The 115,343-nt window shown below is 61.0% G+C and carries 100 protein-coding genes and 2 pseudogenes (1 of these 102 running past the window's edge); 58 read left to right on the top strand and 44 right to left on the bottom strand.

What is annotated here, in order from left to right; all coding sequences use genetic code 11:
- On the top strand, positions 1-17 hold the 3' portion of the coding sequence (locus tag ACYYKW_RS03305; RefSeq protein WP_464989401.1) for a hypothetical protein. Its footprint begins 400 nt before the window's first position; only the last 17 of its 417 coding nucleotides appear in the window; the start codon falls outside the window, past its left edge; its stop codon occupies positions 15-17.
- Positions 18-42: 25 nt separating this feature from the next.
- Here ACYYKW_RS03305 and ACYYKW_RS03300 read toward each other — a convergent pair whose 3' ends face one another.
- From ACYYKW_RS03300 to putP, 4 genes are all read right to left on the bottom strand, one after another.
- The gene (locus ACYYKW_RS03300; protein WP_336355880.1) at positions 43-363 is read right to left on the bottom strand and encodes a hypothetical protein; all 321 of its coding nucleotides are present in this window, start codon (positions 361-363) and stop codon (positions 43-45) included.
- 331 nt (positions 364-694) lie between these two features.
- Positions 695-1,408 (bottom strand): DUF4123 domain-containing protein, encoded by a 714-nt coding sequence (locus tag ACYYKW_RS03295; protein ID WP_464989400.1) that lies wholly within the window; start codon positions 1,406-1,408, stop codon positions 695-697.
- Positions 1,398-3,413: a type VI secretion system Vgr family protein gene (locus tag ACYYKW_RS03290; RefSeq protein WP_464989399.1), complete on the bottom strand. Its 2,016-nt coding sequence runs from the start codon at positions 3,411-3,413 to the stop codon at positions 1,398-1,400. Before ACYYKW_RS03290 ends, ACYYKW_RS03295 begins: the two co-directional genes overlap by 11 nt.
- A gap of 348 nt (positions 3,414-3,761) precedes the next feature.
- Complete coding sequence (gene putP, locus ACYYKW_RS03285; RefSeq protein WP_464989398.1) at positions 3,762-5,246, bottom strand: sodium/proline symporter PutP; 1,485 nt, start codon at positions 5,244-5,246, stop codon at positions 3,762-3,764.
- 457 nt (positions 5,247-5,703) lie between these two features.
- Here putP and putA point away from each other — a divergent pair, with 457 nt between their 5' ends.
- The 3 genes from putA to ACYYKW_RS03270 all read left to right on the top strand — a co-directional run bounded on the left by putA (position 5,704) and on the right by ACYYKW_RS03270 (position 12,302).
- Positions 5,704-9,657 (top strand): trifunctional transcriptional regulator/proline dehydrogenase/L-glutamate gamma-semialdehyde dehydrogenase, encoded by a 3,954-nt coding sequence (gene putA, locus ACYYKW_RS03280; RefSeq protein WP_336355883.1) that lies wholly within the window; start codon positions 5,704-5,706, stop codon positions 9,655-9,657.
- Positions 9,658-9,916: 259 nt separating this feature from the next.
- Positions 9,917-11,719, top strand: a complete 1,803-nt coding sequence (locus tag ACYYKW_RS03275; protein WP_464989397.1) for an acyl-CoA dehydrogenase — start codon at positions 9,917-9,919, stop codon at positions 11,717-11,719.
- A gap of 262 nt (positions 11,720-11,981) precedes the next feature.
- The gene (locus ACYYKW_RS03270; protein ID WP_464989396.1) at positions 11,982-12,302 is read left to right on the top strand and encodes a hypothetical protein; all 321 of its coding nucleotides are present in this window, start codon (positions 11,982-11,984) and stop codon (positions 12,300-12,302) included.
- Between the two features lie 53 nt (positions 12,303-12,355).
- On the opposite strand, the gene ACYYKW_RS03265 is transcribed toward ACYYKW_RS03270, so the two are convergent.
- Both ACYYKW_RS03265 and ACYYKW_RS03260 read right to left on the bottom strand, forming a co-directional pair.
- On the bottom strand, positions 12,356-12,658 hold the full coding sequence (locus ACYYKW_RS03265) for a cell division protein ZapA (protein WP_093105618.1): 303 nt from the start codon (positions 12,656-12,658) through the stop codon (positions 12,356-12,358).
- On the bottom strand, positions 12,655-12,885 hold the full coding sequence (locus tag ACYYKW_RS03260) for a hypothetical protein (RefSeq protein WP_007909525.1): 231 nt from the start codon (positions 12,883-12,885) through the stop codon (positions 12,655-12,657). The genes ACYYKW_RS03265 and ACYYKW_RS03260 overlap by 4 nt, the downstream gene beginning before the upstream one ends.
- A gap of 180 nt (positions 12,886-13,065) precedes the next feature.
- Between ACYYKW_RS03260 and ACYYKW_RS03255 the strand changes: the two are divergent.
- From ACYYKW_RS03255 to selO, 5 genes and pseudogenes are all read left to right on the top strand, one after another.
- Positions 13,066-13,884, top strand: a pseudogene (locus ACYYKW_RS03255) (MCP four helix bundle domain-containing protein); the annotation flags it as partial.
- 30 nt (positions 13,885-13,914) lie between these two features.
- Positions 13,915-14,787: a methyl-accepting chemotaxis protein gene (locus ACYYKW_RS03250; RefSeq protein ID WP_408003576.1), complete on the top strand. Its 873-nt coding sequence runs from the start codon at positions 13,915-13,917 to the stop codon at positions 14,785-14,787.
- Positions 14,788-15,125: 338 nt separating this feature from the next.
- Positions 15,126-16,868 (top strand): potassium/proton antiporter, encoded by a 1,743-nt coding sequence (locus ACYYKW_RS03245; RefSeq protein ID WP_090280529.1) that lies wholly within the window; start codon positions 15,126-15,128, stop codon positions 16,866-16,868.
- 34 nt (positions 16,869-16,902) lie between these two features.
- Positions 16,903-20,256 carry a mechanosensitive channel MscK gene (mscK, locus tag ACYYKW_RS03240; protein ID WP_464989395.1) on the top strand — a complete coding sequence of 1,118 codons (3,354 nt, stop codon included), beginning with the start codon at positions 16,903-16,905 and terminating at the stop codon, positions 20,254-20,256.
- A gap of 48 nt (positions 20,257-20,304) precedes the next feature.
- Positions 20,305-21,768 (top strand): protein adenylyltransferase SelO, encoded by a 1,464-nt coding sequence (gene selO / locus ACYYKW_RS03235; RefSeq protein ID WP_464989394.1) that lies wholly within the window; start codon positions 20,305-20,307, stop codon positions 21,766-21,768.
- Between the two features lie 7 nt (positions 21,769-21,775).
- Here the strand turns inward: selO and ACYYKW_RS03230 are convergent, their stop codons facing one another.
- Both ACYYKW_RS03230 and ACYYKW_RS03225 read right to left on the bottom strand, forming a co-directional pair.
- Complete coding sequence (locus ACYYKW_RS03230; protein ID WP_093105631.1) at positions 21,776-22,177, bottom strand: helix-turn-helix domain-containing protein; 402 nt, start codon at positions 22,175-22,177, stop codon at positions 21,776-21,778.
- Complete coding sequence (locus ACYYKW_RS03225; RefSeq protein ID WP_093105635.1) at positions 22,174-22,470, bottom strand: type II toxin-antitoxin system HigB family toxin; 297 nt, start codon at positions 22,468-22,470, stop codon at positions 22,174-22,176. Before ACYYKW_RS03225 ends, ACYYKW_RS03230 begins: the two co-directional genes overlap by 4 nt.
- 196 nt (positions 22,471-22,666) lie before the next feature.
- Here ACYYKW_RS03225 and trxC point away from each other — a divergent pair, with 196 nt between their 5' ends.
- Positions 22,667-23,101 carry a thioredoxin TrxC gene (gene trxC, locus ACYYKW_RS03220; RefSeq protein WP_093105640.1) on the top strand — a complete coding sequence of 145 codons (435 nt, stop codon included), beginning with the start codon at positions 22,667-22,669 and terminating at the stop codon, positions 23,099-23,101.
- 130 nt (positions 23,102-23,231) lie between these two features.
- Here trxC and ACYYKW_RS03215 read toward each other — a convergent pair whose 3' ends face one another.
- Positions 23,232-24,002 (bottom strand): ParA family protein, encoded by a 771-nt coding sequence (locus ACYYKW_RS03215; protein WP_090280512.1) that lies wholly within the window; start codon positions 24,000-24,002, stop codon positions 23,232-23,234.
- Between the two features lie 357 nt (positions 24,003-24,359).
- On the opposite strand from ACYYKW_RS03215, the gene ACYYKW_RS03210 reads away from it, so the two are divergent.
- From ACYYKW_RS03210 to ACYYKW_RS03110, 21 genes are all read left to right on the top strand, one after another.
- Complete coding sequence (locus ACYYKW_RS03210; RefSeq protein ID WP_093105645.1) at positions 24,360-25,085, top strand: beta-ketoacyl synthase chain length factor; 726 nt, start codon at positions 24,360-24,362, stop codon at positions 25,083-25,085.
- On the top strand, positions 25,061-25,870 hold the full coding sequence (locus ACYYKW_RS03205; protein WP_464989393.1) for a lysophospholipid acyltransferase family protein: 810 nt from the start codon (positions 25,061-25,063) through the stop codon (positions 25,868-25,870). The genes ACYYKW_RS03210 and ACYYKW_RS03205 overlap by 25 nt, the downstream gene beginning before the upstream one ends.
- Complete coding sequence (locus ACYYKW_RS03200; RefSeq protein ID WP_464989392.1) at positions 25,851-26,111, top strand: phosphopantetheine-binding protein; 261 nt, start codon at positions 25,851-25,853, stop codon at positions 26,109-26,111. Before ACYYKW_RS03205 ends, ACYYKW_RS03200 begins: the two co-directional genes overlap by 20 nt.
- A gap of 9 nt (positions 26,112-26,120) precedes the next feature.
- Positions 26,121-26,375 (top strand): acyl carrier protein, encoded by a 255-nt coding sequence (locus ACYYKW_RS03195; protein WP_065615459.1) that lies wholly within the window; start codon positions 26,121-26,123, stop codon positions 26,373-26,375.
- The gene (locus ACYYKW_RS03190; RefSeq protein ID WP_208939038.1) at positions 26,372-26,917 is read left to right on the top strand and encodes a COG4648 family protein; all 546 of its coding nucleotides are present in this window, start codon (positions 26,372-26,374) and stop codon (positions 26,915-26,917) included. Before ACYYKW_RS03195 ends, ACYYKW_RS03190 begins: the two co-directional genes overlap by 4 nt.
- A complete protein-coding gene (locus ACYYKW_RS03185) occupies positions 26,914-28,593 on the top strand; it encodes an ApeI family dehydratase (protein ID WP_464989391.1) in 1,680 nt (559 codons plus the stop codon). The genes ACYYKW_RS03190 and ACYYKW_RS03185 overlap by 4 nt, the downstream gene beginning before the upstream one ends.
- Positions 28,594-28,670: 77 nt before the next feature.
- Positions 28,671-29,405, top strand: a complete 735-nt coding sequence (locus ACYYKW_RS03180) for a glycosyltransferase family 2 protein (protein ID WP_464989390.1) — start codon at positions 28,671-28,673, stop codon at positions 29,403-29,405.
- A complete protein-coding gene (locus ACYYKW_RS03175) occupies positions 29,402-30,349 on the top strand; it encodes an LpxL/LpxP family acyltransferase (RefSeq protein ID WP_090280490.1) in 948 nt (315 codons plus the stop codon). The genes ACYYKW_RS03180 and ACYYKW_RS03175 overlap by 4 nt, the downstream gene beginning before the upstream one ends.
- Entirely contained in the window at positions 30,330-31,874 is a 1,545-nt protein-coding gene (locus tag ACYYKW_RS03170; RefSeq protein ID WP_464989389.1) for an HAL/PAL/TAL family ammonia-lyase, read from the top strand. The genes ACYYKW_RS03175 and ACYYKW_RS03170 overlap by 20 nt, the downstream gene beginning before the upstream one ends.
- Positions 31,867-32,292 carry an acyl-CoA thioesterase gene (locus ACYYKW_RS03165; protein ID WP_093105679.1) on the top strand — a complete coding sequence of 142 codons (426 nt, stop codon included), beginning with the start codon at positions 31,867-31,869 and terminating at the stop codon, positions 32,290-32,292. Before ACYYKW_RS03170 ends, ACYYKW_RS03165 begins: the two co-directional genes overlap by 8 nt.
- Complete coding sequence (locus ACYYKW_RS03160) at positions 32,289-32,891, top strand: outer membrane lipoprotein carrier protein LolA (RefSeq protein WP_464989388.1); 603 nt, start codon at positions 32,289-32,291, stop codon at positions 32,889-32,891. The genes ACYYKW_RS03165 and ACYYKW_RS03160 overlap by 4 nt, the downstream gene beginning before the upstream one ends.
- Positions 32,875-35,214: an MMPL family transporter gene (locus ACYYKW_RS03155; protein WP_464989387.1), complete on the top strand. Its 2,340-nt coding sequence runs from the start codon at positions 32,875-32,877 to the stop codon at positions 35,212-35,214. The genes ACYYKW_RS03160 and ACYYKW_RS03155 overlap by 17 nt, the downstream gene beginning before the upstream one ends.
- Positions 35,211-36,374 (top strand): sodium:proton antiporter, encoded by a 1,164-nt coding sequence (locus ACYYKW_RS03150; protein ID WP_464989386.1) that lies wholly within the window; start codon positions 35,211-35,213, stop codon positions 36,372-36,374. The genes ACYYKW_RS03155 and ACYYKW_RS03150 overlap by 4 nt, the downstream gene beginning before the upstream one ends.
- Positions 36,361-37,608 (top strand): NAD(P)/FAD-dependent oxidoreductase, encoded by a 1,248-nt coding sequence (locus tag ACYYKW_RS03145; protein ID WP_464989385.1) that lies wholly within the window; start codon positions 36,361-36,363, stop codon positions 37,606-37,608. The genes ACYYKW_RS03150 and ACYYKW_RS03145 overlap by 14 nt, the downstream gene beginning before the upstream one ends.
- Entirely contained in the window at positions 37,605-38,330 is a 726-nt protein-coding gene (locus ACYYKW_RS03140) for a class I SAM-dependent methyltransferase (protein WP_464989384.1), read from the top strand. The genes ACYYKW_RS03145 and ACYYKW_RS03140 overlap by 4 nt, the downstream gene beginning before the upstream one ends.
- Before the next feature lie 159 nt (positions 38,331-38,489).
- Positions 38,490-38,945 carry a hypothetical protein gene (locus ACYYKW_RS03135; RefSeq protein ID WP_464989448.1) on the top strand — a complete coding sequence of 152 codons (456 nt, stop codon included), beginning with the start codon at positions 38,490-38,492 and terminating at the stop codon, positions 38,943-38,945.
- The gene (locus ACYYKW_RS03130; protein WP_464989383.1) at positions 38,942-40,138 is read left to right on the top strand and encodes a beta-ketoacyl-[acyl-carrier-protein] synthase family protein; all 1,197 of its coding nucleotides are present in this window, start codon (positions 38,942-38,944) and stop codon (positions 40,136-40,138) included. Before ACYYKW_RS03135 ends, ACYYKW_RS03130 begins: the two co-directional genes overlap by 4 nt.
- Complete coding sequence (locus ACYYKW_RS03125; protein ID WP_090280456.1) at positions 40,135-40,599, top strand: hotdog family protein; 465 nt, start codon at positions 40,135-40,137, stop codon at positions 40,597-40,599. Before ACYYKW_RS03130 ends, ACYYKW_RS03125 begins: the two co-directional genes overlap by 4 nt.
- Entirely contained in the window at positions 40,592-41,320 is a 729-nt protein-coding gene (fabG, locus tag ACYYKW_RS03120; protein WP_336355901.1) for a 3-oxoacyl-ACP reductase FabG, read from the top strand. The genes ACYYKW_RS03125 and fabG overlap by 8 nt, the downstream gene beginning before the upstream one ends.
- Positions 41,320-42,546 (top strand): beta-ketoacyl-ACP synthase, encoded by a 1,227-nt coding sequence (locus ACYYKW_RS03115; protein WP_464989382.1) that lies wholly within the window; start codon positions 41,320-41,322, stop codon positions 42,544-42,546. Before fabG ends, ACYYKW_RS03115 begins: the two co-directional genes overlap by 1 nt.
- Positions 42,547-42,571: 25 nt before the next feature.
- Positions 42,572-43,375: a hypothetical protein gene (locus ACYYKW_RS03110; protein WP_093105720.1), complete on the top strand. Its 804-nt coding sequence runs from the start codon at positions 42,572-42,574 to the stop codon at positions 43,373-43,375.
- A 213-nt stretch (positions 43,376-43,588) separates the two neighbouring features.
- Here ACYYKW_RS03110 and ACYYKW_RS03105 read toward each other — a convergent pair whose 3' ends face one another.
- Positions 43,589-43,972 (bottom strand): type II toxin-antitoxin system PemK/MazF family toxin, encoded by a 384-nt coding sequence (locus ACYYKW_RS03105; RefSeq protein ID WP_093105725.1) that lies wholly within the window; start codon positions 43,970-43,972, stop codon positions 43,589-43,591.
- Positions 43,973-44,184: 212 nt separating this feature from the next.
- Here ACYYKW_RS03105 and ACYYKW_RS03100 point away from each other — a divergent pair, with 212 nt between their 5' ends.
- Entirely contained in the window at positions 44,185-44,622 is a 438-nt protein-coding gene (locus ACYYKW_RS03100) for an excinuclease (RefSeq protein ID WP_093105729.1), read from the top strand.
- 115 nt (positions 44,623-44,737) lie between these two features.
- Here the strand turns inward: ACYYKW_RS03100 and ACYYKW_RS03095 are convergent, their stop codons facing one another.
- A complete protein-coding gene (locus ACYYKW_RS03095) occupies positions 44,738-45,634 on the bottom strand; it encodes a LysR family transcriptional regulator (RefSeq protein ID WP_464989381.1) in 897 nt (298 codons plus the stop codon).
- A 179-nt stretch (positions 45,635-45,813) separates the two neighbouring features.
- Between ACYYKW_RS03095 and ACYYKW_RS03090 the strand changes: the two genes are divergently transcribed.
- The 3 genes from ACYYKW_RS03090 to ACYYKW_RS03080 all read left to right on the top strand — a co-directional run bounded on the left by ACYYKW_RS03090 (position 45,814) and on the right by ACYYKW_RS03080 (position 49,019).
- Positions 45,814-47,031 carry an MFS transporter gene (locus tag ACYYKW_RS03090; protein ID WP_464989447.1) on the top strand — a complete coding sequence of 406 codons (1,218 nt, stop codon included), beginning with the start codon at positions 45,814-45,816 and terminating at the stop codon, positions 47,029-47,031.
- Positions 47,032-47,109: 78 nt separating this feature from the next.
- The gene (locus tag ACYYKW_RS03085; protein WP_464989380.1) at positions 47,110-48,378 is read left to right on the top strand and encodes an AAA family ATPase; all 1,269 of its coding nucleotides are present in this window, start codon (positions 47,110-47,112) and stop codon (positions 48,376-48,378) included.
- Positions 48,375-49,019: a retron system putative HNH endonuclease gene (locus ACYYKW_RS03080; RefSeq protein WP_464989379.1), complete on the top strand. Its 645-nt coding sequence runs from the start codon at positions 48,375-48,377 to the stop codon at positions 49,017-49,019. The genes ACYYKW_RS03085 and ACYYKW_RS03080 overlap by 4 nt, the downstream gene beginning before the upstream one ends.
- 56 nt (positions 49,020-49,075) lie before the next feature.
- On the opposite strand, the gene hemE is transcribed toward ACYYKW_RS03080, so the two are convergent.
- The 11 genes from hemE to ACYYKW_RS03025 all read right to left on the bottom strand — a co-directional run bounded on the left by hemE (position 49,076) and on the right by ACYYKW_RS03025 (position 64,977).
- Positions 49,076-50,143, bottom strand: coding sequence for a uroporphyrinogen decarboxylase (gene hemE, locus ACYYKW_RS03075; protein WP_093105744.1), 1,068 nt, complete (start codon positions 50,141-50,143; stop codon positions 49,076-49,078).
- 247 nt (positions 50,144-50,390) lie between these two features.
- Complete coding sequence (locus ACYYKW_RS03070; protein ID WP_464989378.1) at positions 50,391-51,809, bottom strand: FAD-dependent oxidoreductase; 1,419 nt, start codon at positions 51,807-51,809, stop codon at positions 50,391-50,393.
- A 126-nt stretch (positions 51,810-51,935) separates the two neighbouring features.
- Positions 51,936-56,381: a glutamate synthase large subunit gene (gltB, locus tag ACYYKW_RS03065; RefSeq protein WP_464989377.1), complete on the bottom strand. Its 4,446-nt coding sequence runs from the start codon at positions 56,379-56,381 to the stop codon at positions 51,936-51,938.
- Positions 56,382-56,732: 351 nt separating this feature from the next.
- Complete coding sequence (locus ACYYKW_RS03060; protein WP_464989376.1) at positions 56,733-58,325, bottom strand: AAA family ATPase; 1,593 nt, start codon at positions 58,323-58,325, stop codon at positions 56,733-56,735.
- Positions 58,326-58,335: 10 nt separating this feature from the next.
- Positions 58,336-59,436, bottom strand: a complete 1,101-nt coding sequence (aroB, locus tag ACYYKW_RS03055; RefSeq protein WP_090280436.1) for a 3-dehydroquinate synthase — start codon at positions 59,434-59,436, stop codon at positions 58,336-58,338.
- Positions 59,437-59,587: 151 nt separating this feature from the next.
- Positions 59,588-60,106 carry a shikimate kinase AroK gene (gene aroK, locus ACYYKW_RS03050; protein ID WP_090280433.1) on the bottom strand — a complete coding sequence of 173 codons (519 nt, stop codon included), beginning with the start codon at positions 60,104-60,106 and terminating at the stop codon, positions 59,588-59,590.
- 4 nt (positions 60,107-60,110) lie between these two features.
- Positions 60,111-62,189, bottom strand: a complete 2,079-nt coding sequence (gene pilQ / locus ACYYKW_RS03045) for a type IV pilus secretin PilQ (RefSeq protein ID WP_093105759.1) — start codon at positions 62,187-62,189, stop codon at positions 60,111-60,113.
- Positions 62,190-62,202: 13 nt separating this feature from the next.
- Entirely contained in the window at positions 62,203-62,730 is a 528-nt protein-coding gene (locus ACYYKW_RS03040; RefSeq protein ID WP_464989375.1) for a pilus assembly protein PilP, read from the bottom strand.
- Entirely contained in the window at positions 62,727-63,350 is a 624-nt protein-coding gene (gene pilO, locus ACYYKW_RS03035; RefSeq protein WP_464989374.1) for a type 4a pilus biogenesis protein PilO, read from the bottom strand. Before pilO ends, ACYYKW_RS03040 begins: the two co-directional genes overlap by 4 nt.
- Positions 63,347-63,913, bottom strand: coding sequence for a PilN domain-containing protein (locus tag ACYYKW_RS03030; RefSeq protein WP_090280422.1), 567 nt, complete (start codon positions 63,911-63,913; stop codon positions 63,347-63,349). The genes pilO and ACYYKW_RS03030 overlap by 4 nt, the downstream gene beginning before the upstream one ends.
- Positions 63,913-64,977, bottom strand: a complete 1,065-nt coding sequence (locus ACYYKW_RS03025) for a pilus assembly protein PilM (RefSeq protein ID WP_093105773.1) — start codon at positions 64,975-64,977, stop codon at positions 63,913-63,915. Before ACYYKW_RS03025 ends, ACYYKW_RS03030 begins: the two co-directional genes overlap by 1 nt.
- A gap of 219 nt (positions 64,978-65,196) precedes the next feature.
- Between ACYYKW_RS03025 and ACYYKW_RS03020 the strand changes: the two genes are divergently transcribed.
- Positions 65,197-67,641 carry a penicillin-binding protein 1A gene (locus ACYYKW_RS03020; protein ID WP_464989446.1) on the top strand — a complete coding sequence of 815 codons (2,445 nt, stop codon included), beginning with the start codon at positions 65,197-65,199 and terminating at the stop codon, positions 67,639-67,641.
- Positions 67,642-67,958: 317 nt separating this feature from the next.
- Here ACYYKW_RS03020 and ACYYKW_RS03015 read toward each other — a convergent pair whose 3' ends face one another.
- The 3 genes from ACYYKW_RS03015 to rpmE form a co-directional block, all read right to left on the bottom strand.
- Complete coding sequence (locus tag ACYYKW_RS03015) at positions 67,959-69,227, bottom strand: malic enzyme-like NAD(P)-binding protein (RefSeq protein WP_093105782.1); 1,269 nt, start codon at positions 69,225-69,227, stop codon at positions 67,959-67,961.
- A gap of 183 nt (positions 69,228-69,410) precedes the next feature.
- On the bottom strand, positions 69,411-70,193 hold the full coding sequence (locus ACYYKW_RS03010; protein ID WP_464989445.1) for a thermonuclease family protein: 783 nt from the start codon (positions 70,191-70,193) through the stop codon (positions 69,411-69,413).
- Positions 70,194-70,234: 41 nt separating this feature from the next.
- Entirely contained in the window at positions 70,235-70,456 is a 222-nt protein-coding gene (gene rpmE, locus ACYYKW_RS03005) for a 50S ribosomal protein L31 (RefSeq protein ID WP_016772055.1), read from the bottom strand.
- Between the two features lie 285 nt (positions 70,457-70,741).
- On the opposite strand from rpmE, the gene ACYYKW_RS03000 reads away from it, so the two are divergent.
- Positions 70,742-72,961, top strand: coding sequence for a primosomal protein N' (locus ACYYKW_RS03000; RefSeq protein ID WP_093105787.1), 2,220 nt, complete (start codon positions 70,742-70,744; stop codon positions 72,959-72,961).
- Between the two features lie 12 nt (positions 72,962-72,973).
- On the opposite strand, the gene ACYYKW_RS02995 is transcribed toward ACYYKW_RS03000, so the two are convergent.
- A complete protein-coding gene (locus ACYYKW_RS02995) occupies positions 72,974-73,096 on the bottom strand; it encodes a hypothetical protein (protein WP_269458769.1) in 123 nt (40 codons plus the stop codon).
- On the opposite strand from ACYYKW_RS02995, the gene argS reads away from it, so the two are divergent.
- The 9 genes from argS to ACYYKW_RS02950 all read left to right on the top strand — a co-directional run bounded on the left by argS (position 73,095) and on the right by ACYYKW_RS02950 (position 83,568).
- Complete coding sequence (argS, locus tag ACYYKW_RS02990; RefSeq protein WP_093105792.1) at positions 73,095-74,831, top strand: arginine--tRNA ligase; 1,737 nt, start codon at positions 73,095-73,097, stop codon at positions 74,829-74,831. The genes ACYYKW_RS02995 and argS overlap by 2 nt on opposite strands.
- A gap of 1 nt (position 74,832) precedes the next feature.
- Positions 74,833-75,549 carry an SPOR domain-containing protein gene (locus ACYYKW_RS02985; protein ID WP_090280395.1) on the top strand — a complete coding sequence of 239 codons (717 nt, stop codon included), beginning with the start codon at positions 74,833-74,835 and terminating at the stop codon, positions 75,547-75,549.
- 232 nt (positions 75,550-75,781) lie between these two features.
- Positions 75,782-76,312, top strand: a complete 531-nt coding sequence (gene hslV, locus ACYYKW_RS02980) for an ATP-dependent protease subunit HslV (protein ID WP_090280391.1) — start codon at positions 75,782-75,784, stop codon at positions 76,310-76,312.
- Positions 76,313-76,367: 55 nt separating this feature from the next.
- Positions 76,368-77,705, top strand: coding sequence for an ATP-dependent protease ATPase subunit HslU (gene hslU / locus ACYYKW_RS02975; RefSeq protein WP_464989373.1), 1,338 nt, complete (start codon positions 76,368-76,370; stop codon positions 77,703-77,705).
- A 76-nt stretch (positions 77,706-77,781) separates the two neighbouring features.
- Complete coding sequence (locus ACYYKW_RS02970) at positions 77,782-78,153, top strand: gamma-butyrobetaine hydroxylase family protein (RefSeq protein ID WP_093105797.1); 372 nt, start codon at positions 77,782-77,784, stop codon at positions 78,151-78,153.
- A 258-nt stretch (positions 78,154-78,411) separates the two neighbouring features.
- Positions 78,412-80,091, top strand: a complete 1,680-nt coding sequence (gene phaC, locus ACYYKW_RS02965; RefSeq protein ID WP_464989372.1) for a class II poly(R)-hydroxyalkanoic acid synthase — start codon at positions 78,412-78,414, stop codon at positions 80,089-80,091.
- Between the two features lie 149 nt (positions 80,092-80,240).
- Complete coding sequence (gene phaZ, locus ACYYKW_RS02960) at positions 80,241-81,095, top strand: poly(3-hydroxyalkanoate) depolymerase (RefSeq protein ID WP_090280374.1); 855 nt, start codon at positions 80,241-80,243, stop codon at positions 81,093-81,095.
- 139 nt (positions 81,096-81,234) lie between these two features.
- Positions 81,235-82,917 (top strand): class II poly(R)-hydroxyalkanoic acid synthase, encoded by a 1,683-nt coding sequence (gene phaC / locus ACYYKW_RS02955; protein ID WP_464989371.1) that lies wholly within the window; start codon positions 81,235-81,237, stop codon positions 82,915-82,917.
- Between the two features lie 30 nt (positions 82,918-82,947).
- Complete coding sequence (locus ACYYKW_RS02950; RefSeq protein ID WP_090280368.1) at positions 82,948-83,568, top strand: TetR/AcrR family transcriptional regulator; 621 nt, start codon at positions 82,948-82,950, stop codon at positions 83,566-83,568.
- Positions 83,569-83,966: 398 nt separating this feature from the next.
- Here ACYYKW_RS02950 and ACYYKW_RS02945 read toward each other — a convergent pair whose 3' ends face one another.
- The 3 genes from ACYYKW_RS02945 to ACYYKW_RS02935 all read right to left on the bottom strand — a co-directional run bounded on the left by ACYYKW_RS02945 (position 83,967) and on the right by ACYYKW_RS02935 (position 85,800).
- The gene (locus ACYYKW_RS02945; protein ID WP_464989370.1) at positions 83,967-84,860 is read right to left on the bottom strand and encodes a phasin family protein; all 894 of its coding nucleotides are present in this window, start codon (positions 84,858-84,860) and stop codon (positions 83,967-83,969) included.
- Between the two features lie 10 nt (positions 84,861-84,870).
- Positions 84,871-85,293, bottom strand: a complete 423-nt coding sequence (locus ACYYKW_RS02940; RefSeq protein WP_093105816.1) for a phasin family protein — start codon at positions 85,291-85,293, stop codon at positions 84,871-84,873.
- Between the two features lie 231 nt (positions 85,294-85,524).
- Complete coding sequence (locus ACYYKW_RS02935; protein WP_090280360.1) at positions 85,525-85,800, bottom strand: polyhydroxyalkanoic acid system family protein; 276 nt, start codon at positions 85,798-85,800, stop codon at positions 85,525-85,527.
- Positions 85,801-85,954: 154 nt separating this feature from the next.
- Between ACYYKW_RS02935 and ubiE the strand changes: the two genes are divergently transcribed.
- The 11 genes and pseudogenes from ubiE to ACYYKW_RS02880 all read left to right on the top strand — a co-directional run bounded on the left by ubiE (position 85,955) and on the right by ACYYKW_RS02880 (position 94,089).
- On the top strand, positions 85,955-86,725 hold the full coding sequence (gene ubiE, locus ACYYKW_RS02930) for a bifunctional demethylmenaquinone methyltransferase/2-methoxy-6-polyprenyl-1,4-benzoquinol methylase UbiE (RefSeq protein WP_093105824.1): 771 nt from the start codon (positions 85,955-85,957) through the stop codon (positions 86,723-86,725).
- A complete protein-coding gene (locus ACYYKW_RS02925; protein WP_464989369.1) occupies positions 86,725-87,348 on the top strand; it encodes a ubiquinone biosynthesis accessory factor UbiJ in 624 nt (207 codons plus the stop codon). The genes ubiE and ACYYKW_RS02925 overlap by 1 nt, the downstream gene beginning before the upstream one ends.
- Positions 87,345-88,949: a ubiquinone biosynthesis regulatory protein kinase UbiB gene (ubiB, locus tag ACYYKW_RS02920; protein ID WP_093105832.1), complete on the top strand. Its 1,605-nt coding sequence runs from the start codon at positions 87,345-87,347 to the stop codon at positions 88,947-88,949. Before ACYYKW_RS02925 ends, ubiB begins: the two co-directional genes overlap by 4 nt.
- Positions 88,950-89,068: 119 nt before the next feature.
- The gene (gene hisI, locus ACYYKW_RS02915) at positions 89,069-89,470 is read left to right on the top strand and encodes a phosphoribosyl-AMP cyclohydrolase (RefSeq protein WP_464989368.1); all 402 of its coding nucleotides are present in this window, start codon (positions 89,069-89,071) and stop codon (positions 89,468-89,470) included.
- Positions 89,463-89,795 carry a phosphoribosyl-ATP diphosphatase gene (locus tag ACYYKW_RS02910; protein ID WP_007909355.1) on the top strand — a complete coding sequence of 111 codons (333 nt, stop codon included), beginning with the start codon at positions 89,463-89,465 and terminating at the stop codon, positions 89,793-89,795. Before hisI ends, ACYYKW_RS02910 begins: the two co-directional genes overlap by 8 nt.
- Positions 89,796-89,820: 25 nt before the next feature.
- Complete coding sequence (locus ACYYKW_RS02905) at positions 89,821-90,102, top strand: twin-arginine translocase TatA/TatE family subunit (protein ID WP_464989367.1); 282 nt, start codon at positions 89,821-89,823, stop codon at positions 90,100-90,102.
- 10 nt (positions 90,103-90,112) lie between these two features.
- On the top strand, positions 90,113-90,586 hold the full coding sequence (gene tatB / locus ACYYKW_RS02900; protein ID WP_464989366.1) for a Sec-independent protein translocase protein TatB: 474 nt from the start codon (positions 90,113-90,115) through the stop codon (positions 90,584-90,586).
- Positions 90,583-91,374, top strand: coding sequence for a twin-arginine translocase subunit TatC (gene tatC / locus ACYYKW_RS02895; protein WP_093105840.1), 792 nt, complete (start codon positions 90,583-90,585; stop codon positions 91,372-91,374). Before tatB ends, tatC begins: the two co-directional genes overlap by 4 nt.
- Positions 91,371-92,078, top strand: a complete 708-nt coding sequence (locus ACYYKW_RS02890; RefSeq protein WP_093105843.1) for a 16S rRNA (uracil(1498)-N(3))-methyltransferase — start codon at positions 91,371-91,373, stop codon at positions 92,076-92,078. Before tatC ends, ACYYKW_RS02890 begins: the two co-directional genes overlap by 4 nt.
- 94 nt (positions 92,079-92,172) lie before the next feature.
- A pseudogene (locus ACYYKW_RS02885) lies at positions 92,173-93,234 on the top strand (methyl-accepting chemotaxis protein); the annotation flags it as partial.
- Positions 93,217-94,089 (top strand): methyl-accepting chemotaxis protein, encoded by an 873-nt coding sequence (locus ACYYKW_RS02880; protein ID WP_408003574.1) that lies wholly within the window; start codon positions 93,217-93,219, stop codon positions 94,087-94,089. The pseudogene ACYYKW_RS02885 and the gene ACYYKW_RS02880, both read left to right, overlap by 18 nt.
- Positions 94,090-94,611: 522 nt before the next feature.
- Here the strand turns inward: ACYYKW_RS02880 and mdoH are convergent.
- The 15 genes from mdoH to hutC form a co-directional block, all read right to left on the bottom strand.
- A complete protein-coding gene (mdoH, locus tag ACYYKW_RS02875) occupies positions 94,612-97,182 on the bottom strand; it encodes a glucans biosynthesis glucosyltransferase MdoH (protein ID WP_203420393.1) in 2,571 nt (856 codons plus the stop codon).
- Complete coding sequence (locus tag ACYYKW_RS02870; protein ID WP_167359878.1) at positions 97,175-98,956, bottom strand: glucan biosynthesis protein G; 1,782 nt, start codon at positions 98,954-98,956, stop codon at positions 97,175-97,177. The genes mdoH and ACYYKW_RS02870 overlap by 8 nt, the downstream gene beginning before the upstream one ends.
- Before the next feature lie 351 nt (positions 98,957-99,307).
- A complete protein-coding gene (gene dtd, locus ACYYKW_RS02865; RefSeq protein ID WP_090280327.1) occupies positions 99,308-99,745 on the bottom strand; it encodes a D-aminoacyl-tRNA deacylase in 438 nt (145 codons plus the stop codon).
- A complete protein-coding gene (gene pip / locus ACYYKW_RS02860) occupies positions 99,742-100,713 on the bottom strand; it encodes a prolyl aminopeptidase (protein ID WP_093105859.1) in 972 nt (323 codons plus the stop codon). Before pip ends, dtd begins: the two co-directional genes overlap by 4 nt.
- A gap of 232 nt (positions 100,714-100,945) precedes the next feature.
- A complete protein-coding gene (gene hutG, locus ACYYKW_RS02855; RefSeq protein ID WP_464989365.1) occupies positions 100,946-101,749 on the bottom strand; it encodes an N-formylglutamate deformylase in 804 nt (267 codons plus the stop codon).
- Positions 101,750-101,759: 10 nt separating this feature from the next.
- Positions 101,760-102,965, bottom strand: a complete 1,206-nt coding sequence (hutI, locus tag ACYYKW_RS02850; RefSeq protein ID WP_464989364.1) for an imidazolonepropionase — start codon at positions 102,963-102,965, stop codon at positions 101,760-101,762.
- A gap of 245 nt (positions 102,966-103,210) precedes the next feature.
- The gene (gene hutH, locus ACYYKW_RS02845) at positions 103,211-104,743 is read right to left on the bottom strand and encodes a histidine ammonia-lyase (RefSeq protein ID WP_464989363.1); all 1,533 of its coding nucleotides are present in this window, start codon (positions 104,741-104,743) and stop codon (positions 103,211-103,213) included.
- A gap of 115 nt (positions 104,744-104,858) precedes the next feature.
- A complete protein-coding gene (gene hutH / locus ACYYKW_RS02840; protein ID WP_464989362.1) occupies positions 104,859-106,382 on the bottom strand; it encodes a histidine ammonia-lyase in 1,524 nt (507 codons plus the stop codon).
- 134 nt (positions 106,383-106,516) lie between these two features.
- Complete coding sequence (locus ACYYKW_RS02835) at positions 106,517-107,347, bottom strand: quaternary amine ABC transporter ATP-binding protein (RefSeq protein WP_090280309.1); 831 nt, start codon at positions 107,345-107,347, stop codon at positions 106,517-106,519.
- On the bottom strand, positions 107,344-108,195 hold the full coding sequence (locus ACYYKW_RS02830; RefSeq protein WP_007949591.1) for an ABC transporter permease: 852 nt from the start codon (positions 108,193-108,195) through the stop codon (positions 107,344-107,346). The genes ACYYKW_RS02835 and ACYYKW_RS02830 overlap by 4 nt, the downstream gene beginning before the upstream one ends.
- A gap of 83 nt (positions 108,196-108,278) precedes the next feature.
- Entirely contained in the window at positions 108,279-109,247 is a 969-nt protein-coding gene (locus ACYYKW_RS02825) for an ABC transporter substrate-binding protein (protein WP_336356281.1), read from the bottom strand.
- Positions 109,248-109,318: 71 nt separating this feature from the next.
- Positions 109,319-110,791, bottom strand: coding sequence for a purine-cytosine permease family protein (locus ACYYKW_RS02820; protein ID WP_464989361.1), 1,473 nt, complete (start codon positions 110,789-110,791; stop codon positions 109,319-109,321).
- 152 nt (positions 110,792-110,943) lie between these two features.
- Positions 110,944-112,629, bottom strand: a complete 1,686-nt coding sequence (hutU, locus tag ACYYKW_RS02815) for a urocanate hydratase (RefSeq protein ID WP_464989360.1) — start codon at positions 112,627-112,629, stop codon at positions 110,944-110,946.
- 427 nt (positions 112,630-113,056) lie between these two features.
- Complete coding sequence (locus tag ACYYKW_RS02810; protein ID WP_464989359.1) at positions 113,057-113,629, bottom strand: HutD/Ves family protein; 573 nt, start codon at positions 113,627-113,629, stop codon at positions 113,057-113,059.
- A complete protein-coding gene (hutC, locus tag ACYYKW_RS02805; RefSeq protein ID WP_162803449.1) occupies positions 113,626-114,336 on the bottom strand; it encodes a histidine utilization repressor in 711 nt (236 codons plus the stop codon). Before hutC ends, ACYYKW_RS02810 begins: the two co-directional genes overlap by 4 nt.
- Positions 114,337-114,482: 146 nt before the next feature.
- On the opposite strand from hutC, the gene hutF reads away from it, so the two are divergent.
- Positions 114,483-115,343 (top strand): formimidoylglutamate deiminase (gene hutF, locus ACYYKW_RS02800; protein WP_464989358.1); only part of this gene is annotated, 861 nt, incomplete at its 3' end.

Here is a 115,343-nt window from a genome sequence, read left to right as displayed (position 1 = left end):
ACATCGTTGATGATTGACATCTTTTGATGTTGCTTTTAAGCATCAGGAAGGCATCTCGCGCAACCGCCTGCCGATGACATCGAGCACATCACAGCCGTCACGCAAGGGAATCACGCAAAGCCGGGCGAAGTCGCTGAGGATGACGGAGTCGCATTCGACCGAGCCGCGCATGCACATGTTTTCCAGTACCTGAATCACGGCGCGCAAGCGGTGATTGGCGGCTTCCATGAGGATGTCGAGGGGGACGTGGGTGTCGATGAACAGCGTTGGCATGTCGCTGCAATTGTCGGTCAGCGCCATGAAGCGGTTGTCCGGGTGAGGGATGATTTTTTTGTAGGGTGGATCGGGATGCATATTGGTCATTTGTCAGCTCCATGATTGATAAAGGTGAGCCGCCAATTCACCTTCCTACAGGTTTGGGTGGCAGCTGTGCGCAAGAGTAGGAACCGAGCAATCATGGACCTCGGTCACGCCGAAGCGTGTCCCACGCACAGCCGCCGCGAACGATCTTAGGGACTTGAACCAAGCTCCATAAGAAACCAACGAACTGTAACGCCATGAAAGCAAGGGTTCCTACACCCTGTCACCACTCCCGCAGTGACAACGAAAAGACTATCCCTGCAACCCACCGCCCACCAGTTCATGCAATCCGCCGCAGCTCGAAGGAAATCTCCGAGGCCATTGCCCCGAAATGTCATTCCAGCTCTGCCAGCAAATACGCCAGCAACGCCGATTGCGAAGAATCTTCCGACATTGAAAGCTGAAAAAACTGCCCGACCTTGCAGCACAGAACGGCCTCGGGAAAGGCTTCAAATATCACCGGGTTTTCTTCGCTCAGCCACTGCATCGCGTTGGTCGTGCGAACGGCGTTGCCCTCCTGCACCAGCACCGATTCCGGCACCCGCCACCAAGGAAAGACCTTGCCCGAGGACTGCACCGCGCCACCGATGTGCAGCGCCTGGCCGTTGATCAGGGAGCGGTTGACCACAGGGAACAGTTGCCGTGCATCCACCTCATCAGACTGCAAAAGCGGCAACAAAAAACGCCCGTCCCAGAAACGAAAAAACACCGTTTTGCCTTTCGGCATCAGCACTTGAGTCAGGCTTCGAAAATGCTCGACCAGCCCCTCCAGGCTTGCCGAAGACACCAACAGCCAACCCCAATCGCGCGACTCGGTATCGGTGACCCAATGCAAAAACTCACTGTCGACGCTGACAATTCCCACGCAAGGCATCACCGCATCCCACTCGGCATAAACCGTGTCAGCCCACAGCGGGCTCGCCGCATCGAGCCATGCCCCGGGCGGTTTGGCGGCGCTGGCATGGCTGAACACCGCGAACAATTGCTCCCCGGCCTGCAACGGCGCGTGCGCCAGCCAATCGGCCGGTGACAGCAAATCAGGCTGCACAGACACCGTCCTTGCAGCGCTCGCACTCTTCGCAGAATGGCGCATCGCCTTTGAAGCTCATGATCTGTGCGGCGGTCAGCACGGCAGCCGGCGCGGCGGCGAGTTTTTCCGGCAACCCCGGCACGACCGGCGCGGCGCTCAGCGCTGCCATCGGCGCGCCACCGACGACGATCGGTACGCTGCTGAAAATTCCGCCGGGACCGATGTTGATCCACTGCCCGCCTGCCTGAATCGTGGCGCTCGCACCACCGTCGATGACCACTTGCTGGCCAGCGCTGACGTGAAATTGAGCGCTGGCGCTGAGGGTTTGGCTGCCGACCCGAATATGCCGTTCGCCGCTGACGCTCAGATGATCGTCCTGCCTGACTTCGGTCTGCCGATGGCCGTGGGTAATGCGCTGTTCATCGGCCTTCAGCTCGTGCCGGGCGGTGCCGGTGACGACAATGCTGCGCTGGTTGTCGACCTGCACTTGCTGGTCGTGCAACACATGTTGGGTCCAGTTGCGCTGGGCGCGCAGGTAGATTTCCTCGGCGCCTTTCCTGTCCTCGATGCGCAGTTCGTTATAGCCAGCGCCGCCGGGGCTGCTCTGGCTGCGGAAGATGCTGCGGGTCTTGTCGGCCGGCAGGTCCAGCGGCACCGGCGTCGCCGCGTTGGGCAGGCAGCCCATTACCAGCGGTTTGTCCGCGTCGGCATCGATGAAACCGACCAGCACTTCCATGCCGACTCGCGGAATCAACACGCTGCCGTAACGGTCATGGGCCCAACCGGTGGCAACGCGCAGCCAGCAACTGGAGTGTTCGTTCAGCTCACCGTCGCGATCCCAGGCCAGCTGCACCTTGACCCGACCGTACTCGTCGCAGTAGATTTCACTGTCTTTCGGCCCGGTCACCACAGCGGGTTGATAGCCGAGCATGCGCGGTTTGTCCGGCCCCAGCGCCGGGCGGAAGAACACATCCCACGGCGTGGCGAGAAAAGTATTACGGTAACCCTGGAAGCCTTCACCATCGCTGGTCACCGACTCCTCCAGCACCTGAGGCTGGCGTCCATGGTGTTCGACGGCAGTCAGCAACCACAGATCATTCCAGTCCTGACGCGGATGCTCGGTCAGTTTCAGGAAATGTCCACTGATCAGCGCGGATTCATCGCTGATGCCTTCGGCCTGACGATAATCGGCGATATGGCGTTCCAGCGCCCGTTGAGCAAGGTGCTTGCCGGTTTCCCGGTCAGTGAAATTGGCGGGGAAGTGATAATCCTCCAGCACCGGCCGCTGTTCGCTGTCGACACGGCTGTGCGATTGCAGGTGCGGCTTTTCGAAGTTGTAGTCGCGCCGAGTGACGACGCTGGTGCGGGTTTGCACGCGCACGTTGAAGCGCTGCACCGCCGACGCCCCAGCCGACATGCCGCTGCCCGGCCGGTACACCGTCGGTTCGGGCAGACGCGCGAAAACCGTCTGGTCATCGCCGAACACCAACAGATGGCCCTGCGGGCTGTGCTGAAAGTGGTAATGAATGCCGACCTCGGCGCACAGCCGCTGGATGAACGCCAGGTCGCTCTCGGTGTACTGCACGCAATACTCACGCACCGGGTAGTCGCTGCCGAGGCGAAATTCAAAGGCATCGCGCAGGATCGAGTGATCCTTGAGCACCCGCGCAACAATCTGCGGCACCGTCTGATGCTGAAAAATCCGCTGATTGATGCGGTGGCCGAGATAAGCCAGCCGCGGCACCAGACTGACGTGATAGCGCGTCAGACGTTTCCCGGAATCACCCTGCCCGACCTGATCAATCTGACCGTGGATACCGCCACCGCGTGCATCGAAACTCAGAAACGCCTGACCGTGCAGCAGGCTTTCCAGGTCGAGATCCGGCCGTTCACAGACCAGCTCCAGCTCGAAACGATAGGGTTGGCTGATGGCTTCCTTGCCCGTGAACTCAAGCACTTTGAGCTCATCCCGGGCGCCTTCGAGGGTCAACGTGAAACGCGGTTGATTGGCAGGCGCAAACATCCGATGTCTCTCTGCAGTTTGAGGGCGGGCGATTCTGCATGAGGGGCAAGGGGTGGTGAGCGGGTGACGGGAAAATCAGATTTTCCCTACTTCTATTGTCGAAAAACCTCTGAAAATTGGCACATCCGACTACAGACAAATCCGAACAAACACCACAAAACCCTGTGGGAGCTGGCTTGCCAGCGATGAGGTCAGCACATTCAACTTATTCATTGACTGACGCACCGCCATCGCTGGCAAGCCAGCTCCCACAGGGTTCTCCAATGCATGTGAGAAATCATGGGCACAAAAAAACGGCCCGTCTCCTTTCGGAAACGGGCCGTTTAATGTGAGCCGAAGCTCAGCGCCTTACTTGTTCAGATTGAAATCTTTTTCCGCTGCCTGGAAGCGCTCGACCATGCCGCGAGTCGGCTCGCCGGCCTTGCTGACAAAGTAGATCGCCAGGCTGGCGAAGATGAAGCCGGGGATGATTTCGTACAGACCCAGCAGTTCGAAATGCTTCCACACCACCACGGTGACAGCACCGACGATGATGCCGGCCAGCGCGCCGTTGCGGGTCATGTCTTTCCAGATCACGGAAATCAGCACTACCGGGCCGAACGCGGCACCGAAACCAGCCCAGGCGTAGGACACCAGGCCCAGTACGCGGTTTTCCGGGTTGGCGGCCAGCGCGATCGCGATGAGTGCAACCAGCAGCACCATGGCGCGACCGACCCAGACCAGTTCCACCTGGGAGGCGGATTTACGCAGGAAGGTTTTGTAGAAGTCTTCGGTCAGGGCGCTCGAGCACACCAGCAACTGGCAACTCAAAGTACTCATCACCGCAGCCAGAATCGCCGACAGCAGGACACCGGCAACCCACGGATTGAAGAGGATCTTGGCCAGTTCGATGAACACGCGCTCAGGGTTTTCAGTCACCGCACCCGCCACTTCCGGGTGCGCCGAGAAGTAAGCGATACCGAAGAAGCCCACAGCCACGGTGCCGCCCAGGCACAGGATCATCCAGGTCATGGAAATGCGACGCGCCTTGGCAATCGATTTCACCGAGTCCGCGGCCATGAAACGCGCGAGGATGTGCGGCTGACCGAAGTAACCCAGACCCCAGCCCATCAGCGAGATGATGCCGATGAAAGTGGTGCCTTTAAGCATGTCGAAGTTGCTTGGATCCTTGGCTTCGATGGCGAGGAACGTGGTGTCGACGCCGCCGGTGGCCAGCAGGACGATGACCGGCGTAAGGATCAGCGCGAAGATCATCAGCGTGGCTTGCACGGTGTCGGTCCAGCTCACCGCGAGGAAACCGCCAATGAAGGTGTAGGCAATCGTTGCCGCCGCACCGGCCCACAGCGCCGTTTCGTAGGACATGCCGAAAGTGCTTTCGAACAGGCGGGCACCGGCGACGATGCCGGAAGCGCAGTAAATGGTGAAGAACACCAGAATCACGATCGCCGAGATGATCCGCAACAGGCCGCTCTTGTCTTCAAAACGGCTGGCGAAGTAGTCCGGGAGGGTCAGGGCGTCGCCGTTGTGCTCGGTCTGTACGCGCAGACGGCCGGCAACGAACAGCCAGTTCAGGTAGGCACCGATGACCAGACCGATGGCGATCCAGCTTTCGGACAGACCGGACATGTAGATGGCGCCCGGCAGGCCCATGAGCAACCAGCCGCTCATGTCGGAGGCACCGGCAGACAGCGCGGTGACGACGCTGCCGAGGCTGCGACCACCGAGAATATAGTCAGAAAGGTTGTTGGTGGAGCGATAGGCCATCAAGCCGATCAGCACCATTGCTGCGATGTAGATCACGAACGTGATCAGGGTTGGATTGCTTACGCTCATTGAGTTACGCCCTGGCTTTGTTTTTATGTAGCGGCGGTGATGAACCGCACGCAAACGACGACGTTTGGCAGACGATCCGGGATCCCGCGCATTTATGACTGATGTTTCCCCAGGAAAGCCATCAGCCGGTACACCGGATTCGATCCGGTTGCACCTTGGGCGCGAATGCTATGCAACAAATCAAATGAGGTGCAACCAATTTCATGAGAATAAGTTGCACCCAGTCGGAATTACCGACAATCGCCTTGTTTTTGCTCCCTTTTGTAGCAGTCATGGCCCTTTGCTAGAAGCAAAAGCACCAAGCAGGAGCAGGGATTTCATCGCGGAATTTATTTCCTGACGAGTTGCGGATTTTTCCGACAAAAAAGGGTTGCACCCGGTTGCACCTCATTCGACGCACGGCTAATCTTGCCGCCAGCTGATGCCACGCAACTGTGGCAACCATGAGGATAAAAATATGGCTACCACCACCCTTGGGGTCAAACTCGACGACCCGACCCGCGAACGCCTGAAGGCTGCCGCAACCTCGATCGATCGCACGCCGCACTGGCTGATCAAGCAGGCAATTTTCAATTACCTGGAAAAACTCGAGGGTGGTGCAACCCTGACCGAGCTGAACGGTTTGACCGCCAAGGACGCCGACGACGCCGGTGAAGTCCATACCGATCACGCCCACCAGTGCTTCCTCGAATTCGCCGAAAGCATCCTGCCGCAATCGGTGCTGCGCGCCTCGATCACCGCCGCTTACCGTCGCCCCGAGCCGGAAGTGGTGCCGATGCTGATCGAGCAGGCACGTCTGCCGGCAGCGATGGCCGAAGCCACCAACAAGCTTGCCGCAACCATCGCGGAAAAACTGCGTAACCAGAAAAGTGCTGGCGGCCGTGCCGGCATTGTTCAGGGTCTGCTGCAGGAATTTTCCCTGTCGTCCCAGGAAGGCGTGGCGCTGATGTGCCTGGCCGAAGCGCTGCTGCGTATCCCGGACAAGGGCACTCGCGATGCACTGATCCGCGACAAGATCAGCACCGGCAACTGGCAGCCGCACCTGGGCAACAGCCCGTCGCTGTTCGTCAACGCCGCAACCTGGGGTTTGCTGCTGACCGGCAAACTGGTCTCGACCCACAACGAAGCCGGCCTGACGTCGTCGCTGAGCCGCATCATCGGCAAGAGCGGCGAGCCGATGATCCGCAAGGGCGTCGACATGGCCATGCGCCTGATGGGCGAGCAGTTCGTCACCGGCGAAACCATCGCCGAAGCCCTGGCCAATGCGAGCAAGTTCGAAGCCAAGGGTTTCCGTTATTCCTACGACATGCTCGGTGAAGCGGCGCTGACCGAACACGATGCGCAGAAGTACCTGGCGTCGTACGAACAAGCCATTCACTCGATCGGCAAAGCCTCCCACGGCCGTGGGATTTATGAAGGCCCGGGCATCTCCATCAAGCTGTCGGCACTGCACCCGCGTTATAGCCGCGCGCAGTACGAGCGTGTGATGGACGAGCTGTACCCACGCCTGTTGTCGCTGACCCTGCTGGCCAAGCAATACGACATCGGCCTGAACATCGACGCCGAAGAAGCCGACCGTCTCGAACTGTCGCTGGATCTGCTCGAGCGCCTGTGTTTCGAGCCGCAACTGACCGGCTGGAATGGCATCGGTTTCGTTATTCAGGCGTACCAGAAGCGTTGCCCGTATGTGATCGACTACGTGATCGATCTGGCACGCCGCAGCCGTCACCGCCTGATGATCCGCCTGGTGAAAGGCGCCTACTGGGACAGCGAAATCAAGCGCGCCCAGGTTGAAGGCCTGGAAGGCTATCCGGTCTACACCCGCAAGGTGTACACCGACGTTTCCTACATTGCCTGCGCACGCAAACTGCTGTCGGTGCCGGAAGCCATCTACCCGCAGTTCGCTACGCACAACGCCCACACCCTGTCGGCGATTTACCACATTGCCGGTCAGAACTATTACCCGGGCCAGTACGAATTCCAGTGCCTGCACGGCATGGGCGAACCGCTCTACGAACAGGTTGTCGGCAAAGTCGCCGAAGGCAAGCTGAACCGTCCGTGCCGCGTGTACGCGCCGGTCGGCACACACGAAACGCTGCTGGCGTATCTGGTGCGTCGCTTGCTGGAAAACGGTGCGAACACCTCGTTCGTCAACCGCATCGCCGACCAGTCGATTTCGATTCAGGAACTGGTTGCCGATCCAGTGGCACAGATCGAGCAGATGGCGACCGTGGAAGGCGGTTTCGGCCTGCCGCACCCGCGCATTCCGCTGCCGCGTGACCTGTACGGTGCCGAGCGCGCCAACTCCAGCGGCATCGACATGGCCAACGAACATCGTCTGGCCTCGCTGTCCTGCGCCTTGCTCGCCACGGCACACAACGACTGGAAAGCCGCACCGATGCTCGGCTGCGCGTCGAGCAACGAAACGCCGGCCGCGGTGCTGAACCCGTCGGATCATCGCGATGTGGTCGGTCACGTTCAGGAAGCCACCGTCGAGGACGTCGACAACGCCATCCAATGCGCTCTCAACGCCGCACCGATCTGGCAGGCCACCCCGCCGGCCGAGCGCGCGGCGATTCTGGAACGTGCCGCTGACTTGATGGAAGGCGAGATCCAGCCGCTGATGGGCCTGCTCGCTCGCGAAGCCGGCAAGACCTACGCCAACGCCATCGCCGAAGTCCGCGAAGCGGTCGACTTCCTGCGTTATTACGCGGTGCAGGCACGCAACGATTTCAGCAACGACGCCCACCGCCCACTGGGTCCGGTGGTGTGCATCAGCCCGTGGAACTTCCCGCTGGCGATCTTCAGTGGTCAAGTCGCTGCGGCGCTGGCTGCCGGCAACCCGGTACTGGCCAAACCGGCCGAACAGACTCCGCTGGTCGCGGCTCAAGCCGTGCGCCTGATGCTTGAAGCCGGGATTCCGGAAGGCGTGCTGCAACTGCTGCCGGGTCGCGGTGAAACGGTCGGCGCCGGTCTGGTCGGTGATGAGCGCGTCAAAGGCGTGATGTTCACCGGTTCCACCGAAGTCGCGCGCTTGCTGCAACGCAACATTGCCGGGCGTCTCGACAGCCAGGGCCGTCCGATTCCGCTGATCGCCGAAACCGGTGGCCAGAACGCGATGATCGTCGACTCCTCGGCACTCACCGAACAAGTGGTGATCGACGTGGTGTCGTCGGCCTTCGACAGCGCCGGTCAGCGTTGCTCGGCGCTGCGGGTTTTGTGCCTGCAGGAAGATTCCGCTGATCGCGTCATCGAAATGCTCAAAGGCGCCATGGCGGAAAGCCGTCTCGGCAACCCTGAGCGTCTGTCCGTGGACATTGGCCCGGTGATCGACGCCGAAGCCAAGGCCGGCATCGACAAGCACATCCAGGCCATGCGCGACAAAGGTCGCACCGTGTATCAAGTGGCGATCGCCGACAGCGAAGAAGTCAAACGCGGCACCTTCGTCATGCCGACCTTGATCGAGCTGGAAAGCTTCGACGAACTGCAACGCGAAATCTTCGGGCCAGTGCTGCACGTGGTGCGCTACAAGCGCAAAGAGCTGGATCAGCTGATCGGTCAGATCAACGCATCCGGTTACGGCCTGACGCTGGGTGTGCACACGCGCATCGACGAGACCATCGCCAAGGTGATCGACAACGTCAACGCCGGTAACGTCTACGTCAACCGCAACATCGTCGGTGCCGTGGTCGGCGTGCAGCCATTCGGCGGCGAAGGCCTGTCGGGGACGGGTCCGAAGGCCGGTGGCCCGCTGTACCTGTACCGTCTGCTGTCGACACGTCCTACCGACGCTATCGAACAATCCTTCGCTCGCGGTGATGCCGTTGTAGCGCCGGACGTTCGCCTGCGCGATGCCATGAGCAAACCGCTGACCGCGCTGAAAACCTGGGCTGAGAGCAACAAATACGCTGACCTGAGCACTCTGTGCGTGCAGTACGCTGCGCAATCGCAGAGCGGCGTCACCCGCGTACTGGCCGGCCCGACCGGCGAGCGCAATAGCTACGCCATCCTGCCGCGCGAACACGTGCTGTGCCTGGCGGAAGTCGAAGGTGATCTGCTGACGCAACTGGCCGCGGTACTGGCGGTGGGCGGTTCTGCGGTGTGGCCGGAGTCCGACATCAGCAAGGCCTTGTTCGCACGCCTGCCGAAGGAGATTCAGGCGCGGATCAAACTGGTTTCCGACTGGAACAAGGACGAAGTGGTGTTCGATGCGGTTCTGCATCACGGCCACTCCGACCAGTTGCGCGGGGTCTGCCAGCAGATCGCCAAGCGCGCTGGCGCGATTGTCGGCGTTCAGGGCCTGTCCCAAGGCGAGACCAATATTGCGCTGGAGCGTCTGGTGATCGAGCGGGCGTTGAGTGTAAACACCGCAGCAGCGGGCGGTAATGCCAGCCTGATGACCATCGGCTGATACCGTTAAACCGGGCAGCCCGCATAGGTGCCCGGCATAGCAACAATCCCTGTGGGAGCTGGCTTGCCAGCGATAGCGATTTTTCAGTCACCATCAATGTTGACTGACCTGCCGTCATCGCTGGCAAGCCAGCTCCCACTGTGGTTTGTGTATTTGTTAAGTCGGCGCTCGGCTCCAACATCACCGCCATCAATCATCCTGTTCAGCCTCTATTGCCCCGCCTTAGACTCGGCCCAACCTCCTTTTCAGGTAAGCCATCATGTCCGAGACGCTGCTCAGTTCCCGCAATCTGGCTTTCGAGCTGTACGAAGTCCTCGATGCCGAGGGCCTGACCCGGCGTGGACGTTTTGCCGAGCACAATCGCGAGACCTTCGACGCTGCCATCGGTACCGCGCGCAGCATCGCCGAGAAATATTTCGCCCCGCACAACCGCAAAGGCGACGAGAACGAGCCACGCTACGAAGACGGTCGGGCGATTCTGATTCCCGAAGTGAAACCGGCAGTGGATGCCTTCCTCGAAGCCGGATTCCTCAACGCCGCGAGAAGTTTCGATGCCGGCGGCATGCAACTTCCTACACTGTTGTCGCAAGCGTGCTTCGCGCATTTTCAGTCGGCCAACGCGGCGTCGACCTCGTACCCGTTCCTGACCATGGGCGCGGCGAACCTGATCGAAAGCTTTGGCACCGAGGAGCAGAAGCAACGCTTTCTGCAGCCGATGATCGACGGGCGCTTCTTCGGCACCATGGCCCTGACGGAGCCGCATGCCGGCTCGTCGTTGTCGGATATTCGCACGCGAGCCGAGCCTGCGTCCGACGGCACGTATCGCCTCAAGGGCAACAAGATTTTCATTTCCGGCGGCGACCATCCGCTGTCGGAAAACATCGTGCACATGGTCCTCGCCAAGCTGCCGGACGCGCCGCCGGGAGTTAAAGGTATTTCACTGTTCATCGTGCCGAAGTTTCTGGTCAACGATGACGGCAGCCTTGGCCAACGCAATGACGTGCTGCTGGCCGGGCTGTTCCACAAGATGGGCTGGCGGGGCACCACGTCCACAGCGTTGAACTTCGGCGATAAAGGCGAGTGTGTCGGCTATCTGGTGGGCAAGCCGCATCAGGGCTTGAGCTACATGTTCCAGATGATGAACGAGGCGCGTATCGGCGTCGGCATGGGTGCGGTGATGCTCGGTTACGCCGGTTACCTGTATTCGCTGGAGTACGCCCGCGAACGGCCGCAAGGCCGGGTGCCGGACAGCAAGGACCCGACCACCGCACCGGTGGCGATCATTCAGCACGCGGATGTCAGACGCATGCTGCTGACGCAGAAATCCTACGTCGAAGGTGCCTTTGACCTCGGTCTGTACGCCGCGCGCCTGTTCGATGACACCACCACGCTTGAAACCGAAGCCGAGCGCAAACAGGCCCATGAGTTGCTGGATCTGCTGACGCCGATCGTTAAATCCTGGCCCTCGGAGTTCTGCCTGAAGGCCAACGAACTGGCGATCCAGATTCTCGGCGGCCACGGTTACACCCGCGAATATCCGGTCGAGCAGTACTACCGCGACAACCGTTTGAACCCGATTCACGAAGGCACTCATGGCATTCAGTCGCTGGATCTGCTCGGGCGCAAACTGGCGCAGAACGGCGGCGCAGGCTTGAAACAACTGATTCGCCTGATCGCCACTACGGGCGAACGTGCAACCGCGCATGAATCGCTGACCGCGCTGCGTGAGCCGCTGGAAAAACTCGTGGCCCGCCTGCAAACCGTGACCCTCGGTTTGCTCACCGATCTGGCGCAGGGCAAGGTCAACAGCAGTCTGGCGAACTCGGCGCTGTACCTGAAGGTATTCGGGCACACGGTGATCGGCTGGCGCTGGCTGGAGCAGGCGATTCGCGCCGAAGAAGGACTGGCCAAGGGAAATGCCGCGGACGCCGACTTTTATAGAGGCAAGTTGCAGGCGGCGCGGTATTTCCTGACGTGGGAAGTGCCAGGTTGTCAGCATGAGCTGGACTTGCTCGAGGCGCGGGATGATACGTGTCTGGGGATGCGGGAGGAGTGGTTCTGATCTCGAACGTGCGTAGCGGCTTATTCCCTCTTCGCAGGCAAGTCCGTTCTCACAGGGTCTCTGGGCGTGACCCGGTGCGAGTGGCTTGCCTGCGCAGGAGCCAGATTGATCACGCATCAGCTCAGCCTGATCATATCCAGTTGCTTTGCTGCACACCCATAAATCGCTTGTCCTGTCACCTGTAAAACCTGACAGGTTCCACTGAAGCAATGGCCGCGTATCCTTGAACCTTCATATGGTAAACCACACAACGGATACGGATATGGACGAGCTAAAGTCGACAGAAAGCGAATCTCTTGACCTCATGCTGTTGCACATAAAAATCGGCGATACGCTACGACGAGGTCAAAACGACGCGGTAGTGACCGCAAAACACTTCGCCGCCAGCGATTTCGACTACAAAATTGAAGTGTCTTTGAAAGATGAAACGCTGGTGTCTGAGCAACCTGTCCCCCATAACGCTATGCTTTGGGCTGCCAGCAAGGACGAAACGTTTGATTTCAACGGAAGCAAACGCACCATAACTGCAAAAAACATTTTCGAGTCTGGCGGTCGATATCACTGCGAACTGGTCATCGCCTGAAGCGCCCCTGAACAGAGCGCTCCGTTGAGGGGCGACGAGATTCTGGCGACCCGTCAACCCTGATTGATGGTCTTGGCGATGGTGTCGACCGTGGCGCTGACTTGCTCTTGATAACGGTCGAGTTCTTCCTGGTGCTGCTTCTTCATTTCGATCTGCTGCGAGCACAGATTCATCGCCGCCAGCACCAGCAAGCGGTCGCCGATCAGGGTCGGGTATTTGCGCTTGGTATCTTCCAGCGCGGCCTTGAGCATCATGGCCGCGTCCAGCAGGGTCTGTTCTTCCCCGGCCGGTGCCTTGATCGAATAGTCCTCCCCGAGAATGGAGATGACTTTTACCCCTGCTGTGCCATGGTTCATGCGCTGACAGGGCCGGCATTGACGCGATCAACCAGTGCCTGGATGCGGGCAGCGGTGGCGCCGTGTTTTTCTTCCTGCTCCATCAGGTTCAGTTGCAGGCTTTCGTTTTCATCCTTGGCCTGGGCCAGTTCCGTGGACAGGGTCTGGTTGGTCTGCGCGAGGGTCTGGTTCTGTTGCACCAGGTCGCTGACGAGCTGTTCCAATTGGCTGAGGGATGCTTCCAACATTTTGATCTTCCAAGCGTTTTTCAAAGGGCGCGTACGATAAAGAAAAGTCACCACAGATGCCAGGGTTAAACCGGTGCAAGGCCTTGATTTTCCTGGCGGCTGACCGTTCCCGCGAGTTTAAAAGACTGTGATCTGCCGATCTGGTTCCTGCACTTCGTCGCCCCGCTCCCGCTGCGACAAATGCGCACACCGACTCAAGACTTTAGTCGTATGACCGATAAGTCAGCCATACAGCAGCTCAACCCGCATGGATGCGGCCCTTTTCGGTATCCGCCCATGTCCCTTCGCAATATGAATATCGCCCCCCGGGCGTTCACCGGTTTCGCCCTGATCGGCGGCCTGATGTTGATTCTCGGCGTCTTCGCCTTGAATCAGATGAGCAAGATCCGCTCGGCGGGCGAAGACATCGCCAACACCAGTGTGCCGTCGATCAAGGCACTGGATGAATTCACCCAGCTGACCCTGCGCTTGCGCGTTCTGTCGTATCGCCTGCTGATCAACCGCGAAGCGGACGTGCAGCAGAAAACCATCGAGCTGTTCGACATGCGCAACCGCCAGATCACCGAGGCGCAACGTGCTTACGAGCCGCTGATCTCCAGCCCTGAAGAACGCTCGGCGTACGATCAGTATGTGCAGTTGCTGGGACAATACCGCCAGCTCGAAGAGCGGATGAAAACCCTCTCGCGCAACAATCAGATCGATGCGTTGCAGCAACTGCTCAACACCGACCTGTTGTCCAATTCGGAAGCGGTGAACACCGCGCTGGCACGCTTGCTGGACATCAATACTCAGCAGATCGCCGACATCGACCAGGGGGCCAAGGATCAGTATTCGATGTCTTTCAATCTGGTGGTCAGCCTGCTGCTGATCGCCTCCGGTCTGACAATGCTGTTCGCGTGGCTGCTGACCGTGAGCATCACCAAGCCGATCGCCAAGGCACTCGATGCGGCGGAAACCATCGCCGAAGGCAACCTGACCCAGCCGATCCATGTCGATGGCAGTGATGAGGCCGGGCGTCTGCTGGCGGCGATGGCGAAGATGCAAACGAAACTGCGCGACACCCTGCAGCGCATCTCCGGCTCGGCCACCCAACTTGCCTCTGCCGCCGAAGAGCTGAACAGCGTTACCGACGAAAGCGCCCGTGGCCTGACCCAGCAGAACAACGAAATCGAACAGGCGGCCACCGCGGTCAACGAGATGACCAGCGCCGTCGAAGAAGTTGCGCGCAACGCCGTCAGCACTTCGGAAGCCTCGAAGAATGCCACCACATCGGCTGGCGACGGTCGCGATCTGGTGCAGGAAACCGTCAGCGCCATCGAACGCATGAGCGCCGACGTGCAAAGCACCGCTTCGTTGATCGGCGATCTGGCCAATGAATCCCGCGATATCGGCAAGGTGCTCGACGTGATTCGCGGCCTCGCGGATCAGACCAACCTGCTGGCGCTGAACGCGGCCATCGAAGCGGCCCGCGCGGGCGAGGCCGGGCGTGGTTTTGCGGTAGTTGCCGATGAAGTCCGCGCGCTGGCTCATCGCACGCAGCAGTCGACCAGCGAGATCGAGCGGATGATCGGCAGCATCCAGAGCGGCACCGAACACGCCGTCGACTCGATGCGCAACAGCACCGAGCGCGCCGAATCGACGCTGAACATCGCCCGTGGTGCCGGTATGTCGCTCGACACCATCAACAGCGCCATCGTCGAAATCAACGAGCGCAACCTGGTGATTGCCAGCGCCGCCGAAGAGCAGGCGCAAGTGGCGCGTGAGGTTGATCGCAATCTGGTCAACATTCGTGATCTGTCGGTGCAATCGGCGACCGGGGCGAATCAGACCAGCGCGGCGAGCAATGAGTTGTCGCGGTTGGCGCTGGATTTGAACAACATGGTTGGGCGATTCAGCCTCTAATCAAAGCAAGATCAAAAGCTACCCCCTCATCGGAACGCCGCCCGCCCAGCCCTCTCCCCAAGGGGGAGAGGGGGAAAGGGAGCAGATCTTCATGCTGTTCAAACCTGAGTTCGACTCCGGTCTGTCAGGTCGGCGTGACCGGCAAAAACACCGCGGTCAGTCCCCTCTCCCTCCGGGAGAGGCCTAGGGTGAGGGCAGCGGTCGCCCACCGAGCGCAGATCCGGATGCCTCGCTGAAAAAGCTTTTTGACAGCATCACATTTCAACAGGTTAGAATCGCTGGCACGCAGACTGCATGGTCAGTTTGTGCCCCGTCTTTACGCTTCTGGAGTACTGCCTTTGAATGCGACGACCATCAACAGCCTGTTCTTGATCGGCGCGTTGCTGGTAGGCGCAAGTATTCTGGTCAGCTCACTGTCCTCGCGTCTCGGCATTCCGATTCTGGTAATCATCCTCGCGGTCGGCATGGCCGCCGGGGTCGATGGCGGCGGGATCATTTTCGATAACTACCCGACGGCCTATCTGGTCGGCAACCTCGCGCTGGCGGTGATTCTCCTCGACGGCGGTTTACGCACACGGGTGTCGAGCTTCCGCGTGGCGTTATGGCCAGCGCTATCGCTGGCCACTGTCGGCGTGTTGATCACCACCGGGCTCACCGGCATGGCCGCGGCGTGGCTGTTTGACCTGAACCTGATCCAGGGCCTGCTGATCGGCGCCATCGTCGGCTCGACTGACGCTGCAGCAGTGTTTTCGCTGCTCGGCGGCAAAGGCCTCAACGAACGGGTCAGCGCCACGCTGGAAATCGAATCCGGCAGCAATGACCCGATGGCGGTGTTTCTCACCGTCACCTTGATCGACATGCTTGCCAGCGGCCAGACCGGCCTGCACTGGAGCCTGCTGACCCACCTGATCCGCGAATTCGGCATCGGCGGCGTGATCGGCCTCGGCGGCGGCTGGGTGTTGCTGCAACTGGTCAACCGGATCAACCTGGCGACCGGTCTGTATCCGATTCTGATGATCGCCGGCGGGCTGGTGGTGTTCGCCTTGACCAATGCCTTGCACGGCAGCGGCTTCCTCGCCGTTTATCTGTGCGGTCTGGTGATCGGCAACCGTCCGGTGCGCAGCCGTCATGGCATCCTGCACATGCTCGACGGCATGGCCTGGCTGGCACAGATCGGCATGTTTCTGGTGCTGGGGTTGCTGGTCACCCCGCACGATCTGCTGCCGATCGCCGTGCCTGCGCTTGCTCTGGCGCTGTGGATGATTCTGTTTGCGCGGCCACTGTCGGTGATGGTCGGCCTGCTGCCGTTCAAGGCTTTCCATGGTCGCGAAAAAGCCTTTATTTCCTGGGTCGGCCTGCGTGGCGCGGTGCCGATCATTCTCGCGGTGTTCCCGCTGATGGCCGGGCTGCCGAATGCGCAGCTGTATTTCAATCTGGCGTTTTTCATCGTGCTGGTGTCGCTGCTGCTGCAAGGCACGAGCCTGCCGTGGGTGGCGAAACTGTTGAAGGTGACGGTGCCGCCGGAGCCGGCGCCGATTTCCCGCTCGGCACTGGAAGTCCATGTCACCAGTGAGTGGGAGCTGTTCGTCTACAAGCTCGGCGCGGAGAAATGGTGCATCGGCTCGCCCCTGCGCGAGCTGAAAATGCCCGAAGGCACCCGCATCGCAGCCCTGTTTCGTGGTCAGCAACTGCTCCATCCGTCGGGTAGTACGGTGCTGGAAGTCGATGATTTGCTGTGTGTTATTGGCCATGAACACAACCTCGGCGCGCTCGGAAAACTGTTCAGTCAGGCGCCGCAGCGCGGCCTCGATCTGCGCTTTTTCGGCGACTTCGTGCTCGAAGGAGACGCCCAGCTTAAAGCGGTTGCGGCGCTTTACGGCTTACCGGCCGAGGGCATCGATCCGGACATGACCCTGGGCGCCTTCATTGCGCAGAAAGTCGGTGGCGCGCCCATCGTCGGCGACCAGGTGGAGTGGAACAACACCCATTGGACCGTGGCGGTCATGGACGGGAACAAGATCGGCAAAGTGGGCGTCAGATTCCCCGAAGGAAGTCGCCCGGGCCCCGGGCTCTTCCTCTAAACTGCGTTCACTCTCACTTGCTTGACCGGTCTCTATGCCTACCCTGCGCTCCTTTTTCGCCGCGGCCCTGCTGGGCCTGAGTCTCACCGTCGGCCCGTTGTACGCCGCCGAACCACCGTCCAGCGATGCCGTGCAGGCAAGCCTCGACAAGCTTGCCGACAGCAAACTGCCGGACGCTGATAAAAAAACGTTGCAGGGCGTGCTGCAAAGTACCCTCACGCAGTTGACCAATCGCCGGGATTACGAGCAGAAACTGGTCGATCTCAAGCAGCAACTGGCCAGCGCCCCCAAGCAGACCATCGAAAACACCCGCGAGCTGGCACGCCTCAAAGCCACTGCAGTGGTGCCGGTGGCACAGCGCTTCGCCAAGGAATCGATTCCGCAGCTGGAGCAGATTCTCACCGAGCGCTCGACCCAGCAAAGCGACCTGCAAAAGGCCCTGGCCGACGCCAACAGTCTGATCATCACCGCGCAGACACGCCCCGAGCGCGCCCAGGCAGAGATCTCTGCCAGCCAGACGCGTATTCAGCAGATCAACAACATCCTCAAATCCGGCAAGGATGCGGGTAAAACCGTTAGCGCCGAGCAGCGCGACCAGTTGAATGCCGAGCTGGCAGCGCTGAATGCGTTGATCCCGCTGCGCCGTCAGGAACTGGCCGGAAACAGCCAGTTGCAGGATCTGGGCAACGCTCAACATGACCTCCTCTCGGAAAAATCCGACCGCCTCGACCGCGAGATTCAGGAACTGCAAACCCTGATCAACCAGAAGCGTCTGGCGCAGTCGCAGGAAACCGTGACCCAGCAGTCGATCGAAGCGCAGAAGGCCGGCGGCAGCAGCCTGCTCGCCAGTGAAAGTACGGCCAACCTCAAACTTTCCGACTATCTGCTCAAAAGCACTGATCGGCTCAACGAAGTCACCCAGCAGAACCTGCAGACCAAACAGCAACTCGACAGCCTGACCCAGAGCGATTCAGCGCTCGACGAGCAGATCAACGTGCTCAAGGGCAGCCTGCTGCTGTCGAAGATTCTCTATAAACAAAAACAGGCGCTGCCGCATCTCAAGGTCGACCGCGATCTGGCCGATCAGATCGCCGATATTCGTCTGTATCAGTTCGAAGTCAGCCAGCAGCGCGAATTGCTCAGCAACCCGGCGACCTACGTCGACAACCTGCTGGCCACGCAACCGCCGGAACAGATCACCCCGCAACTGCGCAAGAGCCTGCTGGATCTGGCCAACACCCGCGCCGATCTGCTCGAACGGCTGAACCGCGAATTGAGCGCCGTGCTCAACGAATCGATCACTCTGCAGCTCAACCAGAAGCAATTGCTCAGCACCGCGCAGAGCCTGCGCGCCACCCTCGATGAACAGATGTTCTGGATCCCCAGCAACAAACCGCTGGACGTCGAATGGATGCGCGGCGTGCCGGAGCGTCTGGAGCGTCAGGTCAACACCCTGCCCTGGGCTTCCAGCCTGAGTGAGCTGGTCGACGGCCTGACTCAGCGACCGCTGCTGTTCCTGCCGCTGGCGCTGTTGATCGGCGCGTTGCTGTGGCGGCGCAAGAATCTCTATGCGCGGCTGAACAAGGTCCATCAGGACATCGGTCACTTCAAACGCGACAGCCAGTGGCATACGCCGCAGGCGATTTTGATCAACATCCTGCTGGCGATGCCGGTGGCGCTGGGGCTGGCGCTGTGTGGGCTGGCCTTGCAGATCGACGCGCGCGGGCAGAACGCCAACATGGGCGCGGCGCTGCTGCAAATGGGTCAGGCGTGGTTGGTGTTCTACACCGCCTACCGGATTCTGGCGCCGGGCGGCGTGGCTGAATTGCACTTCCGCTGGGAAAAACCGCAGGTCGAATTCCTCCAGGGCTGGATCCGTCGCCTCGGTCTGGTGGTGATGGCGCTGGTGACCATCGTTGCCGTCGCCGAACTGCAACCGGCCGCGCTGGCCGACGATGTGCTCGGCATGCCGGTGGTGCTGACCTGCTACGCCCTGATGGCGTGGCTGCTCAGCCGCTTGCTGATTGCCAGCCCGACCCACGAAAACACTTCGCTGTTCCGCAAGGCCGTCGGCGTGCTGTTTACCCTGCTGCCGATCGCCCTGTTTGTCGCGGTGTGTTTCGGCTACTACTACACCGCATTGAAACTCAGCGACCGGCTGATCAATACCTTGTACCTGCTGATGTTCTGGCTGGTGATCGAGGCCACGTTCGTCCGCGGTCTGAGCGTTGCCGCACGACGCCTGGCTTACCAGCGCGCGCTGGCCAAACGGCAAGCGGCGAAAGAGGCCGGCGACGGCGAAGCGGTGATCGAAGAACCGACGCTGGACATCGAAAAGGTCAACGAACAGTCCCTGCGCCTGATCCGTCTGGCCCTGCTCGGCGGCTTCATCGCCGCGCTGTACTGGGTCTGGTCGGACCTGATTTCGGTGTTCTCGTACCTCGACAACATCACCCTCTACGAATACACCAGCGGTACCGGCGCCAACATGAGCATGGTGCCGATCAGCATCGGCGACATGCTCGGCGCGCTGATCATCATCGGCATCACTTTCGCTCTGGCGCGCAACTTGCCCGGTCTGCTTGAAGTGTTCGTGTTGTCCAAGCTCGATCTGGCCCAGGGCAGCGCCTACGCGACCACGACTCTGCTGTCGTATGTGATTGCCGGCGTCGGTTTCGTCTCGACCCTGTCGACCCTTGGCGTGAGCTGGGACAAGTTGCAATGGCTGGTGGCGGCGCTGTCGGTCGGCCTCGGTTTCGGCATGCAAGAGATCTTCGCCAACTTCATCTCCGGCATCATGATCCTGTTCGAACGTCCGGTGCGGATCGGCGATACCATCACCATCGGCAACCTGTCGGGCACGGTGAGCAAGATCCGCATCCGCGCCACGACCATCACCGACTTCGACCGCAAGGACATCATTGTCCCGAACAAAACCTTCATCACCGGCCAGTTGATCAACTGGTCGCTGACCGACACCATCACCCGCGTCACGCTGAAACTCGGCGTGGACTACGGCTCGGACCTGGATCTGGTCAAGGAACTGCTGCTCAAGGCCGCCCGGGAGAACCCGCGCGTGCTCAAGGAACCGGAGCCGCACGTGTACTTCCTCAATTTCGGCGAAAGCACCCTCGATCACGAGCTGCGCATGCATGTGCGCGACCTCGGCGACCGCAACCCGGTGCTCGATGAGGTCAACCGCTTCATCAACCGCGAGTTCAAGAAGCAGCACATCAACATTTCGTTCCGGCAGATGGAGGTCTATCTGAAAAATCTCCAGGGCCAGGAATACAAGATGGTGCCGGTGGAGCCAGAGAACAAAACCATCGCGCCGGTCGTCGACGCAGAGAAACCGTTGCCGGAACCGCCACCGAGCAAACTCGACTAACCGCTATGGTCCCAGCAGAATGCTCGGACACTCTGCTGGAGCCGGCCCGTGAAAGCCCTCGACGAACTGATATTCGACAATCGCTTCGCCCGCCTGGGCGACGCCTTCTCCGCCCACGTACTGCCCGAGCCGATCGGTAATCCACGGCTGGTAGTGGCCAGCCCGGCCGCACTGGCCCTGCTCGATCTGGCCCCGGCGACGGCCGACACCGAGGAATTTGCCGAACTGTTCGGTGGCCACAAGCTGTGGGCCGATGCCGAGCCACGGGCGATGGTTTATTCCGGCCACCAATTCGGCGGCTACACACCGCAACTGGGTGACGGTCGTGGTTTGCTGCTCGGCGAGGTCTACAACAACGCCGGCGAACATTGGGACCTGCACCTCAAGGGCGCCGGGCAGACGCCGTTTTCGCGCATGGGCGATGGCCGTGCGGTGCTACGTTCATCGATCCGCGAATTTCTGGCTTCCGAAGCCCTCTACGCGCTGAACATTCCTTCCTCGCGCGCAGCCTGCGTGATCGGCTCCGACACGCCGGTCTGGCGGGAGAAACAGGAACGCGCGGCGATGGTGCTGCGCCTGGCTCCGAGCCATATCCGCTTCGGCCATTTCGAATATTTCTACTACACCAAGCGTCCCGAACAGCAAAAGCAGCTCGGCGAGCACGTTCTGGCGATGCATTTCCCCGAATGCCTGGAACAACCGGAACCGTATCTGGCGATGTTCCGCGAGATCGTCGAGCGCAACGCCGAACTGATCGCCAAATGGCAGGCCTACGGCTTCTGCCACGGCGTGATGAACACCGACAACATGTCGATCCTCGGAATCACCTTCGACTTCGGCCCGTTCGCCTTTCTCGATGATTTCGACGCCAACTTCATCTGCAACCATTCGGATGATCAGGGCCGTTACTCGTTCAGCAATCAGGTGCCGGTCGGCCAGTGGAACCTCAGCGCCCTCGCCCAGGCTCTGACGCCGTTCATCAGCGTCGAAGCCCTGCGCGAAACCCTGGGCCTGTATTTGCCTCTGTTTCAGGCTCATTACCTCGACCTGATGCGCCGCCGCTTCGGCTTCACAACTGCCGAAGACGACGACCAGCAACTGCTGGAAAACCTCCTGCAACTGATGCAGAACAGCGGGGTCGACTACACGCTGTTCTTCCGCCGCCTCGGTGAAGAATCAGCCGAACAGGCCATCGCCCGCTTGCGGGACGATTTCGTCGACATCAAGGGTTTCGATGCCTGGGGCGAACGCTACATCGCCCGCGTCGCTCGTGACGGCGATACCGATCAAGAGCAGCGCCGCGCCCGGATGCACGCGGTCAATCCGCTGTACATCCTGCGCAACTACCTGGCGCAAAAAGCCATCGACGCGGCCGAGCAAGGCGATTACGCCGAAGTGCGCCGACTGCATGCAGTGCTGAGCAACCCGTTTGAACAGCAGCCGGGGATGGAGAGTTACGCCGAACGGCCGCCGGAGTGGGGCAAGCATCTGGAGATCAGTTGTTCTTCCTGAGGCAGAATCAGGTAAACACGTCGATGGGCACATTGAAGCGCTCAGCCAACCAGCGAATCTGGCGCAGGTTCAGCTTGCGCTTGCCACTGAGAATTTCCGAAACGACGGATTGAGGACCGACGCCCGGCAGATCGCTTTGGGTCAGGCCGTGTTCGCGCATCATGTAACCGAGAACCTCTTCGCCACTCGCTTGGGCCATGGGGTGATGGGTGTGATCCCACTCCTCGATCCAGTCACCGATGATATCGACAAGGCTCATCAAAGGATGCGACTCATCGTCGCCCGTAATCTCAAGTAGCTCATCGACTGCCTTTACCAAGCAGTCATAGTCGTCCTCGCTCTTGGGTTTTCGAACCACTGGGGAAACAAACTCCCAATGCTCAGCGACCGTTTTTATCAAAATGCTCATACCCCTCCCTCCTTCCATTTGCCGCGATCATATTCGCGGTGATCCATTACGTGCTTTATGTAGAGCCGTTGAGATCGGTAACTGACAAAAGCAATTAACCTCAGTTTATTTCCGCCGATATCAAAGACGTGGAATTCGCCAACCTTATCGGTTGCGGGAAATATCGACTTCATTGCCGAGAAATCCCTTGGATAAATCCTGCTTGCCAGCCGAAACCACTGGGCCAGAGCGTTTGCTGCGTGCGGCCAACGTGTTTTGGCCTCTCGAATGGGTTTTTCACTAAACACATGCATGCAACATCCTTATCGCATTCTGCTATGGGGGGAGTTAATCACAAACCAAAAATATCGCAAGTTGCGATACTGGCGGGCGGACCGGCGGCTCGCCTGTGACGTTTTCAGCCTAGGCATAGCAGACAAGACTGCACGATTGAAAATATGAGCAAACGTCTCAAACTACCCCTAATCAGCTCCCTTCAGGATTTCGCTCATGACCACGTCACTCCTCATCCCCTGCCCGTCCTGCAACGGCCTCAACCGCATACCCGCCGAGCGCCTCGCCGATCAGCCCAAATGCGGGCGCTGCAAATCGGCGGTGTTGTCGAGCAAACCGTTCGAACTCAAGCAAGGCGATTACGCCAGTCAGATCAAGGGCGATCTGCCGCTGCTGGTGGATGTCTGGGCGGACTGGTGCGGGCCGTGCAAGTCGTTTGCGCCGGTGTTCGAACAGGCGGCGGCGCAGTTGGCGGGCAAGTGTCGGTTGGCCAAGCTCGACAGCGAGGCCAATCAGCAGTTGTCAGCGCAGTTGGGGATTCGCTCGATTCCGAGCCTGATTCTGTTCAAGAACGGCAGAGAAGTGGCGCGGCAAAGTGGTGCGTTTCCGTTGCCGCAGTTGATGGCCTGGTTGCGCAGCCAGGGGATCTGACCCACCACAGATCCAAGTGGAGGAGTGAGCCTGCTCGCGATGGCGTCGTGTCAGTCAACGCAAGTGTTGAATGCAACGGCCTAATCGCGAGCAGGCTCACTCCTACAGGGATTTGCGTGGGTTCGGGGGATCAGTGGCCTTCGAGCAGGTCATGCAGTTCGACGAACTGCTGGGTCAGCTTGTGCCGTGGGTCGAGGTGGATCAGCGGCATGCTCGCCTGATGGGATTCACGCATGCGTACCGAGCTGGACAGGTACACCGGCAGCACCGGCAGACCTTCGGCAATCAGTTCATCGAGGATCTGCTGCGGCAGGCTGGCCCGGGCCTGGAATTGATTGACCACGATGCCTTCGACTTCCAGGCCTTCGTTGTGGTCATCCTTGAGTTCTTCGATTTCGGCGATCAGGCCGTACAGGGCCTGACGGGAAAAACTGTCGCAGTCGAAGGGAATCAGCACCCGATCAGCGGCGATCAGCGCTGATACCGCGTAAAAGTTCAACGCTGGCGGCGTGTCGAGGTAGATTCGGTCGTAGTCTTCGGCCAGTTCATCGAGCAATTTACGCAGCTTGTTGATCTTGTGTTTGGCTTCGAGCTTTGGCTGCAAGTCGGCCAGTTCGGCGGTGGCGGTGATGATATGGAGGTTGTCGAACGGGGTTTCGTAGATGTCGGCCTGGTTCTTTTTTGAAAACGGCCCGGAGGACAGGGTCTGTTTGAAGAAATCGGCGATGCCCATCGGAATGTCATCGCCGGTCAGCCCGGTCAGATACTGAGTGGAGTTGGCCTGGGCATCGAGGTCGACCAACAGTGTGCGATAACCCTCGCTGGCGCTGACCGCCGCCAGATTGCAGGCAATGCTCGACTTGCCTACGCCACCTTTCTGATTGAACACCACGCGCCGCATGACAAAACCTCCGTGTATCAAAGAATGACCGAGTGTAGATGCGCGCGACCTCGCTTCGCTACCTTCACGGACGCGGACTACAACCAGAGGTGCAAAAATCCGCAGTCAGTAAGCGCGATAACCGCCACTGATCGCCGATAAGGCCGACAGACACCCCGGTGAGAATCTGGATAATGGCCATATGACAGTCGTCCCGGCGAACCGGTCGGTACATTTCGTTGGGCAAAATGTAACCAGCATTTGCTACACACCCGTCGCACCGGGATAATGCGCGCCACCCGGCGCCGAGCGCCACGTCAGGCCTGCCGCGGCCTGGGCGATTCAACGCGTCAACAATTGCCCGCAGGGGCGGGATGAATGTCCGTGATCAACTTCAACATCGCCCAATGGCGCGCGTGGGCTCCCGGGCTCGACAGCGTGGACGCCTGGCAGGCCTGGAGCCGACAACCGGTCGTGCTCCAGAGCAGCGATGCGGCGCCCGATGTGTCGTTTTTGCCGGCCATGCAGCGCCGCCGCCTGAGCCGTCTGGCGCGGATGGCCTTCAGCGTCGGCTGGCCGCTGGCCGACGGACGGGACAATCTGCCGCTGGTGTTCGTCTCGCGCCACGGCGAAACCCCGCGCACCTTCGACATCCTTTGCGATCTGGCAAACGAACAGCCGCTGTCGCCCACCCAGTTCAGCCTCTCGGTGCACAACGCGATCATCGGTCTGTGGTCGATCATGCGCGGCGAAACCAGTGAAATGACCGCCCTCGCCGCCGCTGGCGACGGTCTTGAACACGGCATGCTCGAAGCGGCTGCCCTACTGGCGGAAGGCGCCCCGGCGGTGCTGCTGGTGATTACCGAGGAGCAACCGCCAGCGGCCTATTCGGCGTGGGTCGATGATGTGCCGTTCCCCTATGCGCTCGGGCTTCTGCTCACGCCGGGTACCGACTGGCGGCTGACCTTGAACAGCGCCCCGCAAACACGGTCCAAGGCGCACTGGCCGCACGCGCTGAACCTGCTGCGAACCCTGCTCGGCCAGCAATCCCATTGCCAACATGCGTGGAAAAATCGTGTATGGACCTGGCAACGCAACCCGTGACCGAGAAAAACCGCGACGCCTATTACTGGCGCTTGCTGGCCACCGCCGCAAGCTTCGCCCTGTTCGGGCTGGGCGGCCTCTGCCTGCGCGTGCTGGTATTTCCATTGCTCAACTGCCTGCCCGGCGATGCGCTTGCGCACCGGCAACGTGCACGCAAAACCGTCAGTCGGCTGTTCTGGTTTTTCGTGCGTTTCATGGCCCGCACCGGTGTGTTGACCTATGAAATACAGGGCGCCGAGCGCCTCGGTCGACCGGGGCAGATGATCATCGCCAATCACCCGTCACTGATCGACGTGGTGTTCCTGATCGGTCTGGTGCGCCAGGCCAATTGCGTGGTGAAGAAAAGCTTGTGGGAAAACCCCTTCACCCGTGGCCCGCTGCGCAGCACCGAATACATCAGCAATGACGGCAGCATGGACATGCTCGACGCCGCCGCCCAATCCCTGCAAAACGGCCAGACCCTGATCATTTTTCCCGAAGGCACGCGCACCCAGCCGGGGCAGCCGCCGGCCTTTCATCGGGGGGCCGCTGCGATTGCCCTGCGCGGTGCGAAAATGGTGACGCCGGTGATCATCAAGGTCAGCCCGACCACCCTGACCAAAGCCGAACCCTGGTATCGCATTCCCAAGCGCCGCGTGCACTTCAGTTTTCGCGTGGGCGCCGATATAGACCCACAGACCTTCGCCGCGCAGGGGCCCGCCCCGCAAGCCTCGCGCAAGCTCAACGATTATTTGCATGACTATTTCATTAAGGAGCTCGCCGAAGATGAGCGAACTGCACCGTGACATCAAACAGCTGATCATCGATGCCCTCGGTCTCGAAGACATCGCCCCCGACGACATCGGTGACGAGCAGACCCTGTTTGGCGAAGGCCTGGGCCTGGACTCGGTCGACGCGCTGGAACTGGGCCTGGCCATCCAGAAAAAATACGGCATCAAGATCGACGCCGATGCCAAAGACACCCGCAACCATTTCACCAACGTGGCGAGCCTTGCGGCTTTTGTCACGGCCAGACAGGCAGCTTGAGACCGGACCATGCAAACTCGTGACGATATTTTCAACACCCTGCGCGATGCCCTGGTCGAGCTGTTCGAGCTCGATCCGGCCCGCGTAAGCATGGACGCCAATCTGTATCAGGATCTGGAAATCGACAGCATCGACGCGGTCGATCTGATCGATCACATCAAACGCCAGACCGGCAAGAAAATCGCCGCCGAAGAATTCAAGTCGGTGCGCACCGTCGGTGACGTGGTCGAGGCGGTCTACCGTCTGGTTCAACCGGCCGCATGAGCCGATTGATCGGCCTCGGCCTGCTGCTGGCCGGCCTGCTGTACCCCTTTGCGGTGTATTTCGGCATGGAGCACTTCGCGCCGTGGCAGTTCGGCCTGCTGTTGGGCAGTCTGTGGCTGGCGCGGGTGCTGAGTGGCGAGCGCAAACCCGGCAGCGTCTGGATGGCCGGCGTGGCGATCGCCTTTTGCGTGTTGCTGGCGCTGTTCGACAGCCCGCAATTGCTGCGCTGGTACCCGGTGCTGATCAGCGGCTTCATGCTGGTGCTGTTCGCCTCGAGCCTGACGTTCGGCATGCCGATGGTCGAGCGGCTGGCGCGCTTGCGTGAGCCGGATCTGCCACCCGAGGCGATTCGCTATACGCGCCAGGTCACGCTGGCCTGGAGTGTGTTTTTCTTCTGCAACGGTTTGTGCGCCGCGCTCCTGACCCTGTGGGCGCCGCTGGATTGGTGGATGTTGTACACCGGCCTGATCTCCTATGGATTGATCGGCCTGATGTTTGCCATTGAATGGCTGATACGACAACGGGTAAGAGGCCGTACATGAACTGGATAAAACTTGAGCACCTGCTGCTCAAGGCCCAACCGCTGCGGGCCGTCAGCCACGCACCGGCACTTGATCATGCCGCGCTGTGCGAGCAGGCGCTGAGCGTCGCCGCCGCGCTGCAGGCACGAGGCGTGCGCCATCTGGCCGTGCATCTGGAAGATGCCGCCGAACTGGCCATCGCGCTGCTGGGTGCCTGGCGCGCAGGCGTCAGCGTGCTGTTGCCTGCCGACCTGCAAGGGCAGACGCGCCAGCGCTGGGCGGACGAGGTCGACCTGTGGCTGACCGATCAGCCTGGCGATACCCGACTCGATGAAATTCAGCAGCCGCCATTAGCGGGCGCGGCGCTGGATCTCGATCAATGCCGACTGAGCCTGTGCACCTCGGGCTCCAGCGGCGAACCCAAGCGCATCGACAAGACCCTGCGGCAACTGGCCAATGAAGTCGAGGCGCTGGAGCAATTGTGGGGCGCAGACCTTGCCCAGGCCTGCATCATCGGCAGCGTCGCCACCCAGCACATCTACGGCCTGCTGTTTCGCGTGCTGTGGCCGCTGTGCGCCGGGCGCCCGTTCGTGCGCAAACAACTGGCATTTCCCGAGGACATGCAACGCGCCAGCCGCGAACACCCGGCCTTCGCCTGGGTCGCCAGCCCGGCATTGCTCAAGCGCATGGGCGACAACCTCGACTGGCCGGCGCTAAGCGCGGTGCGCCGGGTATTTTCCTCCGGCGGCGCGCTGCCGCTTGAGGCCGCGCAAAGCCTCGAGCAACGCTTGCAGCAATGGCCGACGGAAATTCTCGGCAGCTCGGAAACCGGCGGGATTGCCTGGCGTCAGGGCGACGTACTGTGGCAACCGTTCGCCGCGGTCGAACTGAGCCAGGACAGCGACGGCGCGTTGCTGATCGCCTCACCTTACTTGCCGGCGGGGCATGTCGAGCACAGCGCCGACGCCGCACGCATCGCGGCTGATGGGCGTTTCGAACTGCTCGGGCGCCTCGACCGGATCGTCAAACTCGAAGAAAAACGCATCTCCCTGCCCATGCTCGAACAGGCCCTGGTTGCCCACGAGTGGGTCGCCGAAGCACGTCTGGGCGTGGTGCAGGAAAATCGCGCGTCCCTCGGTGCTTTGCTGGTGCTGAGCGACGCCGGCCTGTTCGCGCTGCGCGAACACGGCCGCCGCGGTCTGACCGAGTCACTGCGCGAACACCTCAAGACACATTGCGAAGTGCTTGCCCTGCCGCGGCGCTGGCGGCTGCTGCGGCAGTTACCGCTCAATAGCCAGGGCAAACTGCCCCAGGCCGAAGTCGACGCCCTGCTGATTGCTCCGCGCCCGAAAGCGCCTGAACTGCTGGAACAAGTCGAAACGGGCGGTGAGTGGAGCTTGCAACTCAGCGTGCCGCCAGACCTGGCTTACTTCAGCGGGCACTTTCCCAAAGCGCCGGTTTTGCCCGGTGTGGTGCAGGTGGAATGGGCACTGAATCTCGGCCGTCAGTTACTGAAGCTCGACGGTGCGTTCGCCGGCATGGAAGTGCTGAAATTCCAGCAACTGGTGCGCCCGGGGGATGAAATTCAACTGCACCTGCGTTTCGATGCCGAGCGGCGCAAGTTGTATTTTGCTTATCGCAATGACACGGCGACGTGTTCCAGTGGGCGGATCTTGCTGGGTGTTGAACATGGTTGATTTCGGTGAGTGCTGCGCACTCAATCGCGAGCAGGCTCTCTCCCACAGGGTTTGCGGTGGGTCAGGGGAGTACAGGCATGCATAAACCCTGCGCGGTAATCCCCGTTTATAACCATGAAACCGCGGTGGGCACCGTGGTCGACGCCCTACTCGGCCAGGGCCTGCCGTGCATTCTGGTCGACGACGCCAGCGCACCTTCCTGCGCGCGCGTGCTTGATGGCCTGGCCCAGCGTGACGACGTGTTTCTGGTGCGTCTGACCGCCAATCAAGGCAAGGGCGGCGCGGTGATGACCGGGTTGCGCGAAGCCTCGCGGCTGGGTTTCAGCCATGCCCTGCAGGTCGACGCCGACGGTCAGCACGATTTGCAGGATGTCGCCCGGTTCGTCGCCGAATCCCGTGCGCATCCCGAGGCGATGATCTGCGGTTATCCGCTGTTCGATGAAAGCGTGCCCAAGGGCCGTTTGTATGCGCGTTACCTGACGCATGTGATGGTGTGGATCAACACGCTGTCGCTGCAGATCCGCGATTCGATGTGCGGCTTTCGCGTGTATCCGCTGGCGCCGACGCTGGCGGTGATCGACTCGGCGAAAGTCGGCAAGCGCATGGATTTCGATTCCGACATCCTTGTGCGTCTGGCATGGCGCAATCAGCCGATGCGCTGGCTGCAAACCAGCGTGCATTACCCGCTGGACGGGGTGTCGCACTTTCGCCTGTTCCATGACAACGCGCTGATTTCCAGTATGCACACGCGGCTGTTCTTCGGCATGTTGCTGCGTTTGCCGGTGATCCTCTGGCGCCGGTGCAAACCATGAGCGAAGAAGCCGACAACAAGCACTGGGCCGACCGCGAAGAGCGCGGCAGCTTCCTGCTGATGAAATTCACCGCGGTGGCCGCCAAGGTCCTTGGCCGCCGCCTGCTCAGCCCTTTGCTGTACGGCATCGTGCTGTATTTTTTCCTGTTCGGACGCATCGCCCGGCGCAGCGCCTGGCAGTACCAGCAGCGCTTGGCCGAATGGAGCCAGCGCGAAGATCTGCGCCCGAGCCACTGGCGCGTCTTCAGCCAGTTCATGACGTTTGCCGATTCGCTGCTCGACAAGCTCGACGTGTGGAACGGCAAGCTGCGCATCGAGCAGATCGAAATCATCGACCCGGCGTTGTTGCGCAAGCAGTTGCGCGGCAGTCGTGGTCAGCTGCTGGTCGGCGCGCACCTGGGCAACCTCGAGGTCTGCCGCGCGCTGGCCGAGATCGGCGAAAAAGTCACCATGAACGTGCTGGTGCACACCAAGCACGCCGAGCAATTCAACCGTTTGCTCGGCGAGGCCGGGGCGACCAATCTGCGCCTGATCCAGGTCAGCGAACTCGACCCGTTGATCATGCTGCAACTGCACGAACGGCTGGAGCGCGGCGAGTGGCTGGCGATTGCCGGCGACCGCGTGCCGCTGCATGGCGGGCGCAGCGTCACCGTCGACTTTCTCGGCCACCCGGCGCCATTCCCGCAAGGGCCGTGGTTGCTGGCCGGCCTGTTGAAGTGCCCGGTCAATCTTTTGATGTGCCTGAAACAACCCGACGGCCACTATCGCCTGACCCTCGAACCGTTCGCCGACGCCGTGGTGTGGACGCGCCGCGAACGCGAGCAGGTCATTCATCAGTGGGCCAGTCTTTATGCGCAGCGCCTGAGTCACTATTGCCTCGAAGCGCCGCAGCAATGGTTCAATTTCTACCCTTTCTGGAAAACCGATGACCACGCCAATTCCTGAGCCGGTAACCTTCGGCGAACGCCCCTTGCGCATCGAAGACGTGCTGGCCCTGGCCAACCGTCAGGTGCCCGTGCAGTTGCAGAACGATGCCGATTACCGCGAGCGCATCGCCAAAGGCGCGCGGTTTCTCGATTCGCTGCTGGACAAGGAAGGCGTCATCTACGGCGTGACCACCGGTTATGGCGATTCCTGCGTAGTAGCGGTGCCGTTGCATCACGTCGAAGCGTTGCCGCGTCACCTCTACACCTTCCACGGCTGCGGCCTGGGCAAACTGCTCGACGCGCAAGCCACCCGCGCGGTGCTGGCGGCGCGTTTGCAGTCGCTGTGCCACGGCGTTTCGGGGGTACGGGTCGAGTTGCTCGAGCGTCTGCAAGCGTTCCTCGAACACGACATTCTGCCGCTGATTCCTGAAGAGGGTTCGGTCGGCGCCAGCGGTGATCTGACGCCGTTGTCGTACGTCGCCGCAACGCTGTCCGGGGAGCGTGAAGTGCTGCTGCGTGGCGAGCGCCGTCAGGCTGCCGATGTGCACCGCGAACTCGGCTGGACACCTTTGGTGCTGCGCCCGAAAGAAGCGCTGGCGCTGATGAACGGCACTGCGGTGATGACCGGCCTCGCCTGCCTCGCCTTCGCCCGCGCCGACTATCTGCTGCAACTGGCCGCGCGCATCACCGCGCTCAACGTGGTGGCGCTGCAAGGTAATCCCGAGCATTTCGATGAGCGGCTGTTCGCGGCCAAACCGCATCCAGGGCAAATGCAGGTGGCCGCGTGGTTGCGCAAGGATCTGGCGATCGACGCACCGACCGCGCCGCTGCATCGCCTGCAGGACCGCTACTCGCTGCGCTGCGCCCCGCACGTGCTCGGCGTGCTGGCCGACAGCCTGAACTGGCTGCGTTCGTTCATCGAAACCGAACTGAACAGCGCCAACGACAACCCGATCATCGACGCCGAAGCCGAGCGCGTGCTGCACGGCGGGCACTTCTACGGCGGGCATATCGCCTTCGCCATGGACAGCCTGAAGAATCTGGTCGCGAACGTCGCCGATCTGCTTGATCGACAGTTGGCGTTGCTGGTCGACGAGCGTTACAACCATGGCTTGCCGAGCAACCTTTCCGGCGCTCCAGCGGATCGGGCGATGATCAATCACGGTTTCAAAGCGGTGCAGATCGGCACCAGCGCATGGACCGCCGAAGCGCTGAAAAACACCATGCCGGCCAGCGTGTTCTCGCGCTCCACCGAGTGCCACAACCAGGACAAGGTGAGCATGGGCACCATCGCCGCCCGCGATGCGATCCGCGTGCTGGAGCTGACCGAACAGGTCGCCGCCGCCACCTTGCTCGCCGCCAACCAGGGCGTGTGGTTGCGCGCACAAGCTGACGATGCGCGGCCGCTGCCGCCGGCGCTGGCCGCCATGCATGAAGAGCTGAGCAAAGACTTCCCGCCGGTCATCGAAGACCGCGCGCTGGAAGGCGAACTGCGCCTGTGTCTGCAACGCATTGCCGCGCAACACTGGAGGCTGCATGCGTAGCGCCGGAGTGCTGCACGCCGACACGGAAATCCTCGTGCCGTTCTTTGACGTCGACACCATGCATGTGGTCTGGCACGGGCATTACGTCAAATACCTGGAAGTGGCGCGGTGTGCGCTTCTGGACAAGATCGGCCACAACTACGCGGCCATGGTCGAGTCCGGTTACGCCTGGCCGGTGATCGACCTGCAACTGCGCTACGTGCGTGGCGCGGTGTTCGGCCAGCGGCTGAATGTGCGCGCCAGCCTGGTCGAGTGGGAGAACCGTCTGAAGATCCACTACCTGATCACCGACCTGCAAACCGGTGAGCGCCTGACCCGCGCCAGCTCGGTGCAAGTCGCCGTCGAAGTCAGCCGCCGCGAGATGCAACTGGTGTCGCCGAAAGTCTTTACCGACGCCGTAGAAAGGATGCTGCGATGAACGTTCTGGTTAAAAGCCTCAGCGCCTTGGCGCTGCTGCTCATCTCGTCACTGGCCCAGGCCTTCGACCTGCAACAACTGAGCGCACAACTGGCGAAGCCGGAAGTCATCCACGGCCAGTTCGTTCAGGAAAAACACCTGCGCGCCCTGCCCCAGCCGCTGATCAGCAAGGGCAGCTTCGTTCTGGCAAAAAATCACGGTTTGCTGTGGCTGTTGAAGACCCCGTTGCAGCAGGACTACCGCATCAGCGCCAAAGGCATCGCCCGGCGTGACGGTGCGGGCTGGCAGCTGTTGCCGAACAAGAGCGCCGGTGCCGAGCAGAACCGTTTGTTCCTTGCCGTGTTGCAAGGTGACAGCAGCGGCCTGCAACGGGATTTCGAGCTGGCCCTGAGCGGCGATGCGCAGCGCTGGCAACTGACCCTGACCCCGCGTTCGCTGCTGCTCCAGCAAGTATTCAAGCAGATCAACATCGACGGCGGCGCGCTGGTGCAGGCCATCGAACTGCTGGAAACCCAAGGCGACAGCACGGTGCTGCGCATGCAGGACAGCACGGCCGACCAGCCATTGAGCGACGCGGAGCAACATGACTTTGCCGAGTGAACGCAGGCTGCCGTGGCTGTTCCTGATCCTGCTGCTGGCGGTCGTTGCGCTGGCCGGCTGGCAGTGGCGCGCCGGTCCGCCATTGTCGGCGAACCTCATGGAACTGGTGCCCGGCACTCAGCCTGACGCCCTCGAACAGCGCGCCGAACAGCGCATGCAGGAACCGCTCAACCGCGAGATGCTGGTGCTGGTCGGCCACGCCGATCGCCAGCAAGCGGTGGCCATGGCGCAGACGCTCGGCGAGCAATGGCAGGCCAGCGGCCTGTTCGAGACCGTGCAGTGGAACCTGCAAGCCGATCTGCCGGCCCTGCGCGCGCAACTGCTGCAAGGGCGGCTGGCGATGCTCTCGGCCGATGATCGGCAATTGCTGATCGAACATCCCGACGCGTTTATCCAGCAACGGGTTCAAGCGCTGTTCGACCCGTTCAGCGGTTTCAGTCTGGTGTCGAGTCAAGAGGACTGGCTGGGCCTGACCGGGCGCATCCAGAACAGCCAGCCGCAACACGGCGCGGTGCAACTGGACATCGGCAGCGGCGCGTTGATCGCCGACGCCGACGGCAAGAGCTGGGTGCTGCTGCGGGCGCGTACCCGCGGCAACGCCTTTGACATGAACCTGCCGCTGCAAATCGCCGATCTGCTCGCGCAGAGTCGCGCCCAAGCGACGAAGTCCGACGTGAAACTGTTGGCCGCCAGCGGCTTGCTGTATGCCGCCAACGGTCAGCAGCAGGCGACCCGGGAAATGACCTGGGTCGGCGGCGGTGCCACGGTCGGCATCCTGTTGCTGCTGTTGCTCGCGTTCCGCCGCTGGCGGGTGTTGCTGGCGTTCGTCCCGGTGCTGGTCGGCATGCTGTTTGGCGCGGTCGCGTGTGTCGCACTGTTCGGCCACATGCACGTGATGACCCTGGTGCTCGGCTCCAGCCTGATCGGCGTGGCGGTGGATTATCCGTTGCACTATCTGTCCAAGAGCTGGAGCCTGAAGCCGTGGCGCAGTTGGCCGGCGCTACGTTTGACGCTTTCCGGGCTGACCCTGAGCCTGGTGACCAGCGCCATCGGCTATCTGGCGCTGGCGTGGACGCCGTTCCCGGCGCTGACGCAGATTGCGGTGTTCTCCGCGGCCGGATTGTTCGGCGCCTATTTATCCGCCGTGTGCCTGCTGCCGGCATTGCTGAACAACCTCGAACTGCGCCCGGCGCAATGGCCGCTGCAACTGGCCGAACGCTTGGTCACGCTGCGCGAAAGACTGCTCGAACGGGTTCGTACGCCGGTGCTGCTGGCGCTGCTGATTGCCTTCTGCGTCGGCGGTCTGATGCAGTTGCAAAGCAAGAACGACATCCGCCAGTGGGTCGGCGCACCGCAACAGCTGACCGATGAAGCCCAGACCATTGCGCGCATCACCGGTTATCAGCCGACCAGCCAGTTTTTCCTCGTTCGCGCTGCCAATCAGGAGCAGTTGCTCGAACGTCAGGCGGCGCTCAGCGAGCGTCTGCAGCAACTGGTCAATCTCGACAAGCTGCAAGGCTATCTGGCGCTCGATCAACTGGTCAGCCCGCCAACTCAGCAAGAGCGGGTGCGTGCCGCGCTGAATCAACTGCCGCAGCACTGGCAGCCACTGCTCGACCTCGGCGTGCCGCTCGCGGCGCTGCAAGCCGAGCTGCAGCAGTTGCAGACCGTGCCTGCCGAAGACATCGACGCCGCACTGGCCGGCCCGCTCGGCGAGCCGTACCGCACGCTGTGGCTCGGCCCGACCGACGATGGCGTCGCGGCGATCACCAGCCTGCAAGGCCTGAACAACCCGGCACTGTTGCGGGTGCAGGCGCTGGATTTGCCGGGCGTGCGACTGGTCGACCGTCTCGGCGAATTGAATGAAGTCTTCGCCGCCACGCAAATCAGCGCCGCCGAACTCAAGCTCGCCTCCTGTGTGCTGATCGTGCTGGTGCTGATGCTGCCGTTCGGCATCGGTGGTGCGTTGCGCATCGTCACCCTGCCACTGCTGGCGGCGCTGTGCAGCCTGGCCAGCCTCGGCTGGCTCGGTCAGCCGCTGACGCTGTTCAGTCTGTTCGGCCTGCTGCTGGTGACGGCGATCAGCGTCGACTACGCGATTCTCATGCGTGAACAGGTCGGCGGCGCGGCAGTGAGCCTGCTTGGCACCTTGCTGGCAGCGGTGACGACCTGGCTGTCGTTCGGTCTGCTGGCGGTGTCCAGCACCCCGGCGGTGAGTAACTTCGGTCTGTCGGTGAGCCTTGGTCTGGCGTTCAGCTTCATGCTGGCGCCGTGGGCCGGACGCCATACGCACAGCGACACTGCCACGGAGCCGCACGCATGATGATCGCGGCTTTCTGGCTGTTGGCGCTGGCCTTGTTCGCCGTGGCGACTCGCGTAGGCCGCCACTTCGGCCTGATCCCGATTGTCAGTCAGTTACTGTTGGCCAGTTTCGGTCTGCCGCTGTTGATGTACTTTTGGGTCGAGCCGAGTTGGCAGCTCAGCGGCGCGCAACTGATCGCACCAGACTGGTTGAAGAGCCTGTACAGCCTGAGTTTTGCCCTGCTGCTGGGGCACATTCTCAGCGATGTCATCGATCTGAAACTGGATCGGCAAAGCCTGAAAATCGCTGTGCCGAGTTTTGCCGTGCCTTTCGCTGCGGGTCTGGCGGCGGCTTGTTGGCTGTTGCCGGCGCAACCGTGGTTGAGTTCGCTGGCAATCGGGCTGGTGTTTGCGATTACCGCGATTCCGGTGCTGTATCTGTATCTGCGTCATATCGATTACCCGCCCGCCGCCACCCGCCGTTTGGTGCAGACCGCCATCCTCATCGACCTGACCTGCTGGACGCTCTTCGGCCTCGCTCAGGGCAGTCTGCACCTGAGCAGTCTGTTGCTGCCGCTGGCCCTGGCTGGCGTGCCGTTGCTGCTGCGCCTGCTCGGTGTACGTCGACCGCTGACGTTCAGCCTCGGCTTCTTTGCGCTGCTGGTGATGGCCGAGCACTACAAACTCAACGCGCTGATTCTCGGCATCGGTTACCTGCTGTGCATGGCCGCATTGAAAGTGCCGTTGGTATTGCCATTGCCCGCGCTGTGGATGAACCGTTTGCAGACGTGGCTGGCGATTCCGTTGATCCTGACCTTCGGCATCGTCCAGATCGATGTGCACAGCGCGTTCGCCAGCCTCGACGCACTGCAATGGGCGGCGCTGCTGCTGTTGCCGATTGCCAGTAAACTGCTTGGCAACTGGCTCGGCCTCGGCTGGGCCGGGGCTTCGTTCGCAGGCGCCAGCCGCTGGCGCGAAAGCGTGCTGCTGAACATTCGCGGCCTGAGCGAAATCGTTTTTCTCAATCTACTGTTGCAGCAACAACTCATCAGCCCGGCGCTGTACTTTGCGTTGATGCTGATGGGCCTGATCGCAACGCTGTTGCCGGCGCTGATCGGTCTGCACCGCGCACCACTGACTATCAAATCTCATTTGCCCCGGAGTTCCCGTGCCAATCGCTGAACTGCAATCGCGTCAGGTAGTGATCATCGGTGCCGGCCCGTCCGGTGCCATCGCCGCCGCCCTGCTCAAGCGCAAGGGCCACGATGTGCTGGTGATCGAACGCCAGCATTTCCCACGCTTTTCCATTGGTGAAAGCCTGCTTAGCCATTGTCTGGATTTCGTCGAAGAGGCCGGCATGCTCGACGCGGTGAATGCCGCCGGTTTCCAGCGCAAGACCGGCGCCGCCTTCGCCTGGGGTGAGCGCTACAGCGCCTTCGATTTCAGCGACACCTTCACCGATGGCAAGCCGACCACCTTTCAGGTGCAGCGCGCCGATTTCGACAAACTGCTGGCCGATCAAGCGGCGCTGCAAGGTGCGGAAATCCGCTACGGCGATGCCATCGTCAGCGTCGATTTCGAGCGAACCCGACCACAGCTTGATGTACGTCGCGAGGACGGCAGCGAGTACCGCGTCGAAGCCGATTTCGTGCTGGATGCCAGCGGCTACGGCCGGGTGTTGTCGCGCTTGCTGGATCTCGAGGCACCGTCGAATTTCCCTGTGCGTCAGGCAGTGTTCACGCATGTCGAAGATCACATCGACAACCCAGCCTTCGACCGCGAGAAAATTCTCGTCACCACCCACCCTGAACACCGCGACGTGTGGTTCTGGACGATTCCGTTCAGCAATGGCCGTTGCTCGGTGGGCGTGGTGGCGGCAGCTGCACACTTCGAAGGTCGCGACGCTGATCTGGACGCCTGCCTGCGCGGCTTCATCAGTGAAACACCGAGCCTGGCCGGCGTACTGAACAACGCCGTGTGGGATACCCCGGCGCGCACCCTCGGCGGCTATGCGGCAAATGTGAAAACCCTGCACGGGCCGGGTTTTGCCTTGCTCGGCAATGCCGCGGAATTTCTCGACCCGGTGTTTTCCTCCGGCGTGACCATCGCCATGCGCTCGGCGAGCATGGCCGCTGCGGTGCTGCACCGTCAGTTGCAGGGTGAAGCGGTCGATTGGCAAAGCGAGTTTGCCGAGCCGCTCAAGCGCGGCGTCGACACCTTCCGCTGCTACGTTGAGGGCTGGTACGCCGGCACCTTTCAGGACGTGATCTTTTATGAAAATGGTCAAGCGGATATCCGCCGGATGATCTGCTCGATTCTTGCCGGTTACGCCTGGGACGAACGCAACCCGTTCGTCAGCGAAGCGCGTCGACGCCTGAACATGATTTCCGAACTCTGTGCAAAGGACGCCCCATGAATCACTTGAGCGACAGCTACGTCGAAGAAACCCGCTTCGGTTTCTGGTTCCTGCGCAGCCACACCTGGCAGCACCATGTACTGCGCGTGGCGATCAATGATCTGCGGGGTTTGTTCAGCGAGGCGCTGCCGCAAAAACCGGTGCTGCTCGACGCCGGATGCGGCCAGGGCAAGTCGTTCGCTCATCTGCGCCAGACCTTCGCCCCGCAGCGCCTGATCGGAGTCGACGCCGATCGACACAGCCTCGAACTGAGTGCTGCTGAAGCGGCACGTCTGGAGCTGGACGTCGAGTTGATCGGCAGCGACTGTGCGAAGCTCAATGTGCCGGACGCCAGTGTCGACCTGCTGTTCTGCCACCAGACGTTCCATCACCTGGTCGAGCAGGAAAAAGCCCTCGCCGAGTTTTATCGCGTACTGAAGCCGGGCGGCTATCTGCTGTTCGCCGAGTCCACCGAGGCTTACATCGATACCTGGGTGATCCGCTGGCTGTTCCGTCATCCGATGCACGTGCAGAAGAGCGCGGCGCAGTATCTGCAGATGATTCGCGAGCAGGGCTTTGAGTTCGCCGAGCGCAATGTGTCTTACCCGTACCTGTGGTGGAGCCGGTCGAAGGATTTCGGTTTGCTGGAGCGCTTGGGGTTGCGCAAGTCGAAGCCGTTTGGGCAACGGGAAGAGACCTTGGTCAATGTTGTGGCGCGCAAGCCATTGGCAGGGACTTCCTGAATGTACAGCCATCGACCTGCACACCCGAAAACCTGTGGGAGCTGGCTTGCCAGCGATAGAGGTGTGTCAGTCAACCAAAATGCTCAATGTGCCGTCGCTATCGCTGGCAAGCCAGCTCCCACAGGGGTATCTGTGCGGCGACTGTTGGTGATCGGCGTGATGCTGTTGTTAAGTGCCTGCGCCAGCCAGGCGCCGCTGCCCGCAGCCAACCCGACCTTGCCCCTGCCGCTGCAACTGCACATCGAACGCCAGCAGGCCGGGCAGCGTCAGGACTGGCTGTTGGTGATCCAGCGCGAAGGCCCGGGCATCCGCTGGTCGATGATGGATCCGCTGGGCATCCCGCAAGCCCGTCAGCAATTGGTCAACGGCCAGTGGCAGGCCGATGGTCTGCTGCCGCCGAACCCCGAGGCGCGGGAATTGTTTGCCGCGCTGCTGTTCGCCCTGACCCCGTCCGGCGAACTGCTGCGCAACTATCCCGCCGCGCAGCAACAGGACGAGCAACGCTCCCTGCCCGCGCGCTGGAGCATTGACTATGCACAACCGTTGAGCTTCGAATTGACCCTGCCGCAAGGCCCGCACTATCGCGTTTCCCCGCTCGGTGACTCCACGCCATGACCGCTTATCTGAATGCCCTCGGTGTGATCTGCGCGCTGGGCCGTGACAAACACGAAGTCTCGCGCAAGCTGTTTGCCGGCGATTGCTCGGGCCTGCGCCGTGAATCGGCCTGGGTGCCGCAGCGCGCGCTGCCGGTGGCCGCCGTGCCCGGTGGGCTGGCGCCGATCCCGGCGGAACTGGCCGAGCACAGCACGCGCAACAATCAATTGCTGCTCGAAGCCGCGCTGCAGATCCGCGACGACATCGAGCAAGCGATCCAGACTTACGGCCACGAGCGCATCGGCGTGGTGCTCGGCACCAGCACCTCGGGCATCGACGAGGCCAGCCGGGGTCTGGCGCACTACATCCGTGAGCAGCATTTCCCGGCCGAATACGATTATCGGCAACAGGAACTCGGCGCCCCGGCGAATTTTCTCGCCGAGTGGCTGCAACTCAGCGGCCCGACGTATGTGATTTCCACTGCGTGCACTTCCAGCGCCCGGGCGCTGATGAGCGCTCAGCGCCTGCTCGACCTGGGCCTGTGCGACGCCGTGCTGTGCGGCGGTGTCGACAGCCTGTGCAAACTGACCCTGAACGGTTTTTCCTCACTGGAAGCGATGTCGGACGAGCGTTGCAATCCGTTCTCGGCCAACCGCAATGGCATCAATATCGGTGAAGCGGCGGTGCTGTTCGTGATGAGCAGACAGCCAGGCGCAGGCCCGGCTATCGCGCTGCTCGGTGCTGGCGCCAGTTCCGATGCGCACCATATTTCCGCCCCGGAACCGAGCGGTCGCGGCGCCCTGCAAGCTATGCAGAAAGCCCTGAGCCGCGCGCAGCTGCAAGCAGCGCAAATCAACTACCTCAACCTGCACGGCACGGCGACCCAGCACAACGACGCCATGGAAAGTCTGGCGGTCGCGGCGCTGTTTGCCGAAGGCGTCGCCTGCTCCTCGACCAAGCCGCTGACCGGCCACACCCTCGGCGCTGCCGGCGCGCTGGAAGCGGCGTTTTGCTGGCTGAGCCTGAGCGTCGACAACCACGAGCACGCCTTGCCCCCGCACGTCTGGGACGGCGCGGCCGATCCTGCTCTGCCTGCGCTGAACTGGGTGACCGCGAGCACACGCCTGTCGTCCATTGCACCGCGCTACCTGATGAGCAATTCGTTTGCCTTCGGCGGCAACAACGTCAGCCTGATTATCGGAGACGCCCCATGACCCCCTGGCCGCTCGCCGAACTGTTGCCGCATGCCGGCGACATGATTCTGATCGACGCGATCGAGCGTTTCGACGATGAGCAGATTTTCACCCGCCTCACGGTCCAGCCGGACGGCCTGTTCAGCCTCGCCGACGGCAGCCTGCCGGCATGGGTCGGCATCGAGCTGATGGCGCAAAGCGTCGCCGCGTTCGCCGGCTGTCACGCGCGGCAGAAAGGCAATCCGGTCGAGCTGGGTTTCCTGCTCGGCACGCGCAAGTTCGAGTGCAACGTCGAAGCTTTTCCCGCCGGCAGTCAACTGACCGTCCACGGCCTGCGCTCGCTGGAAGACGACAACGGCATGGGCGTGTTCGAATGCCATATCCACGGCGACGGCATCCACGCCAGTGCGCGGCTGAATGTGTTTCGTCCGCCGCAGGCCACTCAATATCTGCAACAAACCAAGGAGTCGAACGATGACTGAATCGGTACTGGTCACCGGCTCCAGCCGTGGCATCGGCCGCGCCATTGCCCTGCGCCTGGCGCAAGCCGGGCACGATATCGTCCTGCATTGCCGTAGCGGCCTGGCGCAAGCGCAAGCCGTTCAGACTGAAATCCAGGCGCTGGGGCGCAATGCACGCATCCTGCAATTCGACGTGGCCGAGCGCGAAACCTGCAAAGCCATTCTTGAAGCCGACGTCGAAACCCATGGCGCCTATTACGGCGTGGTGCTCAATGCCGGTCTGACCCGTGACGGCGCCTTCCCCGCGCTGAGCGATGACGATTGGGACGTGGTCCTGCGCACCAACCTGGATGGTTTCTACAACGTCCTGCACCCGGTGATGATGCCGATGATTCGCCGCCGCGCCGCTGGGCGGATTGTTTGCATCACTTCGGTTTCCGGGCTGATCGGCAACCGTGGCCAGGTCAATTACAGCGCCTCCAAGGCGGGCGTGATCGGCGCGGCAAAGGCATTGGCGATCGAGCTGGGCAAGCGCAAAATCACCGTTAACTGCGTCGCCCCGGGCCTGATCGACACGGCGATGCTCGATGAAAACGTGCCGGTGGAAGAGCTAATGAAAATGATCCCCGCGCAACGCATGGGCACCCCGGAAGAGGTGGCCGCTGCGGTGAATTTCCTGATGTCGGCGGAAGCCTCGTACATCACCCGTCAGGTTTTGGCGGTCAACGGAGGCTTGTGCTGATGAAGCGCGTCGTCGTCACCGGCATGGCCGGCATCACCTCGCTGGGCAGCGACTGGGACACCATCGCCGGCCACTTCGCCGCCAACCGCAGCGGCATCCGTCGCATGCACGAGTGGGACCGCTTCAGCGAACTGAACACGCGCCTGGCCGGCCCCATCGACGACTTCGTAGTGCCCGCGCACTGGACGCGCAAGCAACTGCGCAGCATGGGCCGGGTGTCGCGGCTGGCGGTCGGTGCCTCGGAAAGAGCCCTGGCCGATGCCGGGCTGCTCGGCAACGAATCGATCAAGGACGGCCGCATGGGCGTCGCGTGCGGCTCGTCCACCGGCAGCACCGATGAGATCAAGGCGTTCGGCAACATGTTGCTCAACTCGGTAGCCGAGGGGCTCAACGCCAACTCCTACGTGCGGATGATGCCGCACACCACGGCGGCCAACATCAGCATCTTCTTCGGCCTCACCGGCCGCTTGATCCCGACCTCCAGCGCCTGCACCAGCGGGAGCCAGGGCATCGGCTACGCCTATGAATCAATCAAGTTCGGTCGCCTGCCGCTGATGCTCGCCGGCGGCGCCGAAGAGCTGTGCCCGACTGAAGCCATGGTCTTCGACGCGCTCTACGCCACCAGCCTGAAAAACGATGCGCCGCAGACCAGCCCGCGCCCATACGACAAGGGCCGCGACGGTCTGGTTATCGGTGAGGGTGGCGGCATGCTGGTTCTTGAAGAACTGGAACACGCCCTCGCCCGTGGCGCGCGCATTCACGCCGAGATCGTCGGTTTCGGCAGCAATGCCGACGGCCAGCACACCACGCGCCCCGAGCAAGTGACCATGCGCCGCGCGATGGAGCTGGCACTGGAAGACGCCGGTTTGACGCCGGATGCGATCGGTTATGTAAATGGTCACGGCACCGCTACAGAACAGGGCGACATTGCCGAAACACTGGCAACCAGCAGTTTGTTCGGCGAACGCATGCCGATCAGCTCGCAGAAAAGTTTTCTCGGCCACACCCTTGGCGCCTGTGGCGCGCTGGAGTCGTGGTTCAGCATCGAAATGCTCAACCGCGACCTGTACGTGCACACATTCAACCTCGACGAGGTCGACCCGCACTGCGGCAAGCTCGATTACCTGCGCGGCGAATTCCGCCAGATGCATCACGACTACGTGATGAACAACAATTTCGCTTTTGGTGGCGTCAACACCTCGTTGATTTTCCGCCGCTGGCACTGACCGCAAGACGTTTGGAGTGAAGGGAATGACTCAGTTTCACCGCATCGCCGCTTTGTTGGCACTGATCCTGGTGCTCGGCGGTTGCACCAGCAAACCGGTGTACAACGCCAAGGAAGAGTTCTCGCCGAACCTGGGCTTCACCCAGCAGCAGATGAGCCGCGCGATCGTCACCGCGCTCAATGATCGGCAATGGGTGGTGCAATCGGTGCGCCCGGGCATGATCAAAGCAGCAATCACCGTGCGCGGTCGCCATCACGCCGAAGTCGACATTCCGTTCAGCCCGACCTCGTTCGAGATCGACTACCGCAGCAGCTACGGCCTCAATGCCAAGGACGGCAAGATCCACGGTAACTACAACCGCTGGGTCAACCGCCTGCGTGACAACGTGCTGAAAGAACTGTCGATCAACCCGGACATCGAAGCCGTCAACAACCTCGGCATCATCAAACAGGGCGCTGACGAGCCGACCTACCTGAGCTTCCGCGAAGGCGTCAAACGCGCCACCGACGCCGGCCTGCTCGATGGCAGCGTGAAGTTCTATCTGGCCGGCGAAACCCTGCCCAAGCAAGTGCGCAAACTCGACACCGTGAGCAGCAGCCGCAAGACCAACGGCTCGAACAAATCCGACGAAGACGCCTGCTTCTGGGCTCTGCAATCCGCCCTCGCGACCCTGCAGAACGCCGCGAAAAACGCCGACGCCAACGCCGTGATCAACATCGCCAGCGTCGACCAGCGCGACCTGTACAAAGACACCGAAAAATTCCAGTGCCGTGCCGGGACACTGGTGTCGAGCGTAGCGTTGCGCGGGGATCTGGCGCACGTCGATTGAGTGGATTGTAGAAACGACAAAGGGCGCCTTTCGGCGCCCTTTCACAAACAGGTTGGCTTGTCATTGCCGGTCACCTGTCCGGCTCTGCGATGGCTGGTATCCAGGATCCTCAGAGTCTCACAAGCCCCTTGCGGGAACGGCCTCAGTATTGCTCGAATCGCCGCCCCCGGGCAACGGCTGGCGTTTGGCCTTGCAGTGCCACTCTCAACGCCACTACAGCCCAAGCGCCCGTCTGACCGCAGCTTTAACCGCGCAGAACTCTTCTGTTGCAAGTTGTGAAATGAGGTAGACACGTTTTCCTGTCCGGTCTTTGCTTTTGATCCGGTCCAGCCGGGAGAGGCTAACGGTAGCGACCATATCGCATTTTGCCCAACATCTCGGACGAGCGCCTTGTAGATGGCTGGGGAGTTCGAAATGGTGATCAAGTAAACAATCCGGCGCAGTTGTACTGAGTGGCACGACCGTCACCAGCATACTGTTTGTCCGGTGTTTGCGTATCACAACTACAGGTCGGACCTTGATCATCTCAGGCACTTCATAACCTCTGAAATCGCAAATCAGAACGCTGCCCTCCTTGGGCTGGTATCGAAGCGGCATCCATCGCACTCTCTGAAAAGAAACGATTTTGCGCAGGAAAACAAATACTCACTAAAACACTTCGTAACCGCAAATGTAGGTAAAACGCCTCATAGGCCTGATCGCTTCTAAACAGCATCTACACTCGCTCATACAGGCCTCGACTCAAGCCTGCCGGGACAGAAGGCTTCGTCAAGCACTCGCCGCTCCCTTTCACCGTCAAGGAGATGACCATGCAAGCGAAAGCCCTGCTCGCCGCTGCGCTTTTCACGCTGCTGCCTGGAGCCAGCCACGCGACCAACCTGATGTACATGCCCTTCGAAACCGTGCTGTCGGATGCAATTCGCGCCGGGCGGCTGGATGGCAGTGTGAAGTTCTACCTGATCGGCAACGGGCCGAAGGGCACTCAGCAGTTGTTGCGGCGCGGCGTGGTCAGTGATCTGAAGACCAATGGTTTCAACAAGAGCGATCACCATTCCTGCGAGTGGGTGTTGCAGTCGAACCTGATCAAGTTACAGGCTGATGCCAAGCGGGTCGGGGCGAATGCGGTGGTCAATATCGTCAGTTACTACGACCAGCGTGTGCGCAAAGATTTGAATACCTACGAGTGTCGGGCGGGGATTTTTGTGACGCGGGTGGCGCTGAAGGGGGATTTGGTGCGGTTGCCTTAGTCAGCGCTCTGATGTCTTTGGCGCTGCTTCTGGCCTCTTCGCGAGCAGGCTCGCTCCCACCTTGGAATGCGTTCCCCTGTGGGAGCGAGCCTGCTCGCGAAAAGGCCAGAAGCCTTCACATAGAGTCGACTTTGCGCGTGAGCAAATCTACGAACGCCTTGGCCATCGGCGATTTCTGATCCTTGCGCTGCACCAGCCACACCGCAGACACCGCTTGCGGATCGAGCAACGGTCGGTAGACCACGCCGTCGATGCGCATCCGCTGATAGGACGCCGGCAGCACCGAAACCCCCAACCCCGCTGCGACCAGACCGATGATGGTCATCGCCTCCCCCGCCTCTTGGGCGAAGTGCGGGCTGAACCCGGCGTCTCGAGCCAGGCTCAATAACTGTGCGTACAAGCCGCTGCCGTAGCTGCGCGGAAAGAACACGAACGGTTCCAGTGCCAGCGCCGAGAGAAACAGCCCTTGCTCGGAGCCTTGCGCCAATGGATGCGTGGAGCTGAGTACCGCGACCAACGGCTCGCGCATCAATTCGACCACGCTCAACGACTCCGGCAACCCCAGCGGACGCATGATGCCGACCTCGATCGACTCGTCCACCAATGCATCAGCGACCATGGTACTGCTCATCTCACGCAGGTTCAGATGCACCGCCGGGAAACGCTGGCGAAAGGCAAAGATCGCCTGCGGAATCGTCGAGTTGAACGGCGCCGACGAGGTGAAACCGATCTTCAATTCGCCCAGTTCACCCAACTGCGCCCGGCGCGCAACATCGGCGGCCTTATCGACCTGCGCCAGCGCCAATCGCGCCTCCTGTAGAAACAGCCGCCCGGCTTCGCTGAGTTCGACCCGACGATTGGTCCGCTCAAACAGGCGCGCGCCCACCTCTTGCTCCAGCGCCTGAATTTGCTGGCTCAGCGGCGGCTGGGAAATGCCCAGCACTTGTGCCGCGCGGCCGAAATGCAGTTCCTCGGCGACGGCAATGAAGTAGCGTAGATGGCGCAGTTCCATGGATTTCTCATTAGGTCGTTAAAGCTATCAAACAGGTCGAACAATATATTGGATAGAAACATTAGCCAGCTATATGATTTTTTCATTGCCTGCCTGGCTGTGCTCCCCCGAGGTCTGAAGTGAAAACCGCCGTTGCGCCATTAGCCCATGAAGTCCCGCCTGCTGCAGCGGACGATGCCATCGCCGAGCTGCAGGACATATTTATCGAAAAAGGCACAGCGGCGTTCATGCGCACGGTGTTGGCGCTGTTCTGCGGTGGTTTCGCAACGTTCGCCTTGCTCTATTGCGTGCAGCCGATGATGCCGCTGCTGTCCCATGAATACGGGATCAACGCGGCGCAGAGCAGCCTGATCCTTTCGGTGGCTACCGGTATGCTCGCCTTCGGTCTGCTGATCACCGGGCCGATTTCCGATCGGGTCGGGCGCAAACCAGTGATGGTCGCCGCCTTGTTCGCCGCTGCGCTGTGCACCATGGCCAGCGCGATGATGCCGAGCTGGCACGGCGTTCTGATCATGCGCGCCCTGATCGGCCTGTCACTCAGTGGCCTGGCGGCAGTGGCGATGACTTATTTGAGTGAAGAGATTCATCCGCAACACATCGGTCTGGCGATGGGCTTGTACATCGCCGGCAACGCGATTGGCGGGATGAGCGGACGCTTGATTACCGGGGTGCTGATCGACTTCGTCAGTTGGCACACGGCGATGCTGGTGATCGGCGGCCTGGCGCTGATTGCGGCGGCGGTGTTCTGGAAAATCCTTCCCGAGTCGCGCAACTTCCGCTCACGCTCATTGCATCCGCGCAGCCTGCTCGACGGTTTCACCATGCACTTTCGCGACGCCGGGCTGCCGCTGCTGTTTCTTGAAGCGTTTGTATTGATGGGCGCGTTCGTCACGCTGTTCAACTACATCGGCTATCGCCTGCTGGCGGCGCCGTACCACCTCGATCAGGTGTACGTCGGTTTGCTCTCGGTGGTGTATCTGTCAGGAATCTACAGCTCGGCGAAGATCGGTTCACTGGCGGACAAACTGGGGCGGCGCAAAGTGCTCTGGGCAACAATTGCGCTGATGTTCGTCGGCCTCGCGCTGACGATGTTCGCACCGCTGCTGTTGATCATCGTCGGCATGCTGATCTTCACCTTCGGCTTCTTCGGCGCGCACTCGGTGGCCAGCAGCTGGATCGGCCGCCGCGCGACCAAGGCCAAGGGCCAGGCATCGTCGTTGTACCTGTTCAGCTATTACGCCGGGTCGAGCATTGCCGGCACGGCGGGCGGGGTGTTCTGGCATTTGGGCGGGTGGAACGGAATCGGGTTGTTTATTGGAGTGCTGTTGCTGATTGCGCTTGGGGTGGCGTTGAAGCTGGCGAAGTTGCCGCCGCTGGGCGGTGTCAAAAAGGTTTAGCCACAACTGCGCGCTAGCGGTAATCGCGGGCCAAGGTACACTGACGGCATTCGACTGCTTTGGTAAAGGGAAGCCAGAATGCGCCTGGACCGTCTCCACATTCAGAATTTTCGTTGTTACGAAGATGCCACTTTTGACTTTCAGCCGGGGTTCAATCTGGTGGTGGGAGTTAACGGGAGTGGCAAGACGTCACTGCTCCAGGCCATCGCTGTTTCCTTCATCGAATTCGCCAATGCAGTGAAGCGCAGTGAAATCTCTGTCAAAGATGAAGATATCCGGTTCGTCATAGACCGCTTTGAAAATCGGAGCCGTTTCGAACGCCAATATCCTCTGCTGGTACAAGGGTCAGGCCGGATTTTCGGTGCAACCAACTGGATTCTGAAACAAGAGGGAGAAAGCCTTCCTCCTCTGGTGAACTCCGAATTTGACGTTGAGATGGTCAAGCTCAAGCAGCGAATCAACTTGGCCATGCCAGTCGATTTACCGGTGCTGGCGTTCTATCGCTCCAATCGTCGATGGCAAGGAGCAGGCATATCTGCTGAGTTTGCGGCGAAACAACGCCTGTCGCGTTTCGATGGATATGCCAACTGGTTCGATGCGGTTGCTGATCTCAGCGATTTCGAAAGCTGGTTGATCGGCAGAACGCTGGAGCGAATGCAGAATCTTCTGGATTCCAATCAACAATCAGCAAATTTCGACGACGAACTTGATCGGGTCAACTCAGCTATCGCCTGTGCGATTCCTCATGCGCGAAATCTTCGTTTTGATCTCAGGTTACAAAGCTTGCTGATCGATCTGGATCAAAAAACCATTCCATTCGGTGATCTGAGTGATGGTCAACGCGGCATGGTGGCCCTCTTCACTGACATTTCCCGCCGTATGAGCATCCTCAACCCCCACATGGGCAAGGACGTCCTGAAGAACACTTCAGGCGTGATCATCATCGACGAATTGGACATCCATCTGCATCCAGCGTGGCAACGAAGCATCGTTCCGGCACTGCGGCAGGCATTCCCCAAAGTCCAATTCATTGCCGCCAGTCACTCTCCCCAAATCATCGGCAGCTTGGAACCCAAAGAGGTGATCGTCCTGCACAATGGCGAATCGTCTCACCCTCGAGTCACCTATGGTCTTGATTCCAGCAGTGTTCTTGAAGAGGTGATGGGGGTTGATCAACGCGAACCTGAAATTGAAGCGCTGCTCTCAGAGATGTTTTCGACATTGGAAGACAACGACCTTGTGAAGGCAAGAACGCAGCTCGATGCGCTGAAAAAGAGGGCCCCGGATCTTCCAGAATTTGCTGGCGCAGAGGCACTTATCAGGCGCAAGGAGATCATCGGCAAATGAAGCGAGTGCTCAAAGGAACTGAACCCGCCTCATTTACAGATTGGAAAAACTCGGCGAATGAAGAGTGGGTACCAACGTATCCCACGCTGCTGAATCCGCAAAAGCGAGAGTTGCACGCAGCCCTCTTACAGGAACAAGGATCGCTGTGCTGTTACTGCGGCAGAGAAATAGAAGCGGCTACCAGCCACATCGAACACTTCAGGCCCCAGGAAAGCTTTGAAAATCTGGCCCTGGACTATCAGAATCTTTTCGCCTCCTGCCTGCGCGAAACCAGACCCGGCAACCCACTGCATTGTGGGCATCGCAAAGGAAACTGGTTTGAAGAAGCTTTGCACATATCTCCGATGGATGAGCAATGCGAACTACGCTTCAGATACCTGCAGAACGGCGAAATTCAGCCAACGAACTGTAATGACTCTCCCGCCGGCAAAATGATTGAAATTCTGGCGCTCGACATTGCCTACCTCACCAATCGGCGCCGCGATACGATCCGTCGATTATTTGATGATGAATTTATTGCGAGCGCCAGCAATGATGACCTTGATCGCCTCGTCAATGTTATTCGAGCTGCCGGGCCCTCCGATCAAAAGCCCTTCGACCACATCATCGCCCGCTACGCCGAACAACTTCTGGGTCGCTAAAGTCATCGCAAACAAAAACGCCCGGCATAAGCCGGGCGTTTTCTATTGGGCGGCGATCACTCGTGATACTGCGCCGACAGCTCATGCACCGCGCGCAAAAATGCGCCGGCATGTTCCGGGTCAACCTCTGGCGTGATGCCGTGGCCAAGGTTGAACACATGCCCGCTGCCCTTGCCGTAGCTGGCCAGGATACGCCCGACTTCGGTGCGGATCGCTTCCGGTTTGGCGTAGAGCACGGTCGGGTCCATGTTGCCTTGCAGCGCGACCTTGTCGCCGACACGGGCGCGGGCATTGCCGATGTCGCAGGTCCAGTCCAGACCGAGGGCGTCGGCGCCGGCCTCGGCGATGCTCTCCAGCCACAGGCCGCCGTTTTTGGTGAAAAGGATCACCGGCACCTTGCGGCCATCATTCTCGCGGATCAGGCCGCTGACGATTTTCTTCATGTAGGCCAGGGAAAATTCCTGATAGGCAGCCGCGGACAGGTTGCCGCCCCAGGTATCGAAGATCTGCACCGCTTGCGCACCGGCCATGATCTGGCCGTTGAGGTACGAGGTCACCGACTGCGCCAGTTTGTCCAGCAGCAGGTGCATGGCTTGCGGGTTGTCGTAGAGCATCGCTTTGGTCTTGCGGAAGTCCTTCGACGAACCGCCTTCGACCATGTAGGTCGCCAGGGTCCACGGGCTGCCGGAGAAGCCGATCAGCGGTACGCGGCCGTTGAGTTCGCGGCGGATGGTGCTGACCGCGTCCATCACATAGCCAAGATCCTTATGCGGATCAGGGATCGGCAGGGCTTCGATGTCGGCCATCGTGCTGACGACTTTCTTGAAGCGCGGACCTTCACCGGTCTCGAAGTACAGGCCCTGGCCCATGGCGTCGGGGATGGTGAGGATGTCGGAAAACAGGATCGCCGCGTCCAGTTGCGGATAGCGGTCGAGCGGTTGCATCGTGACTTCGCAGGCGAATTGCGGATTCATGCACAGGCTCATGAAGTCGCCGGCGTGGGCACGGCTGGCGCGGTACTCCGGCAGATAGCGACCGGCCTGGCGCATCATCCACACAGGGGTGACGTCAACGGGTTGCTTGAGCAGGGCGCGGAGGAAGCGGTCGTTCTTCAGGGCAGTCATGTCGGCATCCGGAAAAAAAGTGCGGGCATTTTCTCAGAGCGCGAGGCAAAAGGCACGGATGTGGGTCAGCCTTTTGTCTATCGGGTCAATTTATCGCGTTGGAACACTGACTTTGCAACACAACAAAACACTGTGGGAGCTGGCTTGCCAGCGATGCAGACAACTCGGTTCGTCAGGTAAACCAAGGTGATGCTATCGCTGGCAAGCCAGCCCCCACAGGTATTGCATTGCAGTCAGCCGGACGGGTTTAGACGCCCAGGTAATCGAGGATCCCTTCAGCCGCATTGCGCCCTTCGAAGATCGCTGTCACCACCAGGTCGGAACCGCGCACCATGTCGCCACCCGCAAAGATTTTCGGGTTGCTGGTCTGGTGCTTGTACTGGCCTTGCTCAGGCGCAACGACGCGGCCCTGGCTGTCGGTCTGGATTTCGAACTGTTCGAACCACGGCGCCGGGCTCGGACGGAAGCCGAAGGCGATGACCACGGCGTCGGCCGGGATGATCTCTTCGGAACCGGGAATCGGCTCGGGGCTGCGACGGCCACGGGCATCCGGTTCGCCAAGACGAGTCTCGACGACTTTCACGCCTTCAACCTTGTCTTCACCAACGATGGCGATCGGCTGGCGGTTGTAGAGGAATTTCACGCCTTCTTCCTTGGCGTTCTTCACCTCTTTGCGCGAGCCGGGCATGTTCGCTTCGTCACGACGATAAGCGCAGGTCACCGACTTGGCCCCCTGGCGGATAGAGGTGCGGTTGCAGTCCATCGCCGTGTCGCCGCCGCCGAGAACCACGACTTTTTTGCCTTTCATGTCGACGAAATCTTCCGGCGACTTTTCAAAGCCCAGGTTGCGATTGACGTTGGCGATGAGGAAGTCCAGCGCGTCATAAACGCCCGGCAGATCCTCACCGGCAAAACCGCCCTTCATGTAGGTGTAGGTGCCCATGCCCATGAACACCGCATCGTATTCGCCGAGCAGTTGCTCCATGGTCACGTCTGTGCCGACTTCGGTATTCAGCCGGAACTCGATGCCCATGCCGGTGAAGACTTCGCGGCGATTGCTCAGCACGGTCTTTTCCAGCTTGAACTCGGGGATGCCGAAGGTCAGCAGACCGCCGATTTCCGGGTTCTTGTCGAACACCACTGGCGTTACGCCACCACGCACCAGCACGTCGGCACAGCCCAGTCCCGCCGGGCCCGCGCCGATGATCGCGACACGTTTGCCGGTCGGTTTGACCTTGGACATGTCCGGGCGCCAGCCCATGGCGAACGCAGTGTCGGTGATGTACTTCTCGACCGAACCAATGGTCACCGCGCCGAAACCGTCGTTGAGGGTGCACGCACCTTCGCACAGACGATCCTGCGGGCAAACCCGGCCACAGACTTCCGGCAGGGTGTTGGTCTGGTGCGACAGCTCGGCGGCCTGGAGGATGTTGCCCTCGGCTACCAGCTTCAGCCAGTTGGGAATGAAGTTGTGCACCGGGCACTTCCATTCGCAATACGGGTTGCCGCACCCCAGGCAGCGGTGGGCCTGGTCGGCCGACTGCTGGGGTTTGAACGGTTCGTAGATTTCGACGAACTCTTTCTTGCGTTGACGCAACAGTTTCTTCTTCGGATCCTTGCGCCCGACATCGATGAATTGAAAGTCGTTACTGAGACGTTCGGCCATCACTAAAACCTCTTACACGACAGCTCCAAGCTACTAGCTTCAAGCTGCAAGAAAATCACATTAGTCCGGTACAACGCGCACTAGCTTCAGCTTGTCGCTTGAAGCTAGTGACTTGCAGCTGCGTCGTTATTGCGGGCTCGCACGAGTACTGGAGAGCAGAGATTTCAGACTCGCCGCCTTAGGTTTGACCAGCCAGAAACGACGCAGATAGTCATCGAGGTTTTCGGCGAGTTCACGACCCCACTCGCTGTCGGTTTCGGCGACGTACTCGTTCAGCACGTTTTGCAGGTGGCTGCGATAGGCTTCCATCGCCTCGCCGCTGATCCGCTGGATTTCCACCAGTTCGTGGTTGACCCGGTCAACGAAGGTGTTGTCCTGATCGAGCACGTAGGCGAAACCACCGGTCATGCCTGAGCCGAAGTTGTAACCGGTCTTGCCCAGTACGCAGACGAAACCACCGGTCATGTACTCGCAGCAGTGATCGCCAGTGCCTTCCACGACGGTGTGGGCACCGGAGTTACGCACGGCGAAACGCTCGCCCGCGGTGCCAGCGGCGAATAGCTTGCCGCCGGTGGCGCCGTACAGGCAGGTGTTGCCGATGATGGCGCTTTCCTGAGTTTTGTAGACGCTGCCCTTGGGCGGCACGATGGTCAGCTTGCCACCGGTCATGCCTTTGCCGACGTAGTCGTTGGCGTCGCCTTCGAGGTACATGTTCAGACCGCCAGCGTTCCACACGCCGAAGCTCTGACCGGCCGTGCCTTTGAAACGGAAGGTGATCGGCGCTTTCGCCATGCCCTGGTTGCCGTGCTTGCGGGCGATTTCGCCGGAAATCCGCGCGCCGATCGAACGGTCGCAGTTGCAGATATCCAGGTCGAACTCGGCGCCGCTCATGTCGTTGATCGCCGACGATGCCATCTCGACCATTTTCTCGGCCAGCAGGCCCTGGTCGAACGGCGGGTTGCGCTCAACCCCACAGAACTGCGGTTTGTCGGCCGGGATGTGATCGCTGCCCAACAGCGGCGTCAGGTCCAGGTGGTTTTGCTTGGCGGTCTGGCCTTCGAGGATTTCCAGCAGATCGGTGCGACCGATCAGCTCTTCCAGCGAGCGCACGCCGAGCTTGGCCAGCCACTCACGGGTTTCTTCGGCGACGTAGGTGAAGAAATTCACCACCATGTCGACGGTACCGATGTAGTGATCCTTGCGCAGCTTCTCGTTCTGAGTGGCGACGCCGGTGGCGCAGTTGTTCAGGTGGCAGATACGCAGGTATTTGCAGCCCAGCGCGATCATTGGTGCGGTGCCGAAGCCGAAGCTTTCGGCGCCGAGGATCGCAGCCTTGATCACGTCGAGGCCGGTTTTCAGACCGCCGTCGGTCTGCACCCGGACCTTGCCGCGCAAGTCGTTGCCACGCAGGGTCTGGTGGGTTTCAGCGAGACCAAGCTCCCACGGTGCGCCAGCGTATTTGATCGAGGTCAGCGGCGAGGCACCAGTGCCACCGTCGTAGCCGGAGATGGTGATCAAGTCCGCATAGGCCTTGGCCACACCGGCAGCGATGGTGCCAACGCCCGCTTCTGCCACCAGTTTTACCGAAACCAGCGCCTGCGGGTTGACCTGCTTGAGGTCGAAAATCAGCTGCGACAAGTCTTCGATCGAATAGATGTCGTGGTGCGGCGGCGGCGAAATCAGGGTCACGCCCGGCACTGCATAACGCAGCTTGGCGATCAGCCCGTTGACCTTGCCGCCCGGCAGTTGCCCGCCCTCGCCCGGCTTGGCCCCTTGGGCAACCTTGATCTGCAGCACTTCGGCGTTGACCAGGTATTCCGGGGTCACGCCGAAACGGCCAGTGGCAACCTGCTTGATTTTCGAGCTCTTGATGGTGCCGTAACGCGCAGGGTCTTCGCCGCCTTCGCCGGAGTTGGAACGCGCACCCAGGCGGTTCATGGCTTCGGCCAAGGCTTCGTGAGCTTCCGGCGACAGCGCGCCCAGCGAGATACCGGCGGAGTCGAAGCGCTTGAGCACCGATTCCAGCGGCTCGATTTCGCTGAGGTCCAGCGGCGTATCGAGGGTCTTGACCTTGAACAGGTCGCGGATCATCGACACCGGGCGGTTATCGACCAGCGAGGTGTATTGCTTGAACTTGGCGTAGTCGCCCTGCTGCACGGCGGCTTGCAGGGTGTTGACCACGTCCGGGTTGTAGGCGTGATATTCGCCACCGTGGACGAACTTCAGCAGACCGCCCTGCTGGATCGGCTTGCGCGGACTCCAGGCTTCGACGGCCAGCGCTTTCTGCTCGGCTTCGATGTCGACGAAACGCGCACCCTTGATCCGGCTCGGCACGCCACGGAAGCTCAGGTCGCAGACTTCTTCGGACAGGCCGATGGCCTCGAACAGCTGCGCACCACGGTACGAAGCGATGGTCGAAATGCCCATCTTCGACAGGATCTTCAGCAGGCCTTTGGTGATGCCTTTGCGGTAGTTCTTGAACACCTCGTAGAGGTCGCCCAGCACTTCACCGGTACGGATCAGGTCGCCCAGCACTTCGTAGGCCAGGAACGGGTACACCGCCGAGGCGCCGAAACCGATCAGCACCGCAAAGTGGTGCGGATCGCGCGCGGTGGCAGTTTCAACAAGGATGTTGGAATCGCAACGCAGGCCTTTTTCAGTCAGGCGGTGGTGTACCGCGCCGGTCGCCAGGGATGCGTGGATCGGCAGTTTGCCCGGGGCGATATGGCGGTCGCTCAGGACGATCTGGGTACGCCCGGCGCGCACGGCGTCTTCAGCCTGATCGGCAACGTTGCGGATTGCCGCTTCGAGGCCGACGCTTTCGTCGTAATTGAGGTCGATGATCGCCCGTTCGAAACCCGGACGGTCGAGGTTCATCAACGAACGCCACTTGGCCGGGGAAATGACCGGCGAGCTGAGGATCACGCGCGAGGCGTGTTCCGGCGACTCCTGGAAAATGTTGCGCTCGGCTCCGAGGCAGATTTCCAGCGACATCACGATCGCTTCACGCAGCGGGTCGATCGGCGGGTTGGTCACTTGGGCGAACTGCTGGCGGAAATAGTCGTACGGCGTGCGCACACGCTGCGACAGCACGGCCATTGGCGTGTCGTCGCCCATCGAGCCCACGGCTTCGTAGCCTTGTTCGCCGAGCGGGCGCAATACCTGATCGCGCTCTTCGAACGTGACCTGATACATCTTCATGTACTGCTTGAGCTGATCGACGTCGTAGAACGCCGAACCGTGGTCGTTGTCTTCCATGGTCGCCTGAATGCGCAGGGCATTCTTGCGCAGCCATTGCTTGTACGGATGACGGGATTTCAGACGGTTGTCGATCGCATCGGTGTCGAGGATCTGCCCGGTTTCGGTGTCCACGGCAAAGATCTGACCCGGGCCGACGCGGCCCTTGGCGAGCACGTCTTCAGGCTGGTAGTTCCACACACCGATTTCCGACGCGAGGGTGATGAAACCATTTTTGGTGGTCACCCAGCGTGCCGGACGCAGACCGTTACGGTCGAGCAGGCACACCGCGTAGCGACCATCGGTCATGACCACGCCGGCCGGGCCGTCCCACGGCTCCATGTGCATCGAGTTGTACTCGTAGAACGCACGCAGATCCGGGTCCATGGTTTCGACGTTCTGCCACGCAGGCGGAATGATCATCCGCACGCCACGGAACAGGTCGATGCCACCGGTGACCATCAGTTCGAGCATGTTGTCCATGCTCGAAGAGTCGGAACCGACACGGTTGACCAGCGGGCCGAGCTCTTCCAAATCCATCAGATCGTTGCTGAACTTGGTCCGACGGGCCTGCGCCCAGTTGCGGTTACCGGTGATGGTGTTGATCTCGCCGTTGTGCGCGAGGAAGCGGAACGGCTGCGCCAGCGGCCATTTCGGCAGGGTGTTGGTGGAGAAGCGCTGGTGGAACACGCAGATCGCGGTTTGCAGACGCTCGTCACTCAGGTCTGGATAGAACGCGGCCAGATCGGCCGGCATCATCAGGCCTTTATAGATGATGGTCTTGTGCGAAAAGCTGCAGATGTAGTGATCGGTGTCGGCGGCATTGGCCACCGACGAACGGCGACGGGCGCTGAACAGCTTCACGGCCATGTCCTGATCGCTCAGGCCTTCGCCACCGATGTAGACCTGCTCGATCTGCGGCAGGCGCTCAAGGGCCAGACGACCGAGGACGCTGGTGTCGATCGGCACTTTGCGCCAGCCGATCAGTTGCAGACCTTCAGCGAGGATCTCGCGGTTCATGTTCTCGCGAGCGGCTTCGGCCTTGGCCGGATCCTGGTTGAAGAAGACCATGCCCACAGCATATTGCTTGGGCAACTCGACGCTGAAGGTTTCCTGGGCAATGGCTCGCAGGAACGCGTCAGGCTTTTGAATCAGCAGACCGCAACCGTCACCGGTCTTGCCGTCGGCATTAATCCCACCGCGGTGGGTCATGCAGGTCAGGGCCTCGATGGCCGTTTGCAAAAGGGTATGACTGGGCTCGCCCTGCATATGGGCTATCAGGCCGAAACCGCAGTTATCCTTGAATTCATCTGGTTGGTACAGACCTGCTTTCATAGACACTTTCTCACCAGGCTGCCTCTATTCGAGGCAAATTTCTTTTCAATTCAACCACTTGCGTACCGCGCCGAACGTACGCCGGCTTCGCGGGGGCAAAAGGGTGGTCATTGTACACAGCGACACAGAGGCTCACAAATTTGACGACGAACTGTCGCAAATTCATGTCGCATTTGTGAAAGGTTTAAAGCGATCTGCTGTGCTAGTCAAAACTTTTTTAAATTCTGACCGCAACGACTCAAAGACTACTGTGACGCAGACACCACAAGGCACGCATCCTTTTCAGAAAGCGCGCACTTATGGAGATTTTGAGGTGCCGGGAGAGGCGGCCTGGGTAAGGCCGCCGAATCTTCAGCGAGTTGTTGCCAGTTCCTGTTGGACGCTGGCGACAGTGCGAGGCCAAGGTTTACCAGCCTGAACCTTCGCTGGCAAGGCCTTGATGGCAGAAACGGCCGCATCACGATTGGCAAAATTGCCATAGGTGATCACATACAGCGGCTTGCCGTTGAGGACTTTCTTGAAATAACGGTACTCGCCGCCCTGCTCCTTGACGAAGTTCTGCGCGGCGGTTTCCGAGCTGGTGCCGAGGATCTGCACCACGTAGTTGCCGGTCGGCTGACCGGCGTACCAGCTGCCACCGGCAGCCTTGGCGACGGTCACAGGCTTCTCGGCCGGTTTCGCCGCAGCGACCGGTTTGGCCGGTGCTGGCGCCGGTTTGGCGACTGGCGCGGCCGGAGCAGGCTTGGCCGTGGCGACTTGCGTCGGGGCTGGCGTCGGCTTGGCGGCTGGCAACGGCACCGGAGTCGGCGCAGGACCGGCCGGCACACCGGCTGGCGGCGCGGAGGTGGTCACGGTCGGCGGGGTATCACTGGAGCCTTCCAGCGGCACGCCGTCGTCGCCTTCGGTGATGCCACCGGCCGCTTCGGCCAACGGCCCGCGCATGACCGGTTGCGAGTTGCCGACCAACGGCAGCGGCATCGGCTGGGTGTTGCCGGCGAATTCGACGTTGGGTGCCGCGCCATTGGCGGGCGCCTGACCCAGAGGCAACTGCGCCTGTTCATTGGCTGGCGCGCCGGTGGTCGGCGCCTTGTTGCGACCCGGCATCAGCCAGGCGGCAGCGACCGCGACCACCACGACGGCGGAAATCGCCAATACGTGTTTCTTCGGCATGTTGAACCCCATACTTGGACGCTTCACCGCGGAGCGGCTGGCAATCATGACTTCGATCAGAGCATCGCGAGCGACCTGGTTGATGTTGCCCGGCCAACCCTCGGAGCTTTCGTGAATATCAGAGATCTGATCCGCGGTGAAAAGTTCGACACCCCGGCCCGCGCCTTCGAGCCGCTGGTCGAGATATTCGCGGGTTTCTTCTTCGGTGTACGGCTGCAGTTCGATGACGTGGAAACGCTCTTCTTCAAGCTGCAACGCCTCAAGTTGAGCGATCAGCGACGACTCGCCGAACAGGAAAACATGCGGACGCCCTTCTGGCGTGCCGGCACCCAGCGCCATCAGCGCTTCGAGAGCAGACTCGTCGAGCTGCTCGGCGTCGTCCACCAGCAGATAGACTTCCTGACCGGTCAGGGCGAGCTGGACGACCTGTTCGAGAATCGCACCGACCTCAGCCTGGGCGACATCCAGCGCCTGCGCGATCTGGCGCAGCACACCGGCAGCATCGCCGGCGCCACGGGCGGAAACCACCACGCTCTGCACCGACTGTTTGTTGGTGCTGGCGACCAGCGCCTGACGCAGCAAGGTCTTGCCGCTGCCCTGCGGGCCGGTGACCACCAGCAGCAACTGGCTGTAGCGCGCCAGATGATGCAGTTGACCGAGCACCGGTTTGCGCTGGGCCGGGAAAAATTTGAAGCCTGGCACCCGCGGCGCGAACGGGTCGTGACTTAACTGGAAATGGCCGAGAAACGCCTCGTCGGCATGCAAACTAGTCATCGGAATCTTATTAACCTTTAAGCTGAGCCAGGGCGCGGTAGTCCGCTCCCAGCGTGGCCTGTAGAACCTCTTTCGGATAATCGTCGGTCACGACCGCTTCGCCCATCCGGCGCAGCAGCACCAGGCGCAGACGACCGTCGATCACTTTTTTGTCGATTGCCATGTGTTGCAGAAAATCCGCTTCGCGCATTTCTTCAGGCGGAATCACCGGCAGACCGGCGCGCTGGAACAGACGAATACCGCGATCGCGCTCCTGCTCGCTGATCCAGCCAAGCCGCGCGGACATCTCCAGCGCCATTACGGTGCCAGCCGCGACCGCTTCACCATGCAGCCACACACCATAGCCCATATGAGTCTCGATGGCGTGCCCGAAGGTATGGCCGAGGTTGAGCGTGGCGCGCACGCCAGTTTCCTTTTCATCGGCGCCGACTACCGCAGCCTTGGCCGCGCAGGAGCGTTCGATAGCGTAGGTCAGGGCTTTCTGGTCCAGCGCGCGCAGGGCGTCGACGTTGTCTTCGAGCCAGGTCAGGAACGGCTCATCGCAGATCAGACCGTATTTGATGACTTCGGCCAGACCTGCGGAAAGCTCGCGCGCCGGCAGGGTTTTCAGCGACGCGGTATCGATCAGCACCACGTTCGGCTGATAGAACGCGCCGACCATGTTCTTGCCCAGCGGATGGTTGATGCCGGTCTTGCCGCCCACCGACGAATCAACCTGGGACAACAGCGTGGTCGGAATCTGAATGAAGTCGACGCCGCGCTGATAGCAGGCTGCGGCGAAACCGGCCATGTCGCCGATCACACCGCCGCCCAGAGCGATGACGGTGGTGCGGCGGTCATGCCGAGCGGTCAGCAGACCGTCGAAGATCAACTGCAGGGTTTCCCAGTTCTTGAACGCTTCGCCGTCCGGCAGCACCACGGAAATCACCGAGTACTGCGCCAGGCTGCGGGTCAGACGTTCGAGATAGAGCGGCGCAACGGTCTCATTGGAGATGATTGCCACTTGCCGCCCGTGGATGTGCGGCGCCAGCAGTTCGGGTTGATCCAGCAAACCTTCGCCAATATGAATCGGGTAGCTGCGCTCGCCCAGGTCGACCTTGAGTGTCTGCATGTGTCCCCACAGTGAAGATGGAAGCAGGCGTCCTGCCCTGAATTATTGGTTATCTGTGGCCTGTAGCGGGTGTGACGCCGCTTGCCGGTCATCCGCCACACCTCGGCAGGCTGTGACAGGACGCCGAGGATAGCGCATTTCGCGCGCGGCTTTAACGGGGCGGAAGCTGGGCCAGGCGGTCGAGAATATCGAGCACCACCATGCGCGGCGGCCGTTCGTCGGTTTCCACCACCAGATCGGCAATTTCCCGATAAAGCGGATCGCGGATCGCCAACAGGTCACGCAGGGTTTTCGCCGGATCGGCGGTGCGCAGCAACGGCCGGTTGCGGTCGCGCGAGGTGCGGCCGACCTGCTGTTCGACGGACGCGTGCAGGTACACCACTCGCCCGCCCTCGAACAGGGCCTTGCGATTGGCATCACGCATTACTGCGCCACCGCCGGTCGCCAGCACCACGCCGTCGAACGCGCACAGCTCGGCGATCATCGCCTGCTCACGGTCACGAAAGCCGGGCTCGCCTTCCTTGTCGAAGATCCATGGGATATTGGCACCCGTGCGCAGCTCAATTTCCTTGTCGGAATCCTTGAACGGCAGGCGCAGCTCTTTGGCCAGCAATCGGCCGATGGTGCTTTTGCCAGCACCCATCGGTCCTACAAGTATCAAATTTCGCACAGAATCAACGACTCACAGCAATCGCCTGGTTATTCATGATACGCGGAGTGAGAAATACCAGCAGCTCGGATTTTTTCTCCGAAACCACATCACGCCGGAAAAGGCGGCCAAGATACGGCACATCGCCAAGAAATGGCACCTTATCTACAACCTTGCTCTGAGTATTTGAAAAAACACCGCCAATCACGATGGTTTCGCCGTCATTGACCAGCACCTTGGCGTTGACCTCGTTTTTCTTGATCGGCGGCACATCCTGCACTTTGTTCAGGTAATCCGGCTCATCCTTGGTGACCTTGACCTCCATGATGATGCGGTTGTCCGGGGTGATCTGCGGCGTGACCTCCAGCGACAGCGAGGCCTCCTTGAACGACACCGAAGTCGCGCCACTGGAGCTGGCTTCCTGATAGGGAATTTCCGTGCCTTTGAGGATCTTCGCTGTTTCCTTGTCAGAAGTGACCACTTTCGGTTGCGAGACGATTTCGCCGTTGCCGGTCTTCTCCATCGCCGTCAGCTCAAGGTCAAGCAGCACGTTGTCGGTGATGAAGGCGATGCCGATCCCGGAAGTATTGTTGACAGTGCCCATGTCGACGAACGGCGAGTTGGTGCTGGTGCTCCCCGGCGTGCCGATGGTGGAAGATGAACCGTTGACCCCGGACGCGTTCCAGTTGCCCTTGTTCTGCACTGAACCGCCCCAGCGCACGCCCAGACTCTTGTCGTAATCGACGTTGGCCTCGACGATGCGCGCCTCGATCATCACCTGACGCACCGGAATATCCAGTTGCGCCACGATCCGCCGCAGTTCGTCGAGGCGATCCTGGGTCTGGTAGGCAATGATATTGTTGGTCCGCTCATCCACGGTGATCGAACCGCGCTCATCGATTTTCGCTTCGGCGCTGGTCACCGACTGGAACAGCTTGGCGATGTCCGCCGCCTTCGCATAATTCACCTGCAACAGTTCACGACGCAGCGGCGCCAGCTCGGCAATCTGCTTCTGCGACTCGAGTTCCTGGCGTTCGCGGGCAGCGATCTCATCGGCCGGCGCGACCAGCAGCACATTGCCGATCTTGCGTTTATCCAGCCCCTTGGTTTTCAGCACCAGATCCAGCGCCTGATCCCACGGTACGTTTTGCAGGCGCAAGGTGATGCCGCCCTGCACCGTATCGCTGGCCACCAGATTGAGGTTGGTGAAGTCGGCGATCAGTTGCAGCACCGAGCGCACATCGATGTCCTGGAAATTCAGCGAGAGTTTTTCGCCAATGTAGGCCTGACGTTCGGCGTTGCGCTTTTGCAGGTCATCGACACTCATCGGGCGGACGCTGACGGTCAGTTTGTTGTCGGTCTGAAAGGTCGAATAGTCGTAGGTGCCGCTGGGCTCGACGGTGATCACCGTGCGATCACCACTGACGGCGGCATTGACGAATTGCACCGGGGTGGCGAAATCCTTGACGTCAAGGCGCACCCGCAGCTTCTCCGGCAGCTGTGTGCGGGCGAAGCTGAGGATGATTTTGCCGTCGTGCTCCTGGATATCCGGGGCGATGGTCGGGTCGGACAGATCAATGACGACGTTACCCTCACCCTCGGTGCCGCGCTGAAAGTCGACGCCACGAATGCTGCGGTTTTTCGGCACGAATGCCTTGGCCGCTGGCGCAGCTGCCGTGCTCGTGCGGGGCGCAACGGCGGCGGGACGCGAGGCAGGCGCCGGTGCACCCTGGCCGACCACAACGAACAGAGTATTGCCCTCGATGCGCGTGGTGTAAGGCGCAAGCTGGGTGAGGCTGACGATCAGCCGCGTGCGGTCCTTGGCCTCGACCACCGTGGCGGTACGCGCATTGCCGCTGCCCAGATCCAGATTCTTGTTGCTCAATTGACTGGCGACACCGGGCAGATCCACCGCGATGCGCGCCGGTGATTCCGTGGTATAGCCCTTGGGCGCCGGTGGCGGGCCATCGAACGACAGCTTCAGTTCGACGCGGTCACCCGGCAGCGCCGCCACATCCAGCGCTTTCAGGTTGGCCGCGTTTACCATCGGCGACATCAGCGCTATCCATAGCGAAAAACCGAGGGTGGAGAAAATCCTGTTCATTGTTCGACTTCCACTATGAGTGCTCTTTCAAAGGAATGGTGCGCGGCCGCTCGAGCCAGGCGCCCTGCCCGTCGGGCACGATTTCGACGACGTCGACCTGTGTCGCGCTGATGGCGACGATGCGCCCGTCGTTGCGCCCCAGGTAATCGCCCACTTTCAACCGATGCACCCCGCCCGCCCCGCGCAGCAGCGCGAACGAGCCCGAAGCATTGGCAATCGTGCCGACCATCTCGAACTGCTCGATGTTGAAACCTTCCAGGTACTGCTTGGCCCGGTTGGGGTCGGGCTTGACGTTGCGCGAGCCGTGTTTGCGCCCGGCCAGATCAACCCGCACCTGAGGTGAAAACGGACTGCGCAGGTTGGCTGCGCTGTAAGTGAATGTCGGGTAAGACCGGAATGTCGGCGTTGGTTCAATCTTGCCGGCCGGCCGCAGGCGCACTTCATTCATGTAGGCGTCGAGATCACTGAAGTCGTCGCTGCCACCACACCCGCCCAAAGCGAGCAGCGTCATCGCCCACGCCATGTAACGAATCGGGGTCATTTCTGCAGCCCCTTGTCGTTATAGCGGTACGTCTTGGCGAGGATGCTCATGCGCAGCTTCGGCCCGCCCTCCTTGTTGGCGAGTGCGAGGTCGAAATCGTGAAGGGTAACGATGCGCGGCAATCCGGCTACACCGCTGACGAACGTGGCGAGGTCGTGGTAAGCGCCGGTAACGGTGATCTGGATCGGCAGCTCGATGTAGAACGGCTGGGTGACTTCCGGCAGCAACTTGATCTCTTCGAATTCCAGGCCGCTGCCCAGGCCAGTGCGGGTGATGTCTTCGAGCAGGCCCGGCACTTCGGTGTCGCTGGGCAACTGCCGCAACAACTCGCCGAAGGTATTTTCCATCTCCTTCATCTGCTGGGTGTACAGCTCGAGATTGGCCGACAGGCGCGCCTTGCTGGCGAACTGTTCCTTGAGCGTCAGCTCCTCCTCCCGCTTGAGGTCGTGTTGATTCTCCAGGTCGCTGAGAAAAAAGTTATAGCCCAGCGCCAATACCAGCACCATCAACAGCGCGCCGGCAATGAACTTCACCGCCGCCGGCCAGGAACCGATGTTGCTGGTATCGAGGTCGTTGAAATCGACGCTGCGCAGGCTTTCCAGCCATTCGGACGGCTTCATTGGTCGTCCTCGGCAGTCTTGGGCCGGGTCTGGCGCACGGTCAGCTCAAAGGTGTTGGCCTGATCGACTTGTCCGGCAGTAGTGGCTTTGACTTCGTTGAGGCTCGGCGCATCGAACCAGTCCGATGCTTCCAGGTTGCGCATCAGGTCGGAGACGCGATTATTGGATTGCGCAGCGCCGCTGATCGACAGGGCTTTGCCAGCCATTTTCACTTCGGTGAAATACACACCGTCCGGCAGCGTGCGCGCCAACTGGTCGAAGATTCGCCCGCTGATCTGCCGGTTGCCCTGCAAGTCCTGGATGATGCGCATGCGCTCGACCAACTGCTGGCGGCGTGCCTTGAGTTCGCTGATCTGCTTGATCCGCTCGTCGACCACGGCGATCTGCTTGCTGATGTAGTCATTGCGCGCCACTTGCCGGTCGATGGCGGCACTGATGATCTGATCGGCAATCAGCACCGCACCGATCGAACCGACGAGCACGCCGGTCAATGCCAGCAGAAAGCGTTTGCGCCGCTCTTCGCGGCGCTCCTCGCGCCAGGGTAAAAGGTTGATCCGCGCCATCAGTCGAAACTCCTGAGCGCGAGCCCGCAGGCGATCATCAATGCCGGCGCATCGCTGGCCAGCGCACCGGCATTGACCTTGCTGCTCAAAGACATATCGGCAAACGGGTTGGCCACTTGCGTTGGCGTGTTCAGGCGCTGCTCGATCAAGCGATCCAGACCCGGCACCGAGGCTGTGCCGCCCGCCAGCAGGATGTGATCGACGGCGTTGTATTGCCCGGAGGCGAAGAAGAACTGCAGCGAGCGTGACACCTGCTGCACCAGCGCCTCGCGAAACGGCTGCAGGACTTCACTGACGTAATCATCGGGCAGACCGCCCTGTTTTTTCGCCAGCCCGGCCTGCTCGACGGTCAGGCCGTAACGCCGCTGGATTTCCTCGGTCAGTTGCCGACCGCCGAACAATTGCTCGCGGGTGTAGATGATTTTGCCGTTGTGCAGGACGCTGAGGGTGGTCATCGTCGCGCCGATGTCGACCACGGCCACGGTCAGGCGCTCCTGGGATGCCGCCAGTTGCGTCGCCAGCAAAGCGTATGAGCGTTCCAGCGCGTAAGCTTCGACGTCCACCACGCGCGCCGTCAGCCCGGCCAGGGCCAACGCTGCCTCGCGCACTTCGACGTTTTCCTTGCGACAGGCCGCCAGCAGGACATTGACTCGTTCGGGATTGCGCGGCGACACGCCCTGGACTTCGAAGTCGATGGCGACTTCGTCCAGCGGGTAGGGAATATATTGGTCGGCCTCAATCTTCAGCTGGTTTTCCAGCTCGTCGTCGGAAAGCCCGGCGTCCATTTCGATGACCTTGGTGATCACCGCCGAGCCGGCCACCGCCACCGCCACGCCCTTGAGCCCGGTGCGCGCCTTGCTCAGCACGCGACTGAGGGCCTGGCCGACGCCTTCGAGTTCGGCGATGTTCTTTTCGACCACCGCGCTGGCCGGCAAGGGCTCGACGGCGTAGGCCTCGACCCGGTAGCGCTCGCCCTGACGGCTCAGTTCCAGCAGCTTCACTGACGTGGAGCTGATGTCGATCCCCAGTAATGTATTGGCTTTTTTATTGAAGAGTCCCAGCACTACCAATTCCCTATGACTTTCCGTGAGTTACGGACTCTGTAATACGCATTGCGTTCCTTCACCCCGTCTTGACAGAAGCGCAAATGACGCCCCCTGCGGAAAAGTGCTTATAATGCCCAGCGTTTTTTTCCGCTTTTTACTGCCCGCGCGGACCGTTCTGTGTGTTACCGGAACCCCGTCGCCAAATTCATTCTTTGCTCTGGATGTCCAAAAGCCTTGATTCGTCTGCTGAAATTTTTCGGTTGGTCCATCGTCGCCGTTTTCTGCGGACTGCTATTAGGTCTCAGCGGCGCGTTTCTTTACCTTAGTCCGGGTTTGCCGTCTGTGGAGGCTCTGCGAAGCATTCAGTTGCAGATTCCGCTTCGCGTCTACAGCAGCGATGACAAGTTGATCGCAGAGTTTGGCGAAATGCGCCGCACACCGATCCGTTTCGCCGACATTCCGCCCAATTTCATTAATGCGTTACTAAGTGCTGAAGACGACAATTTCGCCAACCACTACGGCGTCGATCCGAGCAGCCTGATGCGCGCCGCAACGCAACTGGTCAAAAGCGGGCACATCCAGTCTGGCGGCAGCACCATCACCATGCAGGTGGCGAAGAACTTCTTCCTCACCAGCGAACGCAGCTTCTCGCGTAAAACCACAGAGATTCTTCTGGCCCTGCAGATCGAACGGCAGTTGACCAAGGACGAGATCCTCGAGCTGTACGTCAACAAGATCTATCTGGGCAACCGCGCCTATGGCATCGAGGCGGCGGCGCAGGTGTATTACGGCAAATCGATTCGCGACGTCAGCCTGGCGCAGATGGCGATGATCGCCGGCCTGCCGAAAGCCCCGTCGCGCTTCAACCCGCTGGCCAACCCGGCGCGCAGCAAAGAGCGCCGCGACTGGATCCTGGGGCGCATGTACAAGCTCGGCAAGATCACCGAGGCCGATTACACCGCTGCGATCAACGAGCCGCTGAACGCCAGCTACCACGTACCAACCCCGGAAGTGAACGCGCCGTACATTGCTGAAATGGCCCGCGCCGAAATGGTTGGCCGCTACGGCAGCGACGCCTACACCGAGGGTTTCCGCGTCACCACCACGGTGCCGAGCAACCTGCAGGAAATGGCCAACACCGCGCTGCACGAAGGCTTGATGACCTACGACCAGCGCCACGGTTACCGTGGCCCCGAGTCGCGTCTGCCGGGCAAGACCCGCGAAGCCTGGGCCAGCGAACTGACCAAGCAACGCACCATCAGCAGTCTGGAGCCGGCGATCGTCACTCAGGTCGACAAGAACGGCCTGCAAGTGCTGACCCGCACCGGCGAAGAACATGTCGCCTGGGACACCATGAAGTGGGCGCGACCGTTCCTCAACACCAACAGCATGGGCGCCAATCCGCGTCAGCCGGCGGACGTCGCGCAGGTTGGCGATCTGATTCGCGTGCAGCGCCAGAAAGACAACTTGCTGAAGTTCAGCCAGATCCCGCAGGCGCAAGGTGCGCTGGTGTCGCTGGATCCGCAGAACGGCGCGATCCGTTCGCTGGTCGGTGGTTTCGCGTTCGAGCAGAGCAACTACAACCGCGCCATGCAGGCCAAGCGTCAGCCGGGTTCGAGCTTCAAACCGTTCGTCTACAGCGCCGCACTGGATAGTGGCTACACCGCTGCAACCCTGGTCAACGATGCGCCGATCGTGTTCGTCGACGAGTACCTGGACAAGGTCTGGCGTCCGAAGAACGACACCAACACCTTCCTCGGTCCGATCCGTCTGCGCGAGGCGCTGTACAAGTCGCGTAACCTGGTATCGATCCGCCTGCTGCAGGCGATGGGCGTGGGTAAAACCATCGATTACATCACCCGCTTCGGCTTCAACAAGCAGGACCTGCCGCCGAACCTGTCGCTGGCACTGGGTACCGCAACCCTGACGCCGATGGAGATTGCCACCGGCTGGAGTACCTTCGCCAACGGCGGTTACAAGATCACCCCGTACATCATCGACAAGATCGAAAGCCGCAACGGTGACACGCTGTTCGTGGCCAACCCGCCGACTGTTCCGCAAGGTGGCTCGGCGACGGACGGTATCGCCGCGCCGGACACCGAGTCGTTCACAGTCAATGCCGCACCGGCTCCCGGCGAAGCGCCAGGCAATCAGGCAGTGCCTCAAGCGCCAGCCGTGGCCGAGCGGATTGTTGATGGTCGTACTACCTACATCCTCAACAGCATGCTGCAGGACGTGATCAAGCTCGGCACCGGCCGCCGCGCCCTCGCCATGGGCCGTAGCGACATCGCTGGCAAGACCGGTACCACCAACGAATCGAAAGATGCGTGGTTTTCGGGTTACAACGCCGATTACGTGACCACGGTGTGGACCGGTTTCGACCAGCCGGAAAGCCTCGGCCGCCGCGAGTTCGGCGGCACTGTGGCGCTGCCGATCTGGATGAATTACATGTCGGCCGCACTGAAGGACAAGCCACCGCATGTCCAGCCAGAACCGGAAGGCATCCTCAGCCTGCGCGTGGACCCGGTCAGTGGCCGTGCAGCGTCGCCGAGCACACCGGGCGCGTACTTCGAGCTGTTCAAGGCTGAGGACTCCCCACCGTCGATGAATGAGCTGGGCAACGGCGTCGTACCGGGCAGCCCGCTACCGGCGGATGAACAGGCGCCGATCGATTTGTTCTGATCCGGCAGCCATTGAAAAGCCCCGCCTTCGTGAGAAGTGCGGGGCTTTTTATTGCCAGAGGATCAAGAGCCCCTCACCCTAACCCTCTCCCGGAGGGAGAGGGGACTGATCGGGGTGTCTGGAGGCTCCCATTAACCTGAAAGTGCTGTGTCGATTATGGATTCGGCAGAACACTTTCAGTGTCGACGTAGCTCCCAAGCATCCCGCAATTTGTCCCCTCTCCCTCTGGGAGAGGGTTAGGGTGAGGGTTGTTTCTGACCAACAAAAAAGCCCCGACTCTCACGAGCCGGGGCTTTCGCTTGAAGCGTTACAGCGACTTAGCCGTTGAACACGTCATCCACGCTTTTCAGCGGGTAGTTCTTCGGATACGGCAGAGTTGCCACACCGGTCTCGATCGCCGCTTTAGCCACAGCGTCGGAGATCAGGGTGATCAGGCGCTTGTCCATTGGCTTCGGAATGATGTACTCACGGCCGAATTCCAGCGGAGCACCACCGTAGGCATCGCAGACGTCCTGTGGCACCGGCAGCTTGGCCAGTTCGCGCAGGGCGTTGGCGGCCGCGACTTTCATTTCTTCGTTGATGCGCTTGGCGCGAACGTCCAGGGCACCGCGGAAGATGAACGGGAAGCCCAGCACGTTGTTGACCTGGTTCGGGTAGTCCGAACGGCCGGTGGCCATGATCACGTCGCTACGGGTGGCGTGAGCCAGCTCCGGGGAGATTTCCGGGTCCGGGTTGGAGCAGGCGAACACGATCGGGTTCGGTGCCATCGACAGCAGGCCTTCAGCGCTCAGCAGGTTCGGGCCGGACAGACCGACGAACACGTCAGCGCCTGCCAGTGCGTCAGCCAGGCTGCGCTTCTCAGTGGCGTGGGCGAACACGGCTTTGTACTGGTTCAGGTCGTCACGGCCGGAGTGGATCACGCCGGTACGGTCAACCATGAAGATGTTTTCGATGCGCGCGCCCATGCTCACCAGCAATTTCATGCAGGAGATGGCCGCAGCGCCGGCGCCCAGGCAGACGATCTTCGCTTCTGGCAGGGTTTTGCCAGCGATTTCCAAGGCGTTGATCATGCCGGCCGCGGTAACGATCGCGGTGCCGTGCTGATCATCGTGGAATACCGGAATGTCGCATTGTTCGATCAGCGCGCGCTCGATCTCAAAGCACTCTGGTGCCTTGATGTCTTCGAGGTTGATGCCGCCGAAGGTGATGGAGATGCGCTTGACCGTGTCGATGAAGGCTTGCGGGCTTTCCGAGTCGACTTCGATGTCGAACACGTCGATACCGGCGAAGCGCTTGAAGAGCACGCCCTTGCCTTCCATCACGGGCTTGGAAGCCAATGGGCCGAGGTTGCCCAGGCCGAGAATCGCGGTGCCATCGGAAATCACTGCAACCAGGTTGCCCTTGCCGGTGTACTTGTAGGCCAGTTCGGGATCGCGGGCGATCTCACGCACTGGTTCAGCTACGCCGGGGCTGTACGCCAGCGACAGGTCGCGAGCGGTAGCAGTGGCCTTGGTGAGCTCGACACTCAGCTTCCCCGGACGAGGATTGGCGTGATATTCGAGAGCGGCAGTTTTCAGATCAGACATTTTGGCATTCCGCTTTTTACTGTTGGACAGACTGGTCAGCGAGGATACGCGCCTCGCAAAGTCCCCACAAGACTGGGCAGTCACCACTGTCAAGCGCCCTGCCCTACGACTTTGGGCCAAGAGCCACGGCGCACAAGGGCTGGACTGTTCACAATCGATGCGAAAAATGTCTACAATTTTTCTTCAGCGCGAACCCTGCAGCATCGAAGGATCGGTCAATGGCAACAGCCAGCGCGCCTGCCCCGACTGCAAACCGCCGCGCCGCGAGCGATCAACGATCCAGCCGCGCGCCTCGATCTGCTGGCCTTTCAGCGCCTGCAAGCGGGCATTGTCGAATTGTCCGACCAGATTGGGTGCAACGCGCAGTACAAGCGCGTCCTGCAACTCGATCCAAATTCCACCGCGATTGCGCTGCACCTTGCTCACCCGCCCGCTGACCACGGCGAAGCCGGAACGCTGAATCTGTTGTGCTTTGAGTACCGGCGGTTGCCGCCAGACGCCGCGCCCAGCCTGCCGCGCCGAGGTTTCGGCGGCCTGCTGACAGGCGACCAGATCGACGTTCGGCGCAACGGCCACCTGGAAACCGAGGCCATCAGCCAGCATTTGCGCTTCGAGATTGGCACCGCTGGCACTGTAGACATGCGCGAGCGTACGGCCGTAATGGTCCTTTCCCTGCTGGCCGGGACGCAAGCCGACACGCCCGTCGCTGTCCGCCACCAGGGCTTCGAGGCGTTTGCGCGCGGCCACGGCGAACGGCTCGTCGCTGCGACCCTGCTTGCCCAGCTCCGGCGTGTTGAGGCCGATCATGCGCACGCTGCGGCCATCGCTCAGGCGCAGCGTGTCGCCATCAACTACCCGCTGCACGCTGACGCTGATCAGCCCAGCAGGTGTTGGACAGAACGCCTGTGCCCCCGATAGCCAAATCGCAGACACAAAAAAGGCGCCCGCAAGGGACGCCTTTTTCATCAGTCTGGAGAAGTCGATACGACCTTCCAAAATGATCAGCCTCAGGCTTTTTTGCCGACGCCGAAAGTAGCGAAACGGTCTGCGAACTTCTGCACGCGGCCGCCGGTGTCCAGAGTCTTCTGCTTACCGGTGTAGAACGGGTGGCATTCGTTGCAAACGTCGATCGCCAGGGCTTTGCCGTAGGTCGAACGAGTTTCGAACTTGTTACCGCAGCTGCAGGTAACAGCGATTTCCGGGTAGTTCGGATGAATTTCGGCTTTCATGGTGTCTTCCTCAGGCTAGCGTGCCGCCACCCAACACTATTGTTGAATACCGCACGTAATTAGGCCGCGGATTCTACCAGACCTTTTCAATCGCGCAAGCTGTCACCGAGACCGACCGTCTGCTAGGCTCCCGGCCCAACACGCTATCCACTGTAGGAGTGAGCCTGCTCGCGATAGCGGTATATCAGACAACCTAAATGTTGAATGACAAACCGCTATCGCGAGCAGGCTCACTCCTACAGGGTTATGCGCTGAGTCCTACCGCCCTGATAGAGATCCCCCCGCGTGCCCGACGCCATTCTGCGCCTTGCCTTGCCTTCGCCCCTGCGCCGCCTGTTCGATTACCGGGCGCCGGCCGGGGTGCGGCGTGAGCAATTGCAGCCGGGCATGCGCCTGCGGGTGCCGTTCGGGCGGCGCGAGATGATCGGGATTCTGGTCGAGGTCGCGGATACCAGCGAAGTGCCGGTGGAGAAACTCAAACCGGCGCTGGCCCTGCTCGATACCACCGCGCCACTGCCGCCGGCGCTGTTCAAGCTGTGTCTGTGGACGTCGCAGTACTACCAGCACAGCCTCGGCGACACCTTGAGCTGGGCGTTGCCGGTGCTGCTGCGTCAGGGCGAACTGGCCGAGGCCCGTCAGGAGCGTTTCTGGTCGGCGGCCCCCGGCGCCAGCCTCGATGATCCGCGCATCGCTCGTGCCCCGCGCCAGCGAGAAGCCCTGGCAACGCTGGCCCAGCATCCGCACGGTGTCGCCCATCAGTTGCTGAGCAAACTGATGCTGAGCAAGGACAGCCTCGACCTGCTGCTAGCCAAGGGTCTGGTGCAAGTGGAAATCCGCCGCCACCTCCCCGGCGCGCGCCATGAACACTGGCTGGCGCAACCGGAACTGCCGCTCAACAGCGAACAACGCGCGGCGTATGAAGCCATCCGCGCCGGTTTCGACAGTTATCACGCGTTTCTGCTGGCCGGGGTTACCGGTAGCGGCAAGACCGAAGTCTATTTGCAGCTGATCCGCGAAACCCTCGAAGCCGGCAAACAGGCGCTGGTGCTGATCCCGGAGATCAACCTCGGTCCACAGACCCTGGCGCGCTTCGAACAGCGTTTCAATGCACGCATCGCCCTGGTGCACTCGGCGGTCAACGATCGTGAACGCCTCGACGCCTGGCTCGCCGCCCGCGATGGCGAGGCTGACATCATTATCGGCACCCGCTCGGCGCTGTTCACGCCGATGAAAAACCCGGGGCTGATCATCATCGATGAAGAGCACGACGGCTCTTATAAACAGCAGGAAGGCTTGCGTTACCACGCCCGTGATCTGGCGCTGGTGCGAGCACGCCAGGAAAACATCCCGATCGTGCTCGGCTCGGCCACGCCGTCGCTGGAAAGCCTGCACAACGCCTACACCGGGCGTTACGGCCTGTTGCGCCTGAACGAGCGCGCTGGCGGCGCCAAACAGCCGCGCTTTCTGCGCCTGGACGTGAAAAGCCGGCCGCTGGACAGCGGCATTTCCGGGCCGATGCAACAAGCCATCGGCCAGACCCTCGCCAACGGCCAGCAGGTGCTGGTGTTCCTCAACCGCCGCGGTTTTGCCCCGACCTTGCTCTGCCACGATTGCGGCTGGATGTCCGAGTGTTCGCGCTGCGATGCGCGAATGACCGTGCACCAGCGTTACGGTGAGTTGCGTTGCCACCATTGCGGCAACGTCGAACGCACCCCGCGCCAGTGCCCGAAGTGCAACAAGGTCGACTTGCGCCCAGTGGGTGCCGGCACCGAACGTGCGGAGGAACGGCTGGCAATTCTTTTCCCGGACTATCCGGTGCTGCGCGTCGATCGCGACAGCACCTCGCGCAAGGACGCGATGAATCAGCTGTTCGCGACGATTCAGAAAGGCCAGCCGTGCATCCTCGTCGGCACGCAGATGTTGGCCAAGGGTCACCATTTTCCGCGGGTGACGCTGGTGTCGATTCTCGACGCTGACGGTGGCCTGTTTTCCGGCGACTTCCGTGCCAGCGAGCGCATGGCGCAGTTGATCGTTCAAGTCGCAGGTCGTGCGGGACGGGCGGAAGAGCCGGGCAAAGTGATTATTCAGACGCACCTGGCCGATCATCCTTTATTGGTGCAGCTGACCGAACAGGGTTACTTCGCCTTTGCCGAACAGGCGTTGAGCGAGCGCCGCGCCGCCGGACTGCCGCCGTTCGCCCATCTGGCGCTGTTGCGCGCCGAAGCGCACAAACCTGGACAGGCTGAAGGGTTTCTTGATGAAGCCTGCAGCGAGGCTGAGCGCTTGCTCGGCGAACTGAATCTGAGCGGCATCGAACTGCTCGGGCCGGTGCCGGCGCCGATGGAACGTCGCGCCGGGCGTTATCGCGCGCAATTGTTGTTGCAGGCAACGGCACGGGCACCGCTGCATCGGTTGCTGGCCAGTTGGTTGCTCGCGCTGGAGCAGATGCCGAGCGGGCGGGCGGTGCGCTGGTCGCTGGATGTCGATCCCGTCGACTTGTACTGATTGATCTATTTGTCACCACATATCCACAACCAGCCTGCTAAGGTTGGCAAGCCCGGCTTCGCCACGGATAATGCCCAGTTTTTCCACCCGCGCACCGATGCGCCCGCCGCGCTTGCGGTCGAAAGAGAAGACCATGAAAGACACCATTCGCCAGCTGATCCAACAAGCCCTCACCCAACTCGTCAACGAAGGTGTGTTGCCTGAAGGCCTGTCGCCGGCGATTCAAGTGGAAAACGCCCGCGACAAGACTCACGGCGACTTCGCCAGCAACATCGCGATGATGCTGGCCAAGCCTGCAGGCATGAAGCCGCGCGATCTGGCGGAAAAAATCATCGCCGCGCTGCCAGCTGACGAGAACGTCACCAAGGCGGAAATCGCCGGCCCGGGCTTCATCAACTTCTTTCAGAACACCCAGGCGCTGGCCAACCGTCTCGATGCCGCGCTGGCTGACGCCCATATCGGCGTGCGCAAGGCCGGCCCGGCGCAGCGCACGGTGGTCGACCTGTCGGCGCCGAACCTGGCCAAAGAGATGCACGTCGGCCACTTGCGTTCGACCATCATCGGCGACGGCGTGGCCCGCGTCCTCGAATTCCTCGGCGACGAAGTGATCCGCCAGAACCACGTTGGCGACTGGGGCACGCAGTTCGGCATGCTCATGGCCTATCTGCAGGAAAACCCGATCACCAGCGACGAGCTGTCCGATCTGGAAAACTTCTACCGCGCCGCCAAACAGCGTTTCGACGAGTCCGCAGAATTTGCCGACCGCGCCCGCGGTCTGGTGGTCAAGCTGCAGGCCGGCGATGCCGAGTGCCTGGCGCTGTGGACCCGGTTCAAGGACATCTCGCTGTCGCACTGCCAGAAGATCTACGAACTGCTCAACGTCAAACTGACCATGGCCGACGTGATGGGCGAAAGCGCCTACAACGATGACCTGATCAATGTGGTCAACGACTTGAAAGCCGCGGGCATGCTGGTCGAGAGCAACGGCGCCCAGTGCGTGTTCCTCGACGAGTTCAAGAATGCCGATGGCGATCCGCTGCCGGTGATCATCGTCAAGGCGGATGGCGGCTATCTGTACGCCACCACCGACCTCGCTGCCGTGCGCTACCGCAGTGGCAAGCTGAAAGCCGATCGTGCGCTGTACTTCGTCGATCAGCGCCAGGCCCTGCACTTTCAGCAAGTTTTCGCCGTGGCGCGCAAGGCCGGTTTCGTCACCCATCCGATGGAAATGGAACACATGGGTTTCGGCACCATGAACGGCGCCGATGGCCGTCCGTTCAAGACCCGTGATGGCGGCACCGTGAAGCTGATCGACCTGCTGACCGAAGCGCAGGAACGTGCCTACAGCCTGGTCAAGGAGAAAAACCCGGAGCTTGCCGAAGACGAATTGCGCAACATCGCCAAGGTCGTCGGCATCGGCGCGGTGAAATACGCTGACCTGTCCAAGCACCGCACCAGCGACTACAGCTTCAACTTCGACCTGATGCTGAACTTCGAAGGCAACACCGCGCCGTACCTGCTGTACGCCTACACCCGCGTTGCCGGTGTGTTCCGCAAACTGGGCAAGGATTTCAGCGAAGTCGACGGCCAGATCGTCCTCGAAGCGGCGCATGAACTGGAGCTGGCGGCGAAACTGGCGCAGTTCGGTGAAGTGCTCAACAACGTGTCCGACAAAGGCACGCCGCACATTCTCTGCACTTACCTGTACGACGTCGCTGGCCTGTTCTCCAGCTTCTACGAGAACTGCCCGATCCTCGCCGCCGAGACCCCGGCCCGGATGCAGAGCCGTCTGCGTCTGGCCGCGCTGACCGGTCGCACCCTCAAGCAAGGCCTGGAGCTGTTGGGTCTGGAAACTCTGGAGCGTATGTAAGTTGGCTGCCAAGAAAAAACCTGCACCCAAGCGCGGCGCCAGCCGCTATCAGGCTCCGGCGAAGCAACCGATTCCGGGCTGGCTGTGGATGGCCATCGGCCTGACGGTCGGCGCGTTCATCGTGTTTTTGATGAAGCTGGAGCCGGGCAAGGGCAGCGACACGGTCAAGCGTGAGAAGGTCGAGCAGGCGCAACAGCAGAAAGCGACGAAAATCGCCGAAGCCAACAAGACCCCGCCGAGCCCGACGCAACCGGTCAAGCCGAAATACGACTTCTATACGCTGCTGCCGGAATCGGAAGTGATCGTGCCGCCGGATGCCGTTCCGGAGAAGACCCTGCCGACGCCACAAGTGCCGGCCATCCCGACCACGCCGGTCACCCCGGCGGAAGCGGCGAAGATCGACACCGCGCGCGCTCAGGCCGCACTGGCCGGGATTACTCCGCCACCCGCGCCACCGGTGAGCAAAGCGGCGCCGGTGACCAGGTTCTTCCTGCAGGCCGGCTCGTTCCGCAAGGAGACTGACGCTGACAAGGTGCGCGCGCAGATCATTCTGCTCGGCCAGGCGGTGGCGGTTGAATCCGGCACGGTAAAAGACGAAACCTGGTACCGCGTTCTGGTCGGCCCGTTCAGCAACCGTGAACAACTGACCACCGCGCAGAAGCAACTGGCCGGCGCCGGCTTCAGCAACCTGTTGTTACAACAACGCCAGAGCCGCTGATTTCGTCAGAGTCACCGCGTCATCGTTCTTCGCGAGCAGACTCGCTCCCACAGGAATTACGCTGTCCCTGTGGGAGCGAGCCTGCTCGCGAAGGCAATGTTTGCAACACCACATATCCCTGATCAGTCCCCGCCGTTCGTCCCTCCGCACCCTCCCCGGTTGAAATCCTCTCCAGCACCCCCATATGAATGGGCATAAGGCACTTTCGCCCCGCTGTGTGGAGACTCTTCCCTTGACCACCATCGTTTCAGTCCGCCGTCACGGCAAAGTCGTCATGGGCGGCGACGGCCAGGTTTCTCTCGGCAATACCGTGATGAAAGGCAACGCGAAAAAAGTCCGTCGCCTGTACCACGGCCAGGTCATCGCCGGTTTTGCCGGTGCCACCGCCGACGCCTTTACGCTCTTCGAACGTTTCGAAGGCCAGCTGGAAAAACACCAGGGCCACTTGATTCGCGCCGCCGTCGAACTCGCCAAAGAGTGGCGCACCGACCGTTCCCTGAGCCGCCTCGAAGCGATGCTCGCGGTCGCCAACAAGGACGCCTCGCTGATCATCACCGGCAACGGTGACGTGGTCGAACCCGAAGATGGCCTGATCGCCATGGGTTCTGGCGGCGCCTTCGCCCAGGCCGCGGCCAGCGCCCTGCTCAAAAAGACCGACCTGTCGGCCCGCGAGATCGTCGAGACTGCACTCGGCATCGCCGGCGACATCTGTGTATTCACCAACCACACCCAGACCATTGAGGAGCAGGATCTCGCCGAATAAGCCTGTCGCGGCCTGTGTGCCACGGCTTGTTTGTGCTTGAGGACCGTCAATTATTATGTCCATGACTCCCCGCGAAATCGTCCACGAACTCAATCGCCATATCATCGGCCAGGACGATGCCAAGCGCGCCGTCGCGATTGCCCTGCGCAACCGCTGGCGCCGCATGCAGCTGCCTGAAGAGCTGCGCGTTGAAGTGACGCCGAAGAACATCCTGATGATCGGCCCGACCGGTGTCGGTAAAACCGAGATCGCCCGTCGTTTGGCAAAACTGGCCAACGCGCCGTTCATCAAGGTCGAAGCGACCAAATTCACCGAGGTCGGCTACGTCGGCCGTGACGTCGAGTCGATCATCCGTGATCTGGCTGACGCGGCGATCAAGATGCTCCGCGAGCAGGAAATGACCCGCGTACGCCATCGTGCCGAAGACGCTGCCGAGGATCGTATCCTCGATGCACTGCTGCCACCGGCACGCATGGGCTTCAGCAATGAAGAGGCGCCGGCCAGCGATTCCAATACCCGCCAGCTGTTCCGCAAGCGTCTGCGTGAAGGTCAGCTGGACGACAAGGAAATCGAGATCGAAGTCGCCGAAGTGTCCGGCATCGAAATCGCCACGCCGCCGGGCATGGAAGAGATGACCAACCAGCTGCAGTCCTTGTTCGCCAACATGGGCAAGGGCAAGAAGAAGTCGCGCAAGCTCAAGGTCAAGGAAGCGCTGAAACTGGTGCGCGACGAAGAAGCCGGGCGTCTGGTCAACGAGGAAGAACTCAAGGCCAAGGCGCTGGAAGCGGTCGAGCAGCACGGCATCGTGTTCATCGACGAGATCGACAAAGTCGCCAAGCGCGGTAACGTCAGCGGCGCCGATGTCTCCCGTGAAGGCGTGCAGCGCGACCTGCTGCCGCTGATCGAAGGCTGCACCGTCAACACCAAGCTGGGCATGGTCAAGACTGACCACATCCTGTTCATCGCCTCCGGTGCGTTCCACCTGAGCAAGCCGAGCGATCTGGTGCCAGAACTGCAAGGCCGTCTGCCGATCCGCGTCGAACTCAAGGCGCTGAGCCCGGAAGACTTCGAGCGCATTCTCAGCGAACCGCACGCTTCGCTCACCGAGCAATACTGCGCGTTGCTGAAAACCGAGGGGCTGCATATCCAGTTCCAGCCGGAAGGCATCAAGCGTCTGGCGGAAATCGCCTGGCAGGTCAACGAAAAGACCGAGAACATCGGTGCCCGTCGCCTGCACACGTTGCTTGAACGTCTGCTCGAAGAGGTGTCGTTCAGTGCCGGCGATCTGGCCAGCGCTCACGACGACAAGCCGATTCTGATCGACGCCGAATACGTCAACAGCCACCTCGGCGAATTGGCGCAGAATGAAGACCTGTCCCGCTACATTCTGTAAAGCGGCAAGCTACAAGCTACGCGCGGCAAGCTGAGTTAAGCTTGCCGCTTGTAGCTCGCAGCTGAAGGCTTCTCCTATGATTCCTACCGACATCAAACTGCACAAAGCCTCGAAAACCCTGACGCTGACCTACGCGTCCGGCGAAGAATTCACCCTGCCCGCCGAATTCCTGCGCGTGCATTCGCCCTCCGCCGAGGTCCAGGGCCACGGCAAACCGATCCTGCAATTCGGCAAGCTCAACGTTGGCTTGAGCAAGCTGGAACCGGCCGGCAACTACGCACTGAAACTGACCTTTGACGACGGTCATGACAGCGGCTTGTTCACGTGGGATTACCTCTACGAACTCGGCAAACGCCAGAAAGAACTCTGGGACGATTATCTCGCCGAGTTGCGTGCCGCCGGAAAAACCCGCGATCCGAACGAGTCGTTCGTCAAGCTGATGCTCTAGCCCGAGCCTTGCGCTCATTAGAAGGCATTTTCTAACTTCATCTGTTTGAATGCTCCGCTGTATGGCCGAGGATCGGCCTGCTTGCGAAAAAAATTAAACTCGGGTAACCAATGGAGCTGGCAAGTTCCCTGCAATGCTCTACGACTGTAAAGCAGCTATGCAGAATCAACGGTCACCCGAGCAGTAGTACCTGGCATTGGCTGTGGAACTGCACAGCCGCAAACCGGGTACTCGTCTCAGGACAATGGAGCGTCGTAGATGAGTAACAAGAATAACGATGACCTGAAGTATCAAGCCTCGGAAAACACCCTGGGGCTTAATCCCGTCGTTGGGCTGCGCGGAAAGGATCTGCTGGCCTCTGCTCGGATGGTGCTGAAACAGGCCATCAAACAACCGATCCATAGTGTTAAACACGTGACCCATTTCGGCCTCGAGCTGAAGAACGTGCTGTTCGGCAAATCCGAACTGCAACCGGCCGGTGACGACCGTCGCTTTGCCGATCCCGCGTGGAGCCAGAACCCGCTCTATAAACGTTATCTGCAAACCTATCTGGCCTGGCGCAAGGAACTCCATGCCTGGATCGACGACAGCAGCCTGACTCCCAAAGATATCGCCCGCGGCCACTTTGTCATCAACCTGATGACCGAAGCCATGGCGCCAACCAACACCGCGGCCAACCCGGCAGCGGTCAAGCGTTTCTTCGAAACCGGCGGCAAGAGCCTGCTCGATGGCCTCTCGCATCTGGCCAAGGATCTGGTGCACAACGGCGGCATGCCGAGCCAGGTCAACATGGGTGCGTTCGAGGTCGGCAAGAGCCTCGGCGTGACCGAAGGCGCGGTGGTGTTTCGCAACGATGTGCTGGAGCTGATCCAGTACCGGCCGATCACCGAGCAGGTCCACGAACGGCCCTTACTGGTGGTGCCGCCGCAGATCAACAAGTTCTACGTTTTCGACTTGAGCCCGGACAAGAGCCTGGCGCGTTTCTGCCTGCGCAATAACGTCCCGACGTTCATCATCAGCTGGCGCAACCCGACCAAGGCCCAGCGTGAGTGGGGCCTCTCGACCTACATCGAGGCGCTGAAAGAAGCGGTCGACGTGGTCACCGCGATCACCGGCAGCAAAGACGTGAACATGCTCGGCGCCTGCTCCGGCGGCATCACCTGCACCGCCCTGCTCGGCCACTACGCGGCAATCGGCGAGAACAAGGTCAACGCCCTCACCCTGCTGGTCAGCGTGCTCGACACCACCCTGGACAGCGACGTCGCCCTGTTCGTCGATGAGCAGACCCTGGAGACCGCCAAGCGCCACTCCTACCAGGCTGGCGTGCTGGAGGGAAAAGACATGGCCAAGGTCTTCGCCTGGATGCGCCCGAATGATCTGATCTGGAACTACTGGGTCAACAACTACCTGCTCGGCAACGAGCCGCCGGTATTCGACATTCTGTTCTGGAACAACGACACCACGCGCTTGCCGGCGGCGTTCCACGGCGACCTGATCGAGATGTTCAAAAACAATCCATTGATTCGCCCCAACGCACTGGAAGTGTGCGGCACGCCGATCGATCTCAAGCAGGTCACCGCCGACATCTTTTCGCTGGCCGGCACCAACGACCACATCACCCCGTGGAAGTCCTGCTACAAGTCGGCGCAGCTATTCGGTGGAAAAGTTGAATTCGTGCTGTCGAGCAGCGGCCATATCCAGAGCATTCTCAATCCGCCGGGCAATCCGAAATCGCGCTACATGACCAGTGAAGAAATGGCCGCCAATGCCGATGAATGGCAAGAGAACTCGACCAAGCACACCGATTCCTGGTGGCTGCATTGGCAGGCGTGGCTGGCCGAGCGCTCGGGCAACCTGAAAAAGGCCCCGGTGAAACTGGGCAACAAGGCGTATCCGGCGGGCGAGGCTGCGCCGGGCACTTATGTTCACGAACGGTAACTGACACCACCACAACTCCACTGTAGGAGTGAGCCTGCTCGCGATGAGGGCATCAGATTCAACCTATTCGTTGACTGGATGTACGCTATCGCGAGCAGGCTCACTCCTACAGAGATACGGGTGCACTTGAAATCTACAGGGCCTCACGCATGCCGCAACCGTTCATATTCCGCACCGTCGATCTGGATGGCCAGACCCTTCGCACGGCGGTGCGTCCCGGCAAGCCGCACTTGACGCCCTTGCTGATTTTCAACGGCATCGGCGCCAACCTGGAGCTGGTATTTCCGTTCGTCGCGGCGCTGGACCCGGACCTGGAAGTGATCGCCTTCGACGTTCCCGGAGTCGGCGGTTCCTCGACGCCGAACCGGCCGTATCGCTTTCCCGGGCTGGCCAAGCTGACGGCGCGGATGCTCGACTACCTCGACTACGGTCAGGTCAATGTCATCGGCGTGTCGTGGGGTGGCGCACTGGCGCAGCAGTTCGCCTACGACTATCCCGAACGCTGCAAGAAGCTGGTACTGGCGGCCACCGCTGCCGGTGCGGTGATGGTGCCGGGCAAACCGAAAGTGCTGTGGATGATGGCCAGTCCGCGGCGCTACATTCAGCCGTCCCACGTCATTCGCATCGCGCCGATGATCTACGGCGGCTCGTTCCGGCGCGACCCGACGCTGGCGGCCAGCCATGCGGCGAAAGTGCGTTCGGCGGGCAAGCTCGGTTACTACTGGCAACTGTTCGCCGGCCTCGGCTGGACCAGCATTCACTGGCTGCACAAGATCCATCAGCCGACGCTGGTGCTGGCCGGCGATGACGACCCGCTGATCCCGTTGATCAACATGCGCGTGCTCGCCTGGCGCATTCCCAATGCGCAGTTGCACATCATCGATGACGGCCACCTGTTCCTGATCACCCGCGCCGAGGCGGTGGCGCCGATCATCATGAAATTCCTCCAGGAGGAGCGTCAGCGCGCGGTGATGCATCCGCATCCGACCCCGCTCGGCGGCTGAACGCAGCGGCAGGCTTTATGCAGGGCTTTACCCATGAGTGCGCGGCAGGACGCCGCGCAGGCAGCAACCCGTAACAGCGTCTATGGTGTTCTGGTTCGGTGAGTTTGCTTTTGCCCTGAAGACGAAGGAGTGTTGAGTCATGCGCGACAAACCAGCGACGGGCGTGGTGCCCAGCCCCGCCGTGTTTATCAACGCACAAAGTGCGATCACCGGCCTGCACGGTCGCGACCTGCTCTCGACCCTGCGCAGCGTCGCCGCCCATGGCTTGCGCAACCCGGTCCACACGGCAAGGCATGCCTTGAAGCTGGGCGGCCAACTGGGCCGCGTGCTGCTCGGCGAAACCCTGCATCCGACCCATCCGAACGACAGCCGCTTTGCCGATCCGGCGTGGAGTCTCAACCCGTTCTATCGGCGCAGCCTGCAGGCATATCTCGCCTGGCAGAAGCAGGTCAAGAGCTGGATCGACGACAGCGACATGAGCCCCGAAGACCGCGCCCGCGCGCAATTCGTCTTCACCCTGCTCAACGACGCCGTGGCACCGTCCAACACGCTGCTCAATCCGCTGGCAGTCAAAGAGCTGTTCAATTCCGGCGGCCACAGCCTGGTGCGCGGCCTCAGCCATCTGTTCGACGATCTGCTGCACAACGACGGCCTGCCACGCCAGGTGACACGACAGGCATTCGAAGTCGGCAAGACCGTCGCCACCACCACCGGCTCGGTGGTGTTTCGCAACGAAATGCTCGAACTGATCCAGTACCGGCCCATGAGCGAAAAGCAATACGCCAAGCCGCTGCTGGTGGTGCCGCCGCAAATCAACAAGTACTACATTTTCGACCTGAGCCCGCACAACAGCTTCGTCCAGTACGCGCTGAAAAACGGCTTGCAGACCTTCATGATCAGTTGGCGCAACCCGGATGTGCGCCATCGCGAATGGGGCCTGTCGAGCTACGTCGAGGCTGTGGAAGAAGCGATGAACATTTGCCGGGCGATCACCGGCGCCCGCGAGGTCAACCTGATGGGCGCCTGCGCCGGCGGCCTGACCATCGCGGCGCTGCAAGGGCATCTGCAGGCCAAGCGGCAGCTGCGACGTGTCGCCAGTGCGACCTATCTGGTCAGCCTGCTCGACAGCCAGATCGAAACCCCGGCGACGCTGTTCGTCGATGAACAGACTCTCGAAGCGGCCAAGCGGCGTTCGTATCAGCAGGGCGTGCTCGACGGTCGCGACATGGCCAAAGTCTTCGCCTGGATGCGCCCCAACGATTTGATCTGGAGTTACTTCGTCAACAACTACCTGTTGGGCAAGGAGCCGCCCGCCTTCGACATTCTCTACTGGAACAACGACAACACGCGCCTGCCGGCGGCATTGCACGGCGATCTGCTGGATTTCTTCAAGCACAACCCGCTGACCCATCCTGGCGGGCTGGAAGTCTGCGGCACGCCCATCGATCTGCAGAAAGTCACCGTCGACAGTTTCAGCGTGGCCGGCATGAACGACCACATCACGCCGTGGGACGCGGTGTATCGCTCGACCCTGCTGCTGGGCGGCGACAAGCGCTTCGTGCTGTCCAACAGCGGCCACGTACAAAGCATCCTCAACCCGCCGAGCAACCCAAAAGCCAACTACGTCGAAAACGCCAGGATGAGCAGCGACCCGCGCGCCTGGTACTACGACGCCAAACGTGTCGACGGCAGTTGGTGGCCGCAGTGGCTGGAGTGGATTCAACAGCGCTCGGGCGCGCAGCACGAAACCCGCATGGCACTCGGCAACCCCAACTATCCGCCGATGGAGGCAGCACCCGGTACTTACGTGCGAGTGCGCTGACGTTCAACGACAATTTTCTAAGAAGACTGGATGAAAACCCGCGACCGGATTCTCGAATGTGCGCTGCACCTGTTCAACGAAAAGGGCGAACCGAACGTTTCGACCATGGAGGTCGCCAATGAAATGGGGATCAGCCCCGGCAACCTCTACTACCACTTCCACGGCAAGGAACCGCTGATCCTCGGCTTGTTCGAACGCTTCCAGCAGGAACTGGCACCACTGCTCGATCCGCCGTCGGACGTGGAACTCGCGCCGGAGGATTATTGGTTGTTTCTGCACCTGATCGTCGAGCGCCTGGCGCAATACCGATTCCTGTTCCAAGACCTGTCGAACCTCGCCGGGCGCCTGCCGAAACTGGCCAAGGGCATACGTCATCTGCTCAACGCGCTGAAACGCACGCTGGCTTCATTGCTGGCGCGGCTGAAGGCAGCGGGGCAACTGGTCAGCGATACGCAGGCATTGGGACAACTGGTGGAGCAGATCACCCTGACGCTGCTGTTTTCCCTGGATTACCAGCGAATTCTCGATCGTGAGGGCGAGGTGCGGCTGGTGGTGTACCAGATCATGATGCTGGTGGCGCCGCATTTGTTGCCGCCGGTGAAAGTGGCGACGGAGCGGATGGCGCTGCAATACCTTGAGGATCATGACTGACGGCAAAAGCCCCTCATCGGAACGCCGCCCGCCTAGCCCTCTCCCAAAGGGGAGGGGACCGGACAGGGGATGCTCAAGAGCCAGGCCGACCTGAACGACCTTCGTTGAATCCATGATCAGGCTGCTCTCAAAATCCGGTCTGCCTGCAAAATCCCCTCACCCTAACCCTCTCCCAGAGGGAGAGGGGATCGATCGGGGGATTTTCAAGAGCTACGCCGACCTGAGCGAGCTTCGTTGAATCCATAATCGACTGGATTTTTCAGGTCGATGTATAACGCAAGACACCGCGGTCGGCCCCCTCTCCCTCCGGGAGAGGGCTGGGGTGAGGGCAGACTTGGTATGCACAAACAAAAACGCCCGACCTCCACAGGCCGGGCGTTTTGTTTTGCCCTGATGAATCAGGACTGACTGGATGGCGTCGACGGGGTCGATGCTGCAGTCGGGGTGGCTGCTGCCGTGGGTGCCGCAGCGGAGTTTGCCGCGTTGGCCGGAGCGGTTGGAGCAGTCGATGCCGCAGCGGCCGGCTTTGGCGCAGCGGCTTTCGGTACAGCCGGTTTTTTCACCGCAGGCTTTTTCGCCGCAGCCGGTTTGGTGGCTGGCTTGGCTGCAGGCTTGGCGGCAGCGGTTTTCGCTGCTGGCTTGGTCGCTGGTTTCGCTGCCGTTTTAGCCGCAGGTTTCGCCGCGGCTTTCGCTGCCACCGGTTTGGCGGAAGCTTTAGCCGCTGGCTTGGCGGCGGCCGTTTTCGCGGCTGGTTTGGCGGCGGCTTTCGCTGCCGGTTTGGCCGCCGCTTTGGTCAGTGGCTTGGCCGCGGTTTTCGCCGCGGGCTTGGCCGCTGCAGTCTTGGCTGCCGGTTTCGCCGCAGCGGTTTTCGCCGCTACAGGCTGGGCTTTCAGACCGGTAAGTTTTTCGATCTGTCTGGTCAGCGTATCGACCTTGGCGTTGAGCGCCTTGACCTCATTGCGGCTTGGCACACCGAGGCGTGAAATCGCGCTGTTCAGGCGCTTGTCGAAAGCCCCTTCGAGCTCGTCCCACTTGCCCATGGCGCGGTCTTTCACGCCGCTGATGCGCGACTTCGCCGAAGAGGTCGAGTCCTCGACTTTTTTGCCAACCGCAGACTTGGTGAGCTTCTCGGCTTTCTCGCCGTCTTTGACCAATGTGTCGAAGAGCTTGCTGCCGTCAGTGTCGATCTTCGAGTACACGCCTAAACCCGCCAGCCAGATTTTGCGGGAGTACGACTCGACCTTCCCGACCCACGAGCTGCTTTCTTTATCGGTGTTCTTTTTACCAGCCATCCCGTTCTCCTTAAGATTTACGCGCGACGCGTTCGAGCAATGCCGTCAGCTCATCGAGCTTAGCAGAGAGTGTCTCAACGTCATGTTTAGACGGAATGCCGATGCGATTCAAGGCGCTTGCTACGCGGCTGTCGAAGGCCTTCTCGACCTTGTCCAGTTGAACTTCGACACGACCTTTGAAAGAGCTGACCTGAGTGGCGGCCTCATCGATCTCGACATTGGCCGCGACCAGTTTTTCGGTGACTGCCTTTTTGCCTTTCTTTTCAACGATTTGACCGGCTTCGATCAGCTCTTGAAAGTACTCGCTACCCTCTTGTCCGACCTTGGCGTAGGCACCCAGGCCAGCCAGCCAGATCTTGCGGGCATAGGACCTGACGTCGTTCAGCGTCGAAGTCGGAGCGTCGATTTTTTTCTTCAAAATAACTTTGGCCATGGTGCACCTCACGCGCAGAAGGTTTGAGGAACTGCCCGGACGGGTGTCGGGCTCAGGCACAAAGTAGGTAGAAAAATTAGAAAGGGCACCCTAACCAGTGGGAGCATCACAAAACAAATGTAGGAGTGAGCCTGCTCGCGATAGCGGTGTGTCAGTCGTCATCATTCTTGACTGCTACACCGCTATCGCGAGCAGGCTCACTCCTACAGGGGATCGCGTTTTACATGAGAATCAGGCCAGCGCTTTGTCGAGGGCCTTTTCGATCTCGGCTTTGATCATGCCGCTCATGGCCGACATCATCAGGCCCAGTTCGACGTCGACCTTGATCGAATCGTCCGCCACGTGAACGGCGCCTTTCACGCCCGAGCGCTTGAGGTTCAGGGTGTCGCCGGACCACTGCGGCTCCAGACCGTATTGTTCATTGAGCTTTTGGGCCAGTTTGTCGGCCTTCTCGCGGGCGGCTTCCTTGCCCAGGGTGTGGGCACGCTCAACACTGATTTTGGCCATCGAATGACTCCTGATAGATGAAGGTGTGTCGGTAGATCTTGACCGCCACTGCGGCAAATCGTCCCGAAGGTGGCCCATCTTACCTTTAGCCATTCGAAGACAAAGCATGGCTTGGGGATTAGAATGTCGCGCATTCTCTTTTGGTGACAGCGATATGACTGATCAGCGCAAAGGCAGCGATGCCGAACCCACCACTCACTTCGGCTTCAAAAACGTTCCGGAAAGCCAGAAAGCGGAAAAAGTCGCTGAGGTTTTCCACTCGGTAGCCGCCAAATACGACCTGATGAACGACCTTCTGTCGGGCGGCATGCACCGTCTGTGGAAGCGTTTCGCGATCGAACTGTCCGGCGTGCGCAGCGGTAACCGCGTGCTCGACATCGCCGGCGGCACCGGTGACCTGACCCGCAAATTCTCGCACCTGGTCGGCCCGACCGGTCAGGTGGTGCTGGCCGACATCAACGAATCGATGCTCAAGGTCGGCCGTGACCGCCTGCTGGATCTGGGGGTCGCCGGCAACGTCGAGTTCGTTCAGGCGGACGCGGAAAAACTGCCGTTCCCGGACAACCATTTCGACTGCGTGACCATAGCCTTCGGTCTGCGCAACGTGACGCACAAAGAGGACGCCCTGCGTTCGATGCTGCGCGTGCTCAAGCCCGGTGGCCGTCTGCTGGTGCTGGAGTTCTCCAAGCCGACCAACTCGCTGATGTCCAAAGCCTACGACGCCTATTCGTTCGCCTTCATGCCGCTGATGGGCAAGCTGATCACCAATGACTCGGAAAGCTATCGCTACCTGGCCGAATCGATCCGCATGCACCCGAATCAGGAAACCCTGAAGTCGATGATGGTCGATGCCGGTTTCGACCGCGTGACCTATCACAACATGACCGCAGGCATCGTTGCCCTGCACCGCGGCATCAAGCCCTGATGTTGCTCACCGGGCTGCTCGCCAGCATTGAACTCGGCCTCAACCGGGTGCTGCGTCTCGACAGCACGGCGCTGCCGCGGCTGGCGCATTTGACCGGCAAGGTGATTGCCGTCGACTGCCGCAGCCCGGCATTGCAATTGTTCATTCTGCCCAGTGACGAAGGCTTGATGCTTGCTTCGCAGTGGGCAGCCGGCGTCGACTGCACCCTGCGTGCGCCGGCTTCAAGCCTGGTCAAACTGGCCTTGAGCAAAGACAAGACCGCTGTGCTGCACGCGCCGGAAGTCGAGCTCGACGGCGACAGCGGCGTGCTGCTGGAATTGGCTGGTGTGCTGCAGGATCTCGAGCTGGACTGGGAGTACGAACTCTCGCGCTGGCTCGGCCCGGTTGCCACGCAATTGCTCGGCGGCCACCTGCGCAGCCGCGCGCGCTGGTATCAGCAAGGATTTGCCAGCCTCAACCAGAACCTCGCCGAATACCTCGCCGAAGAATCACGCACCCTCGTCGGGCAGCGCGAAGCCGAAGCGCGGTTCAGCGAACTGGACCGGATCAAACTTGATCTGGAACGACTCGAGGCGCGTTTCGAGCGCCTTTCCCGATCCCTCGACCCAAGCGATAACGCATGAAGCTGCTTGCCGTCCGCCGTCTGTTGCGCATCCAGCGCGTCGTGATCCGCTACCGCCTCGATGACCTGCTGTTCGCCCTGCCGCTGCCCTGGTTTCTCCTGGCGCTGCGCTTTGTGCTGCCGTGGCGCTGGTTGCCGCGCAAACGCCTGGAGCTGAGCCGCGGCGCGTGCCTGCGTCTGGCGTTGCAGGATCTGGGGCCGATCTTCATCAAGTTCGGGCAGATTCTTTCGACCCGCCGCGACCTGCTGCCAGAGGACATCGCCGATGAGCTGATGCTGCTGCAGGACCGGGTCCCGCCGTTCGATTCGCAGCTGTCGGTCAAGCTCATCGAAGAACAGCTGGGCAAGAAGATCAGCGAAGTGTTCAGCCGTTTCGACGTCGAGCCGCTGGCCTCGGCTTCGGTGGCGCAGGTGCATGCCGCGCAGTTGAAGTCCGGTGAAGAAGTGGTGGTGAAGGTAATCCGTCCGGGTCTGAAACCGATCATCGCGCAGGATCTGGCGTGGCTGTTCATCCTCGCCCGCGCCGCCGAAAAACTCTCGGCCGACGCGCGTCTGCTGCACCCGGTCGATGTGGTGCTGGATTACGAAAAAACCATTTACGACGAACTCGACCTGCTGCGCGAGGCGGCCAACGCCAGCCAGCTGCGGCGCAATTTTGAAGGCTCGTCACTGCTCTATGTGCCGCAAGTCTACTGGGACTGGTGCCGGCCGAAAGTGCTGGTGATGGAGCGTATTTACGGCATCCAGGTCACCGATCTGGCGACCCTTGCCGACCAGCGCACCGACATGAAAATGCTCGCCGAGCGTGGCGTGGAGATCTTCTTCACCCAAGTGTTTCGCGACAGCTTTTTCCACGCTGACATGCACCCGGGCAACATCTTCGTCAGCACCGTCAACCCGTGGAGCCCGCAATACATCGCGATCGACTGCGGCATCGTCGGCAGCCTGACCCCGGAAGACCAGGATTATCTGGCGCGCAACCTGTTTGCCTTCTTCAAGCGTGATTACCGTCGCGTGGCACAACTGCACATCGATTCGGGCTGGGTGCCGGCGGAAACCAAGCTCAACGAATTCGAAGCGGCGATCCGCACAGTGTGCGAACCGATCTTCGAAAAACCGTTAAAAGATATTTCATTCGGTCAGGTGCTGATGCGCCTGTTCCAGACGGCGCGACGCTTCAACATGGAAGTGCAGCCGCAGCTGGTACTGTTGCAAAAGACCCTGCTCAACATCGAAGGCCTCGGGCGTCAGCTGTATCCGGATCTGGATCTGTGGAACACCGCGCAGCCGTTCCTCGAACGCTGGATGCGCGAGCGTGTCAGCCCCAAAGCCTTGCTGGGCAACGTGCAGAGCCAGTTCGAGCAGATTCCGCACCTGGCCAACATGGCCCGCGACCTGCTCGAACGCATGTCGCAGCCGCACGCCAACGACCCGCCGCCGCCATGGCATCGACGCAAGGATGACTGGTTCCTGCGCCTGCTCGGTTGCGCGCATCTGGCCGGCGGAGCAATCCTCGCCGCTGGCGGTCCACTGACCGATTGGGCGCACTGGCCAGCGGGAATCATGGTGGCTGTCGGCTTGTATCTGGTCGTTCGCCGATAGCACGAATCAGCTGCAAGTTATAAGCTGCAAGCCTTGAGCTTGACGATACAGGTCCACCGCAACCTGCTTTTACTTGCAGCTTGAAGCTTGCAACTCGAAGCTGCTTTCAGGAACTGAAGATGAAAAACTGGCTGGACGAGATCAAGTGGGACGCTGACGGCCTGGTGCCGGCGATCGCTCAGGATCACAAGACCGGACGCGTGCTGATGATGGCCTGGATGAACCGCGAAGCGCTCGAACTGACCGCCGCGGAGAATCGTGCAATCTACTGGTCACGTTCCCGTGGCAAGCTGTGGCGCAAGGGCGAAGAGTCCGGCCATGTGCAGACCCTGCATGAGATGCGTCTGGACTGTGATGCCGACGTGGTCATCCTGATGGTTGAACAGATTGGCCACATCGCTTGCCATACCGGCCGTCAAAGCTGCTTTTACCGCGTCTTCGAAAACGGCGACTGGAAAACGGTCGACCCGGTACTGAAAGACCCGCACGCCATTTACTCCGCAGGACACAAGCATGAGTGACACACTCACCCGTCTGGCCGAAGTGCTCGAAGAGCGCAAAGGCGCAGCCGCCGACAGTTCGTATGTCGCCAGCCTGTACCACAAGGGGCTGAACAAGATTCTGGAGAAGGTCGGCGAAGAGTCGGTCGAAACCATTATCGCCGCCAAGGATGCCGCCATCAGCGGCGACTGCAGCGATGTCATCTACGAGACCGCCGACCTGTGGTTCCACAGCATGGTCATGCTTGCCCAACTGGGGCAGCATCCGCAGGCCGTGCTGGATGAACTGGATCGCCGCTTCGGCCTGTCCGGACACGTCGAGAAAGCCTCGCGTCCGTCCGCCTGAACAACTATTCGAGAGGAACAGCAACATGGGCATTTTTGACTGGAAACACTGGATCGTCATCCTGGTTGTCGTGGTGCTGGTGTTCGGCACCAAGAAACTGAAAAACCTCGGCACCGACGTTGGCGAGTCGATCAAGGGCTTCCGCAAGGCCATGAACGACGACGAAAAACCGGCCGAACCGAGCGTGACCCCGCCGGCGCAGCCGGTGCCGCCGGTGCCGCCGCAGACCACCGCGCAGGCCAACCCGCCGCACACCATCGACGTGCAGGCGCAGAAAGTCGAAGAGCCGATCCGCAAAGACGTGTGAGCACTGACTAATGTTTGGTATCAGCTTCTCTGAACTGCTGCTCGTCGGCCTCGTCGCCCTGCTGGTGCTGGGCCCCGAGCGACTGCCGGGCGCTGCGCGCACCGCCGGCCTGTGGGTCGGTCGGCTGAAGCGCAGCTTCAACGCGATCAAACAGGAAGTTGAACGTGAAATCGGTGCCGATGAGATCCGTCGGCAACTGCACAACGAGCACATCCTCTCGCTGGAGCAGGAGGCGCGGAAGATTTTCAGCCCGGTTCAGCAGGAGCCGACCCCGGTTGAGCACGTGGGCGAGCAGACGATTCATGCGCCTGCTGCACCTGCACCTGCACCTGCACCGACGCCTGCACCTGCACCTGCACCTGCCGTAGCGATAACCGAACCCGTACCTGCTGTCGCGCCAACGTCGGTTGAACACGTAGCTCCAGACGCCGCGCCGACTGCACCAGCGCCTCACGACCCTACTCTGCCGCCGCGAGCCCCATGAGCGATCTCCCCGAAAACGACCAGCACATGCCGCTGGTTTCGCACCTCACCGAGTTGCGCACCCGCCTGCTGCGTTGCGTGGCGGCGATCTTCATTATTTTTGCCGGGCTGTTCGCCTTCACCCAGCAGATCTACACCTTCGTCTCGACGCCGTTGCGCCAGTACTTGCCGGTCGGCGCGACGATGATCGCCACCGACGTGTCGTCGCCGTTCCTCACGCCGCTGAAACTGACGATGATGGTCTCGCTGTTTCTGGCGATCCCGGTGATCCTGCATCAGATCTGGGGCTTCATCGCGCCGGGCCTGTACAAGCACGAGAAGCGCATCGCGGTGCCGCTGCTGGTCTCCAGCATTATGCTGTTCTACACGGGCATGGCGTTCGCCTATTACTTCGTCTTTCCGCTGATCTTCAAGTTCTTCGCCGCTGCCACCCCGGCCGGCGTGGAAATGATGACCGACATCGCCAGTTACCTCGATTTCGTCATGACGCTGTTCTTCGCCTTCGGCGTTGCCTTCGAGATCCCGGTGGCCGTGGTCCTGCTGGTGTGGATCGGCGTGGTCGATGTTGCCTACCTGAAAAAGATCCGCCCGTACGTGATCATCGGCTGCTTCGTGGTCGGCATGATCCTGACGCCGCCGGATATCTTCTCGCAGACTCTGCTGGCCGTGCCGATGTGGATGCTGTTCGAAATCGGCATTCTGTTCGGCGGCCTGATCAGCAAGCGCGAACGCCCGGAAGACAGCCCGGCCGACGACCACAACGACCAGCCGCCAGCGACCCAGGCATGAACCTGCTGCTGCTCGAAGAAGCCGACTTCATCGCGGCCGACCGTGTGGTGCTGCGTGATCGGCGCCTGACCCATATGCAGGAAGTCCACCGCTCGCAAGTCGGTGACAGCCTGCGCGTCGGGCGCATCAATGGCTTGATGGGTTCGGCAGAGCTGCTGCGCCTCGACGCAGGTGAAGCCGAGCTGCGCGTCAGCCTCGATCAACCGCCGCCGACGAAACTGCCGCTGACCCTGGTGCTGGCACTGCCACGGCCGAAAATGCTCCGCCGGGTGTTTCAGACTGTCGCGACCATGGGCGTCTCGAAGGTGATTCTGGTCAACAGCTACCGCGTCGAGAAAAGCTTCTGGCAGACGCCGTTTCTGGAGCCCGAGGCGATTCGTGAACAGCTGATCCTCGGCCTCGAACAGGCCCGCGATACGGTGCTGCCGGAGATCATCATCGAGAAGCGCTTCAAGCCTTTCGTTGAAGATCGGCTGCCGGCGATCAGCGACGGCACCCTCGGTCTGGTCGGCCATCCGGGCAATTACCCGCCCTGCCCTCGCGCGCTGAGTGAACCGGTGACCCTGGCGATCGGCCCGGAAGGCGGCTGGATCCCTTACGAGATCGATCTGCTGGCCAAGTCCGGTCTGCAACCGGTGCAGCTCGGCGAACGGATTCTGCGCGTCGAAACCGCCGTCACCGCGTTGCTCGCCCGCCTGTTCTGAGCCGACGTGCCAGACAGATGGTGTTACAGATTGCCATCATGCAGCCGATACAGTCCCCATAAGTCCAATTTAGTGGTCCGAAGGGAGTGGTCGCATGTACCGTTGGTTAGCCGAAAGTCTTGGGAACGTCAGCGTCAAACGCAAGCTGGGCATCGGCTTCGGCCTGGTGCTGTTACTGACGCTGTTGATCACGTTCACCGGCTGGACCGGCATGAGCGGCATCATCAGCCGCGGCGATAAACTCGGTTTCATCTCCAGCCTCAATGAGCTGACCAAGGACTTGCGCCTGGCACGCCTGGAGTACGACATGCGCCGCGGCGAGCAAGGGCCGGGGGCGGTCAATGAGTTGTTGGCCAAACTGGACAGCGGCCTTCGAGAAGCGCGCGGCATGATCGAACAGCCCGCCGATGCGGCAATGGTCGACCAGCAACTGGCCGCCGTGGCCGAGTACAAGCGCGCCTTCGGCGAAATGACCCAGGCCACCGTGCAGCGTGAAGATGCCCGCAGCAAGCTGGGCGCGAATGCCGACAACGCCGTGGCCAAGGTCGGCGAAGTCGAAAAGGCGCTGTTGCAAGGTGACAGCGTGGCGCAATACAACGCGGTTATCGAGCTGAGCAAACTGTTGCAGCAAGCGCGCTATCAGGTGCGCGGCTACACCTACAGCGGCAAGGCCGATGCCGAGCAACCGGCACTGACCGCGATTGAAAACGCCCTGAAAAATCTCGAAAGCCTGCCAAGCCGCGTGCCGGAACAGCACATTGCCAACCTGCAGCAAGCCACTGATTCGCTCAAGGCCTACCGCGCCGCCGTCAGTCAGTTCCGCGATTCGCAGGTGAAAAACGCCGCCGCGCTGACGGCCATGTCAGCCCAGGGCGACATTCTGATCGCCGTGAGCAAGAAGCTCACCGAATCGCAAACCGTGGTGCGTGATACCGATGCCGCACACGCCAAGAACATGCTGCTGGTCGCCACTGCGCTGGCGTTGATCTTCGGTTTGATTGCCGCTCTGGCGATCACCCGGCAGATCATCATTCCGCTGAACCAGACCCTGAAGGTCGCCGAACGCGTTGCTGCGGGTGATCTCACCCACAATCTGGTCTCGCTGCGCCGCGACGAACTCGGCCAGTTGCAGCGCTCAATGCAAAGCATGACCCAAGGCCTGCGCGAATTGATCGGTGGCATCAGCGACGGCGTCACGCAGATCGCCAGCGCCGCCGAAGAGCTGTCGGCAGTGACCGAGCAGACCAGCGCCGGGGTCAACAATCAAAAGATCGAGACCGACCAGGTCGCCACCGCCATGAACGAAATGGCTGCCACCGTGCAGGAAGTCGCACGCAACGCCGAAGAAGCCTCGGAAGCCGCTGTCGCGGCCGACCAGCAGGCCCGCGAAGGCGACAAGGTGGTCGGTGAAGCCATTGCACAGATTGAGCGTTTGGCCGCTGAAGTCAGCCACTCCACCGAGGCCATGGGCGAACTCAAGCGCGAAAGCGACAAGATCGGCAGCGTCCTCGACGTGATCAAATCCGTGGCCCAGCAAACCAACCTGCTGGCGCTCAACGCGGCTATCGAAGCGGCCCGTGCCGGTGAGGCCGGTCGTGGATTCGCCGTGGTGGCTGACGAAGTGCGCAGCCTCGCCCAGCGCACGCAGAAGTCCACTGAAGAGATTGAAGAACTGATCGTCGGCCTGCAAAACGGCACCCAGCAAGTGGCAACGATCATGGACAACAGCCGCACCCTGACCGACAGCAGCGTCGAACTCACCCGCCGCGCCGGCGGCTCACTGGAAAGCATCACCCGCACCGTCTCGGCGATTCAGGCGATGAACCAGCAGATCGCCGCAGCGGCAGAACAGCAGAGCGCCGTGGCCGAAGAGATCAACCGCAGCGTGCTGAATGTACGCGATGTGTCCGATCAGACTTCGGCGGCGAGTGAAGAGACAGCGGCATCGAGCGTTGAGCTGGCGCGGTTGGGGACGCATTTGCAGACGCTGGTGGGCCGGTTCAAGGTTTGAGGGATTGATCGCCTGGGTTCGATTGGGACCGAGGTGAGGCTATCGCTGGCAGGCCAGCTCCCACAATGGTTCGGTGGTGCACCTCGATACTCGGCCCCCCTACAAAACCCCTGTGGGAGCTAGCCCTGCTAGCGATTGGCGGTGTGATGACTGAAAACCCGCGCCTCACCCCAGCCCTCTCTCGAGGGAGAGGGAGCCGACCAAGTTGTCCTTACGCGATGCATCAGGCTCAGATACCGCGCAGCATCTGGATTCGGCGATGTCAATAAGACCAGTCGTGTCTCTCAAGCATCCCGCAGTCAGTCCCCTCTCCCGAGGGAGAGTAAGCCGACCAAGTTGTCTTTACGCGATGCATCAGGCTCAGATACCGCGTCGCATCTGGATTCGGCGACGTCAATAGATACCGTCGCATCGCTCAAGCATCCTGCAGTCAGTCCCCTCTCCCTCTGGGAGAGGGTTAGGGTGAGGGGCTTTTGAATCACACGCATAAAAAAACCCCGCTGACTCAGCGGGGTTTTTTCATCAGGCCAGTTGCGCCTGCATCGTCGCCGGTCGCAACGGCAGCAGCGGTGCATGCGGGTCGGCTTTCACCGAGGCCCGCCAGGCGTCCAGCCACTCGGTCAGGCCTTCAGCCCAGACCTGCTCGTGCAGACGCGCCAAGGCCACCGGGTCGCTCAGCAGTTGCAGGCGATCATGGTTGCTCAGCTCCGCTGGGCCAACCTTGACTGCGTGCCGCACGCGCTCCTGACGCAGCCATTCGATCGGCTCGGCCTGACCGTGGCGGGAGGTCGCCAACGAGCACGCCAGGGCGTTCTGCTGCGGATCGACCACTGCGCGGACGAAGCCGTCGTTCAGGGCGTGGTAGCGGTTCTCGTGGGTGTACTGGTCGGTCGCCAGCAGCGCCTGTGGCGGATTGTATTCCTCAGGAATGAGGAACAGGCTCGCGTCACGGGTCTTCAGGCCCAGGCCAACACGGCTGGAAATCACCGACACCGGGATCGACAGCATCAGCGAACCAACGATCGGCACCAGCCACCAGAGGAAGCTCGGGTTCAGCCAGATCACCAGCAGCGCCCAGCAGAAGCCCAGCAGGGTCTGCGGGCCGTGACGCTTGACCGCTTCGCTCCATGGCGTCGAGTCGTCGTCACGCTGTGGCGAATTCCAGGTCGCGGCCCAGCCCAGGAACGCGGCGAGGACGAAACGGGTGTGGAAAATCATCCGCACCGGCGCCAGCAGCATGGAGAACAGCATTTCCAGCAGCATCGACAGGGTCACCTTGAACTTGCCACCGAACTCTTTCGCGCCCTTGGCCCAGATCAGGATGATGCTCAGCAGTTTCGGCAGGAACAACAGCACGATCGTGGTCGAGAACAGCGCGATGGCTTTGTCCGGGTGCCATTGTGGCCACAGCGGATAGAGCTGGCGCGGTTCAAGGAAATACTGCGGCTCCATCAGCGTATTCACCGCCAGCAGCGCGGTCGACAGCACCAGGAAGAAGAACCACAACGGCGCCGACAGGTACGACATCACGCCGGTGAGGAACACCGCACGGTGCACCGGGTGCATGCCCTTGACGAGGAACAGGCGGAAGTTCATCAGGTTGCCGTGGCACCAGCGACGGTCACGCTTGAGTTCGTCGAGCAGGTTCGGCGGCAGCTCTTCATAACTGCCCGGCAGGTCGTAGGCAATCCACACGCCCCAACCGGCACGGCGCATCAACGCGGCTTCAACGAAGTCGTGAGAGAGGATCGCACCGGAGAACGCACCTTTGCCCGGCAACGGCGCCAGGGCGCAGTGGTCGATGAACGGCTTCATGCGAATGATCGCGTTGTGACCCCAGTAGTGCGATTCGCCCAACTGCCAGAAGTGCAAACCGGCCGTAAACAGCGGGCCGTATACGCGAGTAGCGAATTGCTGCATGCGCGCATAGAGGGTGTCCATGCCCGACGCACGCGGCGCGGTCTGGATGATCCCGGCGTCTGGCGTGGCTTCCATCAGGCGTACCAGACTGGTCAGGCATTCGCCGCTCATCACCGAGTCAGCGTCGAGCACGACCATGTACTTGTAGTCACCGCCCCAACGACGGCAGAAGTCGTCGAGGTTACCGCTCTTGCGTTTCACACGACGGCGACGGCGACGGTAGAAGATCTTGCCGAAGCCTTTGGCTTCGCGGCAGACGTCCAGCCAGGCCTGTTGCTCGGCGACGCAGATGTCGGTGTCGTTACTGTCGCTGAGGACGAAGAAGTCGAAGCGATCCAGATCACCGGTAGCGGCGACCGATTCGAACGTCGCCCGCAGACCGGCGAATACGCGCGGTACGTCTTCGTTGCAGATCGGCATGACCAGTGCGGTACGCGCATCTTTGGCAATCGGCTCGTTGCCGGCGCTTTTGCCGGAGATACGGTATTTATCGTGACCGGTGAGCAACTCGAGGAAGCCCATCAGCGCGGTCCAGAAACCGGCCGAGACCCAGCAGAACAGAATCCCGAACAGAATCAGGATGCTGGTTTGCAGCGCATACGGCAGCACTTGCGTGGCGGTCTGCAGCAACGGTTGGTGCAGGACTTCTTCGAGATCGACGAACGACCAGCCCTGGTACGGCATGATGCCTTTCATGTACCAGCCGGCGACGATGGTCTGGCCGAGCATCAGCAACAGCAGAATGTAGCGACGGATCGATCCGACGGTGCGCCAGCGCGCGGCCGGCAGGACGTTTTCGTCCTTGGGCGGCTGCGGCGGGTTGGTGCGGCCGGTCAGACGGCGCCAGCCACGCACCAGGATATTGGTGCGCCATGGCTCCGGCACGACCTTGGTACGGCGGATCGGCGGCGTGGCTTTCATGCTGATCCGGCCGCTGGCGTCGAGCACCAGCATTTCCGCTTCTTCCAGCTCTTCGGCGGTGCTCAGGGTCAGGCGCTTGCCCACCGAAGCCTGGGCGGCTTCGGCAGGCGCGTCGAACGTCGAGGACGACAGGCGTTGATGCAGCTCGCTGAACGACTGGCAGCCCGCGAGTTCCGCGCGCTGCTCGTCGGTCATCGGCAGATGCGCCAGATACTCGGACAGAGTCTCTGGCTGTACTTGAGAGTTACTCATCGGCAGGCAACTGATAGCTCCAGGTCTCGGTCAGGACTTCTTCAGTCGGTGCCGATTCCGGTGTGGCTGGGGCCGCGTCCGCAGCGGCTGGCTGCTTGGCGTCTTTATTGGCCTTGTCCCTGGCCTCTTCTACCGGCTTGGCTTCAGCCTGTTTGGCCTCGGCAGCCTTGGCTTCCTTGTCGATTTTCTCTTGCTGCTTGGCGGCAACCTTGTCGGCTTTGGCAACGGACGAGTTGGACGCTGGCACCGATTTCGCCAGATCAGCCGTCACGACAGGCTGAACCAGTGCGGCACGCATCTCGGTGGATTTGCTCGGATCCTTGATCTTCATCCGCAGGGTCAAGCGCCAGCCCTTGGTTTCCGGGTTGTAGCGCACGCTGTTTTCGACCAGTTCGGCGTTGTCGCCGACACTGACCTGGCTGCGCACATCGGCGTCCGGGGCCAGAGCGGCCAGCGATGGACCTTCGAAGTCGACCAGATAAGCAACGCTGCCATCCGGCTGACGGATCAGGTTCGATTGCTTGACGTCACCGGTCGAACGCAGGGTTTGTGCAACCCAGGCACTGTCAGGTGCGTGCAGCGCGGCTTCATCCATGGTCCAGTGCAGGCGGTAGGCGAAGTCCAGTGGCTGACCCGGCTCCGGCATTTTTTCCGGGCTCCAGAACGCAACGATGTTGTCGTTGGTTTCATCGGCAGTCGGAATTTCCACCAGATCGACGGTACCCTTGCCCCACTCGCCCTTCGGCTCGATCCAGGCGCTTGGACGCTTGTCGTAGCGGTCGTCGAGATCTTCGTAGTGGCTGAAGTCGCGGCCACGTTGCAGCAGACCGAAACCACGCGGGTTCTCGACGCTGAAGTTGCTCACGGCCAGGTGTTTCGGGTTGTTCAGCGGACGCCAGATCCACTCGCCATTGCCGGCATGGATCGACAGACCGCTGGAATCGTGCAGTTCACGACGGTAGTTGAGCACTTTCGACGGCTGGTTGGCGCCGAACAGGAACATGCTGGTCAGCGGCGCGATGCCCAGTTTGCCGACCTTGTCACGCAGGAACATCTGCGCCTTGACGTCGACAATGGTGTCGCTGCCCGGACGCAGGATCAGGCGATAGGCACCGGTGGCGCGCGGCGAATCGAGCAGCGCAAAGATCACCAGGTGCTTGTCGCCCGGCTTCGGCTGTTGAATCCAGAACTCGCGGAAACGCGGGAATTCTTCACCCGACGGCAGCGCAGTGTCGATCGCCAGACCACGGGCCGACAGGCCGTAGGTGTGACCCTTGCCGACAACGCGGAAGTAACTCGCGCCGAGCATGGTCATGATTTCGTCTTGCTTGTCGGCCTTGTTGATCGGGTACAGCACACGGAAACCGGCATAACCCAGTTGTTCGGTGGCCTTCGGATCGAATTTCAGGTCGCCGAAATCGAAGCGCGTCGGATCGTATTTGATCTCTTCGACGGTGTTAGCCGTGATTTCGTTGATTTTCACCGGTGTATCGAAGTGCATACCCTGGTGATAGAAGGACAGCTTGAACGGGGTCTTCTGATCGGCCCACTCAGCCTTTTCGGTGAGGAAGCGGATTTTCTGATAGTCCGCGAACTTCATATCGCGGAACTCGTTCGGCAGGTTGCTGCGCGGGGCTTCGAACTTCTGCCCGGCCAGCTCTTTGGCCTTGGCCGATACATCGTCAAGATTGAACGCCCAAAGCTGACCGGCGCTGAGCAGGCACAGGAGCGCCGAACCCGCTACCAGGGCACTTCGCATGCGTTTGGCAGACATTTTTGCTGCATTACAGGGACTAACAATCACGAGCAACCCTCGCCGAAAACAGATCAATAAACCAACGGCCAGATGAAGTGCCTGTGGGGATTTCGGCGATAAAAAACCGACCTTCCAGCGCACCCTTGCCAAGTTGGCGAGCATTGTTCCGACTCCGCTGGGGCAAAATGATTCCCCAATCGGATCCGGACAAGTCTCTACCTAAGTCAAAACGGACCAACGAACGCCGATCCCCGTAGCGCGCGATTATCTAGTAGCCCGCATGACAACGCATCAGGGGTAACAAAGTATTTATCGCGAAAACACCCGAAAAACAGTCGAAATTTCCTAAAGAAGGTGTTTCAAGCGTTTTCAGGTCTGTAACAAAAATGTAACCGGGCCATCGTTGACCAGATGCACCTGCATATCGGCGCCGAATCTACCTGATGCCACAGTGCCATGCATCTGTTTCGCGTTGCTCAATAGATAATCGAACAATTCCTCGCCAAGGGCCGGCGGCGCCGCGCTCGAAAAGCTCGGGCGCAAGCCGCTTTTGGTGTCAGCCGCGAGGGTGAACTGAGAGACCAGCAGCAACCCTCCGTCGACATCTGCCAAGGACAGGTTCATCTTGCCCTCGGCATCGCTGAATACCCGATAGTTAAGCAGCTTATGCAGAAGTTTGTCGGCGCTGACACGCGTGTCGTCGGGTTCTACCGCGACCAGCACCAGCAAGCCTTGATCGACTGCACCGACGACTTCACCGCCGACCTCCACTCGCGCCCCACGCACGCGCTGTAACAGCCCCTTCATGCTTCTTCAGGCGGCAGATCGAGCAGGCGCTGAGCCATCTTGCTCGCCGCGCGCACCAGCGCATCGGTGATGCCCGGTTCGGACGCCGCGTGGCCGGCATCACGGATCACCTGCAGTTCGCTGTTCGGCCAGGCCTGATGAAGCTCCCAGGCATTGTCGAGCGGGCAGATCACGTCGTAGCGACCGTGAATGATCACGCCCGGCAGATGCGCAATCCTGGCCATGTCGCGGATCAGCTGGTTCGGCTCCAGGAAAGCATTGTTGGTGAAGTAATGGCATTCGATCCGCGCAATCGACAGCGCGCGCTGTGGCTCGGAGAAACGATCGACCACCAGCGGATTGGGCCGCAGGGTCGCGGTGCGCCCTTCCCAGGTCGACCACGCCTTGGCCGCGTGCATCTGCGCGATCTGGTCGTTGCCGGTGAGGCGTTTGTGGAAAGCGCTGAGCAAGTCGTCGCGCTCGTCCAGCGGGATCGGTGCGATGTAATCCTGCCAGTAATCGGGGAACAGACGGCTGGCGCCGGCCTGATAGAACCACTCGATTTCCTGTGGGCGGCAGAGAAAGATCCCGCGCAGGATCAGACCGTGGACGCGCTCCGGGTGGGTTTGCGCGTACGCCAGCGCCAGGGTCGAGCCCCATGAGCCGCCGAACAGCACCCATTTGTCGATGCCCAGGTGTTTGCGGATGCGCTCGAGGTCTTCGACCAGATCCCAGGTGGTGTTGTTTTCCAGGCTGGCGTGAGGCGTCGAGCGTCCGCAGCCGCGCTGGTCGAAGGTGACAATGCGATACAGGTTCGGATCGAAGTAGCGGCGGCTCTGCGCGTCGCACCCGGCGCCGGGGCCACCGTGGATGAACACAACCGGCAGACCTTCCGGCGAGCCGCTTTCATCGACGTACAGCGTATGGGTGTCATCGACAGCCAGATCGTGCCGGGCGTGGGGTTTGATCTGCGGAAACAAAGTCTGCATTGCGCGCTCCGTAAGGGGTCGAGGTCATCCCTGAGGGGACTTCTATTATTCTGCCGTTGGGCATCATAAACCCGATTTACGTCAATGAGCATGCTCCAGGTTACTCGCAATTTTTCAGCCGTGTCCCCTGTAGAGTGAGCCTGCTCGCGATAACGGTGTGCCAGTCACTGAAATGGGACTGAACCGACGCTATCGCGAGCAGGCTCACTCCTACAGGGGTAGGCGCCAGGCCTTATTTTGCATAATGGCTTTGGCCCCAGGCCAGATAGCCCTCAAGCAACTCCTTGAGCACCACCCGCGTCGGCTCCGCCAGATCAGCGCGGTAGCGGAAGGGTTCGAATTCTTCCATGTAAGTCGACTGGCACAGTTCCAGCTGCACCGCATGGATGTGTTCGGCCGGGTTGCCGTAGTGGCGGGTGATGTGGCCGCCCTTGAACCGACCGTTGAGCACATGGCTGAAGTTGCCATGCCGTGCGCAGATCGCTTCCAGCTGCGCGGCCAGTTGCGCATCGCAGCTGGCGCCATTGAACGTGCCGAGGTTGAAGTCCGGCAGTTTGCCGTCGAACAGGTGCGGGATGACCGAGCGGATCGAGTGCGCGTCGAACAGCAGCGCGTAGCCGAATTCAGCCTTGAGCCGTGCCAGCTCCTCTTGCAGCTTGCGGTGATACGGCGTCCAGATCTGCTTCAGATAGCTCGCGCGTTCCTCTTTCGGCGGCTCCAGCCCTTCACGGAACAATGGAATGCCATCGAACAGCGTCGCCGGATACAGGCCGGTGGTGGCGCCGGTGTACATCGGCTTGTCATCGGATGGCCGGTTGAGGTCGATGACGAATCGCGAATATTCCGCAGCCAGGGTACTGGCGCCAAGCGCTTCAGCGAAGTCATAAAGTTCGGGGATGTGCCAATCGGTATCCGGCAGACTTTTCGCCGCCGGGATCAAGCCGGCCTCGACCGCAGGCGTCAGGCGTACCCCGGCATGCGGCATGCTGATCAGCAACGGCACGCGACCTTGTTTGAAATGCAGAACCTTATCCACAACTGCTCTCCTACAGATTTGATTCAACGCCGTGACGCACGACGCGCTTGTCCAGATCGCCGCCAAGCCAATAAGCCAGATCCGCCGGACGATCGATGTGCCACGCGACAAAATCGGCGACCTTGCCGACCTCCAGCGAACCGTGGGTCGCAGCCATGCCCAGCGCCTGCGCCGCGTGGATCGTCGCGCCGGCGAGGGCCTCTTCCGGGGTCATGCGGAAACAGGTACAGGCCATGTTCAGCATCAGGCGCAACGACAATGCCGGTGAGGTGCCGGGGTTGAGGTCGCTGGCAATCGCGATTTTCACGTTGTGCTTGCGCAGGGCGTCCATCGGCGGCAGCTGGGTTTCGCGCAGGAAATAGAACGCGCCCGGCAGCAGCACGGCCACGGTGTTGGCTTCGGCCATGGCGATGGCGTCGGCTTCGTCCATGAACTCCAGGTGATCGGCGGAGAGCGCCTTATAGCGAGCAGCGAGGCTGGAGCCGTGCAGCGATGAGAGTTGCTCGGCGTGAAGCTTGACCGGCAAACCGAGTTTTTGCGCGGCGACGAACACGCGCTCGACCTGCTCCGGCGAGAACGCCAGGTATTCGCAGAAGGCATCGACCGCATCGACCAGGCCCTCGGCGGCCAGCGCCGGGAGCATCTCATTGCAGACCAGATCGATGTAGTCGTCGGCGCGATCCTTGTATTCCGGCGGCAATGCGTGGGCGGCCAGGCAGGTGCTGCGAACGCTGATCGGCAGTTCTTGCTGCAAACGACGAATCACTCGCAGGATCTTGCGTTCGTTGGTCAGATCGAGGCCGTAACCGGATTTCATTTCGACCGTGGTCACTCCGTCGCGCATCAGGCTCTTCAGACGCTTGGCGGCGCTGGCAAATAATTCGTCTTCAGTAGCGTCGCGAGTCGCACGCACGGTGCTGGCGATACCACCGCCCTGCGCGGCGATCTCGGCATAGCTGACACCTTGCAGACGTTTTTCGAATTCACCGCTGCGGTTGCCGCCGAACACCGTGTGGGTGTGGCAGTCGATCAGCCCGGGCGTAACCCAGGCGCCTTGCAGGTCATTGACCGCCGGGTATTCGCCGGACGGCAATTGCTGGCGCGGGCCGATCCACTCAACGAGCGCACCGGAAGTGACGATGGCGGCGTCCTCGATGATCGAATAGACGCCCTGGGCCATGGTTGCGACGTGGCAGTGTTGCCAGAGGGTTTTCACTGTTGGCCTCCGTTTAGGGTTGGTTTGGTGGGCGGCCTTGAAAAGCCCCTCACCCTAGCCCTCTCCCGGAGGGAGAGGGAACTGACCGGGTAGTTCTGTCGAGATATGCCAACCTGACTATCAAGTTGAATTCAAATTCTGAAAAGCATAGAGATCTGCTCCCTTCCCCCTCTCCCCCCTGGGGGAGAGGGCTGGGGTGAGGGGGATCGATTTCAGCAACAACAAAGCTCCCCCTGAAAATCCACTTACAAACTAGGCAGCAACTTCGCCGGAATGAGTTCGGTCAGGCACCGCGAAGCCAACAGCTCAGTCGCCGCATTAATGTCCGGCGCAAAGAACCGGTCCTTCTCATAAAACGGCACTTCCTTACGCAAAATCGCCCGTGCCTGTTCCAGCTTCGGCGAGGTCTTCAGGCCGTTGCGCAGGTCCAGCCCCTGCGCCGCCGCCAGCCATTCCACCGCGAGAATGCCGCGAGTGTTCTCGGCCATTTCCCACAGACGCTTGCCCGCTGCCGGGGCCATCGAGACGTGGTCTTCCTGGTTGGCCGAGGTCGGCAGGCTATCGACCGAATGCGGGTGAGACAGTGCCTTGTTCTCGCTGGCCAGTGCCGCCGCCGTCACCTGCGCGATCATGAAACCGGAGTTCACGCCGCCATTGGCGACGAGGAACGGCGGCAGTTGCGACATGTGCTTGTCCATCATCAGCGAGATGCGGCGTTCGCTCAGCGAGCCGATTTCAGCGATGGCCAAGGCCATGTTGTCGGCGGCCATGGCCACCGGTTCGGCGTGGAAGTTGCCGCCGGAAATCACATCGCCTTCAGCGGCGAACACCAGCGGGTTGTCCGACACCGCGTTGGCTTCGACGGCGAGCACTTCAGCAGCCTGACGGAACTGGGTCAGGCAGGCGCCCATGACTTGCGGCTGGCAGCGCAGCGAGTACGGGTCCTGGACCTTCTCGCAGTTCTGGTGCGAATCGGAGATTTCGCTGCGCTCACCGAGCAGATCGCGGTACGCGGCCGCGGCATCGATCTGGCCTTTTTGGCCACGCGCGGCATGAATGCGTGCGTCGAACGGCGAGCGCGAGCCCAGCACGGCTTCAACGCTGAGACTGCCGAGCGCCAGCGCACCGGCGAACAAATCTTCACCTTCAAACAGGCCACGCAGGGCAAACGCGGTGGACACCTGAGTGCCGTTGAGCAGCGCCAGTCCTTCTTTTGCCGCCAGGGTCAGCGGGGGCAGGCCGGCAACCTTCAGCGCCTCGGTGGCTTGCATCCACTCGCCCTTGTAGCGCGCCTTGCCCTCGCCCAGCAGCACCAGCGACATGTGCGCCAGCGGTGCCAGATCGCCCGATGCACCGACCGAGCCCTTCAGCGGAATGTGCGGATAGACCTCGGCATTGATCAACGCGATCAACGCATCGATGACCACGCGGCGGATGCCGGAGAAACCCCGGCTCAGGCTGTTGACCTTGAGCACCATGACCAGCCGCACCAGCGCATCGCTGATCGGCTCACCGACACCAGCGGCGTGGGACAGCACCAGCGAGCGCTGCAAATTTTCCAGGTCTTCGCTGGCGATGCGCGTCGACGCCAGCAGGCCGAACCCGGTGTTGATGCCGTAGGCGGTGCGATTCTCGGCGAGGATCTGCTCGACGCAGGCCACGCTGGCCTCGATCTGCGCAGAGGCGCTGTTGTCGAGGCTCAGCTTGACCGAATGCTGGTAGACGTCACGCAGTTGGGCCAGGCTCAGTTGGCCGGGAATCAGGTTCAGCGCAGTCATGTTTGTGCTCCTTTTGAGAGTTTCTTATTAACTGACCAGTCGCTCCGGAAATGTCCGTTGTCCGTCGCCGCTCGTCTTTTGGAGAGCCGCGCCTTGGCACGCTGGCAGGGTAGTGTCAGTACAGATTCGGTAAAACGTTGTGCGGCAGATTCGGGTCTTTCAGCACGCTCGCTGCGGCGGCAATGTCTGGCGCCAGCCAGCGGTCCTGATCGTAGGCCGGGACCGTTTCGCGCAGCAGGCGCCAGGCGATATCGGTGCCGGCGCCGAAGCGTTGCTCCTTGAGAAATTCAAACGCCTGGGCCGCCAGCAAGTATTCGATGGCGAGGATTTGCGTGCAGTTTTCCACGGCGCGATGCAGTTTCAGCGCTGCATGGGTGCCCATGCTCAGATGGTCTTCCTGCAGGCCTGAGGTGATGTAGTTGTCGAGCACTGCCGGTTGCGCCAATTGGCGGTTTTCCGCGCACAGCGAGGCGGCGACGTATTGCACGATCATCATCCCGGAATTGACGCCCGGATTGGCCACCAGAAACGCCGGCAGGCCGCTGACGTGCGGGTTGATCAGGCGATCCAGACGGCGCTCGGCGATCGAACCGATCTCGGCCATGGCAATCGCCAGCAGGTCGGCGGCCATCGCCACCGATTGCCCGTGCGGATTGGCTTGCGACATCACCCGGAAGTTCTCCGGCGTACCGAGCAGCAACGGGTTGTCGGTGCAGGCGTTGAGTTCGATCTCGACCTGTCTGGTCGCATGCTCCAGCTGATCACGGGCGGCGCCATGCACCTGCGGGATCGAGCGGATGCTCAAGGCGTCCTGGGTGCGAATGCCTTTGCTCGTCGCGATCACTTCGCTGCCATCGAGCAGCGCGCGCAGATTGCTGCCGACCTGCTGCATGCCCGGGTGCGGTTTCAGTGCGATGATCTCGGCATCGAACGCGGCAATCTGCCCGCGCTGCGCTTCGAAACTCATCGCAGCGATAACGTCGGCCCATTGCAGCAGGCGCGTTGCATCGGCAATTGCCAGACAGCTTAGGCCGGTCATGCACGGCGTGCCGTTTACCAGGCACAAACCGTCCTTGGCGCCGAGCTGTACCGGTTGCAGGCCTTCTGCGGCCAGCGCCTGTTGCGCCGGCACAATCTGCCCGCGATAGCTGACGTTGCCGACGCCGAGCAACGTGATACCGACGTGCGCCATGTGCGTCAGGTAGCCCACTGAACCTTGCGACGGCACCTGCGGGGTGATGCCGCGATTGAGCAGCGCCAGCAGGCCTTCGACCACACGGCGATGAATGCCGGATTTGCCGTGGCTGTAGTTGTGGATGGCCGCGCAGATGATCGCGCGAGTCTGTTCGTCGCTGAGCACCGGGCCGACGCCGCAGGCATGGCTGAGCAAGGTGTTGCGCGATAGCTGGCTGAGCTGTTCGTCCTTGAGCGAGACGTTGGACAGTCCGCCCAGACCGGTGTTGACGCCATAGGCCCGCTCGCCGCTTTCGACGATGCGCTGAACGATGGCCTGCGCGTTGTCGATACGCGCCCAGGTGCCCTCCGACAGCTCCAGTTGCGCGCCGTGACGGGCCACGGCGACCACGTCCTGCCAACGCAGGTGGTCGCCGGTGATGATGATTTTTTCAGCCTGGGACATCTAAAACCTCAACCTTGATATTGATGCAGCTTCACCGGCCCCTTCGCGAGCAGGCTCACTTCTACAGGGGTACGCATTTCAACTGTAGGAGTGAGCCTGCTCGCGATGGCGCCAGTTCAGTCACCGCACATTTTTCAGACTACTGCCGCCCGCCGCTGCACGAACCGGTCGACATACTCATCCGCCGGCGAATGCAGGATCTCTCTCGGCGTACCGACCTGAATTAACTTCCCATCCTTGAGAATCGCAATGCGGTTACCAATGCGCACGGCCTCGTCGAGGTCGTGGGTGATGAACACGATGGTCTTGTGCAGGGTCTTTTGCAGCTCCAGCAACTGATCCTGCATCTCCGCACGGATCAGCGGGTCGAGCGCACTGAAGGCTTCGTCCATCAGAATGATGTCGGTGTCCGCCGCCAAAGCGCGGGCCAGGCCGACGCGCTGGCGCATGCCGCCGGAGAGCTGGTGCGGGTATTTGTTTTCGTAGCCTTTGAGGCCCACGGTGTTGATCCAGTGCAGCGCGCGCTCGGTGCACATCTGCTTGCTCTCGCCGCGCACTTTCAAGCCGTAGGCGACGTTGTCGAGCACGCTCTTGTGCGGCAGCAGGCCGAAGCTCTGGAACACCATGCTGATCTTGTGCCGGCGAAATTCGCGCAGCGCGTCCATGTCGTATTGCAGGATGTCCACGCCGTCGACGAGGATTGCCCCGCTGGTGGGATCGATCAGACGATTGAAGTGGCGCACCAGGGTGGATTTGCCCGAGCCGGAGAGACCCATGATCACGAAGATCTCGCCGGTGCCGATGCTCAGCGACAGGTCGTTGACCCCGACCACGCAACCGGTTTCGTTCAGCACCTGATCCTTGGTCTTGCCCTGGCCGACCATCGCCAGGGCGTCCTTGGCGCGGTTGCCGAAAATCTTGAAGACGTTTTTGACTTCGATCTTGCTCACGGTTGCGTTGCTCATTTGCTCACCTCATGCCGTGGCCGACCATACGCCTGAGTAATACGGTCGATGACCACTGCGAGAATCACGATCGCCAGACCGGCTTCAAGGCCACGTCCGACGTTGAGGGTCTGAATCCCCACCAGCACATCTTCACCCAGGCCACGGGCGCCGATCATCGAGGCGATTACCACCATCGACAGGGCCATCATGGTGGTCTGGTTGATCCCGGCCATGATGCTCGGCAGGGCCAGCGGCAGTTGCACGCCGAACAGTTGCTGCCAGCGGTTGGCGCCGAACGCGTTGATCGCTTCCATCACTTCGCCGTCAACCTGGCGAATGCCCAGATCGGTCAGACGAATCAGCGGCGGTGCGGCGTAGATCACCGTGGCGAAAATCGCCGGTACCTTGCCCAGACCGAACAGCATCAGCACCGGAATCAGGTACACGAAACTGGGCATGGTCTGCATGATGTCGAGCAGCGGCATCAGCACCGAACGCAGGCGATTGCTGCGTGCCGAGAGAATCCCCAGCGGAATGCCGATCAACACCGAAATGATCGTCGCGACCATCATCAGTGCCAGCGTCTGCATGAGCTTGTCCCACAGACCGACCGCGCCAACCAGGAACAGCAGACCGACGATGACCGCCGTGGTCACGACTTTGCGCGTGGCGTGCCAGGCGACCACACCAACGATCGCCAGCATCAGCCACCATGGCGCTGCGCGCAGCAGGCCTTCGAGGTTGACGATGGCCCACAACAGCGTGTCGGAGATATGGCGGAACACATCACCGTAGTTGGTGACCAGCGAATCGACCCAACCGTTGACCCAGTCGGCGATGGAAAAGGTAAAGCTCTCGGGAAACATAAGCGGCTCTCAGTCAGCAATCTCAATCAAGCGTTTACGGCATATCTCCCGGCCAGCCTCACGGTTGACCGGGAGGTATCGACCTACAGCGCCGCGTCGATTTTCCTGGCTGCGTCTGCACTGACCCACGCATGCCAGACTTCAGGATGTTCCTTGAGGAAGATTTTCGCCAGTTTCGGCGACTCGATACGCTCCTTCGCCATGCGCCCCAGATTCTGGTTCAGCAGGTCGATCGGCAGGTTGACCTTTTCCAGCACGGCGACCAGTTCCGGGGCTTCGTCGTGGAAGGTTTTCGACAGGCCGACCTTGATGCTCACGCTCTTGTCGACGCCGGCCTTCTCTTCGAGTTTGACCGCATCGATCTGGCCCATCAGCGGGGTGGGCGACCAGTAGTAGAACAGGATCGGCTCGCCCCGCTTGTAGCTCGACAGCACCGCCGCATCCAGCGCAGGGCCGGTGCCCGGACGGAAGTTGGTGTAGCTGTTTTCCAGGCCGTAGCTTTTCAGCATTTCGCTGTTATCCAGCTCGCAGGTCCAGCCGGCCGGGCAGTTGTAGAAACGGCCCTTGGACGGCTCTTCGGCGTCCTTGAACACGGCGGCGTATTTGCCCAGGTCAGCGATGTTTTTCAGGTCTGGGGCTTTCGGTTCGAGTTTGCGCTTGGTATCACCCTCGATGACGTAGCGCGGCACGTACCAGCCTTCGATTGCACCGACGATCGGCGCGCCGACGCCGACCACCTTGCCGGCCTTCTCGGCCTTGTTCCAGACCTCGCTGCGGCCGACCCATTCTTCGGCAAACACTTGAATGTCATTGCTGCTCAAGGCGTTTTCCATGGTGATGGAATTGCCCGGCAGGCTGTCGGTCTTGCAGTCGTAGCCTTTCTCGAGCACCACTTGCAGCACGTCGGTCAGGAGCATGCCGCTTTCCCAGTTCAGCCCGGCGAATTTCACCGGTTTGCCCGATTCGCACCAGCCGGCGGCTTGGGTCGCACCGGCACTGGCCAACAGGCCCATGGACAGCAATGTGGTCAGCAGGGTCTTGTTCGATTTCATTGTAATGACGCTCCTAATCATGAATGGGCTTACGGCAGTTCAAGAGGCATCCAGCCCTGTCCACGTCCAGATCAGGCCTGCGCCGCAGCGCGACCGGCCCCGCTTGTTTCGGGTTGTACTTCGCTGCTCTGCGCGACTGGCAGAATCAGCTGATCGGGCACTGCGCTGTGCCATTTTTTTGCGCACACGTAGTAAACGGCGGCAGGCAGCACCAGACCGATGATCCAGGAAATATCCACGTCACCGAGGGCAGCCACCAGCGGACCGGTGTAGAACTTGGTCGAAATGAACGGCAGCTGCACCAGCACACCGAACACGTAGACGCTGATCCCCAACAGGTTCCAGCGACCGTAGCGTCCCTTCGGATCGGCGAGCGCCGGCACGTCGTAGCGCTCGCGGGTGATGCAGTAGTAGTCGACCAGATTGATCGCGCTCCACGGGGTGAAGAAGGCGAGCAGAAACAGGATGAACGACTTGAACGCACCGAGGAACGAGTGCTGACCGAGCAGCGCAATCAGCGTGGCTGCGCCGACGATGACCAGCACAAACACCAGGCGCTGCATGCGCGTAACGGTCAGGTGGCCTTTGAAACCACTGATGATCGTCGCGATGCACATGAAGCTGCCGTAGGAGTTGAGCGTGGAGATAGTCACCTTGCCAAAGGCGATGCTGAAGTACAGCAACGCCGCAGTGGCACCGGTGCCGCCCAGACCGACGATATAGGCCACTTCATGCCCGGCGAACTGGCCGTTGGCCGAAGCCGCCGCGAACACGCCGAAGATCATCGCCACCTGCGCACCAATCACCGAACCGGCACCGGCGGCGAAAAAGGTTTTTACCGCCGAGGTGTTGCTTGGCAAGTAGCGTGAATAGTCTGCGACATACGGGCCGAACGCGATTTGCCAGGACGCGGCCAGCGACATTGCGAGCAGGAAGCTGCTCCAGCTGAAGTGACGGATTTGCAGGAGCGCGCCGACATCGGTCTGGCTCATCAACCGCCAGAACAGAAAGACGAAAGCAATCACGCCGATGAGGCTGGCGACCCGGCCAATAAAGTGGATCACCCGATAGCCGAGCACCGTCACCAGCACGATGACGCTGGCAAAAATCAGAATGCCGATGCTGTCGCTGACACCAAACAACTGCCCCAGCGCTTGCCCGGAGAGCACGGTGCCGGTCGCGGTGAAACCCAGGTACATCAGGCACACCAGCACGATCGGAATCGCCGCGCCGTAAACGCCGAACTGCACGCGACTGGAAATCATTTGCGGCAGACCGAGTTTTGGCCCTTGCGCAGCATGCAGCGCCATCACACCACCGCCGAGCAATTGGCCGATCAGCAAGCCGATCAACGACCAGAACACATCACCGCCCAGCACCACGGCCAAGGCCCCGGTGACAATCGCAGTGATCTGCAGATTGGCGCCCATCCACAGGGTGAACTGGCTGAACAGACGACCGTGTCTTTCCGCTTCCGGGATGTAGTCGATCGAACGCCTCTCGATCAACGGTTTGTTGCCTGCACGATCGGTGTTGACAGCCATGATTCAACCTCTGTGGATTGTTTTAATAGTTCTCTCGGGCCTACTCGGACCTTGTGGGAGCTGGCTTGCCAGCGATGACGTCGGTACCGTCAACATCATTTCCAGCAGTGCCACCGCTATCGCTGGCAAGCCAGCTCCCACAGGGATTTGTGTTACTTGCCGCCGGTGATCATCGGCAGGTTCAGCCCCTGCTCCTTAGCGCAATCGATAGCGATCTGGTAACCGGCATCGGCGTGACGCATGACCCCGGTCGCCGGGTCGTTGTGCAGAACGCGGGCGATGCGTTCGGCCGCTTCGTCCGTGCCGTCGCAGACAATCACCATGCCCGAGTGCTGCGAGAAGCCCATGCCGACGCCGCCACCGTGGTGCAGCGAAACCCAGGTCGCACCGCTGGCGGTATTGAGCAGGGCGTTGAGCAGTGGCCAGTCGGACACGGCGTCGGAACCGTCCTGCATCGATTCGGTTTCGCGGTTCGGGCTGGCGACCGAGCCGGAGTCGAGGTGGTCGCGACCGATCACGATCGGTGCCGACAGCTCGCCGCTGCGGACCATTTCGTTGAACGCCAGACCGAGCTTGGCGCGCAGGCCCAGGCCAACCCAGCAGATCCGTGCCGGCAAACCCTGGAAGCTGATGCGCTCGCGGGCCATGTCCAGCCAGTTGTGCAGGTGTGCGTCGTCGGGGATCAGCTCTTTGACCTTGGCGTCGGTTTTGTAGATGTCCTGTGGATCACCCGACAATGCCGCCCAACGGAACGGGCCGATGCCACGGCAGAACAGCGGACGGATATAGGCCGGCACGAAGCCCGGGAAATCAAAGGCGTTTTCGACGCCTTCTTCCTGGGCCATCTGACGGATGTTGTTGCCGTAGTCGAAAGTCGGGATGCCCTGTTTCTGGAATTCCAGCATGGCTTTGACGTGCACGGCCATCGACTGCTTGGCGGCTTTGATCACAGCGGCCGGTTCGGTCTTGGCGCGGGCGCGATACTCGTCCCAGCTCCAGCCGGCCGGCAGGTAACCGTTGAGCGGATCGTGGGCGCTGGTCTGGTCGGTGACCATGTCCGGGCGCACGCCGCGCTTGACCAGTTCGGGGAGGATTTCTGCGGCGTTACCCAACAGAGCGATGGAGATCGCTTTGCCTTCTTTGGTGTATTTGTCGATACGCGCCAGCGCGTCGTCGAGGTCTTTGGCCTGCTCGTCGACGTAACGGCTTTTCAGGCGGAAATCGATGCTCACCTGTTGGCATTCGATGTTCAGCGAGCAGGCGCCGGCCAGTGTAGCGGCCAAAGGCTGCGCGCCGCCCATGCCACCGAGGCCGGCGGTCAGCACCCAGCGACCTTTGAGGTCAGCGTTGTAGTGCTGGCGACCGGCTTCGACGAAGGTTTCGTAGGTGCCCTGCACGATGCCCTGGCTGCCGATGTAGATCCAGCTGCCGGCGGTCATCTGGCCGTACATGGCCAGGCCTTTGGCGTCGAGTTCGTTGAAGTGCTCCCAGCTCGCCCAGTGCGGCACCAGGTTGGAGTTGGCGATCAGTACGCGCGGGGCGTTGCTGTGGGTCTTGAACACGCCGACCGGTTTGCCCGATTGCACCAGCAGGGTCTCGTCGCCATTCAGATTGGTCAGGCTTTCGACGATCTTGTCGTAGCACTCCCAGTTGCGCGCCGCGCGACCGATACCACCGTAGACCACCAGCTCTTTCGGGTTCTCGGCGACCTCCGGGTCGAGGTTGTTCATCAGCATGCGCAGCGGCGCTTCGGTCAGCCAGCTCTTGGCGGTCAGCTTGTTGCCGCGCGATGCACGGATTTCGACGTTACGAACCTTAGTAGGCTTATTGTCAGTCACGAAAAAGACTCCTCAGCGATCAATTCAAACCAACCCTGGCAGTGGGCAAGCAGCCTGTGCGCTTCGATGCGCGACAAGCGAATCAGTGGACGCTGCGGAGAGTCTCAAGCGACTCATACGCATACGTCTTTACTTGTACATACAAGCATATGCAATCAAGCGGCCAACTTGTTGGAGAGGCGTTCAAGATAAAACGCGCAAGGGGCTGGAGAGCTTCTGGATCAAGGGCTCAGGCGTGAATGAAATTTTTTGCAGGAGCGTTTTTGTGAATTGGGGATTTGCCAGATGGGCGTGGTATTGCGCCACGCTGGGGCGTTCGGTAACAAGTTGGTGCGTGCAGGAAACAGGTTTCGGGATCGCTGGTGACGCAGAGCGTCACGGGATGCATTCCCACGCAGAGCTGGGAACGATCAAGAGAAAGGCGTCATTAGCGAGCTGTCAGCTCGATCACGCAACAAGCGGCATAGGTCGAGACTTCGATCAACCCGGTGTTACCGTCCAGCTGCAGACAATCATGTCGCCCCAGCTGCGAAGCACTGTCACCGATCTGCACTTGCAGCGCGTCACTGACGCTGAACACCAGCAGCGTCGACGCCGAACTGAAAAAGCGTTGCTCGCCCTCCAGCCACTGCAACCGCGCGCTGTAACGCTGCGGTGCGTAGATCAGATTGAAATCGCGAATCGCGCCACCGAGCAGCGTGCACGACACCTGACTTTCGCCACTGAAGGCGAACGGGTCGAGGGGTAACAGCGGGCGACTATCGTCACCGTCGACGCACAGCGTCATGCCATCGCCCTGCAACACGGTGATCACTCGCTGGTAACCGGCGAACGTCGAGAAACCGCCCGATTCAGCGATGTCGGCAATAGATAGACGCCAGCCAAAACCATCAAGACCGGCACCTGCATCGCGGGTGATTTCTTCGGTGCTGCCGCCGCCGTTTTTCCATGGCATGCGCGGATAGCCTGCAGCGCGCAGAACCTTCATTTCGTAACTCATTTATGAAAGCGTCCTTCCAGACGATGACGGGAACCCGGATGGATCAAGCGCGCAGCGGTCACCGGTTGACGGCCCGACCACGTGCGACGACGAATCAGCAGGCACGGCTCACCCTTTTCGATCTGCAGCAACTTGCACTCGGACGGCTCAGCGAGAATCGCCTCGACCACGTGCTCGCCCTCGGTCAGCGGCGCGACCTGGTTGAGATAGGCGTAAGGGGTTTGCAGGGTGAAGTCCTGCTTGAGGTATTCCGGGGCGACCAGCGCATTGACGAAGCGGTCTTCGATTTGCACTGGAATGTCGTTTTCGTAATGCACGATCAACGAGTGAAACACCTTCTGCCCCTCGCGCATGTCCAGCGCCAGTGCGCGCTCGGAACCGGCGGCCTCTTCTTCAAGGGTGATGACCTGGCAGGTGTGGCGATGGCCGCGGGAGGCGATTTCGTCGGCGATGTTGTGCACTTCGAACAGCGCCGACTGGCTCTTCGGTTCGGCGACGAACGTGCCGACACCCTGCATGCGCACCAGCAGGCCGTCGGCAGTCATCTCGCGCAAGGCGCGGTTGATGGTCATGCGGCTGAAACCCAGCTGGCTGACCAGTTCGCTCTCGGACGGCACGCGGTAATGCGGCGGCCAGTTACCGCTGTCGATCTGCTGGGTGATCATCTGTTTGACGCGGGCGTACAAGGGCGCCGGACTGTCGCCCATGTTCGCGGCCAACGGGGAGACTGGAGGCGGAGTCGGCACGGTGGATCCCTGTTCTTGGATGAAAGTGGCTAGCTTGCCGGAGTTTACCGGGCAGGCAAACGTCTGTATATGTATATACAAATAACACGCGATGGGGGTGCCGAACCATGTCCGCTTTCTTTGCTGAACGCGCACTGCTGCCTAATGGATGGGCCAACAATGTACGTCTTGAGGTCAGCGCCGATGGCTTGTTGACCCAAATCCAGGCCGATTCCAGCGCAGACGGCGCCGAACGGTTAAGCGGCCCGTTGCTGCCGGGCATGCCGAATCTGCATTCCCATGCCTTCCAACGGGCGATGGCCGGGCTGGCCGAAGTGGCCGGCAATCCCAACGACAGTTTCTGGACGTGGCGCGATCTGATGTACCGGCTCGTCGGAAAGATCAGCCCGGATCAGCTCGGCGTCATCGCCCGTCAGCTGTACATCGAAATGCTCAAGGCCGGTTACACCTCGGTCGCCGAATTCCACTATGTGCATCACGACAGTAACGGCCAGCCGTATGCTGACCCGGCCGAACTGGCCTTGCGCATCAGCCAGGCTGCCAGTGACAGCGGCATTGGTCTGACCCTGCTGCCGGTGCTCTACAGCCATTCAGGTTTTGGCGGCCAAACGCCGAATGACGGCCAGCGCCGCTTCATCAACAGCACCGAAAACTACCTGAATCTGCAATCGCGCCTTCAGCCAATGCTGGCGCAGCAAAAGGCGCAATCGCTGGGCCTGTGCTTCCACTCGCTGCGCGCGGTGACGCCGCAACAGATCAGCGAAATTCTCGCCGCCAGCGACAAACAATGCCCGGTGCACATCCACATCGCTGAGCAACAAAAAGAAGTCGACGATTGCCTGAGCTGGAGCGGTCGCCGGCCGCTGCAATGGCTGTATGAAAATGTCGAGGTCGACCAGCGCTGGTGCCTGGTCCACGCCACCCATGCCAACCCGGAAGAAGTCGCGCTGATGGCCAGGAGTCGCGCC

The organism is Pseudomonas sp. 15C, assembly GCF_055484735.1.
Note: the sequence above shows the minus strand (reverse complement) of the source record. Positions and strands in the feature narration are given on the sequence as shown.

Coding starts and splice junctions, on each gene's coding strand:
- ACYYKW_RS03300 (WP_336355880.1), bottom strand. CDS start 363: ATGACCAATATGCATCCCGATCCACCCTACAAAAAAATCATCCCTCAC.
- ACYYKW_RS03290 (WP_464989399.1), bottom strand. CDS start 3,413: ATGTTTGCGCCTGCCAATCAACCGCGTTTCACGTTGACCCTCGAAGGC.
- putP (WP_464989398.1), bottom strand. CDS start 5,246: ATGAGCGTAAGCAATCCAACCCTGATCACGTTCGTGATCTACATCGCA.
- putA (WP_336355883.1), top strand. CDS start 5,704: ATGGCTACCACCACCCTTGGGGTCAAACTCGACGACCCGACCCGCGAA.
- ACYYKW_RS03275 (WP_464989397.1), top strand. CDS start 9,917: ATGTCCGAGACGCTGCTCAGTTCCCGCAATCTGGCTTTCGAGCTGTAC.
- ACYYKW_RS03270 (WP_464989396.1), top strand. CDS start 11,982: ATGGACGAGCTAAAGTCGACAGAAAGCGAATCTCTTGACCTCATGCTG.
- ACYYKW_RS03265 (WP_093105618.1), bottom strand. CDS start 12,658: ATGAACCATGGCACAGCAGGGGTAAAAGTCATCTCCATTCTCGGGGAG.
- ACYYKW_RS03260 (WP_007909525.1), bottom strand. CDS start 12,885: ATGTTGGAAGCATCCCTCAGCCAATTGGAACAGCTCGTCAGCGACCTG.
- ACYYKW_RS03250 (WP_408003576.1), top strand. CDS start 13,915: ATGGCGAAGATGCAAACGAAACTGCGCGACACCCTGCAGCGCATCTCC.
- mscK (WP_464989395.1), top strand. CDS start 16,903: ATGCCTACCCTGCGCTCCTTTTTCGCCGCGGCCCTGCTGGGCCTGAGT.
- ACYYKW_RS03230 (WP_093105631.1), bottom strand. CDS start 22,177: ATGAGCATTTTGATAAAAACGGTCGCTGAGCATTGGGAGTTTGTTTCC.
- ACYYKW_RS03225 (WP_093105635.1), bottom strand. CDS start 22,470: ATGCATGTGTTTAGTGAAAAACCCATTCGAGAGGCCAAAACACGTTGG.
- trxC (WP_093105640.1), top strand. CDS start 22,667: ATGACCACGTCACTCCTCATCCCCTGCCCGTCCTGCAACGGCCTCAAC.
- ACYYKW_RS03215 (WP_090280512.1), bottom strand. CDS start 24,002: ATGCGGCGCGTGGTGTTCAATCAGAAAGGTGGCGTAGGCAAGTCGAGC.
- ACYYKW_RS03210 (WP_093105645.1), top strand. CDS start 24,360: ATGTCCGTGATCAACTTCAACATCGCCCAATGGCGCGCGTGGGCTCCC.
- ACYYKW_RS03205 (WP_464989393.1), top strand. CDS start 25,061: ATGGACCTGGCAACGCAACCCGTGACCGAGAAAAACCGCGACGCCTAT.
- ACYYKW_RS03200 (WP_464989392.1), top strand. CDS start 25,851: ATGAGCGAACTGCACCGTGACATCAAACAGCTGATCATCGATGCCCTC.
- ACYYKW_RS03195 (WP_065615459.1), top strand. CDS start 26,121: ATGCAAACTCGTGACGATATTTTCAACACCCTGCGCGATGCCCTGGTC.
- ACYYKW_RS03190 (WP_208939038.1), top strand. CDS start 26,372: ATGAGCCGATTGATCGGCCTCGGCCTGCTGCTGGCCGGCCTGCTGTAC.
- ACYYKW_RS03185 (WP_464989391.1), top strand. CDS start 26,914: ATGAACTGGATAAAACTTGAGCACCTGCTGCTCAAGGCCCAACCGCTG.
- ACYYKW_RS03180 (WP_464989390.1), top strand. CDS start 28,671: ATGCATAAACCCTGCGCGGTAATCCCCGTTTATAACCATGAAACCGCG.
- ACYYKW_RS03175 (WP_090280490.1), top strand. CDS start 29,402: ATGAGCGAAGAAGCCGACAACAAGCACTGGGCCGACCGCGAAGAGCGC.
- ACYYKW_RS03170 (WP_464989389.1), top strand. CDS start 30,330: ATGACCACGCCAATTCCTGAGCCGGTAACCTTCGGCGAACGCCCCTTG.
- ACYYKW_RS03165 (WP_093105679.1), top strand. CDS start 31,867: ATGCGTAGCGCCGGAGTGCTGCACGCCGACACGGAAATCCTCGTGCCG.
- ACYYKW_RS03160 (WP_464989388.1), top strand. CDS start 32,289: ATGAACGTTCTGGTTAAAAGCCTCAGCGCCTTGGCGCTGCTGCTCATC.
- ACYYKW_RS03155 (WP_464989387.1), top strand. CDS start 32,875: ATGACTTTGCCGAGTGAACGCAGGCTGCCGTGGCTGTTCCTGATCCTG.
- ACYYKW_RS03150 (WP_464989386.1), top strand. CDS start 35,211: ATGATGATCGCGGCTTTCTGGCTGTTGGCGCTGGCCTTGTTCGCCGTG.
- ACYYKW_RS03140 (WP_464989384.1), top strand. CDS start 37,605: ATGAATCACTTGAGCGACAGCTACGTCGAAGAAACCCGCTTCGGTTTC.
- ACYYKW_RS03135 (WP_464989448.1), top strand. CDS start 38,490: ATGCTGTTGTTAAGTGCCTGCGCCAGCCAGGCGCCGCTGCCCGCAGCC.
- ACYYKW_RS03130 (WP_464989383.1), top strand. CDS start 38,942: ATGACCGCTTATCTGAATGCCCTCGGTGTGATCTGCGCGCTGGGCCGT.
- ACYYKW_RS03125 (WP_090280456.1), top strand. CDS start 40,135: ATGACCCCCTGGCCGCTCGCCGAACTGTTGCCGCATGCCGGCGACATG.
- fabG (WP_336355901.1), top strand. CDS start 40,592: ATGACTGAATCGGTACTGGTCACCGGCTCCAGCCGTGGCATCGGCCGC.
- ACYYKW_RS03115 (WP_464989382.1), top strand. CDS start 41,320: ATGAAGCGCGTCGTCGTCACCGGCATGGCCGGCATCACCTCGCTGGGC.
- ACYYKW_RS03110 (WP_093105720.1), top strand. CDS start 42,572: ATGACTCAGTTTCACCGCATCGCCGCTTTGTTGGCACTGATCCTGGTG.
- ACYYKW_RS03105 (WP_093105725.1), bottom strand. CDS start 43,972: ATGCCGCTTCGATACCAGCCCAAGGAGGGCAGCGTTCTGATTTGCGAT.
- ACYYKW_RS03100 (WP_093105729.1), top strand. CDS start 44,185: ATGCAAGCGAAAGCCCTGCTCGCCGCTGCGCTTTTCACGCTGCTGCCT.
- ACYYKW_RS03095 (WP_464989381.1), bottom strand. CDS start 45,634: ATGGAACTGCGCCATCTACGCTACTTCATTGCCGTCGCCGAGGAACTG.
- ACYYKW_RS03085 (WP_464989380.1), top strand. CDS start 47,110: ATGCGCCTGGACCGTCTCCACATTCAGAATTTTCGTTGTTACGAAGAT.
- ACYYKW_RS03080 (WP_464989379.1), top strand. CDS start 48,375: ATGAAGCGAGTGCTCAAAGGAACTGAACCCGCCTCATTTACAGATTGG.
- hemE (WP_093105744.1), bottom strand. CDS start 50,143: ATGACTGCCCTGAAGAACGACCGCTTCCTCCGCGCCCTGCTCAAGCAA.
- ACYYKW_RS03070 (WP_464989378.1), bottom strand. CDS start 51,809: ATGGCCGAACGTCTCAGTAACGACTTTCAATTCATCGATGTCGGGCGC.
- gltB (WP_464989377.1), bottom strand. CDS start 56,381: ATGAAAGCAGGTCTGTACCAACCAGATGAATTCAAGGATAACTGCGGT.
- ACYYKW_RS03060 (WP_464989376.1), bottom strand. CDS start 58,325: ATGACTAGTTTGCATGCCGACGAGGCGTTTCTCGGCCATTTCCAGTTA.
- aroB (WP_090280436.1), bottom strand. CDS start 59,436: ATGCAGACACTCAAGGTCGACCTGGGCGAGCGCAGCTACCCGATTCAT.
- pilQ (WP_093105759.1), bottom strand. CDS start 62,189: ATGAACAGGATTTTCTCCACCCTCGGTTTTTCGCTATGGATAGCGCTG.
- ACYYKW_RS03040 (WP_464989375.1), bottom strand. CDS start 62,730: ATGACCCCGATTCGTTACATGGCGTGGGCGATGACGCTGCTCGCTTTG.
- pilO (WP_464989374.1), bottom strand. CDS start 63,350: ATGAAGCCGTCCGAATGGCTGGAAAGCCTGCGCAGCGTCGATTTCAAC.
- ACYYKW_RS03030 (WP_090280422.1), bottom strand. CDS start 63,913: ATGGCGCGGATCAACCTTTTACCCTGGCGCGAGGAGCGCCGCGAAGAG.
- ACYYKW_RS03015 (WP_093105782.1), bottom strand. CDS start 69,227: ATGTCTGATCTGAAAACTGCCGCTCTCGAATATCACGCCAATCCTCGT.
- ACYYKW_RS03010 (WP_464989445.1), bottom strand. CDS start 70,193: ATGAAAAAGGCGTCCCTTGCGGGCGCCTTTTTTGTGTCTGCGATTTGG.
- rpmE (WP_016772055.1), bottom strand. CDS start 70,456: ATGAAAGCCGAAATTCATCCGAACTACCCGGAAATCGCTGTTACCTGC.
- argS (WP_093105792.1), top strand. CDS start 73,095: ATGAAAGACACCATTCGCCAGCTGATCCAACAAGCCCTCACCCAACTC.
- ACYYKW_RS02995 (WP_269458769.1), bottom strand. CDS start 73,096: ATGGTCTTCTCTTTCGACCGCAAGCGCGGCGGGCGCATCGGTGCGCGG.
- hslU (WP_464989373.1), top strand. CDS start 76,368: ATGTCCATGACTCCCCGCGAAATCGTCCACGAACTCAATCGCCATATC.
- ACYYKW_RS02970 (WP_093105797.1), top strand. CDS start 77,782: ATGATTCCTACCGACATCAAACTGCACAAAGCCTCGAAAACCCTGACG.
- phaC (WP_464989372.1), top strand. CDS start 78,412: ATGAGTAACAAGAATAACGATGACCTGAAGTATCAAGCCTCGGAAAAC.
- phaZ (WP_090280374.1), top strand. CDS start 80,241: ATGCCGCAACCGTTCATATTCCGCACCGTCGATCTGGATGGCCAGACC.
- phaC (WP_464989371.1), top strand. CDS start 81,235: ATGCGCGACAAACCAGCGACGGGCGTGGTGCCCAGCCCCGCCGTGTTT.
- ACYYKW_RS02950 (WP_090280368.1), top strand. CDS start 82,948: ATGAAAACCCGCGACCGGATTCTCGAATGTGCGCTGCACCTGTTCAAC.
- ACYYKW_RS02945 (WP_464989370.1), bottom strand. CDS start 84,860: ATGGCTGGTAAAAAGAACACCGATAAAGAAAGCAGCTCGTGGGTCGGG.
- ACYYKW_RS02940 (WP_093105816.1), bottom strand. CDS start 85,293: ATGGCCAAAGTTATTTTGAAGAAAAAAATCGACGCTCCGACTTCGACG.
- ACYYKW_RS02935 (WP_090280360.1), bottom strand. CDS start 85,800: ATGGCCAAAATCAGTGTTGAGCGTGCCCACACCCTGGGCAAGGAAGCC.
- ubiE (WP_093105824.1), top strand. CDS start 85,955: ATGACTGATCAGCGCAAAGGCAGCGATGCCGAACCCACCACTCACTTC.
- ACYYKW_RS02925 (WP_464989369.1), top strand. CDS start 86,725: ATGTTGCTCACCGGGCTGCTCGCCAGCATTGAACTCGGCCTCAACCGG.
- ubiB (WP_093105832.1), top strand. CDS start 87,345: ATGAAGCTGCTTGCCGTCCGCCGTCTGTTGCGCATCCAGCGCGTCGTG.
- hisI (WP_464989368.1), top strand. CDS start 89,069: ATGAAAAACTGGCTGGACGAGATCAAGTGGGACGCTGACGGCCTGGTG.
- ACYYKW_RS02910 (WP_007909355.1), top strand. CDS start 89,463: ATGAGTGACACACTCACCCGTCTGGCCGAAGTGCTCGAAGAGCGCAAA.
- ACYYKW_RS02905 (WP_464989367.1), top strand. CDS start 89,821: ATGGGCATTTTTGACTGGAAACACTGGATCGTCATCCTGGTTGTCGTG.
- tatB (WP_464989366.1), top strand. CDS start 90,113: ATGTTTGGTATCAGCTTCTCTGAACTGCTGCTCGTCGGCCTCGTCGCC.
- tatC (WP_093105840.1), top strand. CDS start 90,583: ATGAGCGATCTCCCCGAAAACGACCAGCACATGCCGCTGGTTTCGCAC.
- ACYYKW_RS02890 (WP_093105843.1), top strand. CDS start 91,371: ATGAACCTGCTGCTGCTCGAAGAAGCCGACTTCATCGCGGCCGACCGT.
- ACYYKW_RS02880 (WP_408003574.1), top strand. CDS start 93,217: ATGCAAAGCATGACCCAAGGCCTGCGCGAATTGATCGGTGGCATCAGC.
- mdoH (WP_203420393.1), bottom strand. CDS start 97,182: ATGAGTAACTCTCAAGTACAGCCAGAGACTCTGTCCGAGTATCTGGCG.
- ACYYKW_RS02870 (WP_167359878.1), bottom strand. CDS start 98,956: ATGTCTGCCAAACGCATGCGAAGTGCCCTGGTAGCGGGTTCGGCGCTC.
- dtd (WP_090280327.1), bottom strand. CDS start 99,745: ATGAAGGGGCTGTTACAGCGCGTGCGTGGGGCGCGAGTGGAGGTCGGC.
- pip (WP_093105859.1), bottom strand. CDS start 100,713: ATGCAGACTTTGTTTCCGCAGATCAAACCCCACGCCCGGCACGATCTG.
- hutH (WP_464989363.1), bottom strand. CDS start 104,743: ATGACTGCGCTGAACCTGATTCCCGGCCAACTGAGCCTGGCCCAACTG.
- hutH (WP_464989362.1), bottom strand. CDS start 106,382: ATGTCCCAGGCTGAAAAAATCATCATCACCGGCGACCACCTGCGTTGG.
- ACYYKW_RS02835 (WP_090280309.1), bottom strand. CDS start 107,347: ATGAGCAACGCAACCGTGAGCAAGATCGAAGTCAAAAACGTCTTCAAG.
- ACYYKW_RS02830 (WP_007949591.1), bottom strand. CDS start 108,195: ATGTTTCCCGAGAGCTTTACCTTTTCCATCGCCGACTGGGTCAACGGT.
- ACYYKW_RS02825 (WP_336356281.1), bottom strand. CDS start 109,247: ATGAAATCGAACAAGACCCTGCTGACCACATTGCTGTCCATGGGCCTG.
- ACYYKW_RS02820 (WP_464989361.1), bottom strand. CDS start 110,791: ATGGCTGTCAACACCGATCGTGCAGGCAACAAACCGTTGATCGAGAGG.
- ACYYKW_RS02810 (WP_464989359.1), bottom strand. CDS start 113,629: ATGAGTTACGAAATGAAGGTTCTGCGCGCTGCAGGCTATCCGCGCATG.
- hutC (WP_162803449.1), bottom strand. CDS start 114,336: ATGGGCGACAGTCCGGCGCCCTTGTACGCCCGCGTCAAACAGATGATC.